The organism is Nocardioides kribbensis (assembly GCF_015070375.1).
Classification (GTDB): Bacteria; Actinomycetota; Actinomycetes; order Propionibacteriales; family Nocardioidaceae; genus Nocardioides; species Nocardioides kribbensis.
Window position 1 is genome coordinate 229568 of sequence record NZ_JADCLL010000002.1, and the last position, 114789, is coordinate 344356.

Consider the following 114789-nt stretch of genomic DNA (forward strand, 5'->3'; position numbering starts at 1 on the left):
GCCGGCTGTGGATGGGCGGGGCGGGGCCGGTGCGCCGCCGGTAGCGTGCCGTCATGACCGCCACCGGCGTCCCCGACGTCCACGCCCCCGACGTCCACGAGCTCACCGACCGCCTGGCCCGCGAGGGCGTCGTGGGCGTCACCATCGGCTGGGTCGACAACAACGGCATCGTCCGCTCGCGCACCGTGCCCACCGCCGAGCTGCCGGCCGCCGCGCGCCGCGGGGTCGGGGTGACGGCCGTCTTCGCGGTCTTCGACTCCCACGACGTCATCACCTTCGCCCACGAGGGACTCGCCACGCCCTCGGGCGACGTGCGGCTCGTGCCCGTGGTCGACCGCGCCGACAGCGTCGTGCCACTGTCGGGGCAGCCCGGTCTGGCCTGGGTCCACGGCCGCCAGCTCGACGCCGACGGCGACCCGTGGCCCTACTGCCAGCGCAGCGTGCTGGAGCGGCAGGTCGACGCCGCCGCCGAGGCCGGCTTCGCGGTGCGCGCCGGCTTCGAGGTGGAGATGGTCGTCGTGCGCGAGGGCGAGGACTTCACCCCCGCCCACCACGGCCCGGCCTACGGGCCCAACGCGCTGCGCGAGGTCGACGAGTTCACCCGTCGCCTGCTGCGCGACCTCGCCGCCGACGGCATCGCGATCGGACAGCTCCACGCGGAGTACGGCGAGTCGCAGGTCGAGCTCGCCCTCTCCGCGCTCGACCCGCTGGCCATGGCCGACACGCAGGTGCTGGTGCGCCAGACCGTGCAGTCGGCGGCGCGGGCCGAGGGCCTGCGGGTCAGCTTCGCGCCGGTGACGACCGCCGCGGGCGCCGGCAACGGCTGGCACCTGCACACCTCACTGGTGCACGAGGGCCGCAACGCGCTGACCGGCGACGGCCCCCACGGGCTCTCCGACGTGGGCCGCGGCTACCTCGCCGGACTCCTGCGCGAGCTGCCCGGGATCGTCGCCGTCACCGCCCCCAGCGCGGGGTCGCTGCTGCGCCGCCGGCCCGGCTACTGGGCCGGCGCCTACGGCTTCTGGGGCGTCGAGAACCGCGAGGCCGCGCTGCGGCTCGTGCCCGCCTCGCGCCTGCTGGGCCCCGAGCACACCAACGTCGAGCTCAAGGCCAGCGACGCCTCGGCCAACCCCTACCTCTCCCTCGCGGTGGTCATCGGCGCCGGCCTCGCCGGGGTGCGCGACGGGGCCGAGCTGCCCGACCCGGTGCAGGAGGACGTCGGCGCCTGGGACGACGCGCGCCGCGAGGCCGCCGGGATCGTCGCCCTCGCCACCACCCACGAGGAGCAGCGCGCCCACCTGCTGGGCAGCGCGCTGGTGCGCGACGTGCTCGGCGCCGACCTCCTCGGCGCCTTCGTCGCCTGCCGCGACTCCGACGCCGCCTGGGCCGCCGAGCACACCGTCGAGGAGGTCGTCGCCTCCCACCGGTGGCTGTACTGATGCCCGACCGACCGGTGGCGCACCGACCGACCCCGGGCCGAGCCCAGGCAGGACCGCCCGCGGTGCCGGGGCTGCTGCCCGGCGCCGAGCGCGTGCTCGCGGCCCACGGCCCGGCGCTGCCCCAGCCCGACCAGCTCTGCGGCCCCTTCGCCGCCGCCCTGGCCCTGCACGCGGTGCTGGCGTCACCCGCGTCACCCGCGTCCACCGGGGCCGCCCCGCCGGCCAGCACCCGGGCCGCGGCGCCGGCGGCGGCGACGCAGGGCCCGCCGCCGTCCCCGGCAGACCCCGCGGTGCCCTCGGCGACGGCGATCGCGGTGGCCGCCGGCACCGCGATCTGGCCCCACGACGTCGCCGACTGGCGACCGGAGGGTGCCCCGCTGCTGCGCACCGGGTGGGACGAGCTGCCCCGGGCCGCCGCCCTCGAGCACAGCGGCACCGACGCGGCCGGTCTGCTGCGCGGTGTCGAGGCCGCGGCGGGCGACCGGGTGGTCGTCGTGCCCGTGCCCGGGTCGGCGCTCGACGCCGGCGTGCTCGGAGCGCTGCTGGAGCGGCTCCGGGCGGCCGGGCGGCCCGTGGGGGTGGTCGCCAACGTGCGCACCGGCCCGATCAGCCCGCCCGGCGCCGCCTGGGACGTCGGGCACTTCGTCGTGCTGCTCGCCCACGACCCCGCGGGCGGGTCCGGGTCCCAGTCCGGGTCCCAGTCCGGGTCCGGGGGCCGGGTGCTGGTGGGCGACACCTACGCCGAGCTCGGCGCGCCCGGGCTGCCGCCGGGCTGCCGCTGGGTGGCGGTCGAGGCGTTGGCCGAGGCGCTCGCCGCCCCGCCCGGGCGCGGCCTGCTGCTGCTGGCGGGGCGCGAGGACGAGGCGGCCGTGGCCGGCCTCGTCGACGCCGCCGGGCTGCCCCGCGGCGTGTGGGCTACCTGAGCGGCCCCGGCGCCGCGGCGGCCTACGGCGGTGTGCTGCGGTGTGTGGCGGCTAGCCTGCGCGCATGGTCCTCGAGCACGCCCTGCTGCCCGTCCGCCCCGGTCAGGAGGAGGCCTTCGAGGCCGCCTTCGCCCGGGCGCGCTCGATCATCGCCGCCTCGCCCGGCTTCGGCGGGCTGACGCTCTCGCGGCTCGTGGAGCGCCCCGGCACCTATCTCCTGCTCGTGGAGTGGGAGCGCCTCGAGGACCACACCGAGGGCTTCCGCGGCTCGCCCGCCTACGAGCAGTGGCGCGCGATGCTGCACCACTTCTACGACCCCTTCCCGGTCGTGGAGCACGCCGAGAGGGTGATGGAGGCGTGAGCGCGGCCGCCTAGGGTCGGGGTGTGCGCCCCTTGAACCCGCTGAAGCGAGAGAAGCCCGGTCCCGGACAGGAATCGGTGTGGGACTACCCGCGCCCGCCCGCCCTCGACGAGAGCAAGGAGTCGATCGAGGTCACCCTCGGCGGCGTCGTCGTGGCGCGCACGACCCGCAGCTGGCGGGTCATGGAGACCAGCCACCCCCCGACCTACTACCTGCCCCGCGAGGCCTTCATCGACGGGGCGCTGCGCGACGCGGAGGGCAACAGCTTCTGCGAGTGGAAGGGCCTGGCCACCTACTTCGACCTCGTCTCCGGCGACACCGTCGCCCCGCGCGCCGCCTGGACCTACCTCACGCCCACCCCCGGCTTCGAGGCGATCACCGGGGCGATCGCGATCATGCCGGCCTCGGTCGACCGGATCACGGTGAACGACGAGGTGGTGGTGCCCCAGGAGGGCGGCTTCTACGGCGGCTGGATCACCTCGCGCGTCGTCGGCCCCTTCAAGGGAGCCCCCGGCACCTGGGGCTGGTGACCCGACCGGGCTGACCCCGGCCCCGGCGATCCGGCGCCAGTAGGTCCGGCGCCCGGAGGTCGTCTCGGGCCACCCCGCCCCGCGCGGCGCGGGCGCGCGGCCTCAGCCTCCGGGGGCGAACAGGCAGAGCGGGTGGCCCTCCGGGTCGAGCACCACCCGCACGAGCTCCTGCGGCTGGCGCGGCGCCAGCACGGCGCCCAGCTCCAGCGCCCGTGCCACTGCGGCGGCCAGGTCGTCGACGGCCACGTCGAGGTGCGCCTGCATCTGCTGCGCGCCCGGTGCCGCGGGCCAGGTCGGCGGCACGTGGTCGTCCTCGCGCTGGAACGCCAGCCCCGCGGCGGCCGGGTCGACCGCGCCGTCGGGCCCGACCGGCTTGACGACCACCCACCCGGGGTCGGCCGCGCGCTCCTGCGCGCTGTCGCGGTGGCGCCAGCCGAGCAGCGCGACGTAGAAGGCGGCCAGGGCCTCCGGGTCGCGCGCGCCGAGCACCGTCGAGGCGAGGCGGAAGGTGGGCGTCGTCATCCGCCGAACCTACGCCGACACTGCGCCGGTCCCCCTCCGCCGCCCCCTGCCGGGCCCGCCGCTGCCGCCCGCCAGGCCGCCGCCCCAGCCGGTCGGCGCCACCTGTCGGCCCGGACCCGCACCTGTCGGCCCACGCACCGGCCGACAGGTGCGGGTTTCGCCAGCCGGCTGGCGAAACCCGCGCGGCCCTTGTCACCGCCACCAGCCCGACGTACGCTCACGATATATCGCGTAACACTCGACGACAGTCGGTCGCCGGGCGCGACTGACGAGAGGAGTCCGGCCATGAGGCACGGATTCGACAAGCAGCAGCAGCGGGAGTGGGCCGACCGCGCCGAGGCACTCTGGTCCCAGCACCGCCACGGCGGCTGGGGGCCCGGGCCGGGCTTCGGCGGCCCCTTCGGAGCCTTCGGCCCCGGACCGGGCGGCCCCGGCGGACCCCGCGGTCGCGGGGGGCGCCCCGGCCCCCCGCCGTGGCTCGCGGGCCTCTTCGGCCTCGGCGACCCGGAGGCCTCGCGCGGGCCGAAGGTCCGGCGCGGCGACGTGCGAGCGGCCATCCTCGACGTGCTGCGCGCCGCCGGTGAGGCGGGCGAGCCCGTCAACGGATACCAGGTGATCCAGCAGATCGCGCAGCGCTCCGGCGACGCGTGGCGCCCCAGCCCCGGCTCGGTCTACCCGACCGTCGCGCAGCTGCAGGACGAGGGCCTGGTGGAGTCCGACGACGAGCGCAGCCGCCGCACCCTGCGCCTCACGCCGGCCGGTGAGGAGTACGTCGCGACGCACCGCGACGAGCTCGACGCCGTCTGGGCGCCCTTCGAGGCCACCGCCCGCGAGGCGGCGACCGGGCCGCGCGTCGACCTGCGCCCGGAGATCGGGCAGGTGATGAGCGCGGTGTGGCAGATCGTCACCACCGGCACCGACGCCCAGCGCCGCGCCGCCGTCGACGTGCTCGTCGACGCTCGGCGCAAGCTCTACGGCGTGCTCGCCGACGGCGGGGACACCGAGGAGACCGGCGAGGAGACCGGCGGGGACAGCGGCGGCACCGGCCACGACCCCGTCCGGGGCCCGGCCGCGGAGCGCGCCGACGGTGCGTCGACCGACCGGTCGCGCGACGGCACCGCCCGGGAGGCGGACGAGTCATGAGCGAGCAGCACCTGCGCATCGGCGACGCCGAGCGGGAGCAGGCGGCGGGGGCCCTGGGCGAGCACTACGTCCGCGGCCGCCTCGACCACGACGAGCACGCCGAGCGTCTCGAGCGGGTCTGGGCCGCGCGCACCCGGGCCGACCTCGGCCCCCTCTTCGCCGACCTGCCCGCCCCGTGGCCCGACGGCCTCCTCCCGGCGACCCTCGCGCAGCGCCCCGGGTCCGGCGGCGCCGCGCGCGACCCGGGTCGCTGGGTGCCGGGACGCGCGGCGTACTGGTCCGGCGGCCGGGCGCTGCGACCGCGCGGGCTGCCCGCGCCCGTCGTGGCCGTGCTGGCCGTGCTGCTGGTGCTGACCGTGGTCACCCACCTCCCGCTGCTCCTGCTGGGGCTCGGGGCGTGGCTCTTCGTCCACACCCGCCACCGCGCGGCGCGCCCGCAGGGGGCGCGTCGGCCCCAGGCCGGGTGAGCACCGGCCCGTCGTGTCGCGCCGGCATCGGCGGGGCCGGGCATGATGGGCGTCACGCCACCCCAGGAGGACGAGCATGGGCCACCCGCTCACCGCACCGCCGATCCAGCCGGTCCGGCCGGCCTGCACGCCGCCGCACGTGACCGGGGCGTCGCGGTGAGCGCGGGCGGGCTGCGGCTGGGCGTCTCCCTGGGCTACTGGGGTGCCGGCCCGCCGCCCGGCCAGGCCGAGGCAGTGGCGCTGGCCGAGGAGCTCGGTCTCGACTCGGTGTGGTCGGCGGAGGCCTACGGCTCCGACGCCCTCACCCCGCTCGCCTGGCTCGGCGGGCAGACCTCGACGCTGCGCCTGGGCACCTCCATCATGCAGATGTCGGCGCGCACCCCCGCGGCCACGGCGATGGCCGCGATGACCATGGACCACCTCAGCGGCGGTCGCTTCGTGCTCGGCCTCGGCGCCTCGGGCCCGCAGGTGGTGGAGGGGTGGTACGGCCAGACCTACCCCAAGCCGCTGGCCCGCACGAGGGAGTACGTCGCGCTCGTGCGCCAGGCGATCGCCCGCGAGAGGCTCCAGCTCGACGGTGAGCACTTCCAGGTGCCCTTCACCGGCGGCGCCGCGGTCACCGGCGGCGACCTGCCGACCACCGGCCTGGGCAAGGCGCTGCGCTCGACGCTGCACCCGGTGCGCCCCGACCTGCCGGTGCTGCTGGCCGCCGAGGGCCCCAAGAACGTCGCCATGGCCGCCGAGATCGCCGACGGCTGGCTGCCGCTCTTCTACTCCCCGGCCCACGACGAGCACTACCGCGCCGCCTTGGCCGAGGGCTTCGCCCGCCCCGGTGCGCGCCGCAGCGCCGAGGACTTCGAGGTGGCCTGCATGGTGCAGGTCGTGCTCGACGACGACGTGGAGGCCGCCGCCGACACCCTGCGACCCCATTACGCGCTCTACATCGGCGGCATGGGCGCCAAGGGCGCCAACTTCCACTACGACGTCTTCGCCCGGATGGGCTTCGAGGCCGAGTGCGAGCACATCCAGGAGCTCTACCTCTCGGGTCGCAAGGAGGAGGCCGTCGCCGCCGTGCCGCTGGCCATGGTCGAGCAGGTCGCGCTCGTCGGCCCGCGCGACAAGATCGCCGCGGAGCTGCCCCGCTGGCAGGACTCGCTGCTGACCACGATGATCGTGCCGCCCCGCCCCGACGTGATGCGCACGATGGCCGAGCTGCTCGGCTGACCCGCCTGCCGTCCACCGCGGCGGGCGGCCTCGCCGGCCTGGGCCGGGCCGGCCGGGCGAGGAGCAGCAGAGCGCCTAGATCCAGCCCATCCGCCGCGCGATCGCGCAGGCGTCGTGGCGGTTGGCGGCGCCCAGCTTGCCCACGGCGTTGGACAGGTAGTTGCGCACGGTGCCGGGCGAGAGCGACGCGCGCTCGGCGATCTCCTCCACCGGCGCGCCGTCGGCGGCCAGCTCGAGCACGTCGGCCTCACGGGGCGTGAGGGGGCTGTCGCCGGCGGCGATCGCCTCGGCCGCGAGCTCGGGGTCCACGTGGCGCCCGCCCGCGTGCACGGTGCGCACCACCGCGGCCAGGGTCGCGGCCGACGTGGTCTTGGGCAGGAAGCCACGCACCCCACCGGCGAGCGCCCGCTTGAGGTGACCGGGTCGCCCGTGGCTGGTGACGATGACAGTGGCGCAGCCCGGCAGGTCGGCGCGCAGGCGCTCGGCGACCGCGATGCCGTCGAGCCCCGGCATCTGCAGGTCGAGCACCGCGACGTCGACGTCGGCCGCGACCGCCTGGGCGACCGCCTCGGGGCCCGACGCGGCCTGGGCGACGACCTCGAGGTCGTCCTCCAGGGCGAGCAGCTGGGCCAGCGCCGCCCGGATGAGGTGCTCGTCGTCGGCCAGCAGGACCCGGATCGGCGCGGTCACGACGCCGCCTGCGCGGGCGGGGAGTCCAGGCCGCTGACCCGTACGACGAACCGCCCGGTCCCGCCGTCGCCGCCGTCGTCGCCGCCGTCGCCGCCGCTGCCGGTGAGGCCCGTCGTGCCGGCGTCGAGCCGGGCGCCGAGGGGCGCCAGGCGCTCCCGCAGGCCGGTGAGCCCGCTGCCGGGGGTCGGGCCCGGACCGGCCGGGCCGACTCCGTCGTTGCCGACGACCAGGGCGCCCGCGGCGTAGGAGATCTCGACCCGGGTGGCCGCGGAGTGGCGCAGCACGTTGGTGACGCACTCGCGCACGACCCAGCCGGCCGGCTCGTGCCAGGCGGTGGGGAGGCCGGCGACGTCGAGGGCCACCGCGATGCCGGCCGCGTCGAGCAGCGACCGCGCCCCCTCCAGCTCCTGGGCGAGGTCGGTGGCGCGGTAGCCGCGGGCCAGGGCGCGGGCCTCGCGCAGCGCGGTGTGCGCGACGCCGCGCACCTCCAGCATGGTCGCGGCGGCCGCGGCGTCGCCGCGCTCGCTGAGCCGGGCGGCCAGCTCCGACTGCAGGGCGATCGCGGAGAGCCGGCGCCCGAGCACGTCGTGCACGTCGCGGGAGAAGCGCAGCCGCTCCTCGGCCACCGCGAGGTCGGCCTGGAGGGCGCGGGCGCGGTCGAGCTCGGAGACCACGCCGAGCAGCCACAGCGAGACGCGCGCGGTGAAGACGAAGAAGGCCGTGACGCCCGCGGCGCCTAGACCGGCGACGAGCAGCCCGGTGGTGGCCCAGAAGACCAGCCCGAAGCCTCCGACCAGGGCGGCGGAGACCCGGTCGTCGCGCAGCCCGCCGACGCTCCAGCTCAGCACGCTGAGCGCGGCCATGGCGCCGACCCCGCGCAGGCCGTCGGGCAGCAGCCGGTCGCCGAGGAGCACCACCGCGGTCGCTGCCAGCAGCGGGCCGACGCTGCGCCAGGGCACGGGGCGCGCCGCCGGGTAGAGCGCGGCGACGTCGCGCACCACCGGCGTGCCCAGCGCGCAGGTCACCGCGACCGCCGCGACCACGAGCGCCACCAGGGCGGGTGGCTGCTCGCCCCAGTCCGCGGAGCCGCGCCACAGGATGAAGCCGGCGCTCGACCAGAGCAGGAGGTAGATCGACTGGCGCGTGTAGAGGTCCACGCGCTCGACCTCGCTGCGCTCCGACCAGCGCCTCCAGCGCACGCGACGGGCGGCGTCACGACCTCGGGCGGGGCCCGCGCCCGCGCCGGCCGGCGGTGCGTCGTCGAGAGGCGCGTCGCCGAGGTGGGCGTCGGTCGGGCTCATGGCGTCCTCTCGGGGAGGGGGTGGTCGGTGCGCTCCGGGGGAGGGGTGCCGGCGGCGGGTGCTGCGGGGCGGGCCCTGGCCGCGCCGACCACGCCGACCCCGCCGCTCCCCTCCCACCACCCTAGACACGTCCGCGCCCGGGCCTCACGAGCTGCGGGCGGCAGCTCCGGTCGGCAAGGGTCAGCGCTGCGGCTCCCACCGCAGCGAGCGACGGGCGAGGTCGAGCCCGACGGCGGTCCAGAGCACGAGCACGAGCACCGGCTGGAGTCCGACCGACCAGGTGTCGGCGAGGTCGAGGCTGGGGGTGGTGGAGCCGTCGTCGAGGCCGAACCAGCCGATCCGCACGAGCGCGGTGAGCGCGGCGCCGGGGGTCCAGTCGGTCCAGCGCTGCACCGAGTCGGGGAAGCCGACCGCCACCTGGCCGACCACGAGCAGCAGGATGACGGGCAGGCTGGTCATCTGCGCGGCCTCGGCGTTGCGGGTCCAGGCGGCGGTCCAGTAGGCCAGCGCGACCGACATCAGAGCGCCGAGGAGCACGGCCCCGGCGTACAGGACGGGGTTGACCGGGGCGGGCGCGCCGAGCGCGAGCGCCACGACCACGGTGACCAGCGAGACGGTGACCGCGACCACCAGGCCGGGCAGGGCCAGGGCCACCAGGATCTCCGCGTCGCGGGTCTCCCCGGTGCGCAGGCGCTTGAGCACGAGCTCGTCGCGGCGGGTCACGAACTGCGAGAGCAGGTTGTAGTAGACCGGGAAGAGCAGCGTCATCATCAGCGCGGTCACCACGGTGGCGGCGCCGACGGCGACGTCGCCGCGCGGCCCGGTGAGCAGCAGCACCAGCGGCAGCACGGGCAGTACCACGGCGTAGAGCAGGGTGAGCCGGTTGCGCGTCATGAGGGTGGCGTTGGCGCGGGCCAGCCCGCGCACCCGCCGTACGCCGGCTCCGCGCCCGGACCCGCCGGCTGCGTCGGTGGCCGGGGCGGCCGGGGCGGTGGGCTCGGTGCGGGGGGTGGTCGTGCTCATCGGGGGGCTCCTGCGGTGGGGGCGGCCGTGGCCGGGGCGGGCGAGGGGGCGGGCGACGGGTCCGGCGACCGGTCCGGCGACGGGGCGTCACGTCCCTCGGCGATGGCGAGGAACACCGACTCGAGGCTGGCGGTGCGGGCGTCGAGCCGGTCGAGGCGCACCCCCTCGGCGTCGGCCCAGGCGAGCAGCGCGGTCAGGGTGGCCTGGAGGTCGGTGGTGTGCAGGGTGGTGGTGCGGCCGTCGTCGTCGACCCGGCCGGCGGGCAGGGCCGGCAGGGTGCGGTCGGGGGTGTCGAGCCTGACCGTCGAGGGGTGACCCTCGGCGATCTCGGCGGGCGTGCCGGCGCGGCGGACCCGCCCGGCGTGCATGATCGCGAGGTGGTCGGCCAACGCCTCGGCCTCCTCGAGGTAGTGGGTGGTGAGCAGGACGGCGGCGCCGTCGTCGCGCAGGTCGCGCACGATCTGCCACACGTCGCGTCGTGACTCGGGGTCGAGCCCGGTGGTGGGCTCGTCGAGCAGCACGACCTCGGGGCGCCCCATGAGGGTGCAGGCCAGGTCGAGGCGGCGCTGCTCGCCCCCGGAGAGCGCGCCGACCCTGACGTCGGCGCGGTCGGTGAGGGTGAGCCGCTCCAGCGACTCCTCCACCGGGCGCGGCGCGCTGACGGTGGCGGCCCACATGCGCAGCGTCTCGCGCACGGTCAGGTCGGCGGGGAAGCCGCTGGACTGCAGCAGCACCCCCGTGCGCGGTCGCACCCGGGCCCGGTCGACGACGGGGTCGAGCCCGAGCACCCTGACCTCGCCGCCGGTCGGCGCGGCGAGGCCCTCGACCAGCTCGAGGGTGGAGGTCTTGCCGGCGCCGTTGGTGCCGAGCAGTGCGGTGACCGACCCGGCCGCCACCTCGAGGTCGACGCCGCGCACGGCGTCGTAGGCGCTGGAGCCGTGGCCGTAGGTGCGGCGCAGGTCGCGCAGCTCGATGGCGGGTGCCCCGGTCGGGGTGCCGGTCGCAGTGCCGGTCGCATCGCCCGGCGACCGGCGGGGTGAGGGTCCGGGGCGGCCGGGGCGGCCGGGGCGGCCGGGGCGGTCGGTGCTCGGGCGGCGGGGGGTCGGTGTCATGCGTCCAGCCTCGCCGTCGCGGCGGCCGGGCGGCAGTGCGTGCGCTCACCGGTCGACGTGGGCCGTGCACGCTCGGACCATGACAGGTGTCATGGGTGCCGGCGGGGGTGGCCGGCGGGGGTGCCGGGTGGCCGCGCGGCGGCAGGACCGGGGTGTGGCCCGACCGGCCGTGGGGCAGGGTGGTGTCATGAGCGACCAGCTGCGCATCGGCGACGCCGAGCGGGAGCAGACCTCGGCCTACCTCGCGGCGATGTACGCGCGCGGCATGCTCAGCGCCGAGGAGCACTCCGACCGGGTCGGTCGCATCTGGGCCGCCACCACCCGGGGCGACCTCGTGCCGCTCTTCGCCGACCTGCCGGGGCCCCACCAGCAGCCGGGCTGGGCGGCCCACGCCCCGGCCGCCGCGGTCCCCGGGCCGCCGCCGGCCTACCCGCCCGTCGTCGGCGGGCCGGCCCCGACGCCGTACGGTCCGGTCCGCAGCGGCACGAGCCTCACCACCTGGCTGGTCCTGGCCGTCACCGGCGCGGGGGTCTTCCTGTCGCTCACCCATGGCCGGCGGTGGTTCCTGGTGACCCTCGTGGTCGTCGCGCTGGTGGTCCTCCGGCCCCGGCGTCCCCGGTCCTGACCCGTATGACGGACCGGTCGCCGACCGGTGCGGGTCCGCGCAATTGCGCTGGTTCGGCAGGTGTCGGGGGCGCGGGGTTGCTCGGATCGTGCAAACCCGTTGGTGAGACCGGCGCCGGTCCGCGCAATTGCGCTGGTTCGGCGGGTGTCGGGGGCTGGGGGTTGCGCAGGTCGCGCAAACCCGTTCGCGAGCCCGGTGCGGGCCCGCGCAATTGCGCTGGTTCGGCAGGTGTCGGGGGCTGAGGGTTGCGCAGGTCGCGCAAACCCGTTCGTGAGACCGGTGCCGGATGGCGCGATTGCGCTGGTTCGGCAGGTGTCGGGGGCGCGGGGTTGCTCGGATCGCGCAATCCCGTTTGCGAGCCCGGTGCGGGTCCGCGCGATTGCGCTGTTGCGGCAGGTGTCGGGGGCGCGGGGTTGCGCGGATCGCGCAAACCTCTTCGCGAGACCGGTGCCGGTCCGCGCAATTGCGCTGTTGCGGTAAGTGCCGGCCGCGACGTGCTGCCTCAGGGATCCGCCCACCTCGCACCGGACCCCCGCACCGCGCCGCACCGGCCCACCCCGCGCCGCACCGGCCCACCCCGCACCGTGGCGCAGCCGGGCCTCCGCCGTGGCGTCGGCGGAGCGGTGCTCAGCGGCTGGCGCGCCGCTCGTAGTCGGCGCGCGCGGCCACGTCGACGTCGGTGAGGGTGGTGTCGGCACCCATGGCGCGGCCGACGAGGTCGCGGACCCGGCGGGGGAGCACGTTGGAGGAGTGGAAGACGCCCTTGGCGTGGGCCGGCACCCAGGTCTCGAACCGGGGGCGCTGCGCGACCGAGACGATGGCGTCGGCGACCTCCTCGGGAGTGCAGGCCCGCATGCCGCGGGTGGCGTGGACGCCGGCGGCGAGCTCGGTGGCGACGACGGTGGGCAGCACCGTCGAGACGTCGACGCCGTGCGGGCGCAGCTCGGCGTGGGCGGCCTCGGAGAAGCCGAGCACGCCGAACTTGCTGGCGCTGTAGACCGCCGCGCCCGCCATGCCGAGCCGACCGACCGCGGAGGCGACGTTGACGACGTGGCCTCGCCCTCGGGCGACCATCGCCGGGGCGACCAGGCGGGTGCCGGTGACGACGGCGCGCAGGTTGACCTCGAGGGTGCGGTCGACGGAGTCGTCGCTCTGCTCGAGCAGCGGGGTCAACGGCATGATGCCGGCGTTGTTGACGAGCACGTCGACCGGCGCGAGGGCAGCGGCCTGCTCGACGAAGCGGGCGTAGGAGCCGCGGTCGGCGACGTCGACCACGAGCCCGACGGCGTCGTGGCCGACTGCGGCGGCGGCCTTGGCGGCCACGTCGTCGTCGAGGTCGCCGATCACCACGCGGGCGCCGGCGGCGGCGAAGCGGTGGGCGGTGGCCAGGCCGATGCCGCGGCCGGCTCCGGTGATGACGACGAGGGCGTCGGTGAGGTCGCGGGGTGCGGTCACGGTGGTCTCCTGCGGTCGGGTGCGGGTGCGGGTGCGGGTGCGGGTGCGGGTGCGGCGGGTCAGGCGGTGCGGTGGACGAGGTCGACGGGCTGGCCGTCGGCGGGGAAGGGCAGCGAGTGGTTGTTCATCGGTGCGACGTAGGCCGGGTCGACGCTCCAGTCGAAGCGCCGCAGCAGCTGGTGCATCACCGCCTTGACCTCGGCGCCGGCGAAGAACAGCCCGAGGCACTTGTGGACCCCGCCGCCGAAGGGCTCCCAGGCGAAGCGGTGGGAGCGGTCCTCGCGGCGCTCGGGGGAGAAGCGCTCGGGGTCGAAGGCCGTGGGGTCGCTCCACAGCGAGGGCATCAGGTGGCTGAACTGGGGGGCGACGATGACGTAGCGGTCGGCCGGCACCCGCACTCCCTCGACCACGGTCTCCTTGACGGTGCGGCGCACGACGACCGGCACGGGGGCGCGCAGCCGCAGACACTCCTTCATCACCAGGTCGAGGGAGACCAGGGAGTCGAGCTCGGCCAGGGTGGGCGCCTCGCCCAGGGCCAGCGACTCCGCGCGGCAGCGCTCGCGCCAGGCGGGGTGCTTGCCGAGCAGCTCGAGCATCGTGGAGAGCGTGATCGTCGAGGTGTCGTGGGCGGCCATCATGAGGAAGACCATGTGGTTGACGACGTCGTCGTCGGAGAAGCGCTCGCCCTCCTCGCTCTCGACGTGGCACAGCTGGGAGAAGAGGTCGTCGCTCTCGCGGGCGCGCCGCGAGGGCAGGTAGTCGCGCAGGAACCGCTCGACGACCTCGCGCCCCCGCAGTCCCTTGCGCCAGCGGGTGCCGGGCAGGTCGCGACGCACGAGGGCGGCCGCGCTCTGCACGCAGTCGATGAAGGCGGCGTTGACCCGGGCCATCTCGGCGCGGTCGGTGCTCTCCGCGCCGCCCATGAAGATCTCGGCGGCGACGTCGAGGGTCAGCTCCTTGAGGGCGGGGTACGCCGGGAAGCCCGGCCCCGGGCGCCACGCGTCGAGGCCGCGGGCGATCGGGGCGTGCATGGCCGCGGCGTAGCCCTCCAGCCGCGGGCGGGTGAAGGCCTGCTGCATGATCCGGCGGTGCACGTGGTGCTCCTCGCCGTCGAGGAGCATGAGGCCGCGGTCGAAGAACGGGCCGACGAGGTAGCTCCAGGCCGGCCCGTTGACGAAGGCCTTGTCGGGGTTGGTGAGCGCCGTGGCGCAGGCGTCGGGGCCGAGCAGCATCACCCAGGGGTCGCCCAGGATGCGCAGCGGGGAGACGGGTCCGTAGGCCGCCCACTGCTTCTCGAAGAGGCCGACGGGGTCGCGGGCGTACTCCAGGCTGCGCCCGATCACGGGCCAGCCGCGGTGCTCGCGGGCGACGGCGGGGAGCGGGCGGGCCGCCGCGCCGGCGGCCGGGTCGGGGGTGCGGGACGTGGCCTGGGTCACGTCGACCAGAGTTATTCAGACAGGACGTCCTGTCAATGTCTGCGTCCGTCCTGGCCGCACCGGTCCGGTCCGGTCCCTGGGACGGGCGCGCGGCGGGTGTGAGGATGGGCCCATGGCGGTCAAGGCGGGGAGGTATCGCGGCATGTCGGCGCAGGAGCGCGCCGCCACCCGCCGCGCCCAGCTGCTCGCGGCGACCCTCGACGTCTGGGGCGCCGACGGCGGGCCCCGCGTCACCATGACGCGCATCTGCGCCGAGGCCGGCCTCACCGAGCGGTACTTCTACGAGCACTTCGCCTCCCTCGACGAGGCCCTCACCGCGGCCATGCAGCAGGTCGGCGACGAGATCACCGTCGCCGCCGTGTCGGCGATCGAGGAGACCGAGGGCGGGCCCACCGAGCGCATCCGCGCCGCCATCGGCGCCTTCGTCGCGATCATCACCGACGACCCGCGCAAGGGCCGGGTCGCCATGCTCGAGGCCCCCGGGCGCCCTGAGCTGCGCCCGGCGCGCAACGCGCTGCTGCGCGCCTTCGCCGAGCTGGCCACCCGCGAGGGCCGCGCGCTGTACGACGACGACGCGTGGGCCGGCCAGCCCGGCGACCTCGCCGGGCTGATGTTCGTCGGCGGGGTCCAGGAGCTGGTCACCGCCTGGCTCGACGGCACGCTCGACGTCACCCCCGACGACATCGTCGAGGCCGCCACCCGCGCCTTCGCGGCCACCGCCCGGGGCGCGCAGGACTGAGTCGGCCCGACCCAGCCCGACCCAGCCCGACCCGGCCCGACCCGACCGGCCCGACCCGACCGGCGCAGGCCGACCCGGGCCGACCTGCCCGGCGGCGTCGGAGCACGCGAGCGCTGCTCGACCACCGGGGTGTGACGCCGGTCGCCGGCCCTGGCTACGGTCGCCTGATGCCCGGTTGGACTGCACGCGCGCGCGACCCGATCTTCTGGAACGACGTCACGCAGCTGGCCAAGACGGTGCTCGCGGCGGTGCTCGCCTGGGTGCTGGCCACGAGCGTCTTCGAGCTGCCGCAGTCGTTCCTGGCGCCGTGGGCGGCGCTGCTGGTCGTGCACGCCACGGTCTACCGCACCTTCTCCCGCGGCGTGCGCCAGGTCGCGGCCGCCGTGACGGGGGTGCTGCTCGCCTGGGCGACCGGCAACGTGCTCGGCCTCGACACCGCGGCGGTGGTCATGGTGCTGGCGCTCGGGCTGGCCATCGGCGCGCTGCCGTGGTTCGGCGAGGAGTCCACCGCCGTGGCGGCCACGGCCCTCGTGGTGCTCACCACCGGCTTCTCCGACAACGACGGCATGCTCGTCTCGCGCCTGGCCGACACCGCGATCGGCATCGGCGTCGGCCTGCTGGTCAACCTGCTGGTGTGGCCCCCGCTGCGGCGGCGTACGGCGGTCGTGGCGCTCGACCGCATCGACGACGCCATCGGCGCCCTCCTCGTCGACATCGGTCGCGGGCTGACCGACGGCTGCAGCGACGAGGACGTCGACGACTGGATCGACCGCACCCGCGACCTCGACGGTGAGCTCGACAACGCCTGGTCGCTGGTGCGCCAGGCTCGCGAGAGCGCGCGGATGAACCCACGCCGCTCGGCCCACGAGCTGCGCGACCCCCGGCAGTGGTACTCCCTGCTGCGCCGCATGGAGCAGGCGGTCGCGGAGACCCGCAGCATGGCGCGCACCCTCGGCCACGAGACCACCTGCCGCGACGACTGGGCCGACCCCTTCCGGGCCGGGTGGGTCGCGCTGCTGGTGGCCGCCGGCGAGGCGGTCAAGGACGCCGATCCCGAGCCGCTGCGCGAGGTGCGCTCCCGGCTCAACGTGCTGGTGGACCAGATCGGCGCGCAGGAGCCCACCCCGGAGCTGTGGCCGGTCTTCGGCGGCCTGATGATCAACCTGCGCAACATCCTCGACGCGATGGACGAGGTCGCCGCGGCCAACCCCCTCGGCCAGCCGCCGCTGCCGCTGGCCACGGTCGTGCGCCGCCGGGCCCGGGTGGCCGCGGGCGGGGAGGCCGCCGAGTGAGCCGCCCAGCGACCAGCCCAGCGACCAGCGCGGTGACCCCCCGGTGACCCGCCGGGCAGGGCGTCCCCGTCGCCAGCGCTTCGTCGGTCGTATCGCCGGCGTCGGCAGCGCCAGCGGGGTGCGGGTGGTGGTCGGGCACTGGCATGACACCCCGCTGGGCCGCTTCTCCGACGCGATGGTGGAAGGGCCCGACGGGCACCGCGTGCTGATCGCCCCGCACCGGGACGCGGCCGACTTCATCGAGGCGACGTACTCCTTCGACGAGGTGCGGATCGAGCCGGTGACGGCGGTGGCCACGGCGACCGCCTGGTCGGTGCGCTCGCCCTCCCTCGACCTCGACCTCGTCGTGGGCCGCCGCACCGCGCTGGGCCGACTGCTGGCGCTGGTGCCCGACCGGGTGGCGACCAGCCCGGCCTGGTGCTCACTCACCGACGTCGTGGCCCGTCTCGTGCTGCGCGGGGTCCGCACCCGCGGCAGCGCCGGCGGCGGACGGCGGGAGTGGTACGGCGCCACGGACCACCACCGCGTGCGGGCCGCGACCGGGCAGCTCGAGGGCCGCGACCTCGGCGCGCTGGCGCCGGTGAGCCCGCCCCCGCGCTTCGGCTTCTCCTCCACGCCGCGACGGCCGTCGGTCACGACGGTGGTGACCACCGTCGAGGTGCCCGGGGCCCAGCGCGGCTGAGCCCGAGGCCCCGCCGCGGCCCGCAGCCGGGCGCCGCCGGGCTCGGCCGCGAGCGGGGGCGCCCCGCCGGCGGCTACGGTGCCGGACATGGCTCCCGGCTCGCAGCGCCCCCACGCGGCCGACCCCGCGCGCCTGGACTCCGGTGGCCCGGTCGACCTTCCCTACCCGGGCGACGGGGGCGACCCGTGCGGGCCCGGTGCGGAGGACGGGCAGCGGCCGCTGCGCGCCGACGCCGAGCGCAACCGGCGGCTGATCCTCGACGCCGCCGCCGCGGTCTTCGCCGAGCGGGGCCTAGAGGCCGGCTTCGAGGAGGTCGCGCGCCGCGCCGGGGTGGGCGTCGGCACGGTCTACCGCCGCTTCCCCGACCGCGACGACCTCATCGACGCCCTCTTCGCCCGGCGCCTCGACGAGCTGGTCGCGCTCACCGCGCGTGCGGGCGAGAGGGAGGACCCGTGGGAGGCCCTGGTGTGGTTCCTGGAGGAGTCGGTCGCGGCCCAGTCCTGCGACCGGGGGCTCAGCGAGGTGCTGGGCGACGGCCTGCGCGGGGCCGAGCGCCTCGAGCGGGCCCGGGAGCGCATGCAGCCCGCGGTCGGCGCGGTCGTCTCGCGGGCCCAGGCCGCCGGGGTGCTGCGCGACGACGTCGCTCCGCTCGACCTGGCGGTGCTCTCCCGCGCGGTCTCCCAGATCGGCACCGAGGCCACCCCCGACCTGTGGCGCCGCTACCTCGCCATCCTGCTCGACGGTCTGCGCGCCCACCCTGACGGGCCTACGCCGCTGCCGCGGGCCTGCCCCGACGAGGCCGAGCTGGCCCGGGTGGCGCACAAGGCCCGTCCGGGCCGCCGACGCTGAGGCCGGCCCCACCTCTCGGTCACGGCCGGGACCGAGGTCGGGACCGAGGTCGGACCCGTGGGGACGGCTCAGCAGACGGGCAGCCGGTCGCGGCACCGCGGGCGTCGGGACCCGGGAAGCTCCTCGCTGCCCGGCTCACCGCCGTCCGGGTGCCCGCCGGTCAGGTGCGCGCCGGTCGACTCCCGGTCGACCGGTCCACCCGCCGGCACCGCCACGGCGGCCACGGGTGCGAGCGCGCGACCGGCCGCGCGGCGCCGGCGTACGACATGGCGTGCGGCCAGGACGACGGCGAGCGACGCGGCGAGGACGACCACGGCGGTGCCGAGGTGGTCGAGCACGCCGCTGGCCGCGATCGCGCTGCCGGCGACGACCCAGGCCGAGGCCCACGCGAGCGCACCGACGACGGAGGCGGGCAGGAAGCGCCGGTAGGGCAGGTGGGCAGCGCCGGCGACCGCGGGCATGACGGTGCGCACGAAGGGGAGCATGCGGCTCACCAGCACCGCGGTCGTGCCGTGGCGGGCGACGAGGTCGGTGGCCCGGTCCCACCGCGCGACGCCGAGGCGCCCCACGAGACGGCCGGCCCGCAGCCGCGGCCCGGTGTGGTGGCCCAGCAGGTAGCCGAGGTGGTCGCCGCTGGTCGCCCCGAGGGCCACCGCGAGCACCAGCAGGGCCGAGGCTCCGGTCCCGTCGGTCGCGGCCGACAGCCCGGTGATCGCCACCTCGCCGGGCAGCACGGCCCCCAGGCCGAGCGACGACTCGGCGAGCGCCAGGAGGAAGCCCAGCAGGAAGGTCATCGGGTCCCCCGCTCCGTCCGCCGCCGGGTGCGGTGGGACGACAGGTCCGACAACGCAACCGGAGGATTTATTCCGTTTGGCCCGCTGCGGCTGTGCGGGTTTCACCGGTCGGCCGGCGAAACCCGCACTGGTCGGCCGACGCGTGGGCCGACAGGTGCGGGTCTGGGCCGACAGCCTGTCCGGACTCGCTTGTGCGGGGGCCGGGGCGGCCCTGCGGCTACGGGCGGCGGCGGGCGGTCGGTGGACCCACCGGGGCGGAGCTGGAGTACGACGACGGGGCCCCGGATCACCGGGGCCCCGTCGTGGTGTCACGCGCCACCGATGTGCCGGTCGGCGTGGATGTTGCTGCGTCCCCTGCCGGGGACGGGTGGATCAGACGTTCTTGATCGCCGAGATGTCGAACTCGAGCTTGATCTTCTCCGAGACGAGGACGCCGCCGGTCTCGAGGGCGGCGTTCCAGGTGAGGCCGAAGTCCTTGCGGTTGAGGGCCGAGGCGCCCTCGAAGCCGACGCGGGTGTTGCCGAAGGGGTCGGTGGCCGAGCCGGTCTGCTCGAACTCGATGGCGACCGAGTTGGTGGTGCCGGCGATCGTCAGGTCGCCCGTGATCGTCCAGTCGTCGCCGTCGCGGCTGACGTCGGTCGAGGTGAAGGTGATGGTGGGGTTCTTCTCGGCGTCGAAGAAGTCGCCGGAGACCAGGTGGCCGTCGCGGTCGGCGGAGCCGGTGTCGATCGAGGCGGTGACGATGCTGAGGGTCACCGAGGAGGCGGCGGGGTTGGCGGTGTCGATGTGGGCGGTGCCGCTCCAGTCCTTGAACTGGCCGCGGACGGTGGTGACCATCGCGTGGCGCGCGCTGAAGCCGAGACGGCTGTGGCTGGGGTCGATGGTGTAGTCGCCGGTGAGGTCGGAGACGACGCTGGTGGGGGCGTCGAAGGTGGCGGTGGCGCCGGTGGTCTTGTCGTTCGAGCGGCTGAAGATGCCCATGGTGTGCTCCTGAGGTCTGTGGTGGGGGTGCTCGTCCACGCTAGTGGAACTTTCAATTACCCACAACCGGACCGGGGTCCGTTTTCATTCCCGGCGTCGGTCCGCAGTCGCGAGGCGGTCTGGACCAGCGTCGACACGGCCTCGTCGGGCCGGAAACGACGAGGAGCCGCGACCCCCGGTGGGTCGCGGCTCCTCGTGCGTGTCGCTCAGGCTGCGTGAGGCGTCTGGATCGGAACTGCGCTCCGGACGTCGAGCGTCGGGTCGACCCAGTGGGCCTCCAGGCGCGTGCGGCCACTGCTGTCGGTGACGGTCACCCAGGTCTGGGTCAGGGCTCCGGTCATCTGCGAGTTCAGCATGGGACACCTCCTGTTCATCTTCTGTTCACCAAAGGTAGCACGCCCCCACGGGGATGGGCGGATTTTGCCGAGACTCCGCTCGCTTCCTCCACCTGGAGGGGTGATCGACCGCGCGTCGTCCCCGCGGCGCTCCACCCGGTCGATCCGGGCGCGTCGGCGGCCCGGGCCCCGCCCGATCCCGTCCCGAGGCGGTGTTGTCCGCGGCCCGACCGACGAACGCGTCCGTGGTCGCGTCGTTCCTGCCCGAAATCGGGCAGGAAGTTGGCGGACGGGGGTCGATGCGGTCACGATCTGGCGGTGCGCGCACCCGACGACCTCCGAGAGCACCCGCTCGCCCCGCTCGTCGAGCACCTCAGCGCCACGACCGACCTCAGCCGACCCGAGGCGCTGCGCGTCGCGCAGGACGTCGTCGACTTCCTCGCCCAGCCGGTCGAGGAGGTCGTACGCCGCCGGCACGCCCAGCTGCGCTCCGCGGGCGTGCGCAACGCCGACATCTTCGCCCTCGTGCGCGACGAGCTGGCCCAGCGACTCGTCGCCGCCCCCCGCCTCACCGACCGGCAGATGCGTCGCATCGTCCACGGCTAGGCCGCCCGCGCGCCGGCTCCCACCCGAGCGCCACCACCCACGCACCAGCACCAGCACCCACGCATCAGCACCAGAACCCCGAGAGGACCCACCATGTGCGGCATCGTCGGCTACATCGGCGCCCAGCAGGCAGCACCCCTGATCCTGGAGGGCCTGACCCGCCTGGAGCACCGCGGCTACGACTCCGTCGGCCTCGCCGTCGTCGGCGCGGGCCGCGAGCCCGCGGTGAAGGTGGTCAAGGCCGCCGGCCGCGTGCGCGACCTCGGCAGCGACCTGCCCAAGCGGTTCTCCGGCCGCAGCGGCATCGGCCACACCCGCTGGGCCACCCACGGCCCGGCCAACGACGTCAACGCCCACCCGCACACCGACGAGAAGGGCGACGTCGCGGTCGTCCACAACGGCATCATCGACAACGCCGCCGCCCTGCGCGCCCGGCTCGCCGACGACGGCGTGACCCTCACCAGCGACACCGACACCGAGGTGCTCGCGCACCTCATCGGCCGCTCGGTCGCCGAGACCCTCGAGGAGCGCGTGGTGGAGGCCCTGGCCGCGGTCGAGGGCACCTACGGCATCGCGGTGGTCCACGCCGACTTCCCCGACCGCATCGTGGTGGCCCGCAACGGCAGCCCGCTCATCATCGGCGTGGGGGAGAAGGAGATGCTCGTCGCCTCCGACCTCGCCGCGCTCGTGCGCCACACCACGACCGTCGCCCACCTCGCCGACGGCGAGATCGCCACGCTGACCCCGGCCGGCTTCACCACCTTCCGCCACGACCTGACCCGCGTGGCCCGCACCGCGGCCGAGGTCGACGTCGACCCGACCTCCTACGACGCCGGCGACCACGAGTCGTTCATGCGCAAGGAGATGCTCGAGCAGCCCGCCGCGGCCGAGCGCGTGCTGCGCGGCCGCCTCGACGAGCGCTTCGGCACCGCCCACCTCGGCGGTCTGGAGATGGACCCCCGCGAGACCCGTGCCGTACGCCGGGTCAAGGTGCTCGGCTGCGGCTCGGCCTACTACGTGGGCCAGATGGGCGCCTCGCTCATCGAGGAGCTCGCCCGGATCCCCGCCGACGCCGAGGCGGCCAGCGAGTTCCGCTACCGCAACCCCGTGATCGAGCCCGACACGCTCTACGTCGCGGTCAGCCAGTCCGGCGAGACCGTCGACACGCTGCTGGCGGTGCAGGAGATCCAGCGCAAGGGCGGGCGCGTCATCGGCCTGGTCAACGTCGTGGGCAGCGCGATCGCCCGCGAGTGCGGCGCCGGCATCTACCTCCACGCCGGGCCCGAGGTGGCGGTGGCCAGCACCAAGGCGCTGACCAACATGTTCCTCGGCTTCTCCCTGCTGGCCCTGCAGCTGGGACGCGTGCGCGACCTCTCGGTGGCCGACGGGCGTCGCCTCATCGCCGGGCTGCAGGCGCTGCCCGCGGCCGTGGAGGAGGTGCTGGCCCAGGAGGACGCCCTCGCCGTGGTGGCCCAGCGCCTGGCCGAGGCCGAGAGCCTGTTCTTCGTCGGGCGGGTCCGCGGCTTCCCGGTGGCTCGCGAGGGGGCGCAGAAGTTCAAGGAGATCAGCTACCGCCACGCCGAGGCGTACCAGACCTCCGAGCTCAAGCACGGCCCGCTCGCGCTGATCTCCGAGGAGGTCCCCACCGTCGCGGTGGTGCCCGACGACGAGCTCACCGAGCGCAACGTCGCCGCCCTCCACGAGATCGCGGCGCGCAAGGGTCCGCTCGTCGTGGTGACCCACCCCGGCGTCGACCTCGGCGGTCTCGACGTCGTGCGCATCGACGTGCCCCACCTCGAGCGTGAGCTCGACCCGATCCTGCTGACCATCCCGCTGCAGCTGCTGGCCTACCACGCCGCCAAGCACCTGGGCCACGACATCGACAAGCCGCGCAACCTGGCCAAGTCGGTCACCGTCGAGTGAGCGCGGGCCGCTCGGCACGGCGGCGGGCGGGCGCGCGCGGGGCGTGCGCGGGGCGACGGGGAGCCGACGTGACCCAGCCCTCCGCGACGCGGAATCCGCCGCCGCCGCGCCGAGCGACTACCGTTGACGGGTGAGCCCTTCTGACGTACCGGCCGACGCACCCGCTCCCGAGAGCGCCGCGGAGCCTGCTGCCCAGCCCGCGACCGAGCCCGCGACGCCCGCCGCCGAGGCGCGGACCGAGCCGACCTTCTCCGACCTCGGCCTCTCCGACCAGGTCCTCAAGGCGCTGCGCGACGTCGGCTACGAGACCCCCTCGGCCATCCAGGCCGCCACGATCCCCACCCTGCTCGACGGCCGCGACGTCGTCGGCCTGGCGCAGACCGGCACCGGCAAGACCGCCGCCTTCGCGCTGCCGATCCTCTCGCGCCTCGACGTCTCCCAGAAGACCCCGCAGGCGCTCGTGCTGGCCCCGACCCGCGAGCTGGCGCTGCAGGTCTGCGAGGCCTTCCAGAAGTACGCCGCGAGCATCAAGGGCGTGCACGTCCTGCCCGTCTACGGCGGCCAGGCCTACGGCGTGCAGCTCAGCGCGCTGCGCCGCGGCGTGCACATCGTGGTCGGCACCCCGGGCCGGATCATGGACCACCTCGACAAGGGCACCCTCGACCTGTCCGAGCTGCGCTTCCTCGTGCTCGACGAGGCCGACGAGATGCTCAACATGGGCTTCGCCGAGGACGTCGAGACGATCCTGGCCGAGACCCCCTCGGACAAGCAGGTCGCGCTCTTCTCCGCGACCATGCCGCCGCAGATCCGCCGGCTCTCCAAGCAGTACCTGAGCGACCCGGCCGAGATCACGGTCAAGAACAAGACCGCCACGGCGGCCAACATCACCCAGCGCTACCTGATGGTGAGCTACCCCCAGAAGGTCGACGCCCTCACGCGCATCCTCGAGGTCGAGAACTTCGAGGGCATGATCGTCTTCGTCCGCACCAAGAACGAGACCGAGACCCTCGCCGAGAAGCTGCGCGCCCGCGGCTTCTCCGCGGCCGCCATCAACGGCGACGTCGCGCAGGTGCAGCGCGAGCGGACCGTCAACCAGCTCAAGGCGGCCAAGCTCGACATCCTCGTGGCCACCGATGTCGCGGCCCGCGGCCTCGACGTGGAGCGCATCAGCCACGTCGTCAACTACGACATCCCCACCGACACCGAGTCCTACGTGCACCGCATCGGCCGCACGGGCCGCGCGGGTCGCTCCGGTGACGCGATCTCCTTCATCACCCCGCGTGAGCGCTACCTGCTCAAGCACATCGAGAAGGCCACGCGCTCCCCGCTCGTGCCGATGCAGCTGCCGAGCGTGGAGGACGTCAACTCCACCCGCCTGACCCGCTTCGACGAGGCGATCACCGCCGCCCTGGGCGAGACGGCCCGCATCGCGCGGTTCCGCGAGATCGTCACCCACTACATGAACGAGCACGACGTGCCCGAGGTCGACGTGGCCGCGGCGCTCGCCGTGGTCGCGCAGGGCGACACCCCGCTGCTGCTCGACGCCGAGGCCGACCGCGCCATGCGCCAGCCCGCCGAGCGGCCCGACCGCGGCGACCGCCCGGGCCGCGGCGACCGGCCCGAGCGCGGCGACCGTGGTCCGCGCCGCGGCCAGAGCGACGTGCCGATGGCGACGTACCGGATCTCGGTCGGCAAGCGCCACAAGGTCGAGCCGCGCCAGATCGTCGGCGCCATCGCCAACGAGGGCGGTCTGCGCCGCGGGGACTTCGGGCACATCCAGATCCGCCCTGACTTCTCGCTGGTGGAGCTGCCCGCCGACCTCGACCCGAGCGTCTACGCCAAGCTCGAGAGCACCCGCATCTCCGGCAAGCTCATCGAGCTGCGCGAGGACGGCGGCGGCCCCGCGCGCCGCTCCGGCGGCTCGGGCGGAACCTCGGGCGGCGGCGCCGAGCGCCCGCCGCGCAAGCCGCGCCACAAGGGCTGAGCCCGGCTCCGGCCCTCAGGCCGGGGCCGCCACCCGCCGCGTGAGCCCCGCCAGGCGCTCGGCCACCAGGTCGGCGTCGGCGGCGGCCGCGGCGAGCTGACCCGCGGCCGCGGAGACCAGCACGGAGGCCGGGGCCATCGGCAGCTCGGCGACGTGGGCCAGGTCGCCCGCCGCGAAGACCCCGGGGCGGCTGGTGCGGCCCATGGCGTCGACGCGCACGCCGCCGGAGGCGAGCACCTCCAGGCCGAGCTGGCCGGCGAAGGGCGCCGCCTGCTCCAGCACCGGCGCCACGAAGATCCCGCCGACCTCCTCGTCGGGCCCGCTCGCCAGCTCGGCGCGCACGCCGTCGCCGCTGCGGTGCAGGGCCGTGACCGGCTCGCTGCGCACGGCCACGCCGAGCCCGGCGAGCGCGGCGGCGGTCTCCTCGGGCAGCGAGGCGCCGTCGGTGAGCACGACCAGGCGCGAGGCGGTGCGCTCGAGCAGCACCGCGATGCGCGGCAGGTGGTCGTGGCTGCCCAGCAGCGCCACGGCCTGCCCCGACAGCTCGTGGCCGTGGCAGTAGGGGCAGTGCGCGGCGCGGTCGCCCCACAGCTCCTCCAGCCCCGCCACCGCGGGCAGCACGTCGCGCAGCCCGGTGGCCAGCAGCACACGGCGCGCACGCACGCGCTGCCCGGCGCCCGCGCGCTCCCCGGCGGCCTCGAGGGTGACCACGAAGCCGTCGGCGAGGTCGTCGCCGGCGGCCTCCACCGCGCTGGCGCGGGCCTCGCGCACCTCGACGGTGGCGTACGCCGCGAGCTCCACGCGCGCGATCGCCCGCAGCTCGGCCGGCGGGGTGCCGTCGCGGGTGAGGAAGTTGTGCAGGTGCCCCGCGGGGTCGTTGCGGTAGCGACCGCCGTCGACGACCACGACCCGGCGGTGCGAGCGGCCGAGCGTCAGCGCGGCCTGGAGGCCGGCGGGCCCGCCGCCGAGCACCACCACGTCGACCTGCTCGGTGGCGGACGGGGCGTCCGCTGCGGTGGCGCGGCGCTCGCCGGTGGGACCGGACGGATCGGGGGTGTCGGTGGGGTGGCTCATGGCTGGCTCCTCGGCGGTGGTGTCGGGCCCTGACGGGCGGGGCGCTTGCCCTCACCACGATGCTGTGACTTCATGTCGACATGAAGTCAAGCCCCCGGTCGGCGGCACCCCGGGACGGTGCCGACCCGTCTCCCACCGGCTCCCCCTCCGCCTCTCCCGCCACCCCGTCGACCTCCACCTCGTCCGCGGTCGCACCGTCCGCCGTCGCACCGTCCGCCGCCGCACCGCCCGGCCGGGGAGAGCCACCGTGGTCGGTGGGGGAGGTGGCCGCGCGCTTCGGCCTGGCCACCCACGTGCTGCGGCACTGGGAGGACGTCGGGCTGCTCCGGCCCGCCCGCGACGGCGCCGGGCGCCGGCGCTACGTGCGCGACGACGTCGTGCGAGTGGCGGTCGTGCTGCGCAGCAAGGCCGCGGGCATGACCCTCGAGCAGATCGTCGTGCTGCTCGACGCGGAGGCGCGCGACCGCCACGAGGTGCTGGAGGGCCACCTCGCCGACCTCGACCGTCGCATGGAGGAGATGCGCCGCTCCCGCGAGATGACCGAGCACGCGCTGCGCTGCCGCGCCCACGACATCGCGACCTGCCCGCGCTTCGAGGCCGGCGTCGAGGACCTCCTGGCCGGGCGCGACCACACCTTCGGGAAACCCCTTGCTGCGCCCGCGAGCCCTTCCCGCGGCGGCTGAGCGGGCCTAGGTTGCGAGGGACCCCGCGCCGCTCGGGACGGGGGCGCACCCGGAGGTCCGTCATGCCCCTGCTCGCCTCGTCACGCTCGCTCCGGTCGTCGGCCCCCTCGCGGGGACCGCGGCCCGCCCGTCGGGCCCGCTCCGGGCGGGCGGCCGCCCTCGCCGCCGTGCTGCTCGCCCCGCTGGCGGCGGTGGCCCTGCCCGCGGCCCCCGCGAGCGCGGCGGCGCCGTCGTACGTCGCGCTCGGTGACTCCTACTCCTCCGGCACCGGCACCCGCAGCTACCTCGACGACGGCACCTCCTGCCAGCGCTCCACGCGCGCCTACCCCAGCCTGGTGGCGGCCCAGCGCGGCTACGCGCTGACCTTCCGCGCCTGCTCGGGGGCGACCATCCCCGACGTCACCACCGCGCAGCTCGGCGCGCTCTCGGCGAGCACGGCCTACGTCACGATCTCCGTCGGCGGCAACGACGCGGGCTTCGCCGACGTGCTCACCGAGTGCGCGCTGCCCGGCTGGATGAGCGACTGCGGCGGAGCCGTCGACCAGGCCCAGGCCTTCATCGCCGGCACCCTCCCGGGCCGGCTGTCGACCCTCTACGGCTCCATCCGCAGCCGTGCCCCGCAGGCGAGGGTGGTCGTCGTCGGCTACCCGCGGGTCTTCATGGGCGAGGACTGCAACGCCGCCACGTTCTTCTCCCCGGCCGAGGAGACGCGCCTCAACGCCACCGCCGACCAGCTCAACGCCCGCCTGGCCGCCGCGGCGTCCGCGCGCGGCTTCGGCTTCGCCAACCCGACCAGCCGCTTCACCGGCCACGCGGTCTGCGACGACGTGGAGTGGCTCAACGGCTTCTCCAGCCCCGTGAGCGAGAGCTACCACCCCAACCAGCTCGGCCACTCCTCCGGCTACACCCCGCTCGTCTCGCCCCTGCTGACCGGCAGCGCGCTGGGCCGGGTGGCCGCGCCGGCCCCGCGCATCGACGCCGACCTGCTGCGCGCCGCCGACGCCCAGGGCGCGACCCTGGCCGCGCAGCAGCGCCGGTACGCCGGGCTCGACGCCGCCATCGAGCCGGAGACGGTCACCGCCCCCGACCTGACCACCCCGGCCGCCCGAGCGGCCGCCCGCCGCGCCGGCATCGTCGACCTCGACCGCTGGGCCGCCCGCCACTGACCCGCCACCGGTCCGGGGCCGGTCACGGGTCGGCGGCAACCGATCGGGGCTCCCGCGCGTCACCCCTGCGGAGACGACCACCGTCACGTAGAAGGGACGTCATGCAGGCACCACGCACCAGCCCCGACCGCACCCCCCGGAGGCCGGGCCTCCGGCGCGCCGGCACGCTCGCGGCCGCCGCGCTCGGCCTCTCCACCGTGCTGAGCGGCTGCGACCAGGTGGCCGACACCGTCGGCGGGCCCGACCCCGCCCCGGTGGTCGAAGACCTCGCCGCGGCGCTGTCGGCGGGCGACGTGACCACGGTGGCGTGGGCCGGCGACAGCGGCGAGGAGGTGCAGGCCCTGCTCGACGCGGTGGTCGGCGGCCTCGGCGAGGTCACCCCCGTGGTCACCGCGGGCGAGGTGGTCGAGGACGGCACTGACGCCACCGCCACGCTCACCTGGTCGTGGCCCCTGGTCGAGCCGGCACCGGCTGCCGAGGGGGCCGAGAGCGGGAGCGAGGAGCCGCAGCCGTGGACCTACGACTCCGAGGTCGGGCTCGTGCAGCGCGACGACGCCTGGCTGGTGGCCTGGGAGCCCCGGCTGGTGGAGCCGACGCTGGGCGAGGACGAGGTGCTCGACGCCACGCCGGTGGCCCCGGCGCGCGGCGACCTGGTGGGCGCGGGCGGCCAGGTGCTGGTCACCGACCGGCCGGTGACCCGCTTCGGCATCGACCGCAGCCAGTTCCGCGACGCGGCCCAGGCCCTGCCGGCCGCCCGGGCGCTGGCCCGACTGGTGGGCGTCGACGTCGCGCCGTACGTCGCCCGGGTCGAGGCCGCGGGCGAGGAGGCCTTCGTCGAGGCGATCACCTACCGCCAGCTCGAGGTGCCGAAGCGGGTGGGTCGCGACTACCGCTCGATCACCGGGGCGCTGGCCGTGGCCGACTCGCTGCCGCTGGCGCCGACCCGGGAGTTCGCCGCGCCGATCCTGGGCACGGTCGGCCCGGTCACGGCCGAGATGGTCGAGGAGGATCCCGCGGTCTACGCCCCCGGCGACGAGGCGGGCCTGTCGGGCCTCCAGGCGAGGTACGACGCGCAGCTGCGCGGCACCCCCGGGGTGGTGGTCAACGCGACCCCCGCCGACTCCGAGGCCATGGTGCGCAACCGCGGCGAGCGCGAGCTCTTCCGCCTCGACGAGGTCGACGGCACCGACCTGCGCCTCAGCCTCGAGCGCGACCTGCAGTCGAGCGCGGAGCGGCTGCTGGCCGACGTCGGCCCCGGCAGCGCGATCGTGGCCCTGCGCCCCAGCACGGGCGCGGTGCTCGCCGCCGCCAACGGGCCCGGCAGCGACGGCCTCAACCTCGCCACCTTCGGCCAGGCCGCACCGGGGTCGACGTTCAAGATCGTCAGCAGCCTGGCGCTGCTGCGCTCCGGGCTGACCCCCGCCAGCACCGTGCCGTGCACCACCTCGATCGTCGTGGACGGGCGCCGCTTCACCAACTACTCCGACTACCCCGCCGACGCGACCGGGGAGGTGCCCCTGCGCACGGCCGTGGCCAACTCCTGCAACACCGCCTTCATCAGCCAGCGCGACCGGCTCGGCGACACCGACCTGGCCGACGCCGCGGCCACCCTGGGGCTGGGCGTCGACCACGACCTGGGGTTCCCGGCGTACTTCGGCAGCATCGAGCCCCCGACCACCGAGACCGGTGCCGCCGCCGACCTCATCGGCCAGGGCACGGTGCTGGCCTCCCCGCTGACCATGGCCTCGGTCGTCGGCACCGTCGCCGCCGGGGAGCTCACGCTGCCGTGGCTCCTCGACGACGTGCGCGCGACGCCGTCGGGCGACGTCGACCCGCTGAGTGCGCAGGAGGCCGGTGCCCTGCGTGGCATGCTGCGCGCCGTGGTCACCGAGGGCAGCGGGTCGGCCCTGGCCGACGTGCCCGGCCCGCCGGTGATCGCCAAGACCGGCACGGCGGAGTTCGAGCGCGACGGCCGCGTGCTGACCCACGCCTGGATGGTCGCCGCCCAGGGCGACCTCGCGGTCGCGGTGTACGTCGACGAGGGGCAGTCGGGCTCGGTGACCGCTGGTCCCCTGCTGGAGGGCTTCCTGCGCGCCGCACGCTGAGCCGCCCCGGAGCCCCGCGGCGGGTCCCACGGCGGGGCGATCAGGGCCCGGCGCGGCGCGCCCGGTCGACCCGGAGGCGCCCGTGGAGCGCACCGCGAGGCCCCTCCCGGCGGGAGGCAGAACCTTTACCCGGCCGACCCCGGGGCGACGCTCGTCGGTGCGGGACGAGCGCGTCGGGGGTCGTAGGCTGACCGCCTCATGTCTCGACTCGTGGGTCGTCGCGGCCTGCTCGCAGCGGTCACGGACCTGCTCGGGCGGGGAGTGCCGGTCGCCCTCCAGGGCCCGCACGGCATCGGACGCAGCGCGCTGCTCGACGAGCTCGAGACCGCGGGCGGCGAGGCCGGCCAGCTCGTCCTGCGCGCTGCGGGGGTGCCGGCCGAGCGGTCGCTGCCGCTCGCCGCGCTGCGTGACCTGGTCGCCCAGCTGCCGGCGGCCGCGGTCGAGCAGGTGCTCCAGGCCCTCCCCGCGGCGTCGCGAGCCCCGGTGGCCGACGGCCTGCGCGGCACCCCCTCCACCCCCTCCGGCGACCCCCGCCCCGAGCCCGAGCCCGAGCCCGACCCCGGCCTCGAGCCCCCGACCGGCGCGCCCCCGGGCGAGCCGGCCGGCCCTGCCGTCCTCGCGGTCGACGCGGCGCTCCTGGTGGCCCTCGGTCGCGCGCTGCAGGCCCTGCTCGAGCTGGTCTCGCGCCGCTCGCGGGTGCTGCTGCTGCTCGACGACGTGCAGTGGCTCGACGCGGAGTCGTCGGTGGTCGTCGGCTACGCGCGCCGCCGCCTGGGCGACCGGGTGGGACTGGTGGCCTCGCTCGGGCCGGGCGACGGCATCGACTCCGACCCCGCCGCGCTGGTCGACCTCCACGTCCTCACCGTGCCGCCGCTTGAGGTCGCCGAGACCATCGACCTGCTCGCGCCGCTGGGCCTGCCCGCGCAGGTGGCCCACCGCGTGCACCTCGACGCGGCCGGTGTGCCGGCCCTGGCGCTGGCGCTGGCCGGTGCGCTGCGCGACCAGCCGGCGCTGCTCGGGCGTCCCGTGCCGCTGCCGGTCAGCATCGAGCGGGTGCTGCGCCAGCGGCTGCTCGCCCTGCCGGAGGAGCCCCGCGAGACCCTGCTGCGCGCCGCGCTGCTCCACCGCCCGACCGTGCGCCAGCTGCGCCGCAGCGGTCGGATCGCCGCCGAGGAGGACGTCCGGGTCGCGGTGGCCGCGGGCCTCGTCGTCGACGGCCGCGGCGCCCACCTCGCCGACGCCTCCGGCGACGGCGAGGTGCGCTTCACCCCGGCCCGGCTGGCCTCGGTGCTGCTCGACCTCACCCCGGCCGCGCGCCGTGCCGCGCTGCACGAGGAGCTCGCCGAGGCCGCGGTGCGTCCGGCCGAGCGGGCCCGCCACCGGGCCCTGGCCGACCCCCGCCCGCGCGCCGACCTGGCCCGTGAGCTGGCCGACGCCGCCCGCGACGCCGCCGCGGCGGGCGCGCGCGACCTGGCCGCCGAGCTCTACGTGCTCGCCGCCGACCGGGCCCCGGCCGACCTGGCCGGGAGCCGCGCGGAGTGGCTGGCCGCCGGCATCGAGACCGCCGCCCCGGGCAACCACGTCGACCTGGTCCGCGGCGCGCTCGCCGACTTCCTCGACGCCGCGCCGACGGCCGAGCAGACCGTGCGGGTGCGGCTGGCGCTGGCCGAGCTGGCGGGCTCGCCGGCCGGCACCCTCGACGACGTGCTCGCCGTGGCGCTCGCCGACGCGGGCGACGACGACCGGTTGGTCGCGATGGTGCTGCTGCAGCGCTCCCGCGTGGCGCTCATGGAGGCGCGCCCCGAGGAGTCGATCCGCCGCGCGGAGCAGGCCGTGGAGCTGCTCGGTCGCGCCGGCGACGACACCGGGCGCGCCGCGGCGCTGACCGCGCTGGCCGCGGCGTACCGCTGGCTCGGCGGCCCCCACGACGCCACCCTGGCCCGCGCCGTCGAGCTGGCCGGGCCCGGCCCCGGCGCCGACGGGCTGGTGCACACCTCACCGGGCTACATGGCCGCTCGCTTCGCCTTCTACGACGACCGTCTCGAGGAGGCCTGGAGCGCCTTCCGCGCGATGCTGGCCCAGGTCGAGCGGGGCGCCGGCACCGACGAGGCCCACGTGCTGCGGTGCCTGGTCGAGGTCGGTGCCCGGGCCGGCCACGGCCGCGAGGTCGTCGAGTACGCCGCGCGCGCGGCCCGCGTCGGGGCGGAGTTCGGGCTCGACCCCCACACCGCCTGGTTCGTGCAGGCGCAGGCCGAGCTGGTCGCCGGCGACCTCGACCGGGCCCGGCGGCTGGCCGGGCAGGGCGCCTCGGCCGCGGAGGACAGCGGCGACGCGCGCTACCTCCAGCGCCACCTCGTGCTGCTGGGCCAGGCCCTGCTGCGCGGCGGCGACGCCGAGGGCGCGGCGCGGGCGCTGGAGCGGGTGCGCGGCATGGAGCGGCGCAGCCGGGTCGTCGACCCCACGGTCAACCGGTGGCAGCACGAGCTGGTCACCGCCCTCGTGCGCCTGGGGCGGCTGGAGGAGGCGGCCGGCGTGCTCGCCGAGGCCCGCCGCGCGCTCGACGGTCGCAGCGGCACCGACGGGGTGGGCGCCCAGCTCGACCGCGCCGAGGCCGAGCTGCTCACCGCCCGCGGCGACGCCGAGGGCGCCGTGCTGCTGCTCGACCGGGCGGCCAAGGTCTGCGCCGACCTCGGCATGCGCGTCGACCAGGGGCGCACGCTGGTGGCCCGCGCCCACCTGGAGCGGCGCCGGCGCCGGGCCGCGGCGGCGCGCGCCGGCCTGGAGGAGGCGCTGGCGCTCTTCACCGACCTGCGGGCCCGCACGTGGGTGGAGCAGGTGCGCGCCGAGCTCGACCCGGCGGCCGCGACCGTCGGCACCCCGCTGCTCGACCGCCTCACCGAGACCGAGGCCCGCATCGCCCGCGAGGTCGCCGCGGGGGCGTCGAACCGCGAGATCGCCGCCCGGACCTACGTGAGCGTCAAGACCGTCGAGGCGACCCTGACCCGCATCTACCGCAAGCTCGACGTGCGCTCGCGCACGCAGCTGGCCTCGCTGCTGCGCGGTCCCGGCGCCTGAGCCGGCCCGATGTGACCGACGTCGCCGACGGACGCGAGCGCGGGCCCGAGGGCCCGCGCTCGTCCGTGTGGGATCCGTGTGTGGGGACAGCCAGGAGCCGCACAAGGATGAACCCCTCGCCGCATGGGGTCGGCAAGGGGTCCACCGTCGTCATCGAAGTGCTCCCTCCGAAGTCGACAGCCCCGAGTTTTCCACGCCGGTGGTCGAGTGTCAGGAACTTGTCACAACTGTGTCGTCGGAGTTGGATCGGACCCATGACTGGTCTGGATGTCCCGAGCACGCTGCTGGCCGACGAGCACCGGGGCCTGCTGGTCGCCGGCCGCTGGCGCGAGGCGGAGGGCGGTGAGACCTTCGACGTGCTCGACCCCGCCGACGGCTCGGTGCTGACCCGCGTCGCCGACGCCTCGGTGGCCGACGCCCGCGAGGCCCTCGACGCCGCCGTGGCCGCCCAGGCCTCGTGGGCCGCCACCGCGCCACGCGAGCGCGGCGAGATCCTGCGCTCGGCCTTCGAGCTGATCCGCGAGCGCACCGACGACCTGGCCCGCCTGATGAGCCTGGAGATGGGCAAGACCGTCGCCGAGGCGACCGGCGAGGTCGGCTACGGCAACGAGTTCTTCCGGTGGTACTCCGAGGAGGCCGTGCGCATCCACGGTCGCTGGATGCAGGCGCCTGCCGGTGGCAGCCGCCTGCTGACGCTGAAGAAGCCGGTGGGGCCGTGCTTCTTCGTCACGCCGTGGAACTTCCCGCTGGCCATGGGCACCCGCAAGATCGGCCCGGCCATCGCCGCCGGCTGCACGATGGTGGTCAAGCCCGCCGCCCAGACCCCGCTGACCATGCTGGCCCTGGCCCGCATCCTCGGCGAGGCCGGGCTGCCCGACGGCGTGCTCAACGTCGTGCCCTCGACCCGGGCCGGGGAGATGAGCCAGGCGCTCCAGGGCGACGACCGGCTGCGCAAGGTCAGCTTCACCGGCTCCACCGGCGTCGGCAAGGTGCTCGTGCGCCAGTCGGCCGACCAGCTGCAGCGGGTCTCGATGGAGCTGGGCGGCAACGCGCCCTTCCTGGTCTTCGCCGACGCCGACGTCGACGCCGCGGTCGACGGCGCGATGGTGGCCAAGATGCGCAACATGGGCGAGGCCTGCACGGCGGCCAACCGCTTCCTGGTGCACTCCTCGGTCGCCGAGGAGTTCGCCGACAAGCTCGGCAAGCGCATGGGCGCCCTCACCGTCGGCCGCGGCCAGGACGAGGGCGTCGACGTCGGCCCCCTCATCGACGCCAAGGCCGTGGAGTCGGTGACGGCCCTGGTCGCCGACGCCGTCGAGGGCGGCGCGAAGGTCGTGTGCGGTGGCACCCCGCTGGGCGGCGACGGCTGGTTCTACCCCCCGACCGTGCTGCTCGACGTGCCCGTCGGCTCCGACCTCAACCGCCAGGAGATCTTCGGCCCGGTCGCCCCGGTGACGACGTTCGAGACCGAGGACGAGGCCGTCGAGCGCGCCAACGACACCGAGTACGGCCTGGCCTCCTACGTCTACACCCGCGACCTGTCCCGCACGATCCGCCTGGCCGAGCGGCTCGACTTCGGCATGGTCGGGGTCAACACCGGCCTGATCTCCAACCCCGCCGCCCCCTTCGGCGGCGTCAAGGCCAGCGGCTTCGGCCGCGAGGGCGGCTTCGAGGGCATCGAGGAGTACCTCGAGACCACCTACGTCGCCCTCCCCGCCGGCTGACCCGCGGCGCGCTCCGGGCCGTGGGCGAGCGCCGTCACGCCCTGTCCGCCGCCCCACTGCCGCCCCACTGCCGCCCCGCCACGACGGGGCGGCAGGTCCGCCGGCGGGGCGTCACAGCCCGTCGCCCGGGCCGCCGCCGGTCTCGGGCGGGCCGAGGTAGAGCCCGACGGCGGTGCCGATGACGGTGTAGGCCAGGGCGCGGGTGAGGGGCCGCTGGGCGGCTCCCTCGCCGAGCGGGGCGTCGCCGGGGTCCTCGGCGGCGATGACGAGTGCGTAGGACCGCGCGGCCGGGCTGACCAGCACGGGCTCGGCCGAGTCGGGGGCGAGGTCGCCGACGAGCTCGGCGCCGTCGAGGGCCCGGTCGAGGGCGTCGAGCTGGTCGAGGGTCCGGGTCTGCACCACCACGGCGCCCAGCGCCCCGGTGTCGCGGCGCGACGCGCCCTCGCCCGTGCGGCCGACGGCGTCGACGACCAGGGCGGAGCGGCACCCCTCGAGGGCCGGCGCCTCCCCCTCGACGCTCAGCAGCCCGGCCGCCTCCTCGCAGGGCACGACCTCGGCGCGCCGCGTGTCGAGGCCGATCTCGAAGCCCCCGGTCACCCCCTCGTCGCCGCCGGCCACGGCGCGCGCGGTCTGGTCCAGCCAGGAGCCGCGGGTGGGGGTGGGGTCGACGTAGGCCGCCATGACGCCGGCGAGCACGGCCGCCACCAGGGACCAGGCCACCACCGTGCCGAGCGGGCGGCGCAGCCACCGGGTGCGGGGCGGGTCGCCCGGGCGGGGGCGCACGACGGCCACGGCGAGGCCGACCAACGACAGGAACGTCACGAAGGCGACGACGGCCAGCGGGCCGCCGACCTGTGCCAGGGGGCCGAGGGCCTCGCGCGTGACGGTGCTCGCCCCGTTGTCACCGCTGCTGCGGCCGGGCACGAAGGCGAAGACCGGCAGCGCGGCCGCCGCCACGAGCAGCCAGCCCGCCGACGCCGCCCGCCCCCACCGCCGCCGGGCCGCGCGCACGCCGACCACGAGCAGCCCGAGCGCCCACGACCACGCCACGACGGCCATCACCACGCGCCGCTCGTCGCCGTCGGCGACCCACAGGTCGATCCACCGCAGCCACGGCACGGCGACCGCCCGCGCCCCGAAGGCCAGCAGCAGGAAGCCCACCAGCACCGAGACGATCGCCAGGACCGCCGTCCCGACCGCGCGAGCCGCCTTGGTCGCGCCCCCGCTCACGCCCCGGTGCCCCCGGCGGCCGGGGCCTCGAGGCCGGTGCCGACGGCCGCCTTGCCCACGGAGCTCTTGATGAGGGCCTCGAGGTCGAGGCCGGTGGAGGTCTTGAGCATCGACAGCGTCTGGGTGACGTTGTCGGTGACCTGGCGCGGCAGGGCGCCGGCGCCGTCGGAGGAGATGACGGTCAGCTGGTCGATGGCGCTGATCGGGGCCGCGACCTCCCGGGCGATCTGCGGCAGCACCTCGATGAGCATCTGGAGCACGGCGGCGTCGTTGTAGTGGGCGAAGGCCTCGGCGCGCTTGTCCATCGCCTCGGCCTCGGCCTGGCCGACCGCGAGGGTCGCGGCCGCGGTGGCCTCGCCCTCGGCGCGGGTGGCCTCGGCCTCCGCGACGCGACGCGACCGCTCGGCCTCACCGCGTCGTGCGCCCTCGATCGCCTCGGCCTCGGCGAGCGCCGTACGCCGTGACTTCTCGGCCTCACCGTTGAGCCGGGCCTGCTCGGCGGCGGCCTCGGCGGCCGCGATCGTGGCGGCCTTGCGCGCCTCGGCGGCGGCGATCTCGGCCGAGCGGGCGGCCTCGGCCTCCTGCTCGACGCGGTAGCGCGCGGCGTCGGCGGGCTTGCGCACCTCGGTCTCGAGGTTGCGTTCGGTGAGCGCCGCCTGCCGCACGGCCACCTTCTCCTGCTCCAGCAGGATGGCCTGGTCGCGGTCGGCCTGGGCCAGGGGTCCGGCCGAGGCGGCGTTGGCGGAGGCCGCGTCGGTCTCGGCCTTGATCTCGGCCTGCTTGAGGGCGAGCGCGCGCTGGGCGATGGCGATCTCCTCCTCGGCCTTGATCCGCGCCTGCTCGGCGGCCTGGCGGGCGTTGGCCTCGGCGATCGAGGCGGCCTGGCCGATGCGGGCGGCCTCGGGGCGACCGAGGTCGGCGAGGTAGGAGCCGTCGTCGGTGACGTCCTGGATCTGGAAGGTGTCGAGGATCAGGCCCTGGCCGGTCAGGGAGTTCTCCGACTCGTCGGCGACGCGCTGGGCGAAGGCGGCGCGGTCGCGGATGATCTGCTCCACGGTCAGCCCGCCCACGATCGAGCGCAGCGCACCCGCGAGCACCTCCTGGGTGAAGGGCTCGACGTCGGCCTGCTGCGAGAGGAAGCGCTGGGCGGCCAGGCGGATCTGGTCGGCGTTGCCGCCCACCTTGACGATGGCGACGCCCTCGACGTTGAGCTTGATGCCCTGGCCCGAGACCGCGCCCCGGATCTGCACCGAGATGCGGCGCGAGGACAGGTCGAGGGTGGCGAGCTTCTGCACGAAGGGGATCACGAAGGTGCCGCCGCCGAGGATGACCTTCTGCCCCGACAGGTCGGTGGTGAGGGCTCCGGTCTCGGGGTTGAGCACCGCCTTGCCCTTGCGCCCGGTGACGATGAAGGCCTCGTTGGGCCCGGCGACCTTGTAGCGGCTGGTGACCAGCAGGACGAGGAGCACGAGGAGGACGAGGAGTCCGCCGAGGGGGATGAGCAGGTCCATGGGGGGCCTTTCGGACGGTGCGGCGTGGGGGTGGTGCGGCGTGGGGTGGTGCGGCGTGGGGTGGTGGAGCCGGGGGGGGAGGGGTGCCGCGGACGGGTCAGCGGACCTCGGGCCACAGCGGGGCGACGGTGACCGCGGTGGGGGAGAGGACGCTGGTGACGTGCACCGGGGTGCCGGGGTCGAGCGGCTCATCGGCGCGGGCGTTGAGGCGCATCGTGTGCCCCCCGACCAGGACGTCGACGACCCCGAACCCGTCGGCGGGGATGCCGGTGACCACCCGGCCGTCGCGGCCCCGGGTGTCGTCGGTGGTGAGGGTGGCGTCGCTGCCGCCGTCGCGCACCAGCCGGGTCAGCCAGGAGGCGAACCACCCGAAGGCCACGCCCGAGACCACGCCGACCGGCAGCGAGACGAGCAGCGGTGCGTCGAGGGCCTCCGCGATCGCGCCGCCGAAGCCGAGGGCGGCGAGGAAGGCGCCGAGCACCGCGGTGGAGAAGGCGTCGCCGAGCGCGTCGACCGCGCCGTCGAGGAGCCCGTCGAGGGCGTCGCCCAGCAGCAGCGAGACCGCGAGCACGAGCAGGCCGACGAGCCCGACCACCAGGTAGACCGTCACCGCCGTGCTCCCGCCCGCGTCCCGGGGCGGGGCGCTGGGCCTCAGCATGTCCGGCCCCCCGGCGTGCGAAACACCGGGGCGCCCTGCTCCCCCGGACCGGGCCGGCGGTGGGGGACGATCGGGGCGTGGAGATGTGGGGTGACCTCGCCGCGCGGTACGTCGACTTCGCGGCCTACGCCGACGGCGACTCCGCCTGCTTCGCCGACTGGGCGCGCCACGTGGCCGACGACCCCGAGGTGCTGGCCTGGATCGGGGCGCTGCCCGACGCCCGGCGCCAGCCCAACCTGGTGCTGGCCGCCGCCCGGTGGCACGGTGTGCCGGCTCCGGGGCCCTACTCCGCGTTGCGCGACGCGCTGCTCGCCGACGAGGGTGCCGTGCGCGCCACGATCCTGTCGCGCACCACGCAGACCAACGAGGTGCGCCGCCTGGCCACGCTGCGCCCCGCCCTGGTGGCGGCGACCCGTGGCGACGACCGTCCGCTGGCCCTGCTCGAGGTGGGCGCCAGCGCCGGGCTGTGCCTCTACCCCGACCGGTGGCGCTACCGCTGGGACCTGACGGGAGGCGCCCGGTCGGGCAGCGGGCCCGTCGTCACCGTGGGTGACCCGGCCGCGCCGCTGCTCACCTGCGCCCTCGACCCGGGCGCGTCCGGTGGAGCCGGGCGCGGGGGCCTCGACGGCGGCCTCGACGCGGGCCTCGACGGGGGCCTGCGCGGGCTGCTGACCGGCCCGCTGCCGCCGGTGGTGTGGCGGGGCGGCCTCGACCTCAACCCGCTCGACGCGGCCGACCCCGACACCGTGGCGTGGCTGACCACGCTGGTCTGGCCCGAGCACGACGACCGCCGTGAGCTGCTGGCCCGCGCCGTCGAGGTGGCCCGGGCCGAGCCGCCCGACGTACGCCGGGGGGACCTGCTCACCGACCTCCCCGCCCTGGTGGAGGAGGTGGGCGGCGAGGCGCAGGTGGTCGTGGTGCACAGCGCGGTCGTGGCCTACCTCGCCGAGGAGGACCGGCGCCGCTTCGTGGCGATGATGCGCGAGCTCGTCGGGTCGGGGGCCTGCCGCTGGGTCAGCAACGAGGGCCGCGGCGTGCTGCCCGAGGTCACCGCCACCGGTCCCGCGCTGCCACCGGGGCGACAGACCTTCGTGCTCGGCCTCGACGGGCGGGCCCTGGCCTGGACCCACGGCCACGGGCGCAGCCTGGAGTGGTGCGCGCCGCCGGGAGGGCCGGGGGCCTGACGGCGCCCACCCGTGGGGCCGCGGATCGCGCGGGTCAGCCCTCGAGCAGCGCCCGCAGGCCGGTGCGTGAGGTGACCCCGAGCTTGCGGTAGACCCGCGAGAGGTGCCACTCGACCGCCTTGACCGTGACCCCGAGCTCCTCGGCCACCTGACGGTTGGTGGAGCCGGCCATCGCCAGGCCCGCCACCCGCCGTTCCCGGGCGCCCAGCGGGGCCAGCACCTCGGCGGCGATGCGCCGTGGCGACTCCCCGAGGTGCTCGAGCAGGCGGCGGACCCGGCCGTGCAGGGGCCAGAGACCGTGGGTGCTCGCGAAGGCCTCGGCGGTGCGCAGCAGCGCGACCGCGCGCGGGGCACCGCCCGGGGTCAGGGCCAGCACCCCGGCCAGGTCGACGTCGACCTGGGCGGCGAGCCGTGCGAGGTCGGGTCGACCGGCCAGCAGCGTGCGCGCCTCCTCGAGGCGGGCCGTGCGCTCGGGGCCGGCGAGCAGGCTCGCCCGCGTGCGCAGCGCCCCGGCCCGGGCGTACGTCGACCCCGCCCGGTCGGCCGCGGCGAGGTGGTCGCCCACCAGCGCCTCGGCCTCGCCGCGGCGCCCGGCGCGCGCCAGGGCCATCGCCAGCGAGGCGCGCCAGGGCAGGTCGGCGGGTGCGGCGTCGGGGGCGAGCCGGCCGGCGGCGCTCGCGTGCTCCACCGCCCCGGCGTGGTCGCCGGAGGCGGCGCACAGCTCGGCGAGCGCGTGCTGACGCACGGCCTCGGGGTGGGGGTCCACCAGACCCCCCGGGGCGGCTCCGGACGCCGACGCGACGTCGGTGGTGCTGCTGCTCGACGGGGCGGGTCGCGGGGGTGCGGTGGTGTCGAGGGCGCGGAGGGCCCGGCCGACGTCGAGTGCGGAGCCCAGGTCGCCGGCGCACAGGTGGGCGTCCAGGGCCGTCGCCAGCGCTGCGACCTCCAGGTGCACGGGCAGGCCGGCGCGGGCCGCGTCGGGCCGTGGGTGGGGGTCGGCAGTGAGCGCGTCGAGGGCGGCGAGGGTCTCCTCGACCCGCCCCGCACGCAGCAGGTGGACCGCCCGGGTCAGTGACAGGGAGGCGGCGTCGGCGGGGTCGTCGGCGACGGGGGCAGGGGTCGACGCGGAGGTGGCCGGGGTGGCCGGGGTGGCCGAGGTGGCCGAGGTGGCCGAGGTGCCGGCGGAGGTGAGGGCCGAGGTGGGGGCACCGTCGCCCGCGGTCGTGGCGGCGCGGTCGGCGAGGGGCCCGGTGGCCTGCACGGACCCGCTGGACCCGAGGTGGCTCAGCGGGCGGCGGCCCTGCTGGCCGTCGAGCTGGCCGTCGCGCGCACCCTCGAGCGGGGTCAGGTCCACGGGACCAGCGCCGAGCAGGCCCCTGCTCAGCGCGGCGGCGAGGTCGGCCGGCCCGGGCTGGCGGGCGGTCGGGCGGTGCTGCGGTGACCGCGCCGCCCCGGTGGGGCGCGCGGGCGCGGGTCGGGCCGCGGTGGCGGGCGCGTCGGCCGCGGGGCCGTCCGCCGGCGTGGTCCCCGCCACCGGCGTGGTCCCAGCCGCCGGCGGCGCGGGTCGGGGCGGCGTGGCCGCGGACGGCGCGGGTGCGGTCGACGGAGCGTCCTCGAGGTGCCGGCCGCCGGTCGCGGCGGCCGTGGTGGCCTGCATGGGCACAGGTTAGGAAGCGCGACGGCCCGGTGGTGGGCGTTCGCCGGGATTGGTGTCGCCGAGACGCGGGTCCTCCCGCAGCGGTCCAGTCAGGTCACGACCCAGGTGGGCCATCAGCGTCGCGGTGCACGGACCGGACAGCCGGTCGGCGCCCCGCGCACCGGGTCGGCCGACGGGCCCACCGCCGGTGGGGAGGGCGGGCGCGAAGCGCGGGCCGCGGTCGGCCGGCCCGACGCAGGCGCGCGCGACCGGCAGCAGGTCGGCGGCGAGGGCGTCGGGCAGCGTGCGGTCGAGTCCCGCTGCCCGGGCGACGTCCCAGCCGTGCACGGCGACCTCGAGCGCCGCCGCTGCCACCACGGTCGCCACGCCCAGGGAGCGGTCGGCCACCGCGACCACCTCGGCGCCGTCGTCCGGGCCCTCCGGGTCACCGCCGACGACCGAGCCCGCTGACTCCGCCGGGCCCGTCGGGCGTGGCGGGTCGCCGGGCGTGGCGTCCGCAGGCGTGGAGGGGCGACGCCCTGCACCGCGGCCGCCCGAGCGCACGGTGTGGGCCCGGGAGACCCAGGCGGTGAGCAGGAGGTCGGCCCGCCGGCGTACGTCGCGCACCTGCCCGACCGGGTCGGCCGGCGGATCGCACCACGGCGTGCCGGGCGGGGACGTCCGCGTCGGCCCCCCGGGATCCTGCGACGCGCCGGCACCCGGTGGGCGGGCCACCTCCACGTGACCACCGGCGGCCTCCGTGAAGGCGTCGAGGGAGTCGGCGAGGTGGGCGAGCAGCGTCTCGAGGTCCCACGCGGTGCACGGCGTCGGCGCCCGCAGCAGCCCGGGTCGTGAGGGCAGCGCCGCCTCCAGGTCGTGGAGCACGACCCGGGTGTGGGCCAGGGAGCGCTCCAGCAGCTCGACCGCCGGGTCGAGCTGCGAGGTCACCGGTGGCTCGCCGGCGCGGCGACGGCCCGGTCGACCGCCGGCGCGGGGTCGCCGGGCTCGTAGGTCGCGGGCAGCCGCGCGGGCAGCCCGAAGGCGGTGAAGTCGACCCCGAAGAAGGCCCTCACGTGGCGCACGCGGTCGGCGTCGAGCTCGACCACCTGGAGGTGGAAGGGCTCGAAGTCGCCCGCGGGGGTGCGCATGTAGAGACCGAAGGCGGGCTGGCCGTTGGCGGCGGTGGCCAGCATCGGCATGTCGTGGTGGCCGCCCGGGCACTGGCCGCCGATGAGGGCGCCGATGTTGTCGGCGCCGACGTACCACCCCGTGAAGGGCGGCATCTCCCAGATCGCGTCGGCGCGCAGCATGCTGACGATGCGGTCGACGTCCTTGCGCCAGAAGGCGTCGACGTAGGCCTCGAGCAGCCGCTCCTGGTCGCCGGTGAGGTCCTGCTCGACGGTGTCCTCGGTGAGGCCGCGCTGGGCCATCTGCGCGTGGGCGCGCTGGAGGGCGGAGTTGACCGCCGCGGGCGTGGTGTCGAGGGCGGCCGCGACCTCCGCGGCCGACCAGCGCAGCACGTCGCGCAGGATGAGCACGGCCCGCTGCCGGGCCGGGAGGTGCTGGAGCGCGGCCACGAAGGCCAGCCGGATGGAGTCGCGCTCGGCGACGACCACGGCGGCGTCGGGCACGGGCTCGAGCCAGGCGATCTCGTGATTCTCCTCCAGGGCGTCGCCGGCCGGCTGGTCGGAGGTGCCGAGGCCGGCCGGGAGCGGACGACGGGGTCGGCCCTCGAGGTTGGTCAGGCAGACGTTGGTGGCGATCCGGTAGAGCCACGTGCGCACCGACGATCGGCCCTGGAAGTCGGCCGAGGCGCGCCAGGCGCGCAGGAAGGTCTCCTGCACGAGGTCCTCGGCCTCGTGCACGGAGCCGCTCATCCGGTAGCAGTGGGCCAGCAGCTCGCGCTGGTAGCGCTCGGTGAGCGCGGGGAAGTCGGCGAGCTCGGCGCCTCCCGTCGTCGCCGCGGGTGTCGCCGCGGGTGTCGCCGCGGATGTCGCTGTCTCGGTCATGGCCTGGTCCCTCGTCGCCGTCGCCACCGTCATCGTGCGCTCCTGTCGTCCAGCAGTGTGCTCCCTCCCACCGACCGGCGTCGACGGTCGGACTCATCGCTGGGCGGCCGGTCGACGCGCGACGGGCCCCGGTGGGCGGGCCGGGCGGCCCGGGCCGGGAGCGCCGACCCGGCCCGGAGGCTGAGGGGGAGGCGTACGCCGACGCGGCCCGCACCGCCGGCACGGTGGGGCGCCGTCAGGAGCGGCGCGAGCGGCGCCATCATGGCCGCGGGTGGCACGATCGCCCACCCGCACCGCAGACCCGACCGGCATCCTCGACCCCGGAGTGCTTCCCCCGTGACCCGATCCTTCACGTTCCTCGTCAATCCCGCCTCGGGCGACGGCGCCGCACCCGAGGCGGTCCTGCCGGTCGCGCGGCTGCTGCGCGGGGCCGGCGCCCGGGTCGACGTCGCCTCCTCCTCGGGCCCGCAGGCGGTGGCGGCGCTCGTGGCCCGGGCCGTCGAGCGCGGTGACGTCGTCGTCGCCGTCGGTGGCGACGGCACGCTGTCGCACCTGGTCGGTGCGGTCTGCTCGGGGGGCGGGGTCGTCGGCGTGCTGCCCGCGGGTCGGGGCAACGACTTCGCCCGCATGCTGGGGCTGCCCACCGAGCCCGAGGAGGTCGCCGAGCTGCTGCTCCACGGGGCGGAGCGCTGCGTCGACCTGCTCTCCTGGCAGGCCCCCGGCGCGCCCGAGCGCCTGGTCGCCGGCTCGGTCTACAGCGGGGTCGACGCCCGCGCCGCCGCGCTGGTGGACCGGATGCGCTGGACGCCGAAGCCGCTGCAGTACCCCCTCGGCGCCGTCCGCGCCCTGGCGACCTACCAGCCCGGCCGCTTCCGCGTCGTCGTCGACGGCGTGGTCGCGGAGTACGCCGCGGCCACCGTCGTCGTCGCCAACTCCGGCTACTACGGCCAGGGCATGCGCATCGCCCCGTCCGCCCGCGTCGACGACGGGCTGCTCGACGTCGTCGTGGTCGAGGCGGCCTCGCGCCTGGAGCTGATCCGGCGCTTCCCGCGGATCTACGGCGGCTCCCACGTCGAGCTGCCCGAGGTCACGGTGCTCACCGGGCGACGCGTCGAGATCGCCGCCGACGCCCGTGCGTCGGTGCCGGTGGGCGCCGACGGCGAGGCCCTCGGGTCGCTCCCCGGTCTCGGCGGCCCGGCCGCCGTCGTCGAGCTGCGGCCCGGGGCGCTCCGCGTCGTCGGCTGAGACGACGGCCGCGCGCATCGCCTTGCCCCGCCCCGCCTTGTCCCGCTCCGCCTTGTCCCGCTCCGCTTTGCCCCGCTCGCCCTCACCTGCCTGCCCGGTCGCCCCCGGGGCCCCGTCACACCGGTCGCCTCTTCTGCCCGGGCGGTCCGCGCTCGGCAGTCGCCGGCGCTGGTGGCGGGCGCCGCGCGGGCTCAGAAGCCCCTCGGACGGCGACGTGTCTGCGGTTGAACGAACGTTCGATCAACCCCAGGACGCGTTCGTGCCAGGGGGCCGCGGGCCGTCGGTGGGGGTCGGCGGCGGGTGGCGGCCTCTGGTCTCGGGGCAGGACGCTGCGCAGGAGGTCGGGCAGGTCGCCGATCGACCCGTGGCCCCGGCGTCCGATCGAGCGCTCTTCGGGAGTCGACCCGCGATACCTGGTCCGGTCAGGACCGGAAGGACCAGACCAGAAGCTCGGTGGGCACCGCGGCGGTGACCTCGTGGGCCGGCTCGTCGACGAAGAGGAAGGCGTCGCCGGCCTGCACCGGCTCGGCCAGCGAGGAGCGCACCAGCGCGCCCCGGGACACGAAGGCGTGCACCCGCGCGGCCTCGGGCAGGGTCGTGGCCTCGCCCGTGCCGAGCCGCACGACGTCGAGCCGCGCCCCGGCCACGCCCGGCACCTCGAGCGAGGTGGCGTCGGGGTGCACGGCGTACGACGGCGTCGCGCCGGGCTCGTCGGGGCGCAGCCACACCTGCACGAAGCGCACCGGGCCCGCGCCGCTGACGGCGACCTCGCTGTGGCTCACGCCGGCGCCTGCGCTCAGCAGCGCCAGCGACCCGGCCTCGACGCGGACCGGCTCGGCGGCGGTGTCGTCGACCGTGTGGGAGTGCTCCAGCGCGCCGCTGACGACGTAGGTGACGATCTCCAGGTCGGTGTGGCGGTGGGCCTCGAAGCCGGTGCCGCCGCGCAGGTGGTGGTCGTCGTGGCACACGACCGGGCCGAACGAGAGCCGCTCGGGGTCGTAGTGCTCGCCGAAGGCGAAGGAGTGCTTCGTCTCCCGCCCCGCGGCCCGGCTGACGAAGCGGACAGTTCCCCGACGGATCTCGACGCTCACGGGCATCATTGTGCCCGTGCCGTCCCCCCACCGGCCCGGCGACGGGTCCCTGCCCGTGCTGCCCCCCGGTTTCGCCGTCGGCGTGGACGCCGACGGGCTCGGGCTGACCCGGGGCCCGGGGCCGCGCGACTGCGCCACCGCGGCCGCCGACGTTGGCCGGCTCGCCGGGCTCGGCGTGACCTCGGCCCGCGTCGCGCTCTCGTGGCCGCGGCTCCAGCCCAGCGGCGCGGGGCCCCTGGAGGAGACCGAGGCCCGCCACGTCGACCTGCTCCTCGACGCCCTGGCCGCCGCCGGGATCCGACCGTCGGTGACCCTTCACGACGGCGTGCTGCCCGAGCCGCTGCAGGCCGACGGCGGCTGGCTCAACCGCGCCACCGCCGACCGCCTCGCCGACCTCGCCGCCCTGGCCGGCGAGCGCTGGGGCGACCGCGTCGAGCACTGGGTGCCGGTGGACCAGCCCGCGCGGCTGCTCGTCGAGGGCCACATGACCGGTCGCGCGGCGCCCGGCCTCAGCCTCGCCTTCGACGCGCTCCCCGTGGCCCACCACCTGCTGCTCGCCCACGGGCGGGCCGTCCTCGCCCTGCGCGCCACCGCCCGCGGGCGCTCCCCGGTCGGGCCGACCGGCGGCGGCGCCCCCACCGGTCCCGGCCCCACCGATCCCGCGATCACCGACACCCTCGCCGGCCAGCCGGCCGACCCCCTGGTGGACCCGGCGGCCGCCGGGCCCAGCATCGGCTGCGCCAACCACCACGCACCCATGTGGCCCGCCAGCGAGGACGTCGCCGACGTCGCCGCCACCAAGCTCCACGACGCCCTGTGGAACGCGCTCTTCCTCGAGCCGATGCTGCTCGGCCGCTACCCCGTCGACCTCCAGCCCCTCCTCGAGGGCGTCGTGCGCGACGGCGACCTGGCCACCATCCGCCAGCCCCTCGACTTCTACGGCGTCACCTACGACAGCCCGCTCAAGATCGGCATCGCGGGGGAGGAGTCGGAGGTGCCCTTCGAGCGCTGCGAGCTGCTCGGCTACCCCGAGACCGACGCCGGCACCCCCGTCGTGCCCGACGCGCTGCGCGAGTGGCTCATCATGTTCCGCGCCCGCTACCGCGCCGCCCTCCCCCCGCTCCAGGTCACGCTCGCGCCCGCCCCGTACGTCGAGCCCGCGACCCTCGCCGACGCCGGCACCCCCGTGGCCACCACGCTCGCCCCCGATGGCCCTGACGGCCCTGACGGCTCTGACGGCCCCGACCTGCCCGTCGACCCCCGCACCAGCCGCCTCGAGGGCCACCTGCGGGCCGTGGCCACCGCGGTGCAGCGCGGCGTCGACGTCCGCGCCCTCCACGTCGGACCGCTGCTCGACCAGGCAGCGGCGTCCGCGACCGACGCCGGGCCCGCCGGCGCGCTCGCCCCGGTGGGCCTGCTGGCGGTCGACCCGGTCGACGGCGCGCGCACGCCGCGCCCGGCCTACCACTGGCTGGCCGCCGTCGTCGGTGCCCAGACCCGCTCCCTGGGCTGAGCGGCCGCCGCGCCCTGGCGGCGTCCCCGCGCGGCGCACCACCCGCGACGACGACCCGCGGCGACCCCGCCGGGGGCCACGCGTCGTTAGGCTGTCGCGCATGTCGTCCGAGACCCCGGGGTCCACCCCCACCCCCGAGCCCGGCTCCGACCCCGCGGCGCCCGTCGACGCGGCCGACCCGCTGGCCGACGCGCCGCCCGTGCCCCGCCGGATCGTCTTCGTGGTCGGCTCGGGCCGCAGCGGCACGAGCACCATGGCCGGCACCCTCCAGGCGCTCGGCATGCACGTGCCCCAGCCCGAGGTCGTGGCCGACGAGACCAACCCCAAGGGCTTCGGCGAGCCGCAGTGGGTCGTCGACTTCCACGACGAGCTGCTCAAGCGCTGCAACGTGCAGGTCTCCGACGGCCGGCCCTCGGCGTGGTTCGAGTCGGGCAAGCTGGCCACCTTCGGCCCGCTGCGCACCCGGCTGCACACCTGGCTGGAGGAGCAGTTCGTCGAGGGCGGGCCCGAGCTGGTCGTCAAGGACCCGCGCATGGCGTGGTTCCTCGGCCTGTGGCGCGCGGCCGCGCTGCGCTGCGACGCGACGCCGGCGTACGTCACCATGCTCCGCCCGCCGACCGAGGTCGTGGGGAGCAAGCAGAAGTACTACTCCTCGAAGTTCGGCGAGATCAGCCGCACCGCCGCCTGGGTCAACATGATGCTCCACACCGAGCGCTCCACGCGCGGCTCGGTGCGCGCCTTCGTGCGCTACGGCGACCTGCTGCAGGACTGGACGGTGCCGGTCTTCGGCGTCGGGCAGCGCTTCGACCTCGACGCGGTCAAGTCGGCCTCGGCAAACGACATCCGAGCGGTGCACCAGTTCATCGACCCCAACCTGCGCCGCGTGCAGCTGACCTGGGACGACGTCCAGGTGCCGCGCCGCCTGCGCGAGATCGCCCAGGAGTCGTGGGTGGCCCTCGACCGGCTCGCCGACGACGACGGCGACGTCGCCGCGACCCACGAGCGCCTCGACGAGCTGCGCGCCGCCTACGCCGAGCTCTACGACGAGTCGGCCGCCATCGCCGAGTCGGCCGCGCTCGCCGCCCGCCGCGAGGCCCTGGCCAAGGTCGCGCCTCCGCAGACCGCGAGCGACGGCGGGCGCGCCGACAAGGTGCCCCACAAGGTCCGCGCCCTGGTGCCGCCCTCGGTGCGCCGGGGCCTGCGCAAGGCCGCGGGCAGGTCGCGATGAGCCCGGTGCGTGGCGCCGACATCCCCTGCCTGGAGGGCGACCCGACCTACGACGTGCGCTGGCCGTGGCGCCAGGGCCGACTCACCCCCGGGCTGACCTGCGTCTTCCGGATGCGCAACGAGGCCCACAACCTGCCGTGGGTGCTGCCCGGGATGCTCGAGGCGGTGCAGCACGTCATCGTCGTCGACAACCTCTCCGACGACGGCACCGCCGAGGAGGCCCGCCGCATCGCCGACGAGCTCGGCGCCGGTGAGCGGCTCACCGTGCTCGACTACCCCTTCCAGGTCGCCCGGGCCGGCACCGAGCACCTGGCCACCCCGCCCGACTCGGTGCACTCGCTGACCCACTTCTACAACTGGTCGCTCTCCCAGGTCCGCACGTCCTACTCGATGAAGTGGGACGGCGACATGGTGCTCACCCGCGAGGGCGTCGCCCTGCTGGCCGACCTGTCGTGGCAGCTGGAGGAGTCGGGGGCCGTGGTCGCCCTGCCGCGCCACCCGCTCACCGTCGAGAGCGACTCGGTGGCCTGGCTCGACCTCGGCTACCGCTTCCTGGAGCCGTGGGTCTACCCGATGGGCCCGGAGTTCACGTTCGTCAAGGCCTTCGAGTGGGAGGTGCGCGAGTTCCCCGACGACTCCGACCGCATCATCGCCCCCGAGGGGATGGTCGTGGAGCTGAAGTGGCTCGACCGCGACGAGTTCACCCACTGGACCTCGACCACCGACTTCGACTCCTCCCGCGCCCCCCGCAAGCGGCGCGAGTGGGAGGTCTTCACCGCCCTGAGCGAGGGCCGCGGCGAGGAGCTGCTCGGCTTGCACCGCATCGAGGCGCCCCCCGGCGTGCACGTGATCGACCACGTGACCCGCACCTGGCTGCCCCAGGCCCCCCGCCCGCTCGTGCGGCGCCGCGGCCGCTTCAACGTCTGAGCCGAGGGGTCCGGCTGCCGCCGCTCAGGGCCGGCGGCCCATCCCCCGCACGGTGAACCCGTGCTCGCGCCACAGCGCGGCGTCGAGGGCGTTGCGCCCGTCGAGCAGCTGCTTGCGCCGCACGACCCGGCCCACCTCGGCCACGTCGACCTCGCGGTAGTCGCCCCACTCGGTGAGGTGCAGCAGCAGGTCGGCGTCGCGGCAGGCCTCGAGCGGGGAGTCGGCGTAGGTCAGCGTCGGGTACGCCGCGCGCGCCGTGCCGCCCGCGGCGGGGTCGTGCACGGTGACGGTCGCGCCGCGCAGGTGCAGCCTGCCGGCGATCGAGAGCGCCGGTGAGTCGCGCACGTCGTCGCTGTCGGGCTTGAAGGCCGCGCCCCACACCGCGATCCGGGTCCGGGTGACGCTGCCGCCGAGCAGGGCGGTCGACAGCTGCACGACGCGCTGGCGCTGGCGCTGGTTGATGGCGTCGACCTGGCGCAGGAAGGACATGGTGTCCTCGACCCCGAGCTCCCCGGCGCGGTGGACGAAGGCGCGGATGTCCTTGGGCAGGCAGCCGCCCCCGAAGCCGATCCCGGCGCGCAGGAAGCGGTGGCCGATGCGGGCGTCGTGGCCCAGCGCCTCGGCGAGGTCGACGACGTCGGCGCCGGCGGCCTCGCAGACCTCGCTGACGGCGTTGACGAAGGAGATCTTGGTGGCCAGGAACGCGTTGGCGGCGACCTTGACCAGCTCGGCGGTCGCGAGGTCGGTGACCACCAGCGGGCAGCCGGCGTCGACCTGCGGGGCGTAGAGCTCGCGCAGCAGCTTCTCGGCGCGCTCGGAGGCCACGCCGACCACGACCCGGTCGGGGCGCAGGGTGTCGGCGATCGCGAAGCCCTCGCGCAGGAACTCCGGGCTCCAGGCCAGGTCGACGTCGTCGGGGGCCGGGCAGCGCGCGGCCAGGGTGGCCGCCAGCGAGGCGGCCGTGCCGACCGGCACCGTGGACTTGCCGACGACCAGGGCGGGCCGGTCGAGGTGGGGCGCCAGCGACGCCACCGCGGCCTCCACGTGGGAGGTGTCGGCGCCGAGGCTGTCGCCGCGCTGCGGGGTGCCGACGCAGACGAAGTGCACGTCGCCGAAGGCCCCGGCCTCGGCGTAGGAGTCGGTGAACCGCAGTCGCCCCGAGGCCACGTGGCGCGCCAGCAGCTCGGCCAGGCCCGGCTCGTGGAAGGGCACCCGGCCGGTCTGCAGCGCCGCCAGCCGCGCGGGGTCGACCTCGACGCCGAGCACCTCGTGGCCCAGCTCGGCCATGCAGGCCGCGTGGGTGGCACCGAGGTAGCCGCAGCCGATCACCACGAGGCGCCGGCGCGACTCCGGCGGCAGCTCGACGGTGCCGGTGCCGGTGGCGGGGGAGGGCCGGCCCGTCGGCCGGTCGGTCGCGGGCGTCGCCGGGAGGGTCATGGCCCCAGTCAGACGCCCCCGCGGATCAACGAGGTGACAGCGCCACGGCCAGGCGACGAACGATCTCCGACAGCCGGGTGGCGCTGGTCGCGACGTTGAGCCGGGCGTGACCGACCAGCCCGGGGTGGTAGTCGTGGCCGGGCGCCAGCCGCACCCGCCCGCGCTCCAGCGCCACCGCGGCCGGGTCGTCGTGGCCGGAGGACCGCAGGTCGAGCCAGGCGAGGTAGGTCGCCTCCAGCGGCCTCATCCGCGCCGCCGGCAGGTGCTCGGCCAGCAGGTCGGCCAGCAGGCTGCGCTGCTCGTCGAGGCGCACCAGCAGCGCGTCGAGCCACGCGTCGCCCTCGGTGTAGGCCGCCACCGAGGCCACCACGCCGAGGGAGGACCACGAGTCGTTGCGCACCATCGGCACGGCCGTGAGCCGGGCGTGGGTGGCGGCGTCGCCGCTCACCACCTGCGCGCACTTCAGCCCCGCGGTGTTGAAGGCCTTGCTCGCCGCCACCAGGGCCACGGCGTGGTCGGCGGTGCCCTCCAGCGAGAGGTACGGCACGTGCTCGGCGCCGGGCAGCACCAGCGGCGCGTGGATCTCGTCGCTGACCACCCGCGCCCCGTGGCGCACCACCAGGTCGCGCACGGCCTCCAGCTCCGCGCGGGTGTGCACGTGGCCGCAGGGGTTGTGCGGCTGGGTCAGCAGCAGGGTGCGCGCCCCGCGCTCCAGCAGCCGCTCGAGGTGGTCGAGGTCGAGCGCGTAGGCGTCGCCGTCGGGGGTCACCGGCAGGTCCCACCGCTCGCGTCCGGTCACCCCGGGCAGGTCCAGCTGGGGTGCGTAGGCCGGCAGCGGCAGCACCACGGGGCCGGGGTCGCTCAGCGCGTCGAGCACCAGCCGCACCCCGGCGCTGACGTCGACGGTCGGCAGCACCAGCCCGGGGTCGACCTCCCACCCGTGGCGGCGCCGCGCGAACCCGGCGTACGCCGCGCCGAGCGCGCCGCCGTCGTGCTCGAGCGCGGGGTAGCCGGTCACGCCGCGCTCCACCGCCTCGTGCAGGGCGCGGGTGATGGCCGGCGCCACCGCGTAGTCCATCTCGGCCACCCAGGCCGGCAGCACGTCGTCGGGCACGGCCCACTTGTTGACCAGCGCGGCGCGCGCCTCGGCGTCGGTGAGGTCGCGGATCATGCCCCGACGCTAGCGTCCGGGGCCCGGCGGTCCGCTGCCGTCGCTCACGCGTCGCGCAGGTCGTCGCGCAGGACACGCTTGAGCAGCTTGCCGCTCTGGTTGCGCGGCAGCTCCCCGACCAGGTGCACCCGCTTGGGCACCTTGAAGGCGGCCAGCCGGGTCCGGGCGTGGGCGACGAGCTCGTCGGGCTCGACGGTGTGTCCCTCGCGGACCACGACGACGGCGGTGACGGCCTCGATCCAGCGGTCGTCGGGCATGGCGACGACGGCGACCTCGGCCACGGCCGGATGGGTGTAGAGGGCGTCCTCGACCTCGCGGGAGGCCACCAGCACCCCGCCGGTGTTGATGACGTCCTTGATCCGGTCGACGACGGTGAGGTAGCCCTCGGCGTCGCGGGTGACCATGTCGCCGGAGTGGAACCACCCGTCGACGAAGGCCTCCGCGGTGGCCTCGGGCTTGCCCCAGTAGCCCGTGCACAGCTGCGGGGAGCGGTAGAGCAGCTCGCCGGCGGTGCCGGGCTCGACGTCGGCGCCGGTCTCGTCGACCACCCGGGCCTCGACGAAGAGCACGGTGCGACCGCACGAGTCGGGGCGCTCGGCGTGCTCCTCGGGGCCGAGCACGGAGGCCAGCGGCCCGATCTCGCTCTGCCCGAAGCAGTTGTAGAACGCCAGCCCGGGCAGTCGCTCCTGGAGGCGGGCCAGCACGGGCCCGGGCATGATCGAGGCGCCGTAGAAGGCCTTGCGCAGCGAGGACAGGTCGCGGGTGGCGAGGTCGGGGTGGTTGGCCAGCGGCACCCATACGGTGGGGGCGAGGAAGAGCGCGCCGTGGCCGTGCTCCTCGACGCGGCGCAGCACCTCGGGCACGTCGGGGCGCGGCATCAGGTGGTTGGTGGCGCCGACGGCGAGGTAGGGCAGCAGGAACACGTGCATGCCGGCGGAGTGGTAGAGCGGCATGCAGTGCAGCGGGTCGTCGCCCTCGTGGCAGGCCAGCGCGACGACGGTGGAGACGTACTCGTGCACCAGCGCGCGGTGGGTCATCATCGCGCCCTTGGGAGCCGAGGTCGTGCCGGAGGTGTAGAGCAGCTGCACCAGGTCGGTGTCGGCGACGGGCTGCGGCAGGTCGAGCCTCGGCACCTCCCCGCTCGCCCACCGCTCCAGCATCGCCCCGTCCTCGCCGTGCAGCGCGTGCACCTGCTCCACCGAGGTGGTCGCGCGCACGGCCTCGACCCCCGCCCGGAGGGCGGGGTCGACCAGGGCGACCCGGGCGCCGGAGTCGGTGAGCAGGTAGGCCAGCTCGTCGCCGGCGAGGGCGTAGTTGACCGGCACGTGCACGAGCCCGGCGCGGGCGCAGCCGAGGAAGGCCAGCAGGTAGGCGTCGGAGTTGGCGCCCACGGTGGCCACGCGGTCGCCGCGCTCCAGGCCCAGGGTCAGCAGGTGCGCCGCGGCCCGGGTCACCGCGGCGTCGAGGTCGGCGTAGGTCCAGCGGCGCTCGTCGAAGACCAGCGCGGTGCGCGCGGCCCAGCGCAGGGCGGAGCGGCGCAGCACGTCGTCGACGGTGCTGGAGCGGACGTCGGGGCTCACGGGGTCTCCTGGGGTGGACGACTGGGGTGGACGACTGGGGCGGACGACCGGGGTGGACGACCGGGGTGGCGGCACGGTGGCCGGCGACGGGCGTGACGCACGTCATGCCGCGGACGGTACCAACTCATAACAGTCAGCGTTGACCGTCATCGCCCGCGCCTCCTACCGTGGCCGGACACCGACCCGAGGAGACTCCCCGTGCCCGCAGACCCCACCCCCGCGTCCTCCGCCGCAGGAGCCGCCCCGCTCGCCGGCCGCACCCTGCTGATGTCGGGCGGCAGCCGCGGCATCGGCCTGGCCATCGCGCTGCGCGCGGCCCGCGACGGCGCCAACGTGGTGATGCTGGCCAAGACCGCGGAGCCCGACCCGCGCCTGGAGGGCACGGTGCACACCGCCGCGGCCGAGATCGAGGCCGCCGGCGGCCAGGCCCTCGCGGTGGTCGGCGACGTGCGCAACGAGGAGGACGTGCGGTCGGCCGTCGACCAGGCCGTCGAGCGATTCGGCGGCATCGACGTCGTGGTCAACAACGCCTCCGCGCTCGACCTGTCGTCGACCAGCGACATCGCGATGAAGAAGTACGACCTGATGATGGCCATCAACGCCCGCGGCACGTTCCTGCTGTCGAAGACCGCGCTGCCGTGGCTCGAGCGCTCCGACCACGCCCACGTGCTGACGCTCTCGCCACCGCTCGACCTCGACCCGCGGTGGGCGGGGAAGTACCTCGCCTACACGATGGCGAAGTACTCGATGAGCCTGGTCACCCTCGGCCTCGCCGAGGAGCTCAAGGACCGCGGCATCGCCGCCAACTCGCTGTGGCCGCGCACCATGATCGCCACCGCTGCCGTGCGCAACCTGCTCGGCGGCGACGAGGCCGTCGCCCGCTCGCGCACCCCCGAGATCGTCGCCGACGCCGCCCACGCGATCCTCGCCCGCGACCCGCGCGCCTGCACCGGCCACTTCTACATCGACGACCAGGTGCTCGCCGAGGAGGGCGTCACCGACCTCTCGGGCTACCGCGCCGGCCCCGGCGACGGCCCCCTCGAGGCCGACCTGTTCCTCGACCCGCTGGACTGAGCGTGGCCGGCGACGGCGGCGGGGGTCCCCGCGGGAGCGGCGGCGTCCGCGGGGGTGGTGACGGCGTCGGCGGTGGTGGCGGGGGCGCCCTCGGCAATGGCGACGGGGGCCCGGGCCGGGCTGATCGGATCGACCGTCCCGGTCGGGCTGACAGCCGTGGCCGCGGGGACGCTGTGGGCGGTGTGGGCGGTGTGGGCGGTGCGGGCGGCGCGGGCGCTGCTCGCCGAGCTGGGGGCGTGGCCGGAGCGGGAGGCGCGGGCGGATCGGCGGCCGGGCGTGCCACCCGCCGTCCGAGCCTGGTCACCCGCCAGCAGGTGCTCGACGCGGCCGTGCGGGCGCTGGTCGAGCACGGCTACGCCGGCGCCTCGACACTGCGCATCCAGCAGCTGGCCGGGGTGTCGCGGGGGCGTCTGCTGCACCAGTACCCCTCCCGCGACGACCTGCTCGTCGCCGCCGTCGCCCACCTCGCCACGGCCCGGATCGCCGCCCTCGGCGCCCGGACGACGTGGCCGGCCGACCCCGGGGAGCGGATCGACGCCGCCGTCGCGGTGCTGTGGTCGACCTACCGCGAGGACTACTTCTGGGCTGCGACCGAGCTCTGGCTCGCCGCGCGTCACACCCCCGCCCTCGCGCAGGCGCTGCGCCCCGCCGAGCGCGCGGTCGGCGAGCAGGTGCGCGCCGCGACCGACCGCATGCTCGGCGCCGACCTCGTGGCGCTCCCGTCGTACGCCGCGACGCGGGAGCTGCTCAACACCAGCATGCGCGGCGTCGCGCTCACCTACGCCTTCGACCACCGGCCCGCCGCCACCGACCCCCACGTGGGCCTCTGGTCCACCCACGCCCGCGCGGCCCTGCTCGGCTGACCCCGCGACCCCGTCGGCCTGTGCGGGGCTGGGCCGACAGGTGCGGGTTTCGCCAGCCGACCGGTGGAACCCGCCGCGCCGTACCGGTGCCGCAGCGGAGTGGCGGCATACGACGAGCTCAGGGCGGGTGGACCTGCCGTTCGCCGCCACTTCCCGCACGCCGGCCCCCGCCGCGCGAGACCGCGCGCGCGGCAGCCGGAGTCCCACCAGCCACCTGCGTCCCACCTGTCGGCGCGGACCCGCACTGGTCGGCCCACGCACGGGCCGACCAGTGCGGGTGTCGCCAGCCGACTGGTGAAACCCGCAGCAGCCTCAGAGCCCCGCCGCCACCCGGGTCCCCTGCTCGATGGCGCGCTTGGCGTCGAGCTCGGCGGCGACGTCGGCGCCGCCGACGAGGTGGGCGGTGACGCCGGCGGCGACGAGGTCGTCGTAGAGGTCGCGCACCGACTCCTGGCCGGCGCAGAGCACGACGTGCTCGACGGGGAGCACGGTCTCGACGCCGTCGACGGAGTAGTGCAGGCCGGCGTCGTCGACGCGGTGGTAGGTGGCGCCGGCGACCTGGGTGACCCCCGACTGCTTGAGCACGGCGCGGTGGGCCCAGCCGGAGGTCTTGCCGAGGTCCTTGCCGATCATCGTGGTCTTGCGCTGCAGCAGGGTGACCTCGCGCCGCGGCTCGCGGGGCTTGCGCTCGGTGAGTCCGCCGCGGTGCAGGGAGGGGTCGCCGACGCCCCAGTGGGCCAGCCAGTCGTCGAGGTCCTCGCTGGGGTCGTGGGTCAGCCAGACGCTCACGTCGACGCCGATCCCGCCGGCGCCGACGACGGCGACGCGGCGCCCGGGCACGACGCGACCGGCGAGCACGTCGGCGTACGACACGACGCTGGGGTGCTCGACGCCCTCGAGGTCGGGCACGCGCGGGGTGACGCCGGTGGCGACGACGACCTCGTCGAAGCCGGCGAGGTCGGCGACCCCGGCGCGGGTGGAGAGGCGCACGTCGACGCCGAGCACGTCGAGGCGGCGGCGGTAGTAGCGCAGCGTCTCGGCGAAGTCCTCCTTGCCGGGCACGGCCATGGCCAGGCGGAACTGCCCGCCCAGCTCGGGGCCGGCCTCGAAGAGGGTGACGGCCAGCCCGCGCTCGGCGGCGGAGACGGCGGTGGCGAGCCCGGCGGGCCCGGCGCCGACGACGGCGACGCTGGCGCGGCGGCGGGTGGGGGTGAGCAGCAGGGTGGTCTCGCGACCGGCGCGGGGGTTGACCAGGCAGGAGGCCTTCTGGTTCTTGAAGGCGTGGTCGAGGCAGGCCTGGTTGCAGGCGATGCAGGTGTTGATCTCGTCGGCGCGGCCCTCGGCGGTCTTGAGCGCGAACTCGGGGTCGGCCAGCAGCGGGCGGGCCATCGAGACGAGGTCGGCCTCGCCGGCGGCCAGCACGGCCTCGGCCAGGTCGGGGGTGTTGATCCGGTTGGAGGCGCAGACCGGCACCGACACGGCTGCCTTGAGCCGGGCGGTCATCGAGCGCCACGCCCCGCGCGGCACCTGCGTGATGATGGTGGGCACGCGGGCCTCGTGCCAGCCGATGCCGGTGTTGAGCACGGTGACGCCGGCCTGCTCGAGCAGGTGGGCCAGCTCGACGGTCTCCTCCCAGCTCTGGCCGTCCTCGACCAGGTCGAGCAGCGAGATGCGGTAGACGATCGGGAGGTCGTCGCCGACGACCTCGCGGGCGCGGCGCACCACCTCGACCGGGAAGCGCATCCGCTTGCTGGCCGAGCCGCCCCACGCGTCGGTGCGGTCGTTGGTGCGCGCGGCGAGGAACTGGTTGATGAGGTAGCCCTCGGAGCCCATGATCTCGACGGCGTCGTAGCCCGCCTCACGCGCCAGGCCGACGGCGTCGGCGAAGTCGGAGGCGGTGCGGTCGACGGTGCGCGTCGACATCGCCGAGGGCGTGAAGGGCGTGATCGGCGACTTGCGCCTCGAGGCGGAGGCACTGAAGGGGTGGTAGCCGTAGCGGCCCGCGTGCAGCACCTGCAGCGCGATCGCCCCGCCCTCCTCGTGCACCGCGCCGGTGACCTGGTGGTGGCTGCGGGCCTGGCGCCGCGAGGTCAGCTCGGAGGCGAAGGGCTTGAGCCAGCCGCGCCGGTTGGGGGCGTAGCCGCCGGTGACGATGAGGCCGGTGCCGCCGCGCGCACGCTCCCGGAAGTACGCCGCGAGCGCCGGCAGGTCCCGCGCGCTGTCCTCCAGGCCGGTGTGCATGGAGCCCATGACGATCCGGTTGCGCAGCGTCAGCGCGTCGGCGCCCGCGCCGAGGGTGAGCGGGGAGAGCAGCAACGGGTGCCGGGGCTGCTCGGGCTGCTCGGGCTGCGGGGTCTGGGCGGTCATCGGTCGTCCTCCGTGGTGGGGCGGGTGTGGGCGTCGAGGTACTCCTCGAGCCACTGGGTCCAGAACTCCTCGAGCCGCACGCCGCCGCGCAGCACGAGGTACTGGTCGAGGGCCAGGCCGGTGAGGCGGCCGGGCTCGGGGTAGTCGCGCTTCATCAGCTGGCGGTAGTGGTCCAGGCGCAGGTGGTGGTCGGCCAGGTCGGCGCGCACGACGTCGAGCACGGCCTCGCGCTCGCCGAAGGAGGCGCCGCGCAGCTTGACGGCCAGCTCCGAGCGCATCGGCTCGGGCCCGACGGGGGTGGCCAGCCACGCGGCGAGCGCCTCGCGCCCGGCCGCGGTGACGGCGTACTCCTTCTTGTCGGGGCGCCCGGCCTGCGGCACGGGGGTGGCCTCGACCCAGCCGTCGGCCTCCATGCGGGCCAGCACGCGGTAGATCTGCTGGTGGGTGGCCGACCAGAAGAAGCCGATCGAGCGGCTGAAGCGCCCGGCGAGCTCGAGTCCGGCCGCGGGCTGCTCGCGCAGCGCGACGAGGAGGGCGTGCTCGAGGGCCATGCGGCCATGGTGACGTACCTATGCAACGAGTTGCAAGAGGGGGGGTTCGTCACCCTCCGGAGGACCCCCGACGTGTTCCTGGGACGTGACCGGCGTCCCGGCGCGGACCCGTCGTGACCGCGACCGGCCCGGCGCGACCTACGATTCGTCCATGCTGCTGCGCCGGACGGCCTCCCTCGTGTCCCTGCCCCTCGTGCTGCTCGCCGTCTCCTGCGCCCCGGTCGAGGAGTCCGGCAGCGCGGGCGGGTCCGGCGACGACACCTCCTCGGCTCAGGCCACGCCGGCCGCCGACCTCGACCCGGCCGAGTGCGCCGCGGGCGCGACCCTGGTCTCCGACGGCACGCTGACCGTCGGCACCGACTCCCCGGCCTACGACCCGTGGTTCACCGACAACGACCCCACCAACGGCGAGGGCTTCGAGTCGGCGGTGGCCTACGAGGTCGCCGACCGCCTGGGCTTCGGCGCCGACGAGGTCACCTGGCAGACGGTGCCCTTCAACTCCAGCTACAAGCCGGGCCCCAAGGACTTCGACCTCGACATCAACCAGATCTCGATCACCCCGGCCCGCGCCGAGGTCGTCGACTTCTCCTCCGGCTACTACTCCGCCGCCCAGGCCGTCATCGCCCTCGAGGGCACCGCCGGCGCCGAGGCCACCAGCCTGGAGGACCTGCAGGGTCTGCGGCTCGGCGCGCAGACCGGCACCACCTCGCTCACCGCGATCCGCGACGTCATCCAGCCGGAGGCCGACGCCGTGGTCTTCGAGGACACCAATGCCGCCAAGCAGGCCCTGCAGAACGACCAGGTCGACGCCGTGCTCGCCGACCTGCCCACCGCCTTCTACATCTCCGCCGTCGAGATCCCCGACAGCGTGCTCGTCGGGCAGTTCCAGCCCGAGACCGGGGAGCAGGAGGAGTTCGGGATGCTCTTCGAGAAGGGCAGCGACCTCGTGCCCTGCGTCGACGCCGCGCTGGCCCAGATGGACGACGACGGCACCCTGGCCGACCTCGAGCAGCGCTGGCTCTCCGACGTCGTGGACGTCCCCCAGCTCCAGTGACGTCCCCGACCGGCGCTCCCGCGGGCGGCGCCACCTGGACCCCGAGCGAGCGCGAGCTCGAGCGGCGCGCCGTACGCCGTGCCCTGCGCCGCCGCTCGATCGGCGTCGCGACCACGGCGCTGGTCGTCTTCTTCGCCGGCCTGGGCCTGCTGCTGGTGACCTCGCCGGGCTGGGAGCGGGTGCGCGAGTCGTTCTTCAACGGCTTCCACGCCCGCGCCTCGCTGCCCGACATCGCCGACGCCTTCCTCATCAACGTCGCGATGTTCATGATCGCCGAGCCGATCATCCTGGTGCTCGGGCTGCTCATCGCGCTGGCGCGCGGCGCCCGCGCACCGGTGCTGGCGCCGCTGCGGCTGCTCGCGGTGGCCTACACCGACGTGGTGCGCGGGATCCCCACGCTGCTGCTCGTGCTGCTGATGGGCTTCGGCATGCCGGGCCTGCAGCTGCAGGGCCTGCCGACCAGCCCGTTCTTCTGGGCCACCACGGCCCTGGTGATCTCCTACAGCGCCTACGTCGCCGAGGTCTTCCGCTCCGGCATCGAGTCGATCCACCCCAGCCAGATCGCCTCGGCCGAGGCGCTGGCGCTCTCGCGCACCCAGACCATGCGCTTCGTCGTCGTGCCGCAGGCCGTGCGCCGCGTCGTGCCGCCGCTGCTCAACGACTTCGTCTCGCTGCAGAAGGACACCGCCCTGGCCTCCACGATCGGTGTCTTCGAGGCGGTCTTCGTGGCCCGCGACTACACCAACTACAACTTCAACTACACCCCCTACGTCGTCGTGGCCCTCTTCTTCGTCGCCCTCACCATCCCGCTGGCCCGGCTCACCGACGCCCTCGGTCGCCGCTACGCCCGGCGCGAGCGGACCGGTGCCCTGTGAGCGGCGCTGTGACCGGCCCTGTGACCGGCCCGGCGGGCGGGACCGCGCGCGGCGGCGTCGAGCCGCTGCTCGAGGCGACCGGCCTGCGCAAGTCCTACGGCGAGCGCGTCGTGCTGGCCGACGTGTCGCTGCGCGTGCAGCCCCACGATGTCATCTGCCTGATCGGCTCCTCGGGCTCGGGCAAGTCGACGCTGCTGCGCTGCCTCAACCTGCTCGAGGACGTCGACGACGGCTCGATCGTCTTCGAGGGCCGCGAGGTCTCCGACCCCCGCGTCGACCCGCGCGAGGTGCGCCGGCGCATGGGCATGGTCTTCCAGGCCTACAACCTCTTCCCCCACCTCAGCGTGCTCGACAACTGCACCCTCGCCCCGCGCCGCGTGCACGGCCTCGGCCAGGCCGAGGCGGAGACCCGCGCCCGCGACCTGCTCGCGCAGTTCGGGCTCTCCGAGCACGCCGGCAAGCACCCCGACAAGCTCTCCGGCGGCCAGCAGCAGCGCGCGGCGCTGGTGCGCGCGCTGTGCACGCAGCCGACCCTGCTGCTGCTCGACGAGATCACCGCGGCGCTCGACCCCGAGCTGGTCGGCGACGTGCTCGCCATCGTGCGCGACCTGGCCGAGGCCGGCACCACCATGGTGCTGGCCACCCACGAGATGGCCTTCGCCCGCGAGGTCGCCACCTCGGTCTGCTTCCTCCACGAGGGCCGCATCCTCGAGCAGGGCCCGCCCGCCGAGATCTTCGCCGACCCCCGCGAGGAGCGCACCCGCCAGTTCCTGCGGCGCGTCCTGCCCGGCTGACCCGGAGGCTCCCCGCTCCGCCGCCGCAGGCCGGATCGCGCCATGGCGTGGCTGGAGCGCACCGATCGCGCGATTGCGCCGGCGGCGGGCTGGGGACGGCGCGGTGTGCGTGGCTGGTGCGTTCGCGGGCGGCCCCGGCCTGCTCGAACCGCGCAATCGCGCTGGACGACCCCACGCTCAGCCGGGTGGGCGCGTCGTGCGGTGTGCGCGGCTGCCGCAGTCCTCGGCGGCCCCGGCCTGCGCAACCGGCGCGATCGCGCTGGACGGCCCCACCCGCGGCCCGGTCCCCGACCCGATCCCGACCGCGCCCCGCCCACCACCCGACCGTGACACCACTTCTGTCAGCATCTGGGGCATGATGCGCGCATGAGCTACGAGCTGGGTCAGGGCACGGGACCACTGCGGGGCGTGAAGGTCGTGGAGATCGCGGGCATCGGGCCGGGCCCGCACGCCTGCATGATCCTGGCCGACCTGGGCGCCGACGTGATCCGGGTCGAGCGTCCGGGGGGCCAGGTGCTCAGCGGCGGGAGTCACGACCTGCTCAACCGCGGCCGGCCCAGCGTCGCGCTCGACCTGAAGAGCCCCGAGGCGGTGCAGACCATGCTCGACCTCGTGGCGAGCGCCGACGTGCTGGTCGAGGGCATGCGCCCCGGCGTCACCGAGCGCCTCGGCCTCGGCCCCGACGACTGCCACGCCCGCAACCCGCGCCTGGTCTACGCGCGCATGACCGGCTGGGGCCAGACCGGCCCGCTGGCCCACGCGGCCGGGCACGACATGAACTACATCGCCATCACCGGCGCCCTCTTCGGCCTCGGCCAGGACCCGTCGCGACCGCACTTCCCGACCAACCTCGTCGGCGACTTCGGCGGCGGGTCGACGTACCTCGTCATCGGGATCCTCGCCGCCCTCCTCGAGGCGAGGGGGAGCGGGCGGGGCCAGGTCGTCGACGGCGCGATCGTCGACGGCACCGCCCACGTCAACGCCATGACCACCGCCTTCGTCGGCGCGGGCATCTTCCGCGAGGAGCGCGCGGCCAACCTCCTCGACGGCGGCGCCCCCTACTACGACGTCTACGAGACCTCCGACGGCCGCCACATGAGCGTCGGCGCCCTCGAGCCGCAGTTCTTCGACGCCCTCGTCACCCTGCTCGGCGTCAAGGAGACCTGCCCCGGCCAGCACGAGCTGGAGCGCTACGACGAGATGCGCGCCCTCTTCGCCGACACCTTCCGCAGCCGCACCCAGGCCGACTGGGTCGAGCTCTTCGAGGGCACCGACGCCTGCGTCGCCGGGATCATCCCGGTCACCGAGGCCAAGGACCACCCCCACCTCGCCGCCCGCGGGACCCTCGTCGAGCACGAGGGCCGCCTCCAGCCGGCCCCCGCGCCCCGCTTCTCCCGCACCGAGGCCACGCTCTCCACGCCCCCGCCCGACAAGGCCGGCCGCCACACCCGCGACGCGCTCGCCGCGTGGGGCGTCGCCGACGTCGACGGCCTGCTCGCGCGCGGCGTCGCGGTGCAGGCCGACTGACCCGGGGGTCGCACGCCCGCTGACGTTCCGGGGAACCGCCGGCCGGTCGTGCGCGTCCGTTGGGGACAGGCCGCGACGAGGCGGCAGGCGACGACCCGTGGGGTGGCGATGGTGCAGGTTCGAAGGGCGGTCGGGACGGGCGCCGTGCACGGATCGAGACGTCGGAGGTCGCGCCGCGGAGGTCGTCTCGAGCACGTGGGGGCGTCCGGTGTCGTGGTCCTGCTCGCGGCTCTGGTCGCCTGCGGCGCCGAGGACCCCTCCGTGGAGGACCGGGGGGCGAGCCCCGTCGAGACCGGCCCTGTCCTCACGCCTGCTGGCGCATGGGAGAGCTACCCCTCGGCCGAGGTCGGGGGCGTCCTCACCCAGCGTGAAGGCTGCCTGCTCCTCGGCAGCGAGGTCGTCGTCTGGCCCGTCGGCACGACCTGGGACGAGGAGGCCGGGGAGGTCGGGCTGAGCGACGGCACCAGCGCCGTTCTCGGCGAGGGGTTCCGCGGAGGAGGGGGTCACTACGAGGCCGCCACCGACCTTGCTGACGTGCTCGACTCCGCCGCGGTCGCCGAGCTCGTCGCGGCGTGCGTCGATCGCACCTCGGCCGACGGCATCGTTCTCGTCGGCCCCTGAGCAGGTCGCTGGGTGACGGGGGCCCGCGGGGAGGGCGCGGAGCCGTGCAGCCCCAGGACCCTGTCGCGCTCGCCCGCCGGTGCCAGCCCCTCGCCCGGCGCCCGGCACACTGGCCCCGTGAAGCCGTTCCTCTTCCTCGGCACCCGCGCGGAGGACCTCGCCGCCGACGGTGAGTACGACGCGGTCCTGCGCTGCACCGGCCTGGCCGAGCGCGAGCTGCGCCGCGTGCGCCTGGAGCGCGAGTCGCTCCTCGACGCGCTCGGCGGGCCGGTCGACCTCGACGCCTGGTCGGGCATCGTGCTCGGCGGCGGGCCCTACAACGTCAGCGACCCCGTCGAGGCCAAGAGCACCGCGCAGCGCCGGGCCGAGGCCGAGCTGGCCGACCTCGCCGAGCGGGTCGTCGCGGCCGACCACCCCTTCCTCGGCGCCTGCTACGGCATCGGCACCCTCGGCGTGCTGCGCGGCGGACTGGTCGACCGCTCCCACCCCGAGCCGATCGGGGCGCAGACCATCACCCTCACCGAGGCCGGACGCGCCGACGCGCTCTTCGGGGGCCTGCCCGACCGTTTCCAGGCCTTCCTGGGCCACAAGGAGGCGGTGGCCCGCCTGCCCGAGGGGGCGGTGCTGCTGGCGTCGTCGGCGACCTGCCCGGTGCAGGCCTTCCGGCTGGGCGAGCGGGTCTGGGCCACGCAGTTCCACCCCGAGCTCGACGTCGAGGGCATCTGCACCCGCATCGAGGTCTACGCCGAGCACGGCTACTTCGAGCCCGGCGGCGCCGCCACCCTCCAGGCCCGCGCCCGCGCCGCCGTTGTCACCGAGCCGCAGCGGCTGCTCACCCGCTTCGTCGAGCTCTTCGCCCGCGACTGACCCCGCCCCGGCCGGCCCGCGACCCCGGCCCGCCCCGGCCCGCGACCCCGGCCCGCCCCCGCCCAGCCGCAGCGTCCCCGGCGTACGGGCAGTGAGGCAGACCTCTTGCTGAACATCTGTCAACAAGGCCCGGACCGGGCTACCGTCGGCCCATGAGCAGCGAGACCAGCGCCCCTGCGACCGGCACCCGCGAGTCCACCTCCGCCAGGCCCCCCGGCGGGGTCGAGCACGTCGACGTCCTCATCGTCGGCGCCGGCCTCTCGGGCATCGGCGCGGCCTGCCAGCTGCGCGCGGGCCACCCCGGTCGCAGCGTGGCGGTGCTGGAGAGCCGCGGGGCCAGCGGCGGCACGTGGGACCTCTTCCGCTACCCCGGCGTGCGCTCGGACTCCGACATGTTCACCTTCGGCTACCGCTGGCGCCCCTGGCCCAGCCACACCGCGCTGGCCGACGGCGGCCTGATCCTCGACTACGTGCGCACGGTCGCCCGCGAGCAGGGCGTCGACCGCCTCGTCCGCTACCACCACAAGGTCCTCGGCGCCGACTGGGACTCCGCGGCCGCGCGCTGGACGGTGCGCATCGAGCGCGACGGCGAGCCGCTCACCATGACCTGCGGCTTCCTGTGGGGCGCCACGGGCTACTACGACTACGAGGAAGGCCACACCCCGGTCTTCCCCGGCCGCGAGCGCTTCCAGGGCCAGGTCGTGCACCCCCAGCACTGGCCCGAGGACCTCGATTACGCCGGCAAGAGGGTCGTCGTCATCGGCTCGGGCGCCACCGCGATCACGCTGCTGCCCTCGATGGCCGGCACGACCGAGCACATCACCATGCTCCAGCGCACCCCCACCTACATCCTCCCGCAGCCCGGCGAGGACCCCTGGTCGAAGCTGTTCGACAAGCTGCCGCTGCCGGCCGCGGTGACCTACCCGGTCGTGCGGTGGAAGAACGTGCTGCGCCTGGTGGCCAGCTACCAGCTCGCCCGCCGGTTCCCGCGGCAGACCAAGGCCGTCATCCGCCGCTTCACCGAGCCCCAGCTGCCCGAGGGCGTGTCCTTCGACGAGCACTTCCAGCCGTCCTACGACCCGTGGGACCAGCGCCTGTGCGTCGTGCCCGACGGCGACCTCTTCAAGGCCCTGCGCGCCGGTCAGGCCTCGGTGGTCACCGACACCATCGAGACCTTCGACGAGACCGGCATCGCGCTCACCTCCGGGGAGCACCTCGACGCCGACATCATCGTCACCGCCACGGGCCTGAAGCTGCTCGCCTTCGGCGGCCTCGAGCTCAGCCTCGACGGGGAGCGGATCGACGTCTCCCAGGCGATGTCCTACAAGGGCCTCATGCTCAGCGGCGTGCCCAACTTCGCCTACACGATCGGCTACACCAACGCCTCCTGGACCCTCAAGGCCGACCTGGTGGGGGAGTACGTCGTGCGCCTGCTCTCCCACCTCGACGAGCACGGCCTGCGCGCCGTGGTGCCCGTGCGCGACGAGTCGGTGGGGGAGCGGCCCTTCATGGACCTCGCCTCCGGCTACATCCAGCGCGCCCTCGTCGACCTGCCCAAGCAGGGCGACCGCGCGCCGTGGATGCTGCGGCAGAACTACCTCCAAGACGTGCGCACCATCCGCCGCGACCGCATCGACGACGAGGCCCTCGCCTTCTCCTGACCCGCCGAGCGCACGGGTCCGGCCCGTACGCCACGGGCGGCGCCGGTGTGACGCGGGGCGCACCCCGTGCTCACCCCAGGGGTGAGGCCGGGCTCGGTGCACGGTGGTGCACTGGAACGCAGTACGCACCCCTCGACCGAGGGGGACACCCGACCGAACGGAGCACGTGATGGGCATCGGCGACAAGATCAGCAACAAGTCCGAGGAGCTCGGCGGCAAGGCCAAGGAGACCACCGGCCGCGCGACCGGCGACGAGCAGCTCGAGGCGGAGGGCAAGGGCGACCAGGCCTCGGCCGGCGTCAAGCAGGGCGTCGAGAAGCTCAAGGACGCCGCCAAGGACATCAAGGACGGCCTCACCAAGTGAGACCTCCCCTCCCGCCGCGCACCGCGACCGGGAGGGACGGCTGAGACCAGACGCACACCGCGTCGAATCTCGATCGACGGGCTGCACCCCTAGACTGGGGGGCAGCCCGTTCCGTCTTGCCTCGGGCTCCGCCGGACCCGCACCACCCGGTCCGCGCGCCGCCTCCGTCGGAGGCACCCGCTCCTCTCGCCCGTCACGGGCCAGTCGTGCAGCCAATCATTGGCGAGACACGCCCACAGTGAGTGACTTCTTCGTGTCCAACGCATCGTCCAACGCTTCGTCCAACGCTTCCTCCACCCGTTCCTCCGGCACCGCCGGCGCGGGCTCCCCGAGCTTCGCCGCCCTCGGCGTGCCCGCCGACCTCGTGGCGATCCTCGCCCGCGACGGCATCACCTCCCCCACCCCGATCCAGGCCGCGACGCTGCCCGACTCGCTGGCCGGGCGCGACGTGCTCGGCCGCGGCCGCACCGGCTCCGGCAAGACCTTCGCGTTCCTGCTGCCGCTGGTGGCCCGCCTCGTCGAGTCGTCGCTGCCCGCGACGGCCAAGCGCCCCCGCGCGCTCGTGCTGGCCCCGACCCGCGAGCTGGTCAACCAGATCCACGAGGCCCTCAAGCCGCTGGCCAAGGCCGCCGGCCTCACCACCCAGACCGTCTTCGGCGGCGTGGGCCAGAACCCCCAGGTCGCGGGGCTGCGCCGCGGCACCGACATCGTGCTGGCCTGCCCCGGCCGCCTCGAGGACCTCATCTCCCAGGGCCACTGCCAGCTCGGCTCGATCGAGGTGACCGTGCTCGACGAGGCCGACCACATGGCCGACCTCGGCTTCCTGCCCGGTGTGCGCCGCATCCTGGAGAAGACCCCCGTCGAGAGCCAGCGCCTGCTCTTCTCGGCCACCCTCGACAACGCCATCGACGTGCTGGTCAAGCGCTTCCTGCGCAACCCCGTCACCCACTCCGCCGACTCCGCGCAGTCGCCGGTGGCCAAGATGGACCACCACGTCCTGCACCTCTCGCGCGAGCAGCGCGTGCCGGTGCTGGTCGACCTGGCCAGCGCGCCCGGTCGCACCGTGGTCTTCACCCGCACCAAGCACGGCGCCAAGGCCCTGGCCCGCCAGCTCAACAAGAACGGCGTGCCCGCCGTCGAGCTGCACGGCAACCTGTCGCAGAACGCGCGCGTGCGCAACATGGACGCCTTCCACGCCGGTCAGGCCAGCACGCTGGTCGCCACCGACATCGCGGCCCGCGGCATCCACGTCGACGACGTGGCCCTCGTGGTCCACGCCGACCCGCCGGCCGAGCACAAGGCCTACCTGCACCGCTCGGGCCGTACGGCGCGCGCGGGCGCGGCCGGCACCGTCATCACCCTGATGACCGCCGAGCAGGTGCGCGACGTGCGCGACCTGACCCGCGCGGCCGGCATCAAGCCGACCATCACCAAGGTCGACACGATCTCCCACCCGATCCTCACCACGCTGGCCCCCGGTGAGCGGGTCCTCGTGCCCGGCGGCCTCGGCGTCAGCACCCCCGAGCCCGCCCCGCGCGGCTCCGGCGGCAGCGGTGGCGGCTCGGGTCGCTCCGGCGGCCGCGGCGCCGGCGGCGCGGGCGGCGGCACCCGCCGTCGTCGCGGCGGCGGCACCTCCTCGGGCGGCTCCGGCTCGTCCTCGCAGGGCGGCGGCCAGGGCGGCCAGGGTCGCGGGCGCGGCCAGGGCTCCGGTGCGGCCAAGCCCGCCGGCGGGCCCGGCGGGCGGTCGGGCGCTGCCCGGCGTACCGGTGGGTCGGGGCAGGGCGGCTCGAGCCACAGCGCCGCGTCCTTCAGCGGACGCCGGGGCTGACCGCAGGCGACGTAAGGTGGGAGGAGTGAGCCCGGTGCGTGAGTTCGTCAGACGGTCCCTGTGGGACGTCGTGCCTCGCGACCACCGGGACGACCCCGCCGTGCTGAGGCGGCGCCAGATCGTCACGGGTGTCTTCGTGGTGATCGGCGCCGCCGTGCTCGGCTTCTCGCTGCGCATCGAGCCGGGCTCGGGCTGGTTCTACGTCTCGACGCTCGTCCTGGCCTCGGTGTGGATCCTCGGCGCCTTCACCTCCGGCCCGCTCCACCTCGGGCGCATCGGGCACGCCGAGCGGCTGCGCCGCCCGGTGCTCTCGCCGATCCTGCTGGGCGCGGCGATGGTCGGGGTCTTCGTGCTCGGCGCGCTGCTGATCCGCGAGATCCCGCTCTTCGACCCCCTGGTGCGCCAGATCCAGTCGGTGCTCGACTACACCGTCGAGGGCCCCTGGCCGCTGCTGCTCTTCGTGACGGCCGTCAACGGCGTCGCCGAGGAGCTGTTCTTCCGCGGTGGCGCCTACGCCGCCACCCCGCGCTACCCCGTGCCGGTCACCACGGTGGCCTACACCGTGGCCACGCTGGCCACCGGCAACGTCATGCTCACCTTCGCCGCCGTGCTCCTCGGCGTGGTGGTCGGCCTGCAGCGTCGCGCCTCGGGCGGCATCCTCGCCCCGATCCTGACCCACCTGACGTGGTCGATCTCGATGCTCTTCCTCTTGCCGCTGATCTTCCTCTGATCGTCCTCCGCGCCGCGGACCCGTCCTCGGGCCCTCCCTCGGTGGCGGGCGCTGACCTCATGCGTCGCGCGGAGGCGCATCCACGATCCTCACGACGCACGGCCGGGCGCCCGCGTCGGACCCGGCTCAGGTCTGGTCGTCCTCGGCCACGGCGCGGCGCACGGCCTCGGCGTAGCTCAGCGGCTCGCCGGGCACGACGTCGCGGATGGAGTAGTCGGTCTGCAGGACCTCGTTGCCCATGGAGTCGATGAGGTTGGCCGCGGTGGTGGTGTCGACGCCCGTGACCAGGCGGATCCACCACGACGAGAGCACCGGCGTGCCCACGGGCAGCTGGATGATCGGGATGTCGCGGCCCAGGATCTCCTTGGCCGCGCCGCGCATCATGCCGACGTAGCTCAGCTGGTCGGCGCCGCCGACCTCGAAGACCCGGTCGTAGGCCTCCTCCTTGCCGGTGACGCCCACGATGTAGCGGATGACGTCGTCGATCGCGATCGGCTGGGTGCGGGTGGCGGCCCAGCGCGGCACGACCATCGCGGGCAGGTTCTTCACCAGCCCACGCGTCATCTCCCACGACACGCCGCCGGCGCCGACGACGATCGCCGCACGCAGCACCGTGACGGGCACCCCGGAGGTGCCGAGCAGCTGCTCGACCTCGCGGCGCGAGCGCAGGTGGGGGGAGAGGTCGTCGTCGTCCTTGCCGAGCCCGCCCATGTAGACGATCTGGGTGACGCCGTTGGCGGCCGCGGCCAGCCCGAAGGCGGTGGCGGCCTCGGCGTCCTTGCGCTCGAAGTCGTTGTCGTCGAGGGAGTGCACCAGGTAGATGGCCACGTCGACGTCGGTCAGCGGCTCGGCCAGCGTGCCGGGGTCGAAGACGTCGCCGTAGACGGCCTCGCCCTGCCCCTCGTAGGTGTCGGGGTGGCGGGTCATCGCCTTGACGTGGTGACCGGCCTCGACCATCGCAGGCACCAGCCGCTTCCCGATGAAGCCGGTGGCGCCGGTGACGAGGACGGTGAGACTCATGGGGCCAGCGTAGGGGGTGCGACCTGGCCCGCCGTCCAGGAGCGGGGGGCTCGGGCCCGAGGGGTGAGAAACCGCCGGGACGCCTGGCCGGCCGGGGGCAGGGTCAGTCGGTGCTGCGCCGGGCGCGCTCGGCGATCCGGTCGCGCTTGGCCTGGTCCATGGCCGACTCGTAGGCCGAGACCAGCCCGGCGATCGAGAGCGGCTTGAGCCGCTCGACGACCTCGCGGATGGTCTCGGGAGAGGCGCCGGCCTCCTTGTAGGCGGGCCACACCATCGTGCGGAAGACCTGGTTGAGCTCCTCGGCCAGCTGGCGGCCGTGGGCGGCGTAGACCTGGGCCGAGGCGACCGCGGCCTCGGTGGGGAAGCCCAGGTCGAGCAGGCTCAGCCCCACCGGCAGCTGGGTGAGCGCCACGGCGTAGCGCCCGCGGCGCGTCGGCACGGCGATGCCGAGGGCGGCCAGCGTCGAGAGGTCGTCCTCGCCCAGCTCGCGCCCTGCGCGGGTGGCGAGCTCGGCGACGCTCATCTCCTCGGGCACGTCGGCCTGCCACGGCGCCAGCATCGTGCGGTGCAGCGCGATGTCCTCGGGGGTGGCGTCGGCGGGGATCGCGGCGACGTAGCGCTCGATGGCCGAGAGCGTGAAGCCGTGGCTCTGCAGCTCGGCGACCAGCTCGAGGCGCGCGACGTGGTCGGGGGTGTAGTAGCCGGAGCGGCCGCGACGGATCGGGGGCGGCACGAGGCCCTTGGTGGTGTAGAAGCGCACGTTGCGCACGCTGATCCCGGCGCGCTGGGTCAGCTCGTCGAGGGTCATCAGGTCCTTGGTGGCCCCGGCGCCGTTCTCGTCCATCCTCGTCCTCCCTCCTGCTGCTGCGTGTCGTGATGCCTGTCGTGATGCTGCCGTGGCGCCCGCCCGCCTGCTGACGCGGGGGCGGCGACCTGCCGGTCAGGCAGGACATCCTGCCGGTGTGGTGGCCGACACACGCACGGGGGCGCGGGCGGTGCCGCGATCCCTTGACGACAGTGACAGCAATAGTGTCACAATCGACGCACAGACATCGAGCACCGAGGACGGTCATGGCAGAAGCATTCGTGTACGACCACATCCGCACACCGCGCGGCAAGGGCAAGGCCGCCGGATCGCTGCACGAGGTGAAGCCGGTCGACCTCGTGGTCGGGCTGCTCGACGAGCTGAAGGTGCGCAACCCCGGCCTCGACCCCCACCGCGTCGACGACGTGGTGCTCGGCGTGGTCACCCCTGTCGGCGAGCAGGGCGGCGACATCGCCAAGACCGCCGCGCTCAAGGCGGGCTACCCCGACACGGTCGCCGGCGTGCAGCTCAACCGCTTCTGCGCCTCGGGCCTCGAGGCCGTCAACCAGGCCGCCGGTCGCATCCGCGGCGGCATGGAGGACCTCATCCTCGCCGGTGGCGTGGAGTCGATGAGCAACGCGCCCATGGGCTCCGACGGCGGCGCCTGGGCCCAGGACCCCGCCACCGCGCTCGCCACCGGCTTCGTGCCCCAAGGCATCGGCGCCGACCTCATCGCCACCATCGAGGGCTGGAGCCGCGAGGACGTCGACGCCTTCGCCGCCGAGTCCAACCACCGCGCCGCCAAGGCGTGGGCCAACGGCTACTTCACCGACTCCGTCGTGCCGGTCAAGGACATCAACGGCCTCACGGTGCTCGACCACGACGAGCTGATCCGCCCCGACACCTCGGTCGAGGGCCTGGCCGGCCTCCGGCCCAGCTTCGCCCAGATGGGTCGCGACGCGGGCTTCGACGACGTCGCGCTGGAGAAGTACCACTGGGTCGAGAAGATCGACCACGTCCACCACGCCGGCAACTCTTCGGGCATCGTCGACGGCGCCGCGCTCATGGCCATCGGCACCGAGCAGGTCGGCGTCGACCTCGGTCTGACCCCGCGCGCCCGGATCGTGTCGATGGCCGTCTCGGGCGCCGACCCGACGATCATGCTCACCGGCCCCGCCCCGGCCGCCCGCAAGGCGCTGGCCAAGGCCGGCCTCGAGGTCGGCGACATCGACCTCTTCGAGATCAACGAGGCCTTCGCGGCCGTCGCGATGCGCTTCATGCGCGACATGGGCATCACCGACGAGATCACCAACGTCAACGGCGGCGCCATCGCCATGGGCCACCCGCTCGGGGCCACCGGCGCGATGATCCTCGGCACCCTCATCGACGAGCTCGCCCGCCGCGACCAGCGCCGCGGCCTCGCCACGCTCTGCGTCGGCGGCGGCATGGGCATCGCCACGATCGTCGAGCTGGTCTGAGCCCCGCGCACCCGCGCGGACCGACCAGCCCCCTCCCGGCGTACGCGCCGACGCCCGTCACAGACCCAGACAGGACCCACACACGCATGAGCACCACCACCACCGAGCAGACCGCCGTCCGCTACGACAAGGACGCCGACGGCATCGTCACCCTCACCCTCGACGACCCGCACCAGTCGGCCAACACCATGAACGCCCTCTACACCTCCTCGATGAAGGCCGTCGTGGACCGCATCGAGGACGAGCTGGCCGCCGACGCCTCGAGCGTCACCGGCGTCGTGATCGCCAGCGCGAAGAAGACCTTCTTCGCCGGCGGCGACCTCAAGGGCATGGTCACCGCGACCCCCGACGACGCCGCGAGCGTCTTCGCGATGGCCGAGGGTGTCAAGGAGCCGCTGCGCCGCCTGGAGAAGCTGCCCGTGCCGGTCGTCTCGGCCATCAACGGCGCCGCGCTCGGCGGCGGCTTCGAGATCTGCCTGGCCACCAACCACCGCATCGTCGTCGACGACGACAAGATCGCCCTCGGCCTGCCCGAGTCGTCGCTGGGCCTGCTGCCCGGCGGCGGCGGCGTGACCCGCATCGTGCGGCTGCTCGGCCTCCAGGCGGGGCTGATGGAGGTGCTGCTCACCGGCACGCAGTTCAAGCCGGCCCAGGCCGAGGAGAAGGGCCTGGTCGACGAGCTGGTCGCCACCCGCGAGGAGCTCCTGCCCGCGGCCAAGGCGTGGATCAAGGCCCACCCCGAGGCGACCACCAACCCGTGGGACGCCCCCGGCTACAAGATGCCCGGCGGCAACCCGAAGGGCCCGGCCCTGGCCGGCTTCCTGCCCGCCTTCCCGGCACTGCTGCGCAAGCAGACCAAGGGCGCGGTCTACCCCGCCGCCCGCGCGATCCTCTCGGCCGCCGTCGAGGGCGCCATGCGCGACTTCGACACCGCCTCGCGCATCGAGTCGCGCTACCTGGTCAAGCTCATCACCGAGCAGGGCTCGAAGAACATGATCCAGGCGTTCTTCTTCGACCTCCAGGCCATCAAGTCCGGCTCCATGCGCCCGCAGGGCATCGAGCCCTTCAAGGCCACCAAGGTCGGCGTGCTCGGCGCCGGCATGATGGGCGCCGGCATCGCCTACTCCTGCGCCCGCGCCGGCATGGAGGTCGTGCTCAAGGACGTCTCCGACGAGAACGCCGCCAAGGGCAAGGCCTACTCCGAGGGCCTGCTCGACAAGGCCATCTCGCGCGGCAAGTCCACCGAGGAGAAGAAGGCCGAGCTGCTCGGCCGCATCACCGCCACCGGCGACGCCGCCGCCCTGGCCGGCTGCGACCTGGTCATCGAGGCCGTCTTCGAGGACCCCTCGCTCAAGGCCAAGGTCTTCGCCGAGGTCGCGCCCTACGTCAACGACGACGCGCTGCTGTGCTCCAACACCTCGACCCTGCCGATCACCGAGCTCGCCGAGGGCGTCGACCGCCCGAAGGACTTCATCGGCCTGCACTTCTTCAGCCCCGTCGACAAGATGCCGCTGGTGGAGATCATCCGCGGCGCCGAGACCTCCGACGAGGCGCTGGCCAAGGCCTACGACGTCGTGCAGCAGATCCGCAAGACCCCGATCGTGGTCAACGACAGCCGCGGGTTCTACACCTCGCGCGTCATCGGCTTCTTCGTCAACGAGGGCCTGGCCATGCTGGCCGAGGGCGCCCACCCGATCTCCCTGGAGCGCGCCGCGACGCAGGCGGGCTACCCCGTGGGCACGCTGCAGCTGACCGACGAGCTCAACATGGAGCTCATGGCCAAGATCGAGAAGGCCACCCGCGAGGCCGCCGAGCGCGACGGCACGCCGTACGCCATCCACCCCGGCACCGCCGTGGTGCAGCGCATGCTCGAGCTCGAGCGCCCCTCGCGCCTCAAGGGCAAGGGCTTCTACGAGTACGCCGACGGCAAGCGCCAGGGCCTCTGGGCCGGCCTCGCCGAGGAGTTCCCGGTGGCGGAGGAGCAGATCCCCTTCGAGGACATGAAGGAGCGGATGCTCTTCGCCGAGGCCCTCGAGACGGCCAAGTGCTTCGAGGAGGGCGTCATCACCTCCGCCGCGGCCGCCAACATCGGCTCCATCATGGGCATCGGCTTCCCGCCCATGACCGGTGGCGCCGCGCAGTACATGACCGGCTACCAGGCCGCCGACGGCGAGATCGGCCTGGCCGCCTTCGTCAAGCGCGCCGACCAGCTGGCCGAGCGCTACGGCGACCGCTTCGCCCCCACCGCCCACCTCCGCTCCATGGCGGAGAAGGGCGAGTCCTTCCCGGCCTGACACCGGGCCCGCGAGGGCTACCGGGCCCACCGGACCAGCACGACACCGCGGCGGAGACCGCGGGTCCTCCGAACGGCCGACCCCCTGGTCGGTCCGGGTCATTTGCCCGCGGAGGCCTCCTGGGGCAGCGCCCGCGCGGCCAGGATGGGGGCGTGACCTCCCCCCGGCCCGCCGTCGACGTGCGCGCCCTCCACGTGCGCTTCGGCGAGGTGGAGGCGGTCGCGGGCGTCGACCTGGTGGCGTACGCCGGCCAGGCCACCGCCCTCCTGGGCCGCAACGGCGCGGGCAAGTCGACGACGATGCGCGTGCTCGCCGGCGTCGTGCCGCCCACGTCGGGCACCGCCCGCGTCGCGGGCCACGACGTGCGGCGCGAGCCGCTGCGGGTCAAGCAGTCGGTGGGCTACTGCCCCGACGTGGGCGGGCTCGTGCCCCGCGCGACGCCGTGGGAGCACGTGCAGCTCTCCGCGCGGCTGCGCCGCCTCGACCGCACGTGGCGCACCCGCCCGGTGGGCTGGGAGCAGCGCGCCCGCGACCTGCTCGAGCGCTTCGAGCTCGGCGACGTCGCCCACCGGGTGACGGCCGGCTTCTCCCACGGTATGGGCCGCCGGCTCTCGGTGGTGCTGGCCGCGCTGCACGAGCCCGACGTGCTGCTGCTCGACGAGCCCTTCGACGGCGTCGACCCGATCGGCGTGGAGGCGACCCTGGAGGTCGTCGCCGACGCCCGCGCCCGTGGCGCCTGCGTCCTGGTCTCCACCCACCTGCGCGAGCTGGCCATCGAGGCCTGCTCGACCGTGACCGTGCTGCGGGGCGGCGCCCAGGTCGCCACGCTCCCGGCCGCCGACATGGTGGGGGAGGACGGCGCGCGTGCCTACCGCGGCCTCCTCGACTGAGCGCTGGCCCGGCTCCGGCCCGCCGCGTCGTCCCGGGGCCGCCGCCCGCTGGCGCGCCGCACCCGCCGACGCGTGGCACGCCGTGGTCGACGCCGGCCACCTGGTCGCCTTCCGCGCCGGCACCGTGCGCAGCCGCAGGGTCCTCGTCGCGCTCGCCGCCGCCTTCGTCGCGCTCACCGCGGCGGCCGCGGTCGTGCCGGCGTGGACCCCCGGTGCGGGCTCGGGGGAGGGCCACAGCCTCGACGTGCTCCTGCTGCTGCCCACCGCGATGGCGGGCTTCCTGCTGCTGGCGCTGGTCTCGGCGGTCGTCTCCGGGGGCGGGCGCGAGCTGCTGGCGCGCGACCCGGCCGCGGTGCACCCGGTCAGCCCTACGACCGACCACCTCGGGGCGCTGGTCCTCGCACCCCTCAACATCGCCTGGCTGCTGCAGGCCTGGACGCTGCTGGGCAGCACCGCCTACGCCGTGGGCCCGGGCCGCGGCGGCGCCGACCTCGCCGCCGCGCAGGTCGGCATGCTGCTGTGGCTGGCCCTGGCCACGGCGCTCGCGCAGGTCGTCGCCTGGAGCCTGGAGGGCCTGCGCCGCCTGCGCGGCGGTGTCCTGGCCGTGCGCCTGCTCGGCCTCGGGGTGCTCGCCGCGGGGCTGGCCCTGCAGGCCACCGGTCGGCTGGTGCCGGCCCTCGACCGCGGCCCGACCGTGCCGGTGCTGGGCGGCCTCGTGGGCGGCCCCGGCTCGCGGTGGGGCCTCACCGTGGCCGGCCTGCTCGTGGCGACCCTGCTCGCGGTCGCCCTCGGCGCCGTGCCGGCCCACCTGGCGGTGCGCCGCCACCCGCGCGACGAGCAGGGCAGCGAGACCGCGCACCACGAGGCCCGCCCGCTGGCCCGCGGGCCGCTCACCGCGCTCGTGCGCACCGACCGGGCCTCGGTGTGGCGCGCGGTGCCGATGCGACGCGGGCTGCTGGTGCTCGCCGTGGGCCCCGGCCTGGTCGCCCTGCTGGGCGGGCTGCGCTGGGACACCATGACGGTGCTCCCCGGCCTGGTCGCCTCCGGCGGCGCGCTGCTCTTCGGGGTCAACGCGTGGTGCCTCGACGGCCGCGGCGGGCGCTGGCGCGAGAGCCTGCCGGTCGGCCCGGCCACGGTCTTCGACGCCCGCGCGTGGGTGCTGGCGGAGTTCCTGCTCGCGGCCTCGCTGCTGACCACCGCGATCGCCGCGGTGCGCGCCGGGGTGCCGAGCGCGGCCGAGCTCGCGGCGATCACGGCCACGCTGGCGGTGGTCACCGTGCAGGTGGTCGCGGCCGCGATGCGCTGGTCGCTGGCCCACCCCCACGCGGTCGACCTGCGCTCGGCCCGCGCGACCCCCGCCCCGCCGCTGGGCATGGTCGGCTACTCCACCCGCCTCGCGGTGAGCACGACCGTGACCGGCCTGGTCTTCTCCGGGCTCAGCCGCGCCGAGGGGTGGGCGCTGCCGGTGCTGTGCGCCGTACCGTTCCTGGCGTGGTCGTCGTGGCGCCTGCTGCGCACCCGCCGCCGCTGGCTCGACCCCGTCGAGCGCGCCCGCGTCGTGCTGACCGTCACCGCCTGACGCCGCGCGCCGCTCTCGCCGGGGGACGTCATGCGCTGTGTGGATGCGCCTGCACGTCCCGCACGACGTCCCGCCTCGCAGCCCCACGAGCCGGCCCCGCCCCCCGGGGGGCGCCACCGCGCCGGCGACCCGCAGCCGCCCGCACGCCCGTGAGACGCCCGTCACCCGGCTGCCTCTAGGGTGCGAGGCATGGACTTCTCCCCCTCGCCGCGCGCGGCCGACCTGACCGCCCGGGTGGCGGCCTTCATCGCCGAGGAGGTGACGCCGGTCGAGGCGGAGTACCACGCCGAGCTCGCCCGCCGCCGCGCCGACCGCAGCGGGCCGAGCCCGTGGGAGCCGCAGCCGGTGCTCGAGGAGCTCAAGGCCAAGGCCCGCGCGCAGGGCCTGTGGAACCTCTTCCTGCCCAAGGAGCACGCGGGGGAGTACGCCGCGCGCTTCGGCACCGACGGCGGCGAGGGCCTCACCAACGTCGACTACGCCCCGATCGCCGAGCTCACCGGCCGCAGCGCCATCGCGCCGCTGGTGCTCAACTGCAACGCCCCCGACACCGGCAACATGGAGGTGCTGCTGCGCTACGGCACCCAGGCCCAGCGCGACGAGTGGCTCGACCCGCTGCTCGACGGCCGGATCCGGTCGGCCTTCACCATGACCGAGCCCGGCGTGGCCTCCTCCGACGCCACCAACATGGCCGCCACGGCGGTCGTCGACGGCGACGAGGTCGTCATCAACGGGCGCAAGTGGTGGTCGACCGGCGTCGGCCACCCCGACTGCAGGATCTTCGTCTTCATGGGTCTCACCGACCCCGACGCCGACCGCCACCACCGTCACTCCATGGTGCTGGTGCCGCGCGACACCCCCGGCGTCAGGATCGAGCGGCTGCTCTCGACCATGGGCATCCAGGACGAGCCGCTCGGCCACGGCGAGGTCTCCTTCACCGACGTGCGGGTGCCGGTCTCCAACATCCTCAGCGGCCCCGGCGAGGCCTTCGGCATCGCCCAGGGCCGCCTGGGCCCCGGCCGCGTGCACCACTGCATGCGCCTCATCGGCCTGGCCGAGCTGGCGCTGGAGCTGGCGTGCCGCCGCGGCCTCGAGCGCGAGGCCTTCGGCAAGCCGCTGGCCAACCTCGGCGGCAACCGCGAGCGCATCGCCGATGCCCGCATCGCCATCAACAGCGCCCGCCTGCTGGTGCTCGACGCGGCCTGGAAGCTCGACGTCGGCGGCCCGCTCAACGCCCTCTCCGAGGTCTCCCAGATCAAGGTCGCCGTGCCCACCATGGCCCAGCAGGTCATCGACATGGCCATGCAGCTGCACGGCGGCGGCGGTCTCTCCGACGACCACCCGCTCGCCGCGGCCTGGACCTCGGCGCGCGCCCTGCGGCTGGCCGACGGCCCCGACGAGGTGCACCGCGGCGTGGTCGCGCGCCTCGAGCTCGGCCAGTACGGCGCACGCCGGTGAGCGCCCCCGCGGCCGAGCGGGCCGGCGCCCCCCTGCGCGTGCTCGTCACCGGCGCCGCCTCGGGGCTCGGCGAGGCGCTCAGCGAGGCCTTCGAGGCCCGCGGCGACGAGGTGCTGCGCACCGACCTGCGCGCCCCTGACGGCGGGCTGGCCCTCGACATCACCTCCGACGACGACTGGGCCGCCGCGGTGGCCGAGGTCGAGCGGCGCTGGGGCGGGCTCGACGTGCTGGTCAACAACGCCGGCGTGGCCGGTGGCGGCCGGCTCGACGTGGCCACCCTCGAGGAGTGGCACTGGATCTTCGAGATCAACCTCTTCGGCGCCGTGCGCGGCACCCGCGCCTTCGTGCCGCTGCTCAAGCGGCAGGGGTCGGGGGCGATCGTCAACGTCGCCTCGCTGGCGGGCCTGGTCCACCCGGCCGGCATGGCGTCCTACAACGCGGTGAAGGCCGCGGTCGTGGCGCTCACCGAGACCACCGGCCACGAGCTGGCCGGCCACGGGGTCAGCGCCCACGCGGTCTGCCCGTCGTACTTCCGCACCAAGCTGATGGACTCCCTGCAGGGCGCCGACGCCGCGCTCGGCGCCACGATGGCGCGGCTGGTGGAGCGCTCCCCGATCACCGCCGCCGACATCGCCGCGGCCGTGCTCGAGGGCCTCGACGGCGGCGCCGAGCTGATCGTGCCCGACCAGCCCGCCCGCGACGCGTGGGCGCTCAAGCAGCACGACCGCGCCGCCTACGACCAGGTCATGCGCGCCCAGGCGGCCAAGCTCGAGAGGAACGCACCATGAGCACCCCCACCGACGGGCCCGCCCCGGACGGCAACCCCGCCAAGGCCCTGCGCGAGGAGGACGCCTTCGACACCGCGGCCGTCGAGCGCTGGCTGGGGCGCGGGCCGATCACGGAGGTGCGCCAGTTCCGCGGCGGCGCCTCCAACCTGACCTACCTGCTGGCCATGGCCGAGGGCCCCGACCTGATCCTGCGGCGGCCCCCGGTGGGCCGCAAGGCCAAGGGCGCCCACGACATGGGTCGCGAGCACCGCATCCAGGCCGCCCTCGCGCCGGTCTTCCCCTACATCGCACCCCAGGTCGGCCACTGCGACGACGAGTCGGTCATCGGCTCGGAGTTCTACGTCATGGAGCGCCTCGAGGGCACGATCCTGCGCCAGGACTTCCCCGAGCAGCTGCGCCCGGTGGCCCCCGAGACCGCCGACGCGCTGTGCCGCCGCGCGCTCGACGTGCTGGTCGACCTGCACTCCGTCGACGTCGACGCCGTGCCCGAGCTGGCCGCGCTCAGCCGTGGCGAGGGCTACGTCGCCCGCCAGGTCTCCGGCTGGACCCGCCGCCTGGCCGACGCGCGCACCGAGGAGACCGGCGATTGGTCCGACGTCACCGGCTGGCTCGACGCCCACCAGCCCCCCGACGCCGGGCGGGTGCTGATCCACAACGACTACCGCTTCGACAACCTCGTGCTCGGCCCCGACCTCGAGGTCGCCGGCGTGCTCGACTGGGAGCTGGCCACCGTCGGCTGCCCGATGATGGACCTCAGCTGCACCTCGGCCTACTGGGTGCAGGCCGACGACGACGAGCTCTTCCAGCTCTTCCGCCGCCAGCCCACCACCACGCCGGGCATGTGGACCCGCGAGGAGCTGGCCCGCCGCTACTGCGAGCGCACCGGCCGCACCCTCAGCGCGCGCGACTGGACCTTCTACGAGGTCTTCGGCCTCTTCCGCCTCGCGGTGATCGCCCAGCAGATCTGGTACCGCTACGCCACCGGCCAGACCACCAACGAGTCGTACGCCGTGCTGGGCCAGGTCGTCCCCTACCTGGAGGCCCGCTGCCGCCGGCTGGTCGGCGAGGCCGGCTCCGGGGCCGGGTCCGGGGCCGGGGCCTGATGGGTCTGCTGCTGCTGGTGCGGCACGGCCAGGCCAGCTTCGGCGCCGACGACTACGACGTCCTCTCGCCCACGGGGTGGGAGCAGGGCCGCCTGCTGGGGGCCTCGCTGGCCGCCGCCGGCGCGCGCCCCACGGCGCTGGTGCGCGGGTCGATGCGCCGGCACCGCGAGACCCTCGAGGCGCTCGTCGACGGCGCCGGCCGGGGGAGCGGTGACCCCGGGACTCCCGGGACACCCGAGACCCCCGGGGTCACGGTCGACGCCGGCTGGGACGAGTTCGACCACCTCGGCGTCGTGGGCGCCCACCCCGACCTGCTGGGCGACGACGCGTGGAGCGACCGGCGCGCCTTCCAGACCGCCTTCGTGGAGGCGACGCGGCGCTGGACCGCGGGCGAGCCGGGCGCCGACGGGGCGGCGTACCCGGAGTCGTGGGGGGACTTCCTGGGCCGGGTGCGCGGCGCGCTGACCGCCGCCGCCGCGGCGACCGGGAGCGGCGGCACGACGCTGGTCGTGACCTCCGGCGGCGCGATCGCCGCGGCCTGCGCCGCGCTGGTCGACCCCGAGGAGACCGACGAGGCGCGGCTGGCCCGGGCCTGGAGCCGCTTCAACACCGTGTGCGTCAACACGGGGGTGACCCGCGTGGTGGTCGGCTCGACCGGGCCGCGCCTGCTCACCTTCAACGAGCACCCGCACGTCTCCGGCGACACGCTCACCTACCGGTGACGCCCGGTGAGCGCCCGGTGAGCGTCCCGTGACAGGCGCGTGGGTGCGTCACGTGGCCCGGGTCGTGCTCGGTGGCTTCCTCCTCGTGGCCGGCGTGGCCCACCTCGTCGACGTCGAGGCGTTCCTCGCCCAGGTGCCGCCGTGGCTGCCGGCCCGCGAGGCGGTGGTGCTGGTCTCCGGGGTGGTCGAGCTGGCCCTCGGCGCGGCGCTGCTGCTGGCGCGCGGGCGGCGGCGGGCGCAGGTCGGCGTGGTCGTCGCGGCCTTCCTCGTCGCGGTCTTCCCGGGCAACGTGAGCCAGTGGCTGACCGGTGCCGACGCCTTCGGCCTCGAGACCGACGGTGCGCGGCTGGCCCGGCTGTTCTTCCAGCCGCCGCTGGTCGCCTGGGCGCTGTGGTGCACCGGCGGCTGGGGGCTGCTGGTCGAGCTCCTCGCACGCCGACGGGGTGCCGGGGAGGGCCCGGTCAGACCAGGCGCTTGAGCACGCCGAGCGGCGCGTGCTTCATCACCAGCGACAGCGGGGCCCACGGCAGCGGCGGCACGCACGCGGAGTCGACCTGCTTCTCGATGGCGGCCACCATCGCCCGCACGCCCTTCTCGGTCGAGGCCATGAGCGGGGTCGACGAGGCGACCTGCTCGTTCATCTCCGAGGCGATGTAGCCGGGGTAGAGCACGGTGACCTTGACCGTGCGGGCCAGCGGTGTGCCGTGCAGCTCGTGGCGCACGCCCTCGGCGAGGTACGCCGCGCCGACCTTGGTGGCGGCGTAGGTGGTCATCGACCTCGGCAGCGCCCGCATGGCCGACATCGAGGAGACCACGACCAGGTGGCCGGCCTCCTGGGCGCGGAAGACGGCCATGGCCGCTTCCACCTGGCTCAGCGCGCCGACGAAGTTGGTCATCGCGGTCTCGCGGTTGACGTCGGCGCGACCGGTGCCGAGCGCGGCGCCCTTGCCGAGCCCCGCGTTGACCACCACCCGGTCGAGGTGACCGAAGGTGGCGCGGAAGTCCTCCACGACGGCCGGCACGGCCTCGTGGTCGGTGACGTCGAGGGCGCGCAGCTCGACCCGCCGCCCGGGGTGGGCGGCCAGCACCTCCTCGCGCAGCTGCTCCAGGCGGTCGGTGCGCCGGGCGCACAGGGCCAGGTCGTGCCCGCGGGCGGCGAGCTGGCGGGCCATCTCCGCGCCGAGCCCGGAGGAGGCGCCGGTGATCAGGGTGGTCGGCATGGCCCCGAGTCTGGCGCAGCACCCCCCACCGACCGCCACCGGCTCCGGCGTACCCCCGTCGTCCCACCCGCCACCTCCGCCCCACCGGTCGGCCCGGACCCGCGCTTGTCGGCCGAGGCGTGGGCCGACAGGTGCGGGTTTCACCGGCCGGCTGGCGAAACCCGCGGACGCCCCGGACCCCGTCGGCCCGGGCCGGGCAGCCACGCCGTCGCGTGGGGTCGGCCCGGGCCTGCATCCCCACCAGCCACGGCAGCCCCACCGGTCGGCCCGGACCCGCACCTGTCGGCCGACGCGTGGGCCGACAGGTGCGGGTTTCACCGGCCGGCTGGCGAAACCCGCGGCCCGCGGCACGGCCCCACCAGCCCCGCACAGGCACCGGAGTGACCCGGGCCACGCAAGGTCTCGGATGAGACACGGTTCGAATCCATGGTGCCGGGGGCGTTGACATCACCCGGTCGGATGGATTCAGGTGTCTTCTGGCCGCGTCATTTGCCGGAACATCGGGTGTCGGCACGTGGTCGTCTCGGAGTGAGGGAGTTTTCGTGACGAATCTTCACGCCCGTCGCAGTGCGCGCCAGCGTGCACTGGGCGTCGTGTCCGCGAGCGCGATCGCGGTAGGGCTGGTGGCGACGGTCTCGACCGTCGCACCCGCCCAGGCCGCCGACAGCGCCGGCGGCATCAAGAAGCTCGACCGGGCCGCCGTGGACGCCTACGAGGCCGGTCGCTACATCGTCCTCATGCAGCAGCCCAGCGCCGCGGCCTACACCGGCGGCATCCAGGGTCTCGCGCCCACGAAGCCGGCCGCCGGCCGCAGCTTCGACCCGCGCTCCGGCGCGGCGACGGCCTACCGCACCTTCCTGGAGAAGCAGCAGCGCCAGGTCGCGGCCGCGGTCGACGCCACCGTGACGCGCAGCTACACCACCGCCACCAACGGCTTCGCCGCCCAGCTCACCGGCGAGCAGGCCACCGCCCTGGCCGCGGCCAAGGACGTCTACGCCCTGGTGCCGGTCGAGGCCCGCACCCCCGACGCGGTCCCGCAGAACACGGCGCAGACCCTCGGCATGTACGGCAAGAGCGGCGTCTGGGCCAAGCACGGCACCCAGGCGAACGCCGGCTCCGGCATCGTCGTCGGCGACCTCGACACCGGTATCTGGCCCGAGAACCCCTCCTTCTCCGGCGAGGAGCTCAGCGGCGCCCCGACCGGCCCCTGGGCCGCGCGGATGGACCCGCTGGGCAACACCACCATGAAGAAGGCCGACGGCGGCACCTTCCGCGGCGCCTGCGAGACCGGCACCGGCGACGACTGGGACCTCAGCGACTGCTCGACCAAGATCATCGGCGCGCGCTACTACCCCGACACCTTCGTCGACACCGTGCCCCCCGAGGAGGTCGCCGAGGGCGAGTTCATCTCCCCGCGCGACGGCGGCGGCCACGGCAGCCACACCGCGAGCACCGCGGCCGGCAACGTCGTCGACGACGTGAGCGTCGACGGCATCGAGTTCGGCGAGGTCACCGGCATGGTGCCCGGCGCCTCGATCGCCTCCTACAAGGTCTGCTGGGAGGACACCGACCCCGACACCGGCGGCTGCTACACCGACGCGATCCTCTCCGCGATCGACGACGCCGTGCGCGACGGCGTCGACGTCATCAACTTCTCGATCTCCGGCGCGACCGACACCGTCGTCGACCCGGTCGAGATCGCCTTCGCCGGTGCGGCCGACGCGGGCGTCTTCGTCGCCGCCTCGGCCGGCAACAGCGGCCCGACCGAGTCGACCGTCGCCCACAACAGCCCCTGGCTGACCACCGTGGCGGCGTCGACGTACCGCAACTTCGACGGCACCGTCGAGCTCGGTGACGGCACCCGCTACCTCGGCGCCATGATCGACGGCACTGGCGTCCCGGAGCAGACCCCGCTGGTCGACGCGGCCGAGGCCGGGGTCGCCGGCGGCGACGCCGCCGAGGCCGGGCTGTGCGCCCCCGACAGCCTCGACGAGGCCGCCGTCGACGGCGCCGTCGTGGTCTGCCTGCGCGGCACCTACGGCCGCGTCGAGAAGTCGACGGAGGTCGCCCGCGCCGGCGGCGTCGGCATGATCCTGGTCAACCCGGCCGAGAGCAGCCTCGACGCCGACCTGCACCCCGTGCCGACCGTGCACCTGCAGAGCACCGACCTGCCGGCGATCGAGGCCTACCTCGACACCGACGCGCCGACCGCGGCCCTGCTGCCCGGCAACCAGACCGACCTGCCCTCGGCGGCGCTGCCCCAGGTCTCCGGCTTCTCCTCGCGGGGCCCGGCCAACGCCAACGAGAGCGACATCCTCAAGCCCGACATCTCCGCCCCCGGCCAGAGCGTGCTCGCAGCGGTCGCCCCGCCGTCGAACAGCGACCGCGACTTCGACCTCTACTCCGGCACGTCGATGGCCGCGCCGCACATCGCCGGTCTCGGCGCGCTGCTGATGGCCGAGAACCCGACCTGGACCCCCCAGATGGTCCAGTCGGCGATGATGACCACCGCCACCAGCACCCGCACCGCGGGCGACAAGGCCTCGCGCGACGCCTTCGCCCAGGGCGCCGGCCAGGTCACCCCGGCCTCGATGTTCCGCCCGGGTCTCTTCGTCACCTCGACCTCGCGGCAGTGGTACGGCCTCATCGCCGACCAGGGCTTCGACACCGGCGTGAAGCCGGTCGAGGCCAAGGCCGTCAACATCCCCTCGATGGCCGACCACGCGGTGGTCCAGAGCACGACCTTCACCCGCACCGTCACCACGCAGGGCAAGGGCACCTGGAAGGTCTCGGCCAGCGTGCCGGGCTTCACCACGAAGGTCAGCAAGAAGTCCTTCAGCGCGGGCAAGGCCGGCGTCAAGCGCAAGCTGGTCATCACCTTCACCGCCAAGGACGGCGTGGAGCTCGACCGCTGGGCCAAGGGCTTCGTCAAGCTCACCGGCACCACCTCGGCCCGCATGCCGGTCGCTCTCAAGCCGGTCGCGCTCGACGCCCCGGCCGTCGTCACCGGCGAGGGCGCCGACAGCGACGTCGACGTCACCGTGACCAGCGGCACGACGGGCACGATCGACCTCACCACCCAGGGTCTGGCGCAGGCCGACTCGGTCGAGGACTCCGTGGCCGTCAACGACTCGGCGGCCTACTGCGTGCCCGTCACCGAGGGCAGCCCCCTGCTGCGCATCGACGTCGACGCCGCCGACGACCTCGCCGACCTCGACCTGACCGTCATCCCGACCAACGCCGAGTGCTCGGCCGCCGTCGGCGCCCAGGTCGTCTCGGCGACCGGCTCGGCCGACGAGTCGGTGACCATCGAGGCTCCGGACTCCCCGGCCGTCGCGGTCTTCGTGGACGGCTTCGCCTCCGGCCCGCAGGGCTCGCCGATGGACTTCCGGATGGACGTCTACGACCTCGGCACCGCGGCCCAGGGCTCGCTCACCGCGACCCCGGACCCGCTCGAGGTCACCGCGGGCGAGGAGTCGACGTACTCCCTGGCCTGGACCGGTCTGGACGCCGACGCCCGCTACCTCGGTCGCGTGCTCTACGGCGACACCGGCATCAGCACGCTGCTGGAGGTCACCACGGCCACGCCGTGACCCCCCCCGCACCGCTGAGCAGCACCTCAGCAGCACCCAGCACCAACCGACGGCCGTCCCGCACCTGCGGGGCGGCCGTCGGGTGTTCCCGGGCGTGCGCCGCGGTCCTGGATACCCGGTATGTATACGTGGTATACATACCGAGTAGGGCGCGGGTGCGCCCACCACGAGGAGGTCCCCATGTCGGTCAAGCAGGCGCTGCTGGCGCTGCTGGAGCAGGAGCCGATGTACGGCAACCAGCTCCGCACGGAGTTCGAGCAGCGCACCGGGTCGACCTGGCCGCTCAACGTCGGGCAGGTCTACACCACGCTGACGCGCCTGGAGCGCGACGGACTGGTCGAGGCCGCCGGCGCCGACGCAGAGGGCCACGAGCGGTGGCGCCTGACCCCGGCGGGGCGCGAGGAGGTGGCGGCGTGGTTCACCACCCCCGTGGCGCGCACGCAGCCCCCGCGCGACGAGCTGGCCATCAAGCTCGCCCTCGCGGTCACCGTGCCCGGCGTCGACGTCGGCGCGGTGATCCAGCAGCAGCGCAGCGCCACGATGCGCGCGCTGCAGGACTACACCCGCCTCAAGCGCCAGGCCGGTCAGGCCGGCCCCGGTGGTCGTCAGGGCGAGGCGCCGCGCGCCGACCTCGCCTGGAGCCTCGTGCTCGACTCCCTGGTCTTCGCCTCCGAGGCCGAGATCCGCTGGCTCGACCACTGCGAGGCCCGGCTGCGCCGCGCCGCGCTCGAGCGCCCCGAGCCGTCGGCCGCCGACCGGTCGGCCGACGCCCGCGTCGAGGGCGAGGCCCTGCGATGAGCGCCTCGTCGTCCCGGTCGACCCGACCGGGTGCCCCCACCGCCGCCGCGCCCGCGGCGCCCCGGCCCGGCGTGCTCCTGGCCGAGCAGGCCGTGGTGCTGCGCCGTGCCGAGGACCGGTGGCTGGCGCAGAGCGCCCGCCGGCTGGCGGCCTGCCCGCGCGCCACGCGCGGAGCCCGGGGACGGGTGGCCGTGCGATGAGCGCGGTGCTCGAGCTCGACCGCGTCTCGCGCGTGCACGGCGAGGGCGACCTGCAGGTCCACGCGCTGCGGGCGGTCTCCTTCGCGGCCCACGCCGGCGAGCTGGTCGCGGTGATGGGGCCCTCGGGCTCCGGCAAGTCGACCCTGCTGACCCTCTCCGGCGGCCTCGACACCCCCACCGACGGCGCCGTGCGCGTCGAGGGCTCCGACCTCGGGGCGATGGGGGCCAAGGAGCGCGCCCGCATGCGCCGCACCTCGATCGGCTACGTCTTCCAGGACTTCAACCTCGTCCCGGCCCTCACCGCCGTCGAGAACGTCGCCCTGCCGCTCGAGCTCGACGGCGTGCGCACCCGCGCCGCCCGCGCGGCCGCGCGCACCGCGCTGGAGGAGGTCGGCATCGGCGAGCTCGCCGACCGCTTCCCCGACCTGATGTCGGGCGGCCAGCAGCAGCGCGTGGCCATCGCCCGCGCCGTGGTCGGCGAGCGGCGGCTGATCCTGGCCGACGAGCCGACCGGCGCCCTCGACACCGAGTCGGGCGAGGACGTGCTGCGCCTGCTGCGCGCCCGCTGCGACGCCGGCGCCGCCGGTGTGATGGTCACCCACGAGGCCCGCCACGCGGCCTGGGCCGACCGGGTGGTCTTCCTGCGCGACGGCGTCGTCGTCGACGACTCCGGCGCCACGCCCGTCGACGCCCTGCTCGACCAGGGCGCGCACCGGTGAGGGGGCCCCTCGCAGGCTGGCGGCTGCCGCTGCGCCTGGCCTGGCGCGACGCCCGGCGGGCCAAGGGGCGCAGCCTGCTCGTGCTCGTCATGATCGCGCTGCCCGTGATGGGGGTGGCCGCGGCCGACACGCTCTACTCCACCCAGAGCGTCTCCGGGGTCGAGGGCCTCGAGCGGCGCCTCGGCACCGCCGAGGCACGGGTCTCGCTGGCGCCGGGGTCCCGCGAGGCGGTGCAGGACGCGGACCCCGACACCGGCGTGAGCGCCGTGGGGCCGAGGCGCGAGCCCGGCCGGGCGACGCTCACCGACGTCGAGCGGGTGCTCGGCGTGAGCGACCTGCCGGCGGTGGAGCTGGAGACCGAGTCCACGCGGGCCGCGACCGACGGCGGGCAGACCTACGTCGAGCTCACCGGCACCGACCTGCTCGACCCGCTCACCCGCGGGCTCGTGGAGCCCGTCTCGGGCCGGCTGCCCCGCACCGACGGCGAGGTCGTCGTCAACGCCGACCTCGCCGAGCGTGGCCCCGGTGTGGGCGAGGAGCTCGAGCTCGCCGGGGGCACCCGCCTGGAGGTCGTGGGGATCGTGGAGTCGGCCCAGGGCCGAGGCTTCCCCATGGCGTGGGCGCGACCGGCCGCCGTCGAGGGGCAGGGCGCCGGCAGCACGCTGCTCATCGGCGGCGCCGCGGTCACCTGGGAGCAGGTGCGCGCCCTCAACGCCCTCGGCGCCACCGTCCTGTCGCGCGCCGTCGTCACCGACCCTCCGCCGGAGTCGGCCCTGCCCCCCGAGATCCGGGGGTTCGACGAGGGCATCGACGAGGCCACCGTCACCGTGCTCGCGCTCGTCGTGGTGATGGTGCTCATCGAGGTGGTGCTGCTCGCCGGACCGGCCTTCGCCGTCGGCGCCCGCCGGCAGTCGCGCACCCTCGCCCTCATCGCCGCCGCCGGCGGCGTGCCCGGGCAGACGCGCCGGGTCGTGCTGGCCACCGGCGTGGTGCTCGGATCCCTGGGCGCGGTGCTCGGCCTCGCCCTCGGCCTGCTGGCGGCGGTGGCGCTCACCCCGGTGCTCCAGGGCTTCTCCACCACCCGCTTCGGCCCCTTCGACGTGACCTGGCTGCACCTGGCGGGCATCGCGGCATTCGGCACCCTCAGCGCACTGCTCGCCGCCGCGGTGCCGGCCTGGATCGCCTCGCGCCAGGACGTCGTGGCCGTGCTGGCCGGGCGTCGCGGCGACACCCGCGCCTCGCGGCGCTCCCCGCTGCTGGGCCTGGTGCTGCTCGGGGTGGGCGTCGCGGGAGCGGCGTACGGCGCCTCCGGCGGCGGCGAGATCGCCATCGCCGCCTCGGCGATCGTCTCGGTGCTGGCCATGATCCTGCTCGTGCCGGTGGTCGTGCTCGCCGTGTCGCGGCTGGCGGGCCGGCTGCCCCTGCCGCTGCGCTTCGCGGCGCGCGACGCCGCACGTCACCGCACCCGCACGGTGCCGGCCGTCGCGGCCGTGGCCGCGACCGTCGCCGGCGTGGTGGCGCTCGGGATCGCGGTGAGCAGCGACGAGCACCAGAACCAGGAGACCTACCAGCCGACCCTCGCCGACGGCTACGGGCTCGTCACCGCCTACGGGGGCGGCGTCGACTGGCCGGCCTACCGCGACGCGGTCGCCCGGACCGTCCCGGAGGACGACGTCTCGACGGTGCAGGCGCTGGTCCTGCCGGTGGAGGGGCGCGGCTTCCGCCAGCTCGAGGTCGCGCAGCCGGGTGACACCGACCCGCTCCTCGTCTCGGTCGGCGGCCCGTTCGCGAGCGCCACCCTGGTCGCCGACCGTCTCCCGCCCGGCCTGCCGGGCATCGACGCCACCGAGGCCGACCGCGCCTCGCGGGTGCTCGCCTCCGGCGGGGTGGTGGCCTTCGCCTCGGAGGCCGTCGACGGCGACCGGGTGGTCCTCAGGACCGCGGAGTACTCCGGACGCGGGCGTGTCGTGGACCGCCAGCGGCTCGAGGTGGCCGGCACCTACGTCCAGGTCGACGGCGACTACTCCCCGGTCGACGCGGTCGTCGCACCCGCCGTGGCCGACCGGCTCGGTGGTCGCACCCGGGTCACGGGCCTCGTCGTCGACGCCCCGATCACCGAGGCCGCCGAGCGCAGCGTCGACGAGGCGCTGACCGCCCTGCCCGGGCAGGTCTCCCTCAGCGTCGAGCGCGGCTACGTCGCCGACGAGGAGACGGTGATCGTGCAGCTCATCCTGGCCGCGCTGGGAGCGGTGCTCATGCTCGGCGGCACCCTGACGGCGACGTTCCTGGCGCTCTCCGACGCCCGGCCCGACCTGGCCACGCTGTCGGCGGTGGGGGCCAGCCCGCGCAGCCGCCGCGCGATCGCCGCGGCGTACGCCCTCGTGGTGGGGCTGGTGGGGGCGGTGCTGGGAGCGCTGGTGGGGGCGATCCCCGGCGTCGCCATCACCTACCCGCTCACCGGGCCCGGGAGCAGCGGGACCACCGGCGGTCCGGCGACCTACCTCGACGTGCCGTGGCTCTTGGTCACCGGCGTCGTGCTCGGCCTGCCGCTGCTCACCGCCGCGGTGGTCGGCCTCACCGCCCGCTCGCGGCTGCCCCTGGTGGCGCGGCTCGACTGAGGCCGCACGTCCTCGTCCTACCGACCGTTGCGACCACTACCCGACCGTCCTGACTGTCGGGTAGTGGTCGCAACGATCAGTAAGACGGGGGACCGCACAAAAAGTCAGGCTTGACTGTTTGTTGTGTCCGCAGGCAGGGTGGTGGCGTGACCCAGACCACCTCGACGCGCGTGCCGCAGGAGGAGCGCACCCGCGCCATGCGGGCGCGGCTGCTCGAGGCCACGGTCGAGCTGCTCGTCGAGCGCGGCTTCGCCGGCACGACGACCACGCTGGTCTCCGAGCGGGCCGGGGTCAGCCGGGGCGCCCAGCTGCACCACTTCCCCTCCAAGAACGACCTCGTCGTCGCCGCGGTTGAGCACCTCACGGAGGTGCGCGGCGCCGAGCTCGCGGCGGCCGCGGCCGCCCTGCCCACGGGGCGCCGCCGCACCCGCGCCGTGCTGGCCATGCTCGGCGACCACTTCACCTCGCCGGTCTTCACCGCCGCCCTCGAGCTGTGGGTCGCGGCCCGCACCGACGCCACCCTCCTCGCCGCCGTCGCGCCGCTGGAGCAGCGGGTGGGCCGCGACGCCCACCGCCTGACCGTCGAGCTGCTCGACGCCGACGAGGAGCAGCCCGGCACCCGCGAGCTCGTGCAGGCGACCCTCGACCTCGTGCGCGGGCTCGGCCTCGCCGACACCATCACCGACGACGCCCGCCGCCGCGCCCGGATCCTCGACCAGTGGTCGCTGACCCTCGACGCCACCCTGGCCCGTACGACGCCCCGCCCGGCCGCCGCCGGGCGCGCCGTCGACCCCACGCCCGGCCCGCCCGGCCCGTCCGGCCCGCCCGCCGACCCGCAGGAGCCCCGATGACCAGCACCCCGGACAGCCCCACCGCCCCGTCCGCAGGCGCGGTGGCTCCGCCGCCCGCCCAGCCGGCCGGCGGCCTCCTCGACGCGCTCCTCGAGGACCTGCGCGCCGAGGGCGACCTGCTGCGCGCGACGGTGGCCGACCTCGACGCCGCCGGCTGGGCCACGCCCACCCCGGCGCCCGGCTGGAGCGTGGCCACCCAGGTCGGCCACCTGCTGTGGACCGACGAGGTCGCCGCCCTCTCGGCCCGCGCCGGCACCCCCGAGGGGAAGGCGGCGTGGGACGAGGTCGTCACCGGCGCGCTCGGCGACCCCGACCGCTTCGTCGACGAGGCCGCCCTCGCCCTGGGCGCCCTCCCGCCGGCCGAGCTGCTCGGGCGGTGGGACGACGCCCGCGCCGCGCTGGCCGAGGCGCTGCGTGCGGTGCCGGCGGGGCAGCGGATGCCGTGGTTCGGCCCGCCGATGTCGCCGACCTCGATGGGCACGGCGCGCTTCATGGAGACCTGGGCCCACGCCCAGGACGTCCACGAGGCGCTCGGCACCACCCCGGAGCCCACCGACCGGATCCGCCACGTCGCCCACCTCGGCGTGCGCACCCGCGGCTTCGCCCACTCCGTGCACGGCGAGCCCGCCCCCACCGAGGAGGTGCGCGTCGAGCTGACCGCCCCCTCGGGCGAGACCTGGGCCTGGGGCCCCGACGACGCCGCGCAGCGGGTCACCGGGCCGGCCCTCGACTTCTGCCTCCTCGTCACCCAACGGGTGCACCGAGGCGACACCGCCCTGGTCGCCCAGGGCGCCGAGGCCGACCACTGGCTCGACATCGCCCAGGCCTTCGCCGGCCCCGCGGGCGAGGGACGCGAGAAGCGATGACCTCCGAACCGACCTCCCCCGGCACGCCCGGCACCCTGCTGGTGGGCAACTGCTCCGGCTTCTACGGCGACCGCCTCAGCGCGATGCGCGAGATGGTCGAGGGCACCACCCAGGGCCGCCACCTCGACGTGCTCACCGGCGACTACCTCGCCGAGCTGACCATGCTCATCCTCGGCAAGGACACGATGAAGGACCCGGCGCTGGGCTACGCGCGCACCTTCGTGCGCCAGCTCGAGGAGAGCCTGGGCCTCGCCCTGGAGCGCGGGGTGCGGATCGTCGCCAACGCCGGCGGCCTCAACCCCGCCGGCCTGGCCGAGAAGGTCCGCGAGGTCGCCCGCGGCCTGGGCCTGGACCCCGCGGTCGCCCACGTCGAGGGCGACGACCTGCGGGCGGTGGCCCGCGAGCACGGCTGGCACGACGCGCTCACCGCCAACGCCTACCTCGGCGGCTTCGGCATCGCCGCCGCCCTGCGCGGGGGCGCCGACGTCGTGGTCACCGGCCGCGTCACCGACGCCTCCCTCGTGGTCGGCCCCGCGGTCGCCCACTTCGGCTGGGCCCCGACCGACCACGACGCGCTCGCCGGCGCCGTGGTCGCCGGTCACGTGCTCGAGTGCGGCACGCAGGCCACCGGCGGCAACTTCAGCGGCTTCCGCGCCCTGCTCGAGGCGGGCATGGACCCCGCGGTGCCGCTCGGCTTCCCCGTCGCCGAGCTCGCCGCCGACGGCGGCTCGGTGATCACCAAGCCCGACGGCACCGGCGGCGCGGTCACCTGCGACACCGTCACCGCCCAGCTGGTCTACGAGATCCAGTCCACCCGCTACCTCGGCCCCGACGTCACCACCCACCTCGACTCCGTGCGTCTCGAGGAGGTCGGCCCCGACCGGGTCGCGGTCTCCGGGGTCACCGGCCAGGCCCCGCCCGAGCGGCTCAAGGTCTGCGTCAACGAGCTCGGCGGCTGGCGCAACAGCATCGAGCTGGTGCTCACCGGCCTCGACACCGAGGCCAAGGCCGCCTGGGTGCGCGCGCAGCTCGAGCCGCGGCTCAGCGCGCAGAGCGTCACCTGGTCGCAGCTGGCCCAGCCGCAGCCCGACGCCCCCACCGAGGAGGCCGCCTCGGTGCTGCTGCGCTGCACCGTCATGGACCCCGAGGCCGCCCCGTGCGCCAAGGCGTTCACCGGCCCCGCGGTCGAGCTGGCGCTCGCGTCGTACGCCGGCTTCACCCTGACCGGCCCCCCGCCGCAGCCCACCCCCTACGGCGTCTACCGACCGGCGTACGTCGAGCGCGCCGCGGTCGCCCACACGGTCGTGCACGCCGACGGCCGCCGCGAGGTCGTGCCCGACCCGGTCGCCTTCTCCGAGGCCGACCACGACGCGGGTCGTCGCCCCTCGCCCTACCCCGCCCCGGCCGACACCCTCAACCGCCGGATGCCGCTGGGCAGCTTCGTGCACGCCCGCTCGGGCGACAAGGGCGGCGACGCCAACATCGGGCTGTGGGTCGCCCGTGACGGCTCCCCGCGCTACGACGCCCGGGTGACCTGGCTGGCCAAGGTGATGAGCCCGCGCAAGGTCCGCGAGCTGGTGCCGGAGGCCGCCGACCTGCCGCCCGACGCCGTCGAGGTCCACCTGCTGCCCCACCTCGGCGCCGTCAACGTCGTCATCCACGGCCTGCTCGGCCGCGGCGTCGCCGCCTCCACCCGCTTCGACCCGCAGGCCAAGGGCCTCGGGGAGTGGGTCCGCTCCCGCTCCGTCCACGTCCAGGAGGGACTGCTGTGACCATGCTGACCGACCCCGCCACCGGCCCCACCACCAGCACGCGCGCCGAGGAGCTGCAGGCGCTGCGCGAGACGGCGGCGGAGTTCGTGCGCCGTGAGGTGGCGCCCCACCTGCAGGCCTGGGAGGACGCCGGCGAGGTGCCGCGCGCGCTGCACCGCGCCGCGGCCCGGCAGGGCCTGCTCGGTGTCTCCTTCGCCGAGGAGGTCGGCGGCCAGGGCGGCGACCTCGAGCACTCGGTGGCGCTGCAGGAGGCGATGTTCGCCGCCGGCGCCTCCAGCGGGCTGATGTCGGCGCTGTTCACCGGCGGCATCGCGCTGCCCCACATCGCCGCCCACGGCTCGCCCGACCTGGTCGACCGCTTCGTGCGGCCCACCCTGGCCGGCGAGCTCATCGGCTCCCTCGGCGTCACCGAGCCCGGCGGCGGCTCCGACGTCGCCGGCATCCGCACCACCGCGCGCCGCGACGGCGACCACTACGTCGTCAACGGCGCCAAGACCTTCATCACCTCCGCGGTGCGCGGCGACTTCGTCACCACCGCGGTGCGCACCGGCGGCGAGGGCCACGCCGGCCTCAGCCTGCTCGTGGTCGAGAAGGGCACGCCCGGCCTCACCGTCGACCGCTCGCTGGCCAAGATGGGCTGGCACTGCTCCGACACCGCCGAGCTGTCCTACGTCGACGTGCGCGTGCCGGTCTCGCACCTGGTGGGGGAGGAGAACGCCGGCTTCTACCTCATCGCCGAGCAGTTCGTGGTCGAGCGGATCGCCCTGGCCGTGCACGCCTACGGCATCGCCGCCCGCTCGCTGGCCCTCACCGCCGCGTGGTGCCGCGAGCGCGAGACCTTCGGCAAGCCGCTGGTGGCCAACCAGGTCGTGCGCCACAAGCTCGTCGAGATGCACCGCCAGGTCGAGGTGGCCCGCGCCTACACCCACGAGGTCGTGCGCCGCCACGTCGCCGGTGAGAGCGTCATCGCCGAGGCCTGCCTGGCCAAGCAGACCGCCTGTGACGCCGCCACCGCGGTGTGCCACGAGGCCGTCCAGCTCCACGGCGGCGCGGGCTACATGCACGGCAGCGAGGTCGAGCGCCACTACCGCGACGCCCGCATCCTGCCCATCGGCGGTGGTGCCACCGAGGTGCTCACCGACCTGGCCGCCAAGCTGCTGGGCTACGCCCGATGAGCGCGGCCCCCGAGGTGGGCCCCGAGGCCGGCACCGACGCGAGCACCGACACCGCCGCCACGCCGTCCGACGCCCGGCCCACCCACCGCGAGGCCATGCTGGCCAAGCTCGACGCCCTGGCCGCCGAGCACGCCAAGGCCGTCGCCGGCGGCGGGGAGAAGTACGTCGCACGCCACCACGCCCGCGGCAAGCTGCTGCCCCGCGAGCGCATCGAGCTGCTGGTCGACGAGGGCTCGGCCTTCCTCGAGCTCAGCCCGCTGGCGGGCTGGGGCTCCGACTTCGCCGTCGGCGCCAGCATGGTCACCGGCATCGGGGTGGTCGAGGGCGTCGAGTGCATGATCACCGCCAACGACCCCACGGTGAAGGGCGGCGCCAGCAACCCCTGGACGGTCAAGAAGGCCTTCCGGGCCCACCAGATCGCCGAGGAGAACGGCCTGCCCACGATCGCCCTCGTGGAGTCCGGCGGCGCCGACCTGCCGACCCAGAAGGAGATCTTCATCCCGGGCGGCAAGACCTTCCGCGACATCACCCGCAGCTCGGCGATGAAGCTGCCCACGGTGGCGCTGGTCTTCGGCAACTCCACCGCCGGCGGCGCCTACGTGCCCGGCATGAGCGACTACACCGTGATGGTGCGCGAGCAGGCCAAGGTCTTCCTGGGCGGCCCGCCGCTGGTGAGGATGGCCACCGGCGAGGAGTCCGACGACGAGTCGCTGGGCGGCGCGGAGATGCACGCGCGCACCTCCGGCCTGGCCGACTACCTCGCCGAGGACGAGCGCGACGCGATCCGCATCGGCCGGCGCATCGTGGCCCGGCTGAACTGGCGCAAGGCCGGCGGCGCCGGGGCCGCCGCGGACCCGGCGTACGCCGAGCCCGACCACGACCCCGACGGTCTGCTCGACCTGGTCCCCAGCGACCTCAAGGAGCCCTTCGACCCCCGCGAGGTGATCGCGCGCGTCGTCGACGGCGTCAGCGCGACCAACGGCGTGGCCTTCGACGAGTTCAAGCCGCTCTACGGCACGTCGCTGGTCACCGGCTGGGCCAGCATCCACGGCCACCCGGTCGGCATCCTCGCCAACGCCCAGGGCGTGCTCTTCAGCGAGGAGGCCCAGAAGGCCACGCAGTTCGTGCAGCTGGCCAACCAGACCGACACCCCGCTGCTCTTCCTGCACAACACCACCGGCTACATGGTCGGCAAGGAGTACGAGCAGGGCGGCATCATCAAGCACGGCGCGATGATGATCAACGCCATCTCCAACTCCACCGTGCCGCACCTGACGGTGATCATGGGCGCCTCCTACGGCGCCGGCAACTACGGCATGAACGGTCGCGCCTACGACCCCCGCTTCCTTTTCACCTGGCCCTCGGCCAAGTCGGCGGTGATGGGCCCCGCCCAGCTCGCCGGCGTCATGGAGATCGTGGCCCGCCAGTCGGCGGAGTCGCGCGGGCAGACCTTCGACGCCGAGGGCTTCGCCGGCGTCAAGGAGGTCGTGGAGGCCCAGATCGAGGAGCAGTCGCTGCCCTACTTCCTCTCCGGGATGCTCTACGACGACGGCGTCATCGACCCCCGCGACACCCGCACGGTGCTGGGCATCTGCCTCTCGGTCATCGACAGCAGCGCCTTCCGCGGCACCGACCGCTTCGGCGTCTTCCGGATGTGAGGCGCCCGTGACCCGCCCCGTGCCGACCGCCGTGCCCGCAGCACCGTCCCCGAGAGGCCTCCCGTGATCACCCGTCTCCTCGTCGCCAACCGCGCCGAGATCGCCAGCCGCGTCTTCGCCACCTGCCGCCGCCTGGGCGTCTCGACGGTCGCGGTGCACTCCGACGCCGACGCGGCGCTGCCCTACGTCGGGGAGGCCGACGTCGCCGTACGGCTGCCGGGCGCCGCGCCCGCGGAGACCTACCTGCGCGTCGACCTGCTGCTGGAGGCCGCGCGCGCCAGCGGCGCCGACGCCGTGCACCCCGGCTACGGCTTCCTCTCCGAGAGCGCCGACTTCGCCCGCGCCGTCCTCGACGCCGGCCTCACCTGGGTCGGCCCCGACCCCTCCTCCATCGAGCAGATGGGCTCCAAGATCGAGTCGAAGCGGCTGATGGAGGCCGCCGGGGTGCCGGTGCTGCGCAACCACTCCGTCGACGACGCCTCCGAGGCCGACCTGCCGCTGCTGGTCAAGGCCTCCGCGGGCGGCGGCGGGCGCGGCATGCGGGTCGTGCGCGACCTGGCCGACCTGCCCGGCGAGGTCGAGCGGGCCCGGGCCGAGGCGCAGTCGGCCTTCGGCGACGGCACGGTCTTCGTGGAGACCTACGTCGAGCGCGGCCGCCACGTGGAGGTGCAGGTCGTGGGCCACCGCGACGGTGTCCTCGTGCTCGGCGAGCGCGACTGCTCGGTGCAGCGGCGCCACCAGAAGGTGGTCGAGGAGTCGCCGGCGCCGGGCCTGCCCGACGCCGTGCGCGCCGCCCTGCACGAGGCCGCCCGTGCGGCCGCCGCCGCGATCGACTACCGCGGTGCCGGCACCGTGGAGTTCCTCTACGACCCCGCCACGGAGCGCTTCTTCTTCCTGGAGATGAACACCCGCCTCCAGGTCGAGCACCCGGTCACCGAGCTGGTCCACGGCGTCGACCTGGTCGACCTCCAGCTCACGGTGGCCGAGGGCGGCGTGCCCGACCCCCGCGCCATCGGCGAGACCTACGGCCACGCCGTCGAGGTGCGCCTCTACGCCGAGGACCCCGCCGCCGACTACCAGCCGCAGAGCGGACCGCTGAGCGTGCTCGAGGTGCCCGGCGTCGATGCCCGCTTCGACCTGCTCAACCGCCCCGGCGTGCGCCTCGACGCCGGCTTCGCCGGCGGCAGCGAGGTCTCCACCCACTACGACGCGATGCTGGCCAAGGTGATCGCCTGGGCGCCCACCCGCGAGCAGGCCGTGCGCCGGCTGGCCGACACCCTGGCCCGCACCCGGGTGCACGGCGTGGTGACCAACCGCGACCTGCTCGTGCAGGTGCTGCGCTCGCCCGACTTCGTGGCGGGCGACCTCAGCACGGCCTTCCTCGCCGACCACCCGGCGCTCGCCCCCGCCGCCGACCCGGGGGCGCCCGTCGCCGCCGCGCTGGCGCTGGCCGAGCACGCCCGCGCCGCCCGGCGGGTGCAGGGCCGCATCCCGGTGGCCTGGCGCAGCGTCGTGAGCCAGCCGCAGCGCACCGAGCTCGACCACGCCGGCGAGCCGGTCGTCGTGGAGTGGTGGGGCGGGCGCGACGGCTACACCGTCGAGGGCTGCACCGTCGTCGCGGCCGGGCCGACCGAGGTGGTCCTGGAGCGCGACGGGCTGCGCTCGTCGTACGCCGTGGCGGTGTCGGGGCCGAGCGGTCGCGAGGTCGTCGACGTCGACGGGCCGGGAGGTCACGCCCGGCTGGTGCGGGTGCCGCGGTTCGTCGACCCCGCCGAGCAGGTCGCGGCCGGCTCCCTGCTGGCCCCCATGCCCGGCACCGTCGTCAGCGTCGCCGTCGAGGAGGGGCAGGCCGTCGTCGCGGGCCAGCCCGTGCTGGTGCTCGAGGCCATGAAGATGCAGCACACCGTGAGCGCGCCCGCCGACGGCACGCTCGCCCGGATCACCGTCCAGCCCGGCGCGCAGGTCGCCGCCGGAGAGGTTCTCGCCGTCGTCGAAGGAGAGGTCGCATGACCACGCAGGTCCAGCCCACCACCACCGCTTTCACCGAGACCGAGGAGCGCCGCGAGCTGCGCACCCAGGTCGCCCGGCTCGCCGCGAAGTACGGGCGGGAGTACTTCACCGAGAAGGCCCGCTCCGGCGGCAAGACCACCGACCTGTGGCTCGAGATCGGCAAGAACGGCTACCTCGGCATCAACATCCCCGAGCAGTACGGCGGCGGGGGCGGCGGCATCGGCGACATCGCCGCGGTCTGCGAGGAGCTCGCCGCCCAGGGCTGCCCGCTGCTGCTCATGGTGGTCAGCCCCGCGATCTGCGGCACGATCATCAGCCGCTACGGCACCGAGGAGCAGAAGCAGCGCTGGCTGCCCGGGCTGTGCGACGGCACCGGCACCATGGCCTTCGCCATCACCGAGCCCGACGCGGGCACCAACACCCACAACATCACCACCACCGCGCGCCGCGACGGCGACGGCTGGGTGCTCAACGGCCGCAAGATCTGGATCTCGGGCATCGACGAGGCGCAGAACGTGCTGGTCGTGGCCCGCACCGAGGACGCCCGCACCGGCCGGCTCAAGCCGTGCCTCTTCGTCGTGCCGACCGACGCCGAGGGCTTCGAGGCCCGGGCGATCCCGATGGAGATCGTCTCCCCGGAGAACCAGTTCCAGGTGTTCATCGACGACGTCGAGCTGCCCGCCGACGCGCTCGTGGGCGACGAGAACGGCGGCCTCGCGCAGCTCTTCGCCGGGCTCAACCCCGAGCGGATCATGGCCGCCGCCTTCTCCCTCGGCCTGGCCCGCTTCGCCCTGGAGAAGGCCACCGCCTACGCCAAGGAGCGCGTGGTCTTCGACGTGCCGATCGGCGCCCACCAGGCCATCGCGCACCCGCTCGCGCAGAGCCACATCGAGATCGAGCTGGCCCGGCTGATGAACCAGAAGGCCGCCGCGCTCTTCGACGCCGGCGACGAGATGGCCGCGGGCGAGGCCGCCAACATGGCCAAGTACGCCGCCGCCGAGGCCGCCTGCGACGTCGTCGACCGCGCCGTGCAGACCCACGGCGGCAACGGCGCCAGCCAGGAGTACGGCATGGCCGGCCTCCTCGTCGCCACCCGCGTCGGCCGGATCGCCCCCGTGAGCCGCGAGATGATCCTCAACTTCGTCTCGATGCACTCCCTGGGGCTGCCGAAGTCGTACTGAGCGGGCCGCCGCCCGTCCCGGCTGTCACGCCCGGTGACCCGATCTGCCGCCCCGTCACGACGGGGCGGCAGACGGCGCGGCTCGGCGCGGCAGCCGGTGCGCGTCGGCCCGCCGCGTCCGCCCCGCCGCGCGGGTGGCGGCGGTCACGGGCCTAGGGTCGCGGCGTGGCAGGGGTGTTCTCGGGGTTCGCGACGATCGGCGTGCTCATCGCGCTGGGGATCCTGCTGGCCCACCTGCGGGTCATCGACCTGGCGGGCCAGCGCACGCTGTCGACGCTGGCCTTCTACGTCGCCAGCCCGGCGCTGCTGCTCACCGTGCTCGAGGACAGCGACCCCGCCGAGGTCTTCTCCACGACCCTGGTCGCCAGCACCGCGGCGGTGCTGGTCGTGGTGCTGCTGCACCTCGGCCTCAGCCGGCTGCGCGGCCCGCTCGACCTGGGCGGCGCGACGATCGGGGCGATGGCGGCGGGCTACGTCAACGCCGGCAACCTCGGGGTGCCGATCGCGGCCTACGTGCTGGGCGACGTCGCCCTGGTCGCCCCGATCCTGCTCATGCAGCTGCTGGTGCTCCAGCCGCTGGCCCTCACCCTGCTCGACGTGGCGGTCGCGCCGACGCGGCTGAGCCTGCGCAAGGTGCTCTCGCGCCCGGCCACCAACCCGCTCACGATCGCCTCGGCCGCCGGGGTCGCCCTGGCGCTGAGCGGCGTACGGCTGCCGGCCGCGGTGCACGACCCGCTCGACCTGGTCGGGGGCATGGCGGTGCCGGCGATGCTCCTCGCCTACGGCGTGGCGCTGCGGCTCGGGCCGCTGCCGGGGCGGGGCGTGCCGGCCTCCGAGCTGGGCCTGGCCGTGGGGCTCAAGCTCGTCGCGCAGCCGCTCGCGGCCTACGCCGTGGGCCGCTGGGCGCTGGGCCTGGAGACCGACGCGCTGCTCGCAGTCACGGTGCTCTCCGCGCTGCCCACGGCGCAGAACGTCTTCGTCATCGCCAGCCGCTACGGGCGCGCGGAGCTGCTGGCGCGCGACGCCATCTTCGTGAGCACGCTGGCCTCCGTGCCCGCGGTCGTCCTGATCACCGCGCTGATCGCCTAGCCGGCGCCCCGATCGCATAGCGTGAGCGCCGTGGGACGAGCCGTGGACGGAGCCGACCGGTTCCAGCGACGCTTCCCGCCGGTGGGGATCCCGCTGGCGATCGTCTACAAGCACTTCGACGACCAGGGCAACTACCTGGCCGCGATCATCACCTACTACGCCTTCATCGCGATCTTCCCGCTGCTGCTGCTGGCCTCCTCGATCCTCGGCTTCCTGCTCCAGGGCAACCCCGAGCTGCAGACCCAGGTGCTCGACTCGGCGCTGAGCCAGTTCCCGATCATCGGGGAGCAGCTGGGCCGGCCCGAGGGGCTCCAGGGCTCGACCACCGCGGTCGTCGTCGGTGGCGTCGCGGCGCTCTACGGCTCGCTCGGCCTGGGCCAGGCGCTGCAGAACGCCATGAACATCGCCTGGTCGGTGCCGCGCAACTCCCGCCCCAACCCGCTGCTGCTGCGGCTCAAGAGCCTGCTGCTGCTCATCACCGCCGGGCTCTCGGTGCTCGCGGTGTCGGTGGTCTCGGCCCTCGGCAGCCAGACCGAGGTCTTCGGCCCGCGCCTCGACGGCACGATCACGTGGCTGATCCGGCTGGCCACCGTGCTCGGCGTCGGCGCCGTGCTGACCTTCGTCTTCCGGCTCGCCTCCGCACGCCAGCACGGTCTGCGCGCCGCCGTGCCCGGCGCCCTGGCGCTCGCGGTGATGTGGCAGCTGCTCCAGGTCATCGGCACGGTCTACGCCACCCGCGTGCTCGGTGAGACCAGCCAGATGAACGCGACCTTCGGCCTCGTCCTCGGGCTCATCGGCATCATCTACATCGCCGCGGTCATGGGCGTGCTGGCCATGGAGATCAACGTCGTCCTCGCCCGGCGGCTGTGGCCGCGCGCGCTCCTCACCCCCTTCACCGACAACGTCGAGCTCACCGACGCCGACCGTCGTGCCTACGCCGGCTACGCCCGCGCGCAGCGGCACAAGGGCTTCGAGAACGTCGAGGTCTCCTTCACCGACCCCGCCACCGGGGAGATCACCCTGCCGACGCCCGGGCGCCTCGAGTCGCGCCCGCCCGCGCCCCCGGTCGGGCCGGTGGCCGAGCAGGGCGGCGCCGAGCAGTCCGGCGAATCCGTGGACAGGGTGCGCTGAGAGCGGCCAGGATCACCCGCGTGATCAAGCTCGAGCTCGTCGCCGGCGTCATCGGCTTCGCCCTGTGGGTCTACTGCCTCGTCGACGCCATCGGCACCCCGCCGCAGCGGGTCAAGCACCTGCCCAAGGTGGCCTGGATCGTGCTGGTGCTGCTGTTCCCCTTCGTCGGCTCGATCGCCTGGCTGGCGCTCGGCCGCGACCGGGGGGCGCGGCCGCTGACCCGGTCGCAGGGCGCGGCGCCCGGCTTCCCCGAGTACGAGCGGCCCGGCCGCATGGCCGCGGGCGATGCCGGGCGCGACGAGGAGTTCCTGCGTCAGGTGCGCGCCCGCGCCGAGGAGCAGCGGCGCCGCCACGAGCTGGCCCGCCGCGAGGAGGCGGCCCGCGAGGAGGCCGAGCGCCAGCGGCTGCGCGCGGCCCGCGAGGCCCGTGAGCAGGGCCGGTCGGGCTCCGCCGACGGTCCCGGTGCTCCCGCGGGCGGCTGAGCCTGCTGCGGCGTACGGGCGGGGACGTCATGCGAGTGGTGGATGCGCATCCACGTGTCGCATGACGTCCGGGTGCGGCGCGGCTAGGTGGTGGCCCGCTCGCGGGCGGCGACGGTGAGCTCGCGGGCGTAGCGGGCGGTGGTGGTGAGCACGGCGAGCACGGGCACGGCGAGGAAGGCTCCGGTGATGCCGGCCAGCGTGCTGCCGAGGGTGACCACGACGATGGTCATCGCGGGGTGCAGTGACAGCGTCTTGCCCATGAGCAGCGGCTGGAGCACGTTGCCCTCGAGCTGCTGCACCACCAGCACGAGCCCGACCACGATCAGCGCGGTGGTCAGCCCCTGGGTGGCGAGCGCGACGACCGCGGCGAGCGCGCCGGCGACCACGGCGCCCACGACCGGCACGAAGGCGGCCAGGAAGGTGATGACCGCCAGCGGCAGCGCGAGCGGCACGCCCAGCACGAGCAGGCCGATCCCGATCCCGATCGCGTCGACCAGACCGACGGCGGCCTGCGCGCGCACGAAGCCGCCCAGCACCGTCCAGGAGCGGCGCGAGACCTCGGCGGCGTGGGCCGCCGGGCCCGGGGACAGCCAGTGCTCCAGCCACGGCAGGAACCGAGGGCCGTCCTTGAGGAAGAAGAAGCACAGCACGAGCGCCAGCAGCGCGGTGAGCGCCCAGGAGCTGGCGGTCGAGACCCCGGTCAGCGTCCAGGCGGCGATGTCCTGGGCGCTGTCCTGCACCTGGTCGACGGCCTGGCCGACCAGGTCGCCCACCTCGTCGTCGCCGAGGTCGAGCGGCGGGCCCGCGAGCCACGCCTCGATGTCCTCGACCCCCTGGGAGAACTGCTCGCTCAGCGAGTCGACCTCGTCGAGCACGAGGTAGGTCACCGCGGCCACCAGGCCGCCGAGCACGAGCAGCCCGGTCAGCACCGCGGCGCCCGCCGCGGCGGCGGCCGGCACCACCCGGCGCAGCCGCCGGGCCAGCGGCCACAGGGCGGTGCTCAGCAGCAGGCCCAGGAGCGCCGGCAGCACGACCACCCACATCCGGCCGACGACCCACAGCGCGCCCACGACCACCGCCGTCACCAGCAGGATCCGCAGGCTCCAGCGCCCCGCCTCGGCCAGCGTCGTCGCGATCGGCGTCGCCGGCGGCGCAGGGTGGTCGCCGCCGCCCCTGCCCGTCGGTGGGCGCCGGGGCTGGGGGGAGGTGGTCGGCGCCTCACGGCGGCGGAAGAGGGACATGGGCCCTCTCTACCCGATCGTCACCTCCGCGGGCACCCTCGCCCGGGGTGGAGCGTCTCCGCCCGCGCCGTGGTCACGCCGGAGCGGGGCCGGCTCAGGAGTACCGGTGGCTCTTCGCGGCGTGGCCGAGCTCGCGGGTGCAGGTGCGCCCGCTCATGTTGCGGTGGCCGCACAGGCCGGGCTCCGCGCCCGGCTCCACCGGCGTCGCGGCCGCGGCCTTCGCGGGCCGCTTGGCGGCTGGGGCCGCTGCGGGCGCCGAGCGGCGTACGGCGGGCCGCGCCGGCGCTGCTCCCGGCTTGGCCGCGCGGGCGGCGGCCTCCTCGTAGCGCGCCTCGCGCATGGCTCGCAGGGCATCCATCTTGCTCATCGGCTGTTCACGTCACCAACCTACGCGGCGCCACCGACAACGCCGACGCCGCCGGGCGGGGGCGGGGGCGTGCGACGCGGGGCGGTGTCGAGACGCCCGCCAGGGCTCCTCGACCACCGGGAGGGTGGGGTGGTTTCGAGACGCTCGCTGGCGCTCGCTCCTCAACCACCGGGGGGCTGGGTGGTGTCAGCGGCGCTTCTTGGGCGGCGTGGGGAAGAACATCGAGACGCGCTCGGCGTACTCGGGGAACCCGTCGCGCTCCATCATCTTCTTCTCCAGCAGCTTGGCGCCGGTGACGTTGCGCAGGAAGAAGGTCATCACGGCCGGGCAGGCCACGGTGAGCAGGCCGGGCAGCCAGCCGGAGGCGAGACCGGCGGTGAGCCACAGGCCCCACCAGACCATCGCGTCGCCGAAGTAGTTCGGGTGGCGGGTCCAGGCCCACAGCCCCTGGTCCATCACCTGCGGGCGCGACTCCTTGGGCTGGGCCTTGTAGGCCTTGAGCTGACGGTCGCCGACGGCCTCGAAGGTCAGGCCCACGGCCCACACCAGCAGCCCGATCCACACCACAGGCCACCACTCGACGGCCAGCACGGCGCCGACCTGCACGGGCAGCGACACGAACCACTGCGCCCCGCCCTGCACGAGGAACACGCGGCGCACGGCGGCCCGCATGCCGACGTCCTGGAGGCTGCCGCCGAGCATCTCGGCGTAGCGCGGGTCCTCCTTGCCCTGGTGGTCGCCCAGGGCGCGGCTGCGCACGTGCCACGCCAGGCGCCCGCCCCACAGGGCGACCATGGCGAGCACCAGCCAGCGGCGGGCGTCGGCCTCGTCGGAGAGCGAGCCGAGCAGGGCCGCGATCACCGCGACGACCACGAAGCCGAGGCCCCAGGCGACGTCGACGACGGCCACGACGCCGAGCTGGCGGGCCCGCAGGGCGGTCAGGGTCATCACGACCGCGACCGCCAGGAGGCAGGCGGCGAGGACGAGCACGAGAGTCATGACCCCAGTCAACCCGTCGTACGCCGACCCCGCCCCACCCCAGCGGCCCGGGTGTGGGCCGGGTGGCCCGGTCTCAGAAGTCGCGCACCCAGGGCAGGGTGTGGGCGGCGCCGGGGCGCACCATGAGGATCTGGTCGACGCCCATGCGCCCGTCGCGGAAGGCCATGGCGCCGCCGACGAGGTAGAGCCGCCACACGCGCACGACCTCCTCGCCCACGAGCTCGGTGAGCCGGTCGATGTTGGCCTCGAAGCGCTCGAGCCAGCCGGCGACGGTGTGCACGTAGTGCTCGCGCATCGCGTGCACGTCGCGCACCTCGAGCCCGCCGCGCTCGAGGAAGGCGACGGTCTCGCCGACGGGGCGCATGTACATGTCGGGGGCGATGAAGGACTCGATGAAGGGCCCACCGCCGGGCCAGCGGCCGGTGCGCGACATCTGCTGGATGAGCACGCGGCCACCGGGCTTGACGGCGTCGTGCAGGACGCCGGCGTAGGTCGGGTAGTTGGACTGCCCGACGTGCTCGCCCATCTCGATGGAGGACACCGCGTCGTACTCCTGGCCGGCCGGGGGCACGGCGTCGCGGTAGTCCTGGAGCCGGATCTCGACGCGGTCCTGGAGGCCGCGCTCGGCGATGCGGGCGTCGATGAACTTCTTCTGCTCCGCAGCGATGGTCACGCCGACGACCGTCGCGCCGAAGTGCTCGGCGGCGTGCAGCGACAGCGAGCCCCAGCCGCAGCCCACGTCGAGCAGGCGCATGCCGGGCTCGAGGCCGAGCTTGCGGCACACCAGCGACAGCTTGGCCGCCTGGGCCTCCTCGAGCGGCTGCTCGGGTGAGGAGTGGTAGCCCGAGGAGTAGGCCATGTTGGGCTCGAGGATCAGCGAGTAGAACTCGTTGGAGAGGTCGTAGTGGTGACTGATCGAGCGGATGTCGCGCAGCTTGGAGTGCAGCCGGCCGCGGATGCGGGCCTGCGAGGCGGGGTGGGCCGGCGGCAGGCCGAGCACGCCGAGGTCCTTGGCGGTGCGCAGCGCCTGCTTCATCGCCGCGGCCGAGGGGCGCCCGCCGCCGGAGAGGTTGCGCTCCTTCGCCACCGCGAAGGCGTGGGTGAGCGCGGCGTCGAGGTCGCCGTGGACCTCGATCTCACCGGTCACGTAGGCCTGGGCGGCGCCGAGCTCGCCGGGACGCCACAGCAGGCGGCGCACGGCGTCGGGGGTGCGGATCTCCACCAGCGGAGCGTCGGCGGGGCCGGCCTCGGAGCCGTCCCACGCGCGCAGCCGCACGGGCAGGTCGCCGCCCACGAAGGGGCGCAGCGCCTCGGCGAGCTGCGCGGCGACGCCGCCCGCGGCGGTGGGGGCGGTGGAGGGACGGTCGGTAGTGGAGGCGCTCACGCCTGCTCCTCGGGTCGGGTCAGGACGACCTGGTTGACGTCGAGGTAGCCCGAGGCGAAGCCCGCGCGGGAGTACTCGAGGTAGAAGTGCCACATGCGCAGGAAGGTGTCGTCGAAGCCGAGGGCCAGCACGGCCTCGGAGTCGCCGAGGAAGGCCTCGTCCCACAGCCGCAGCGTCTCGGCGTAGTGGGTGCCGAAGGAGAGCCGGTCGGTGAGGCGCAGCGAGGTCTGCTCGCGGGTCACCTCGTCGATGACGTCGACCGAGGGCAGGAAGCCGCCGGGGAAGATGTACTTGTGGATCCAGGTCCACGTGTTGCGGGTGGCGAGCATCCGGTCGTGGGGCATCGTGATGGCCTGGATGCCGACCTTGCCGCCGGGGGCCAGGACCTTGTCGATGGTCTGGAAGTAGGTGGTCCAGTACTGGTGGCCGACCGCCTCGATCATCTCCACCGACACGACGGCGTCGAACTCGCCGGTCACCGCGCGGTAGTCGCACAGCTCGACCCGGGCCCGCTCCGACATGCCGGCGGCGGCGATCCGCTCCCGGGCCAGCGCCTGCTGCTCGGTGGAGAGGGTGATGGTGAGGACGTCGGCGCCGCGCTGGGCGGCGCGCATGGCCAGCTCGCCCCAGCCCGAGCCGATCTCGAGCACGCGGGTGCCCTCGCCGACGCCGGTGGCGTCGAGCAGGCGCTCGATCTTGCGCACCTGGGCGGGGTGGAGCTCCTCGGCCGTGGGCGCGCCGGGCGGGGTGGCCGAGTGGTGGTCGCCGCGGTCGAGCCGGTCGGTGTCGAAGAGGGCGGAGGAGTAGCTCATCGACTCGTCGAGGAAGAGCTCGAAGAGGTCGTTGGAGAGGTCGTAGTGGTGCGCGATGTTGTCGCGGGAGTTCTTCTTCGAGCTGACCTGCGCGCGCGGCGGGCGCTTGGCGACGACGGCGCGCAGCCTCTGCAGCGGGCGCGGCACGAGGTCGCTCATCTGCTCGGCCAGCACGGTGAGGAAGCCGCCGAGGTCCTCGGCGTCCCACGCGCCGACGAGGTAGGCCTCGCCGAAGCCGATCAGCTGGTCGCGTCCGAGGCGGGCGAAGAACTCCTCGGCCCGCGACACGGTGGCCACCGGGCCGCCCTTGCCGAGGGTGGTGCGGCGGCCGTCGGCCTCCGTGATGACGACGGTGACGGCGAGCCGGTTGACCGCCGCGGTGAAGAGGCGCCGCGCGATCCGGGCGGAGACCTGCACGCGGGGCCCGGTGGGGACGACGTCGAGGTCGCCCCAGCGCTGGGTGGCGGGGTGGGCGGTGCGGGCCGGCGGCTGCGGGCCGCTGCCGTCGGGGGTGGGGCGGGTGACGGTCACCGCTGGTCTCCTTCGTGGGCGGGGGACTGGACGTGCTGCTGGACGTGCGCCGGCCGGGGTCGTATCGGCAGGCGGCGCAGCCAGAGCCAGACCCCGTGGGCCCGGATCAGCACGGAGCCTCTCAGAGCCGCCGGGGCGGCGCGCCACGGGGCCGTGCCGGAGCGCCGGCCGTCGAGGGAGGCGCTGAAGACCGCGCCGTCGTCGCTGTGCAGGGTGACGGCGATGCGCAGCCGCTCGTCGGGCACCGGCACGGCCAGCTCGTAGTGGCCGTCGGTGCCGTGGAACGGCGAGACGTACATCGCCTTGTCGGTGCGGGCGCGGCCCTGCTCGTCGGGGTCGACGAGGTAGGCGTGGCGGTCGCCGTAGGTGTTGTGCACCTCGACCACCGTCGCGACCCTCCGCCCGGAGCGGTCGAGGCACCAGAAGACGCTGATCGGGTTGAAGCAGTAGCCGAAGGCGCGCGGCTGCGCGGCCATGAGCACCCGGCCGCCCTCGGCGGCGGAGGGCAGCGTGACGCCCTCGGCGGCGAGGAACGTCTCGAGGTTCTCCCGGATGCTGCGCTCGGGGGAGCCGAGGTGGTCGCGGGCCTCGAAGCTGCCCAGCGCCACCGCACGCCGACCGTGGTCGGGCAGCTCGTCGAGGTCGACCAGCCAGGTGTGGGAGGCGTGGGTGAAGGACCGGGCGAAGGGCCGGCGGCGGGTGTGGCGGATGGTGGTGTCGTAGACGACCGGCGTCTCGACGCGCGGCTGCGCGTCGGGCTCGGCCGGCCACTCCAGCCCCAGCCGCTCGACGGCGGCCAGGCCCGAGCGCGCGCCGTCCTCGTGGAAGCCCCAGCCGTGGTAGGCCCCGGCGAAGGTGAGCCGCGCGGAGTCGAGCTCGCGCAGGCGCTGCTGGGCCGCGACCGAGGTGGGGTTGTAGAGCGGGTGCTCGTACTCCATGCGCTCGATGACGCTCACGGGGTCGACGAGGTGCTCGCCGCCGAGGGTCACGAGGTAGTGGGTGTCGGTGTCGAGGCGCTGGAGCCGGGTGAGGTCGTAGGTGACGACCACGCCGGGGCTGCCGTCGGGGCGGGGCGCGGCGGCGGCGGGGCGCTGGAAGTTCCACGACGCCCAGGCGTTGTGCGTGGTGGGCATCAGCGACAGGTCGGTGTGCAGCAGCGCGGTGTTGGGGGAGTACGGCATGGCGCCCAGCAGCTCGCGCTGCGCGGGCGTCGGCTCGGCCAGCAGCGCGAGGGCCTGGCCCGGGTGGGTGGCCACGACGACGGCGTCGTAGGTGGCGACCTCGCCGTTGCCGTCGGTGACCTCCACGCCGGAGGGGGTCTCGAGCACCGAGGTCACCTTGGCGCCGAGCCGCACCTCCTGGATCCGCTCGCCGACCCGCCGCACGTACTCCCGGCTGCCGCCGCTCACGGTGCGCCACGTGGGCGAGCCGAAGATCGAGAGCATGCCGTGGTGCTGCAGGAAGGTGAAGAGGTAGCGCGCGGGGTAGTCGAGGGCGACCTCCGGGTCGCACGACCACACGGCCGCCACGAGCGGCTCCATGAAGTGGCGGGTGAAGTACGCCGAGAATCCGCCCTCGGCCAGGAAGTCGCGCAGCGGCTGGTCGACCCCGGTGTCGGGGGCCGCCAGCAGCGCCTTGGCGCGGCGGTGGAAGCGGGGGATCTCGGTGAGCATCCGCAGGTAGGCCGGTCGCGTGAGGTTGTCGCGGCGCGGGAAGACGCCGCGGCGCCCGAGCGCGCCCGCCCACTCCAGGCCGGTGTCGTCGTCGCGGATCGACATCGACATCTCCGACTCCTGCGTGGCGACGCCGAGCTCGGCGAGCAGCCGCAGCAGCACCGGGTAGGTGCGCCGGTTGTGCACGATGAAGCCGGTGTCGATGCCCAGGGTGCGACCCGTGGCGGGGTCGAGCACGTCGTGGGTGTCGGCGTGGCCGCCGAGGCGCTCGTCGGCCTCGTAGAGCGTGACGTGGGCCGTGCGCGAGGCGACGTACGCCGCCGTCAGGCCGGCCACGCCGGACCCCACGACCGCGATCCGCTCCGGCCGGGTGGGCCGGGGGGTCATGCCTGGAACTCGACGGTGCCGACGACGGCGTCGCTGGGCTCGACCGGCTGGGTGCCGGCCTCCTCGATCGAGATGGCCGCGCCGGTGGCGTCGGCGGCCTGGCCGCTGAAGACGGTCTCGTCGGAGTCGGTGGCCATCGGGCCCGCCGCGACGTACTGACCGTCACGCAGCAGCCACAGCTCGTAGACGTAGCCCTCGGGGGCCGGCGGCATGTCGACGGTGGTGACGATGGCGCGGTTGAGGTCCTCGGAGCGGATGACGGTGGCCTCGGCGTCGGGGTCGACACCCTCGGCGAGCTGCACGCGGAAGCGCTGCGCGTCGTCGGCGTTCTGCACCGCCTCGGCGGCGGTGTAGGTGGAGGTGTCGTCCTGGGCGGCGGTCCACACGACGCCGCCGGTGCCGGCGACGACTACCGCCGCGGCCGCGGCGGCCAGAAACCCGCGAAATCGACGGCGGTCGCGCCGGTCGGCCAGGGACGTCACCTCGGCCCGGACCTCGCCCACCACGGGCGGCATCGGCCGCACGGTGGCGATGCCGGAGAGCACCCGGTCGCGCAGCTCCGGAGGAGGCACGGTGAGACTCATCTCGGTCATCATCGAGGCCGCCTCGGCGAGGCCGTCGACCTCGTCGCGGCAGGCCGGGCAGGTGGCAAGGTGACGCTCGAACTCGGCGCGCTCGAGGTCGTCGAGGGCGTCGAGGGCGTAGGCGCCCGAGAGCGCGTGGCTGTCGCTCATGAACCCCCGACTCCCATCGTGTCGCGCAACCGGATCAGTCCGTCCCGGATGCGGGTCTTGGCGGTGCCGACCGGGAGGTCGAGCAGCTTCGCCACTTCCGTGTGTGTGTAGCCCCCGAAGTACGCCAGCTCCACGGCTTCGCGCTGGACGGCTGTGAGGCTGGCGAGTGCTCCGCGCACGCGTCGCGCCTCGAGCGAGGCGTGTGCGGCCTCGGCGGTCGAGTCGTGGTCGACCGGCTGGTTCTGGTGGTGGTACTTCTCGTCCCGCCGGCTGGAGGCCTCGGCCGAGCGGACCCGGTCGACGGCCTTGCGGTGGGTGATCGTGAGCAGCCACGAGAGCGGGCTGCCCCGGTCGGGGTCGAAGCGCGTGGCGGTCTTCCAGATCTCCAGGAAGGCCTCCTGCGTCACCTCCTCGGCCTGCGCCGGGTCGCGGACGACCCGGACGGCCAGGCCGAAGACCCGGGAGGAGGTGGCGTCGTAGAGACGCGAGAACGCCGCCTGGTCACCTCGCGCCGACTGCTTGAGGAGGTCGGAGAGGTCGGGGGCGGCGTGGGCCGCCGGGGTCCCCTCCGAAGAGGGGACCCCTGCGACTGCTGGCCTGGCTTCGTCCACGTCAGTCATTCTCTCGTGCTGAGGTTTCCGTCGCCAGCCCGGTGCTGGTCGAGCAGGTCACGCGGTGCTCCCGGGGGAGCGGTGGTGCTGGTGCTGCCGTGCCGTGCTGATCGCGAGGATCAGTTGGCCGGGGGCATCAGGACCTGGTCGATGACGTAGACCGTGGCGTTGGCGGTGGGGATGTTGCCGCACAGCACGTTGGCGCCGTTGACGGTCATGCCGTCGGTGTCGCCCTCGACCTCGACGGTGCCACCCTGCACGGACTCCTGCTCGCCCACGACGGCCTCGGGGTCGAGCTGCTCACCGATGACGTGGTAGGTCAGGATCGAGGAGAGGAGCTCCTTGTCGGCCAGGACGGCCTTGAGGTCCTTCTTCGGGATCGCGGCGAACGCGTCGTTGGTGGGCGCGAACACGGTCGCGGCCGGGAGGTCGTTCAGGGTGCCCACGAGGTCGGCGGCGGTGACGGCCTCGACCAGCGTGGAGAGCAGCGGGTTGTTGCTCGCGGCGGTGGCGACCGGGTCCTGGACCATGCCGTCGAACGAGCCGGGGCCCGAGGTGGGCACGGCCGAGCAGGCGTCGCCGAAGGTCTGGGCCTCGGCGCCGTCACCGGCAGCGTCCTCCGAGGGGGACTCCGAGGCGTCCTCGGTGGCCTCCGAGGCGGCGTCGCCGGCGGCCGAGGTGGCCTCGGAAGCGGTGTCAGCGGCCTCGTCGGCCTCGTCGCCGCAGGCGACCAGCGAGAGCGAGAGGGCCAGGGTGGCAACAGCGGCGGCGCTGGTGCGGCGGAACGTGGTGTTCTTCATGGGAGTTCGTGCCTTCCGTCTTGTGACTGGACGCGGGTAGTTCGGTCCTGTGCCGGGGGTGGATTGGTGGTGGTGGGGGAAGTTTTCGGACGTCTAGCCCAGAAGGGTGGGACCGGGGCCGGGGCGCGCGGCCCGGGCGCCCCCGTGCCGCACGTGCCCGTCGTACGACGCACGCCCCCGCACCGCCGGCGTGGCGGTGCGGGGGCGTGCGGGTGCCTGGTGGGCCGGGCGAGGGCTCAGGCCACGCTCACGAGCAGCGAGTGGATGCCGCTGGAGCCGCCGGGGAAGGGCTGGGCCTGGGCCGCGGTCTGCACGTTGCCGTCGCCGTCGACGCAGCGCGCGGAGATGGTGTGCTGGCCCTCGTCCTGGGCGTCCCAGCGGTAGAACCACTGGCGCCAGTAGTCGTTGTTGACCTCGGGGCCGAGCTCGGCGTCCTGCCAGCCGCCGCCGTCGACCTGCACCTGCACCTTGGCCACACCGCCCTTCTGCTGGGCCCAGGCGACGCCGCCGACGATGTTCTCGCCCTTGTCGAGCTGGTCGAGGGCGTTGGGGGTGTCGATACGCGTGGAGATCTTGATCGGCGCGTCGGTGTCCCAGTCGCGCTCGGTCCAGTAGGCCTGCGCGTCGTCGTAGGTGGTGAGGGTGAGGCGGGTGAGCCACTTGCAGGAGCCGACGAACCCGTAGAGGCCGGGGGTGATCATCCGCACGGGGAAGCCGTGCTCGCGGGGCAGGGGCTCGCCGTTCATGCCCACGACCAGCATGGTGTCGCGGCCGTCGACGGCGACCTCGAGCGGCGTGGAGATGGTCATGCCGTCGAAGTCGGTGGCGAGGATCTGGTCGGCCTTGGTGCCCTCGATGCCGGCGCGCTCCAGCACGTCGGTGAGGCGCACGCCGAGCCAGGTGGCGGCGCCGACGAACTTGCCGCCGACGCTGTTGGACACGCAGGTCATGGTGATGTCGCGCTCGATGAGCTCCATGCCGAGGAGGTCGTCGAAGGTGAGGGTGACCTCCTGGTCGACGTCGCCGTCGATGGTCAGCGTCCAGTCGTCGGCCGAGAGGATCGGGGTGTCGAGGCGGGTGTCGACGCGGTAGAAGTCGGCGTTGGAGGTGCGCAGCGAGGAGATGCCGGGGTACTTCTCCGACAGGTCGGTCGGCAGCGCGGGCGCGGGGTCGGCGGCCGTGGGCAGCTCGATGTCCTCGGGCCGGGTGCGCAGACCGGTGATGAAGCGGCCGGCACCGCCCATGACGGCCGCGGCCAGGGCGAGCACCCCGGTGGCCACGAGCACGCCGCGTCGCGAGGCGCCGCGGGGGGCCGGGTCGTCGGAGCGCACGGTCGCGCCGGGCACCGCCTCGGCGTCGGCGGAGCGGGAGCCGCGGGTCGCGACGCGGTGCAGCCAGCCGAGGGCGGCGACGCCGGCGACGGCGGCGACGAGGCTCGGCACGACGTCACTGGCCTTCGCGCCGGTGGAGGTGAGGGCGGCGAAGGCGGCCACGGCCACCAGCACGACCAGCATCACGGCGCCGTAGACGAAGCGCTTGCGGGCCAGCAGCCCCGCGACCGCGGAGAGCAGCAGCACGACGACCATGACCGACCCGATGAGGATCGGCTTGTCGGCACTGCCGAACTGCCGGATCGCCCACTCCTTCATCGGCGTGGGGGTGGCGTCGATGACGCGGGAGCCGACGGCCAGCACCGGCGAGGCGGCAGGCGTGGTCAGGGAGGCCAGGAGGTGGCCGGCGGCCATGCCGACGAGGGTGGCCAGGACCCCGAACATGCCCCAGAGGGCGGTCGGGCCGACACGCGTGCGCAGGGAGGAACTCATGGCAGGTGTTCGGAGCGGACGGGCCCGCGGATGTCCTCGCGCGCCGGCGGGGGCGCGAGCCGGGTCACCCCGCGGGCGCGGGGAGCGGCCCGAAGTCGCGGTTGCACTCCTGCGGGCCGGCGCAGTCCTGGAGCAGCCTCGTGCGGCGGTCGAGCTCGGCGCGCAGCGCGGCGTACGCCGGGTCCTCGGCGACCGAGCCGACCTCGTAGGGGTCGCGCTCGCGGTCGTAGAGCTCGACGAAGCCGTCGAAGAAGCGGGCGTAGGTGTAGCGCTCGGTGCGCACGCCGCGGTAGAGCCAGCCGCGCTTGCCGGTCTCGGACTTGTAGGCCCCGGCCTGGATCAGCAGCCCGCCGCGGTGGGGGTCCTCGCCCTTCTCGCCCTGCCACAGGTCGAGCATCGAGACGCCGTCGAGGGTCAGGTCGGCGCGGGCGCCGGCGATGTCGAGGAAGGTGGGTGCGAGGTCGACGAGGGTCATCGGACGGTCGGTGCGGGTGCCGGCCTCGACCCCGGGGCCGCGCACGAGCAGCGGGGTCCGCAGGTTCTCCTCGTAGGGCAGGATCTTGCCCCAGAAGCGGTGCTCGCCGAGCTGGTAGCCGTTGTCGGTGACGAAGACGAGGTAGGTGTTGTCGAGCTCGCCGTCCTCGGCCAGCTGCGCGACCAGGCGGTCCACCGAGCGGTCCACGCCGTCGAGCGCGGCCGCGCGCCCCAGGGCGAAGTCGGTGACCTGGCTGGCCGGGACCCGCGGCTTGGAGCGCACCAGGTGCTGCTTGTCGGAGACGTCGCGCTCGTTGTACGACGGCTTGGCCGCGATGCCCTCGGCGAACTCCCGGGCCTGGTCGTCGGTCGTCGTGCTTCCCCGCACGGCGCGCTGGAGGTTCTGCGCCGGGCTGAGGAGCGGGGGCCGCAGCGTGCAGGTCTCCCCGGCCAGGCAGTCGGGGGTCTTGCGGGCCGCGTGGGGGGCGAAGTGGCTGACCCACAGGAAGAAGGGCGCGTCGGCGCGGCTCAGCTCGTGGGCGTAGTCGACGGTGCGCTGCGACACGTAGTCGGTGTAGTAGCCCGGCACGCGCACACGCCGGCCGTTGTCGTACTGGTGGAAGTCGACGTAGTCGGAGAACCCGTGGCTGCTGGCGTTGAAGATGTTCCAGCCCGGGTCGCGCCCGTCGGTCTGGGAGTAGCCGTTGAGGTGCTTGCCGAGGAAGGCGGTGTTGTAGCCGGCGTCCTGCAGCCAGGTCGCGAGGGTGTGGCGCGTGTCGAGACGGTCGTAGCCGCCCTGGGGCGCGAAGTTGGTCTGCACGCCGTTGTTCTGCGCCAGCTGGCCGGTGAGCATCTCCGCGCGGGCCGGGCAGCACAGCGGGTGCGGGGTGATCGCCTCGGTCGCGGTGAGTCCGGCCTCTCCGAGCAGCCGCTCGGTGCGCGGGAGGAACTGCATCTCGTCGTAGCGCTGGTCGTCGGTGATGACCAGGACGATGTTGGGCCGGTCGTCCTCGGGCGCCGTGCGCAGGTCGCGCCCGACCGGGTCGGCGGGCTCCTCGGCCGCGGCGATGACCGGCTGCGACGACGTCGGAGAGAGCGCCGACGACGAGGCGCCCTGGTGGTCCCTGACCTCGAGGCCCACCGCGAGCGACGAGAGCACGACGGTCAGCGCGATCATCGCGCGGAACGGTGTCACGTCAGGTGGTCCAGGAGGTCTCGGGGGCGCTGGGCGTGCGCGGCGGTGCGCAGGTGGGGCAGGGCTGGGGCCGCGGGCACGACCCGGGGGTCGAGCGGCGGCCGGTCGCTGCCCCGGCCCGGGCGACGATAGCCGAGGGCGGGGCGGGGCCCTGATCCCCGACCGCCGGACCGTGCCCGCCTGGGGCAGGATGTCGTCCATGTCACAGGAGCACGCGTCGGCCCAGCCCGAGGACCAGCCCGTCGTCCGGTACGCCGTGGAGGGCGCGGTCGCGACCGTGACCCTCGACTCCCCGGCCAACCGCAACGCGCTCTCGCGACGCCTGGTGGCCGGCTTCCTCGACGGCCTCGACCGCGCGGCGGCCGACCCCGACGTGCGCGTCGTGGTCGTCGCGGCCACCGGCC

The 114789-nt window shown here is 75.3% G+C and carries 99 protein-coding genes (1 of these 99 running past the window's edge); 62 read left to right on the top strand and 37 right to left on the bottom strand.

Annotated features, from left to right (window positions below):
• Positions 1-53 precede the first annotated feature (53 nt).
• From IR170_RS06740 to IR170_RS06755, 4 genes are all read left to right on the top strand, one after another.
• Positions 54-1439 carry a type I glutamate--ammonia ligase gene (locus IR170_RS06740; RefSeq protein ID WP_193661752.1) on the top strand — a complete coding sequence of 462 codons (1386 nt, stop codon included), beginning with the start codon at positions 54-56 and terminating at the stop codon, positions 1437-1439.
• Positions 1440-1501: 62 nt separating this feature from the next.
• Entirely contained in the window at positions 1502-2362 is an 861-nt protein-coding gene (locus tag IR170_RS06745) for a DUF6885 family protein (protein ID WP_193661753.1), read from the top strand.
• Positions 2363-2426: 64 nt separating this feature from the next.
• Positions 2427-2723: an antibiotic biosynthesis monooxygenase family protein gene (locus IR170_RS06750; protein ID WP_193661754.1), complete on the top strand. Its 297-nt coding sequence runs from the start codon at positions 2427-2429 to the stop codon at positions 2721-2723.
• A 77-nt stretch (positions 2724-2800) separates the two neighbouring features.
• The gene (locus IR170_RS06755; RefSeq protein ID WP_319804940.1) at positions 2801-3253 is read left to right on the top strand and encodes a DUF427 domain-containing protein; all 453 of its coding nucleotides are present in this window, start codon (positions 2801-2803) and stop codon (positions 3251-3253) included.
• Between the two features lie 102 nt (positions 3254-3355).
• On the opposite strand, the gene IR170_RS06760 is transcribed toward IR170_RS06755, so the two are convergent.
• Complete coding sequence (locus IR170_RS06760) at positions 3356-3775, bottom strand: VOC family protein (protein ID WP_193661755.1); 420 nt, start codon at positions 3773-3775, stop codon at positions 3356-3358.
• Between the two features lie 285 nt (positions 3776-4060).
• On the opposite strand from IR170_RS06760, the gene IR170_RS06765 reads away from it, so the two are divergent.
• The 3 genes from IR170_RS06765 to IR170_RS06775 all read left to right on the top strand — a co-directional run bounded on the left by IR170_RS06765 (position 4061) and on the right by IR170_RS06775 (position 6609).
• Positions 4061-4918 (top strand): PadR family transcriptional regulator, encoded by an 858-nt coding sequence (locus tag IR170_RS06765; protein WP_193661756.1) that lies wholly within the window; start codon positions 4061-4063, stop codon positions 4916-4918.
• On the top strand, positions 4915-5385 hold the full coding sequence (locus IR170_RS06770) for a DUF1707 SHOCT-like domain-containing protein (RefSeq protein WP_193661757.1): 471 nt from the start codon (positions 4915-4917) through the stop codon (positions 5383-5385). The genes IR170_RS06765 and IR170_RS06770 overlap by 4 nt, the downstream gene beginning before the upstream one ends.
• Before the next feature lie 156 nt (positions 5386-5541).
• A complete protein-coding gene (locus tag IR170_RS06775; RefSeq protein WP_235558781.1) occupies positions 5542-6609 on the top strand; it encodes an LLM class F420-dependent oxidoreductase in 1068 nt (355 codons plus the stop codon).
• Positions 6610-6684: 75 nt separating this feature from the next.
• Here the strand turns inward: IR170_RS06775 and IR170_RS06780 are convergent, their stop codons facing one another.
• The 4 genes from IR170_RS06780 to IR170_RS19865 all read right to left on the bottom strand — a co-directional run bounded on the left by IR170_RS06780 (position 6685) and on the right by IR170_RS19865 (position 10735).
• Positions 6685-7299, bottom strand: a complete 615-nt coding sequence (locus tag IR170_RS06780) for a response regulator transcription factor (RefSeq protein WP_193661758.1) — start codon at positions 7297-7299, stop codon at positions 6685-6687.
• Positions 7296-8600 (bottom strand): sensor histidine kinase, encoded by a 1305-nt coding sequence (locus IR170_RS06785; protein ID WP_193661759.1) that lies wholly within the window; start codon positions 8598-8600, stop codon positions 7296-7298. The genes IR170_RS06780 and IR170_RS06785 overlap by 4 nt, the downstream gene beginning before the upstream one ends.
• A 180-nt stretch (positions 8601-8780) precedes the next feature.
• On the bottom strand, positions 8781-9623 hold the full coding sequence (locus IR170_RS06790; protein ID WP_193661760.1) for an ABC transporter permease: 843 nt from the start codon (positions 9621-9623) through the stop codon (positions 8781-8783).
• A complete protein-coding gene (locus IR170_RS19865; protein ID WP_193661761.1) occupies positions 9620-10735 on the bottom strand; it encodes an ABC transporter ATP-binding protein in 1116 nt (371 codons plus the stop codon). The genes IR170_RS06790 and IR170_RS19865 overlap by 4 nt, the downstream gene beginning before the upstream one ends.
• Before the next feature lie 187 nt (positions 10736-10922).
• Between IR170_RS19865 and IR170_RS06800 the strand changes: the two genes are divergently transcribed.
• Entirely contained in the window at positions 10923-11360 is a 438-nt protein-coding gene (locus IR170_RS06800) for a DUF1707 SHOCT-like domain-containing protein (RefSeq protein ID WP_193661762.1), read from the top strand.
• Positions 11361-11987: 627 nt separating this feature from the next.
• Here IR170_RS06800 and IR170_RS06805 read toward each other — a convergent pair.
• Positions 11988-12815 (bottom strand): SDR family oxidoreductase, encoded by an 828-nt coding sequence (locus tag IR170_RS06805; RefSeq protein WP_193661763.1) that lies wholly within the window; start codon positions 12813-12815, stop codon positions 11988-11990.
• Positions 12816-12874: 59 nt separating this feature from the next.
• Positions 12875-14251, bottom strand: a complete 1377-nt coding sequence (locus IR170_RS06810) for a cytochrome P450 (RefSeq protein WP_193661764.1) — start codon at positions 14249-14251, stop codon at positions 12875-12877.
• A 112-nt stretch (positions 14252-14363) separates the two neighbouring features.
• Here IR170_RS06810 and IR170_RS06815 point away from each other — a divergent pair, with 112 nt between their 5' ends.
• The 4 genes from IR170_RS06815 (at position 14364) to IR170_RS06830 (ending at position 17813) form a co-directional block, all read left to right on the top strand.
• A complete protein-coding gene (locus tag IR170_RS06815; RefSeq protein ID WP_193661765.1) occupies positions 14364-14990 on the top strand; it encodes a TetR/AcrR family transcriptional regulator in 627 nt (208 codons plus the stop codon).
• Positions 14991-15157: 167 nt separating this feature from the next.
• Positions 15158-16282, top strand: coding sequence for an FUSC family protein (locus IR170_RS06820; protein ID WP_193661766.1), 1125 nt, complete (start codon positions 15158-15160; stop codon positions 16280-16282).
• 43 nt (positions 16283-16325) lie between these two features.
• Positions 16326-16964, top strand: a complete 639-nt coding sequence (locus IR170_RS06825) for a hypothetical protein (protein WP_193661767.1) — start codon at positions 16326-16328, stop codon at positions 16962-16964.
• Positions 16965-17051: 87 nt separating this feature from the next.
• Positions 17052-17813, top strand: coding sequence for a TetR/AcrR family transcriptional regulator (locus tag IR170_RS06830; protein ID WP_193661768.1), 762 nt, complete (start codon positions 17052-17054; stop codon positions 17811-17813).
• A 68-nt stretch (positions 17814-17881) separates the two neighbouring features.
• Here the strand turns inward: IR170_RS06830 and IR170_RS06835 are convergent, their stop codons facing one another.
• The 3 genes from IR170_RS06835 to IR170_RS06845 form a co-directional block, all read right to left on the bottom strand.
• Entirely contained in the window at positions 17882-18607 is a 726-nt protein-coding gene (locus tag IR170_RS06835; protein ID WP_193661769.1) for a DedA family protein, read from the bottom strand.
• A 372-nt stretch (positions 18608-18979) separates the two neighbouring features.
• Positions 18980-19588, bottom strand: a complete 609-nt coding sequence (locus IR170_RS06840) for a YceI family protein (RefSeq protein ID WP_056865051.1) — start codon at positions 19586-19588, stop codon at positions 18980-18982.
• Between the two features lie 206 nt (positions 19589-19794).
• Positions 19795-19944, bottom strand: coding sequence for a hypothetical protein (locus IR170_RS06845; RefSeq protein ID WP_193661770.1), 150 nt, complete (start codon positions 19942-19944; stop codon positions 19795-19797).
• Between the two features lie 297 nt (positions 19945-20241).
• On the opposite strand from IR170_RS06845, the gene IR170_RS06850 reads away from it, so the two are divergent.
• The 3 genes from IR170_RS06850 (at position 20242) to IR170_RS06860 (ending at position 24436) form a co-directional block, all read left to right on the top strand.
• Positions 20242-20529, top strand: coding sequence for a hypothetical protein (locus IR170_RS06850; RefSeq protein ID WP_056905155.1), 288 nt, complete (start codon positions 20242-20244; stop codon positions 20527-20529).
• A 93-nt stretch (positions 20530-20622) separates the two neighbouring features.
• A complete protein-coding gene (gene glmS / locus IR170_RS06855; protein WP_193661771.1) occupies positions 20623-22452 on the top strand; it encodes a glutamine--fructose-6-phosphate transaminase (isomerizing) in 1830 nt (609 codons plus the stop codon).
• 130 nt (positions 22453-22582) lie between these two features.
• Positions 22583-24436, top strand: a complete 1854-nt coding sequence (locus IR170_RS06860; RefSeq protein WP_319804941.1) for a DEAD/DEAH box helicase — start codon at positions 22583-22585, stop codon at positions 24434-24436.
• 15 nt (positions 24437-24451) lie between these two features.
• Here the strand turns inward: IR170_RS06860 and IR170_RS06865 are convergent, their stop codons facing one another.
• Complete coding sequence (locus IR170_RS06865) at positions 24452-25510, bottom strand: NAD(P)/FAD-dependent oxidoreductase (protein WP_193661772.1); 1059 nt, start codon at positions 25508-25510, stop codon at positions 24452-24454.
• 254 nt (positions 25511-25764) lie between these two features.
• Between IR170_RS06865 and IR170_RS06870 the strand changes: the two genes are divergently transcribed.
• The 5 genes from IR170_RS06870 (at position 25765) to IR170_RS06890 (ending at position 34263) form a co-directional block, all read left to right on the top strand.
• On the top strand, positions 25765-26193 hold the full coding sequence (locus IR170_RS06870) for a MerR family transcriptional regulator (protein WP_319804942.1): 429 nt from the start codon (positions 25765-25767) through the stop codon (positions 26191-26193).
• A 62-nt stretch (positions 26194-26255) separates the two neighbouring features.
• A complete protein-coding gene (locus IR170_RS06875) occupies positions 26256-27359 on the top strand; it encodes an SGNH/GDSL hydrolase family protein (protein WP_193661774.1) in 1104 nt (367 codons plus the stop codon).
• Between the two features lie 101 nt (positions 27360-27460).
• Positions 27461-29464 carry a penicillin-binding transpeptidase domain-containing protein gene (locus IR170_RS06880; RefSeq protein ID WP_193661775.1) on the top strand — a complete coding sequence of 668 codons (2004 nt, stop codon included), beginning with the start codon at positions 27461-27463 and terminating at the stop codon, positions 29462-29464.
• A 198-nt stretch (positions 29465-29662) separates the two neighbouring features.
• Entirely contained in the window at positions 29663-32539 is a 2877-nt protein-coding gene (locus tag IR170_RS06885) for a helix-turn-helix transcriptional regulator (RefSeq protein ID WP_193661776.1), read from the top strand.
• A 254-nt stretch (positions 32540-32793) separates the two neighbouring features.
• Positions 32794-34263, top strand: coding sequence for an NAD-dependent succinate-semialdehyde dehydrogenase (locus tag IR170_RS06890; RefSeq protein WP_056865046.1), 1470 nt, complete (start codon positions 32794-32796; stop codon positions 34261-34263).
• 111 nt (positions 34264-34374) lie between these two features.
• Here the strand turns inward: IR170_RS06890 and IR170_RS06895 are convergent, their stop codons facing one another.
• The 3 genes from IR170_RS06895 to IR170_RS06905 all read right to left on the bottom strand — a co-directional run bounded on the left by IR170_RS06895 (position 34375) and on the right by IR170_RS06905 (position 37614).
• The gene (locus tag IR170_RS06895; protein ID WP_193661777.1) at positions 34375-35493 is read right to left on the bottom strand and encodes a hypothetical protein; all 1119 of its coding nucleotides are present in this window, start codon (positions 35491-35493) and stop codon (positions 34375-34377) included.
• Positions 35490-37004, bottom strand: a complete 1515-nt coding sequence (locus tag IR170_RS06900) for a flotillin family protein (RefSeq protein WP_193661778.1) — start codon at positions 37002-37004, stop codon at positions 35490-35492. Before IR170_RS06900 ends, IR170_RS06895 begins: the two co-directional genes overlap by 4 nt.
• A 97-nt stretch (positions 37005-37101) precedes the next feature.
• Entirely contained in the window at positions 37102-37614 is a 513-nt protein-coding gene (locus IR170_RS06905) for an NfeD family protein (protein ID WP_193661779.1), read from the bottom strand.
• Positions 37615-37745: 131 nt separating this feature from the next.
• Between IR170_RS06905 and IR170_RS06910 the strand changes: the two genes are divergently transcribed.
• Positions 37746-38846 (top strand): DUF2332 domain-containing protein, encoded by a 1101-nt coding sequence (locus IR170_RS06910; protein WP_227488853.1) that lies wholly within the window; start codon positions 37746-37748, stop codon positions 38844-38846.
• A gap of 34 nt (positions 38847-38880) precedes the next feature.
• On the opposite strand, the gene IR170_RS06915 is transcribed toward IR170_RS06910, so the two are convergent.
• The 3 genes from IR170_RS06915 to IR170_RS06925 form a co-directional block, all read right to left on the bottom strand.
• Positions 38881-40200, bottom strand: coding sequence for a LuxR C-terminal-related transcriptional regulator (locus IR170_RS06915; protein ID WP_193661781.1), 1320 nt, complete (start codon positions 40198-40200; stop codon positions 38881-38883).
• Between the two features lie 312 nt (positions 40201-40512).
• Entirely contained in the window at positions 40513-41430 is a 918-nt protein-coding gene (locus IR170_RS06920) for a DinB family protein (RefSeq protein ID WP_193661782.1), read from the bottom strand.
• Positions 41427-42491, bottom strand: coding sequence for a sigma-70 family RNA polymerase sigma factor (locus tag IR170_RS06925; protein WP_193661783.1), 1065 nt, complete (start codon positions 42489-42491; stop codon positions 41427-41429). Before IR170_RS06925 ends, IR170_RS06920 begins: the two co-directional genes overlap by 4 nt.
• A gap of 336 nt (positions 42492-42827) precedes the next feature.
• Here IR170_RS06925 and IR170_RS06930 point away from each other — a divergent pair, with 336 nt between their 5' ends.
• Complete coding sequence (locus IR170_RS06930; RefSeq protein ID WP_319804943.1) at positions 42828-43736, top strand: diacylglycerol kinase family protein; 909 nt, start codon at positions 42828-42830, stop codon at positions 43734-43736.
• 422 nt (positions 43737-44158) lie between these two features.
• On the opposite strand, the gene IR170_RS06935 is transcribed toward IR170_RS06930, so the two are convergent.
• On the bottom strand, positions 44159-44827 hold the full coding sequence (locus IR170_RS06935; RefSeq protein WP_193661785.1) for a pirin family protein: 669 nt from the start codon (positions 44825-44827) through the stop codon (positions 44159-44161).
• A 16-nt stretch (positions 44828-44843) separates the two neighbouring features.
• Between IR170_RS06935 and IR170_RS06940 the strand changes: the two genes are divergently transcribed.
• The 3 genes from IR170_RS06940 (at position 44844) to IR170_RS06950 (ending at position 48494) form a co-directional block, all read left to right on the top strand.
• Positions 44844-46340, top strand: a complete 1497-nt coding sequence (locus IR170_RS06940; protein ID WP_193661786.1) for a family 1 glycosylhydrolase — start codon at positions 44844-44846, stop codon at positions 46338-46340.
• Positions 46341-46440: 100 nt separating this feature from the next.
• A complete protein-coding gene (locus tag IR170_RS06945; protein WP_227488778.1) occupies positions 46441-47568 on the top strand; it encodes a sulfotransferase family protein in 1128 nt (375 codons plus the stop codon).
• Positions 47565-48494, top strand: coding sequence for a glycosyltransferase family protein (locus IR170_RS06950; RefSeq protein WP_056865036.1), 930 nt, complete (start codon positions 47565-47567; stop codon positions 48492-48494). The genes IR170_RS06945 and IR170_RS06950 overlap by 4 nt, the downstream gene beginning before the upstream one ends.
• Positions 48495-48518: 24 nt before the next feature.
• Here IR170_RS06950 and IR170_RS06955 read toward each other — a convergent pair whose 3' ends face one another.
• The 3 genes from IR170_RS06955 to IR170_RS06965 are packed head-to-tail and all read right to left on the bottom strand — an operon-like array spanning position 48519 to position 52682.
• Positions 48519-49931, bottom strand: a complete 1413-nt coding sequence (locus IR170_RS06955) for a UDP-glucose dehydrogenase family protein (RefSeq protein WP_193661787.1) — start codon at positions 49929-49931, stop codon at positions 48519-48521.
• A gap of 25 nt (positions 49932-49956) precedes the next feature.
• Positions 49957-51102, bottom strand: coding sequence for a MalY/PatB family protein (locus IR170_RS06960; protein WP_193661788.1), 1146 nt, complete (start codon positions 51100-51102; stop codon positions 49957-49959).
• A gap of 44 nt (positions 51103-51146) precedes the next feature.
• Entirely contained in the window at positions 51147-52682 is a 1536-nt protein-coding gene (locus IR170_RS06965; protein WP_193661789.1) for a fatty acyl-CoA synthetase, read from the bottom strand.
• A 198-nt stretch (positions 52683-52880) separates the two neighbouring features.
• On the opposite strand from IR170_RS06965, the gene IR170_RS06970 reads away from it, so the two are divergent.
• Both IR170_RS06970 and IR170_RS06975 read left to right on the top strand, forming a co-directional pair.
• On the top strand, positions 52881-53756 hold the full coding sequence (locus IR170_RS06970) for an SDR family oxidoreductase (RefSeq protein ID WP_319804944.1): 876 nt from the start codon (positions 52881-52883) through the stop codon (positions 53754-53756).
• A gap of 236 nt (positions 53757-53992) precedes the next feature.
• Entirely contained in the window at positions 53993-54619 is a 627-nt protein-coding gene (locus IR170_RS06975) for a TetR/AcrR family transcriptional regulator (protein WP_193661790.1), read from the top strand.
• Between the two features lie 312 nt (positions 54620-54931).
• On the opposite strand, the gene IR170_RS06980 is transcribed toward IR170_RS06975, so the two are convergent.
• Both IR170_RS06980 and IR170_RS06985 read right to left on the bottom strand, forming a co-directional pair.
• Complete coding sequence (locus IR170_RS06980; RefSeq protein ID WP_193661791.1) at positions 54932-56986, bottom strand: NADPH-dependent 2,4-dienoyl-CoA reductase; 2055 nt, start codon at positions 56984-56986, stop codon at positions 54932-54934.
• Complete coding sequence (locus IR170_RS06985; protein ID WP_193661792.1) at positions 56983-57537, bottom strand: PadR family transcriptional regulator; 555 nt, start codon at positions 57535-57537, stop codon at positions 56983-56985. Before IR170_RS06985 ends, IR170_RS06980 begins: the two co-directional genes overlap by 4 nt.
• 151 nt (positions 57538-57688) lie before the next feature.
• Here IR170_RS06985 and IR170_RS06990 point away from each other — a divergent pair, with 151 nt between their 5' ends.
• The 10 genes from IR170_RS06990 to IR170_RS07035 all read left to right on the top strand — a co-directional run bounded on the left by IR170_RS06990 (position 57689) and on the right by IR170_RS07035 (position 67858).
• Positions 57689-58591 (top strand): ABC transporter substrate-binding protein, encoded by a 903-nt coding sequence (locus IR170_RS06990; protein ID WP_193661793.1) that lies wholly within the window; start codon positions 57689-57691, stop codon positions 58589-58591.
• Entirely contained in the window at positions 58588-59466 is an 879-nt protein-coding gene (locus IR170_RS06995; RefSeq protein ID WP_056865031.1) for an amino acid ABC transporter permease, read from the top strand. The genes IR170_RS06990 and IR170_RS06995 overlap by 4 nt, the downstream gene beginning before the upstream one ends.
• Positions 59467-59474: 8 nt before the next feature.
• On the top strand, positions 59475-60260 hold the full coding sequence (locus IR170_RS07000) for an amino acid ABC transporter ATP-binding protein (protein ID WP_319804945.1): 786 nt from the start codon (positions 59475-59477) through the stop codon (positions 60258-60260).
• A 366-nt stretch (positions 60261-60626) separates the two neighbouring features.
• On the top strand, positions 60627-61787 hold the full coding sequence (locus IR170_RS07005; RefSeq protein ID WP_319804946.1) for a CaiB/BaiF CoA transferase family protein: 1161 nt from the start codon (positions 60627-60629) through the stop codon (positions 61785-61787).
• A gap of 195 nt (positions 61788-61982) precedes the next feature.
• Positions 61983-62408, top strand: coding sequence for a hypothetical protein (locus IR170_RS07010; protein ID WP_193661794.1), 426 nt, complete (start codon positions 61983-61985; stop codon positions 62406-62408).
• Positions 62409-62525: 117 nt separating this feature from the next.
• A complete protein-coding gene (locus IR170_RS07015; RefSeq protein ID WP_193661795.1) occupies positions 62526-63275 on the top strand; it encodes a glutamine amidotransferase in 750 nt (249 codons plus the stop codon).
• A 152-nt stretch (positions 63276-63427) separates the two neighbouring features.
• Entirely contained in the window at positions 63428-64936 is a 1509-nt protein-coding gene (locus IR170_RS07020) for a flavin-containing monooxygenase (protein WP_193661796.1), read from the top strand.
• Positions 64937-65105: 169 nt separating this feature from the next.
• Positions 65106-65300, top strand: coding sequence for a CsbD family protein (locus IR170_RS07025; protein WP_056865028.1), 195 nt, complete (start codon positions 65106-65108; stop codon positions 65298-65300).
• A gap of 238 nt (positions 65301-65538) precedes the next feature.
• Positions 65539-67128 (top strand): DEAD/DEAH box helicase, encoded by a 1590-nt coding sequence (locus IR170_RS07030; protein WP_319804947.1) that lies wholly within the window; start codon positions 65539-65541, stop codon positions 67126-67128.
• Between the two features lie 34 nt (positions 67129-67162).
• Positions 67163-67858: a CPBP family intramembrane glutamic endopeptidase gene (locus IR170_RS07035; protein ID WP_082500489.1), complete on the top strand. Its 696-nt coding sequence runs from the start codon at positions 67163-67165 to the stop codon at positions 67856-67858.
• A gap of 126 nt (positions 67859-67984) precedes the next feature.
• Here the strand turns inward: IR170_RS07035 and IR170_RS07040 are convergent, their stop codons facing one another.
• Complete coding sequence (locus tag IR170_RS07040) at positions 67985-68878, bottom strand: NAD(P)H-binding protein (RefSeq protein ID WP_056865025.1); 894 nt, start codon at positions 68876-68878, stop codon at positions 67985-67987.
• Between the two features lie 103 nt (positions 68879-68981).
• On the bottom strand, positions 68982-69722 hold the full coding sequence (locus tag IR170_RS07045) for a MerR family transcriptional regulator (RefSeq protein ID WP_056865024.1): 741 nt from the start codon (positions 69720-69722) through the stop codon (positions 68982-68984).
• Between the two features lie 227 nt (positions 69723-69949).
• Between IR170_RS07045 and IR170_RS07050 the strand changes: the two genes are divergently transcribed.
• The 9 genes from IR170_RS07050 (at position 69950) to IR170_RS07090 (ending at position 80470) form a co-directional block, all read left to right on the top strand.
• Positions 69950-71161: an acetyl-CoA C-acetyltransferase gene (locus IR170_RS07050; protein ID WP_056865023.1), complete on the top strand. Its 1212-nt coding sequence runs from the start codon at positions 69950-69952 to the stop codon at positions 71159-71161.
• Positions 71162-71247: 86 nt separating this feature from the next.
• Positions 71248-73455, top strand: a complete 2208-nt coding sequence (locus IR170_RS07055) for a 3-hydroxyacyl-CoA dehydrogenase NAD-binding domain-containing protein (protein WP_193661797.1) — start codon at positions 71248-71250, stop codon at positions 73453-73455.
• A 152-nt stretch (positions 73456-73607) separates the two neighbouring features.
• Entirely contained in the window at positions 73608-74345 is a 738-nt protein-coding gene (locus IR170_RS07060; RefSeq protein ID WP_193661798.1) for an ABC transporter ATP-binding protein, read from the top strand.
• Complete coding sequence (locus tag IR170_RS07065) at positions 74320-75924, top strand: hypothetical protein (protein WP_193661799.1); 1605 nt, start codon at positions 74320-74322, stop codon at positions 75922-75924. Before IR170_RS07060 ends, IR170_RS07065 begins: the two co-directional genes overlap by 26 nt.
• Positions 75925-76113: 189 nt before the next feature.
• Complete coding sequence (locus tag IR170_RS07070; RefSeq protein WP_193661800.1) at positions 76114-77379, top strand: acyl-CoA dehydrogenase family protein; 1266 nt, start codon at positions 76114-76116, stop codon at positions 77377-77379.
• Positions 77376-78167 carry an SDR family NAD(P)-dependent oxidoreductase gene (locus IR170_RS07075; protein ID WP_319804948.1) on the top strand — a complete coding sequence of 264 codons (792 nt, stop codon included), beginning with the start codon at positions 77376-77378 and terminating at the stop codon, positions 78165-78167. Before IR170_RS07070 ends, IR170_RS07075 begins: the two co-directional genes overlap by 4 nt.
• A complete protein-coding gene (locus tag IR170_RS07080; RefSeq protein WP_193661801.1) occupies positions 78164-79270 on the top strand; it encodes a phosphotransferase family protein in 1107 nt (368 codons plus the stop codon). Before IR170_RS07075 ends, IR170_RS07080 begins: the two co-directional genes overlap by 4 nt.
• Positions 79270-79992, top strand: a complete 723-nt coding sequence (locus tag IR170_RS07085) for a histidine phosphatase family protein (protein WP_193661802.1) — start codon at positions 79270-79272, stop codon at positions 79990-79992. Before IR170_RS07080 ends, IR170_RS07085 begins: the two co-directional genes overlap by 1 nt.
• A 28-nt stretch (positions 79993-80020) precedes the next feature.
• Complete coding sequence (locus tag IR170_RS07090) at positions 80021-80470, top strand: DoxX family protein (protein WP_227488779.1); 450 nt, start codon at positions 80021-80023, stop codon at positions 80468-80470.
• Here the strand turns inward: IR170_RS07090 and IR170_RS07095 are convergent.
• Positions 80454-81212 (bottom strand): SDR family oxidoreductase, encoded by a 759-nt coding sequence (locus IR170_RS07095; RefSeq protein WP_193661803.1) that lies wholly within the window; start codon positions 81210-81212, stop codon positions 80454-80456. The two genes, IR170_RS07090 and IR170_RS07095, sit on opposite strands and share 17 nt — an antisense overlap.
• A 593-nt stretch (positions 81213-81805) precedes the next feature.
• Here IR170_RS07095 and IR170_RS07100 point away from each other — a divergent pair.
• The 15 genes from IR170_RS07100 to IR170_RS07170 all read left to right on the top strand — a co-directional run bounded on the left by IR170_RS07100 (position 81806) and on the right by IR170_RS07170 (position 101354).
• Positions 81806-84805, top strand: coding sequence for a S8 family serine peptidase (locus IR170_RS07100; protein ID WP_193661804.1), 3000 nt, complete (start codon positions 81806-81808; stop codon positions 84803-84805).
• A gap of 180 nt (positions 84806-84985) precedes the next feature.
• Entirely contained in the window at positions 84986-85603 is a 618-nt protein-coding gene (locus IR170_RS07105) for a PadR family transcriptional regulator (protein ID WP_056865012.1), read from the top strand.
• Positions 85600-85803, top strand: coding sequence for a hypothetical protein (locus IR170_RS07110; protein WP_056905185.1), 204 nt, complete (start codon positions 85600-85602; stop codon positions 85801-85803). The genes IR170_RS07105 and IR170_RS07110 overlap by 4 nt, the downstream gene beginning before the upstream one ends.
• The gene (locus IR170_RS07115; protein WP_193661805.1) at positions 85800-86522 is read left to right on the top strand and encodes an ABC transporter ATP-binding protein; all 723 of its coding nucleotides are present in this window, start codon (positions 85800-85802) and stop codon (positions 86520-86522) included. Before IR170_RS07110 ends, IR170_RS07115 begins: the two co-directional genes overlap by 4 nt.
• Entirely contained in the window at positions 86519-89140 is a 2622-nt protein-coding gene (locus IR170_RS07120) for an FtsX-like permease family protein (RefSeq protein ID WP_193661806.1), read from the top strand. The genes IR170_RS07115 and IR170_RS07120 overlap by 4 nt, the downstream gene beginning before the upstream one ends.
• 146 nt (positions 89141-89286) lie before the next feature.
• Entirely contained in the window at positions 89287-89991 is a 705-nt protein-coding gene (locus tag IR170_RS07125) for a TetR/AcrR family transcriptional regulator (protein WP_319804949.1), read from the top strand.
• Positions 89988-90857: a TIGR03084 family metal-binding protein gene (locus tag IR170_RS07130; RefSeq protein ID WP_193661807.1), complete on the top strand. Its 870-nt coding sequence runs from the start codon at positions 89988-89990 to the stop codon at positions 90855-90857. Before IR170_RS07125 ends, IR170_RS07130 begins: the two co-directional genes overlap by 4 nt.
• Entirely contained in the window at positions 90854-92629 is a 1776-nt protein-coding gene (locus tag IR170_RS07135) for an acyclic terpene utilization AtuA family protein (protein WP_193661808.1), read from the top strand. Before IR170_RS07130 ends, IR170_RS07135 begins: the two co-directional genes overlap by 4 nt.
• A 2-nt stretch (positions 92630-92631) precedes the next feature.
• On the top strand, positions 92632-93804 hold the full coding sequence (locus tag IR170_RS07140; protein WP_193662100.1) for an acyl-CoA dehydrogenase family protein: 1173 nt from the start codon (positions 92632-92634) through the stop codon (positions 93802-93804).
• Positions 93805-93899: 95 nt separating this feature from the next.
• Positions 93900-95462, top strand: coding sequence for an acyl-CoA carboxylase subunit beta (locus tag IR170_RS07145; protein WP_227488867.1), 1563 nt, complete (start codon positions 93900-93902; stop codon positions 95460-95462).
• 63 nt (positions 95463-95525) lie between these two features.
• Positions 95526-97472 (top strand): acetyl/propionyl/methylcrotonyl-CoA carboxylase subunit alpha, encoded by a 1947-nt coding sequence (locus IR170_RS07150; protein WP_193661810.1) that lies wholly within the window; start codon positions 95526-95528, stop codon positions 97470-97472.
• Complete coding sequence (locus IR170_RS07155) at positions 97469-98653, top strand: acyl-CoA dehydrogenase family protein (protein WP_193661811.1); 1185 nt, start codon at positions 97469-97471, stop codon at positions 98651-98653. The genes IR170_RS07150 and IR170_RS07155 overlap by 4 nt, the downstream gene beginning before the upstream one ends.
• A 164-nt stretch (positions 98654-98817) precedes the next feature.
• Positions 98818-99741, top strand: a complete 924-nt coding sequence (locus IR170_RS20240; RefSeq protein WP_193661812.1) for an AEC family transporter — start codon at positions 98818-98820, stop codon at positions 99739-99741.
• A gap of 30 nt (positions 99742-99771) precedes the next feature.
• Positions 99772-100872: a YihY/virulence factor BrkB family protein gene (locus tag IR170_RS07165; RefSeq protein WP_193661813.1), complete on the top strand. Its 1101-nt coding sequence runs from the start codon at positions 99772-99774 to the stop codon at positions 100870-100872.
• A 20-nt stretch (positions 100873-100892) separates the two neighbouring features.
• Positions 100893-101354, top strand: coding sequence for a PLD nuclease N-terminal domain-containing protein (locus tag IR170_RS07170; protein ID WP_193661814.1), 462 nt, complete (start codon positions 100893-100895; stop codon positions 101352-101354).
• Between the two features lie 83 nt (positions 101355-101437).
• Here IR170_RS07170 and IR170_RS07175 read toward each other — a convergent pair whose 3' ends face one another.
• The 11 genes from IR170_RS07175 to IR170_RS07225 all read right to left on the bottom strand — a co-directional run bounded on the left by IR170_RS07175 (position 101438) and on the right by IR170_RS07225 (position 114367).
• Positions 101438-102595 (bottom strand): AI-2E family transporter, encoded by a 1158-nt coding sequence (locus IR170_RS07175; protein WP_193661815.1) that lies wholly within the window; start codon positions 102593-102595, stop codon positions 101438-101440.
• 94 nt (positions 102596-102689) lie between these two features.
• Positions 102690-102962, bottom strand: coding sequence for a hypothetical protein (locus IR170_RS07180; protein ID WP_056865003.1), 273 nt, complete (start codon positions 102960-102962; stop codon positions 102690-102692).
• 186 nt (positions 102963-103148) lie between these two features.
• Complete coding sequence (locus tag IR170_RS07185) at positions 103149-103961, bottom strand: DUF1295 domain-containing protein (protein WP_056865002.1); 813 nt, start codon at positions 103959-103961, stop codon at positions 103149-103151.
• A 73-nt stretch (positions 103962-104034) separates the two neighbouring features.
• Complete coding sequence (locus IR170_RS07190; RefSeq protein ID WP_251534387.1) at positions 104035-105345, bottom strand: SAM-dependent methyltransferase; 1311 nt, start codon at positions 105343-105345, stop codon at positions 104035-104037.
• The gene (locus tag IR170_RS07195) at positions 105342-106688 is read right to left on the bottom strand and encodes a class I SAM-dependent methyltransferase (protein WP_193661816.1); all 1347 of its coding nucleotides are present in this window, start codon (positions 106686-106688) and stop codon (positions 105342-105344) included. The genes IR170_RS07190 and IR170_RS07195 overlap by 4 nt, the downstream gene beginning before the upstream one ends.
• Entirely contained in the window at positions 106685-108748 is a 2064-nt protein-coding gene (locus IR170_RS07200; RefSeq protein ID WP_193661817.1) for an FAD-dependent oxidoreductase, read from the bottom strand. The genes IR170_RS07195 and IR170_RS07200 overlap by 4 nt, the downstream gene beginning before the upstream one ends.
• Positions 108745-109482: an anti-sigma factor gene (locus IR170_RS07205; protein ID WP_193662102.1), complete on the bottom strand. Its 738-nt coding sequence runs from the start codon at positions 109480-109482 to the stop codon at positions 108745-108747. The genes IR170_RS07200 and IR170_RS07205 overlap by 4 nt, the downstream gene beginning before the upstream one ends.
• Positions 109479-110093, bottom strand: a complete 615-nt coding sequence (gene sigK, locus IR170_RS07210; RefSeq protein WP_319804950.1) for an ECF RNA polymerase sigma factor SigK — start codon at positions 110091-110093, stop codon at positions 109479-109481. Before sigK ends, IR170_RS07205 begins: the two co-directional genes overlap by 4 nt.
• A gap of 119 nt (positions 110094-110212) precedes the next feature.
• Positions 110213-110893, bottom strand: a complete 681-nt coding sequence (locus IR170_RS07215; protein ID WP_193661819.1) for a fasciclin domain-containing protein — start codon at positions 110891-110893, stop codon at positions 110213-110215.
• Positions 110894-111129: 236 nt separating this feature from the next.
• Positions 111130-112716 (bottom strand): molybdopterin-dependent oxidoreductase, encoded by a 1587-nt coding sequence (locus IR170_RS07220; RefSeq protein WP_193661820.1) that lies wholly within the window; start codon positions 112714-112716, stop codon positions 111130-111132.
• 64 nt (positions 112717-112780) lie between these two features.
• Complete coding sequence (locus tag IR170_RS07225) at positions 112781-114367, bottom strand: sulfatase family protein (RefSeq protein WP_193661821.1); 1587 nt, start codon at positions 114365-114367, stop codon at positions 112781-112783.
• Between the two features lie 217 nt (positions 114368-114584).
• Here IR170_RS07225 and IR170_RS07230 point away from each other — a divergent pair, with 217 nt between their 5' ends.
• Positions 114585-114789: the 5' end (the start) of an enoyl-CoA hydratase-related protein gene (locus IR170_RS07230; protein ID WP_193661822.1), read on the top strand. 587 nt of this gene lie beyond the right edge of the window; only the first 205 of its 792 coding nucleotides appear in the window; the start codon lies at positions 114585-114587; its stop codon lies off the right edge, out of view.

What these genes read in the sequence shown, in the direction of transcription:
- IR170_RS06740 (WP_193661752.1), top strand. Translation starts at nt 54, where the DNA reads ATGACCGCCACCGGCGTCCCCGACGTCCACGCCCCCGACGTCCACGAG.
- IR170_RS06750 (WP_193661754.1), top strand. Translation starts at nt 2,427, where the DNA reads ATGGTCCTCGAGCACGCCCTGCTGCCCGTCCGCCCCGGTCAGGAGGAG.
- IR170_RS06760 (WP_193661755.1), bottom strand. Translation starts at nt 3,775, where the DNA reads ATGACGACGCCCACCTTCCGCCTCGCCTCGACGGTGCTCGGCGCGCGC.
- IR170_RS06765 (WP_193661756.1), top strand. Translation starts at nt 4,061, where the DNA reads ATGAGGCACGGATTCGACAAGCAGCAGCAGCGGGAGTGGGCCGACCGC.
- IR170_RS06770 (WP_193661757.1), top strand. Translation starts at nt 4,915, where the DNA reads ATGAGCGAGCAGCACCTGCGCATCGGCGACGCCGAGCGGGAGCAGGCG.
- IR170_RS06785 (WP_193661759.1), bottom strand. Translation starts at nt 8,600, where the DNA reads ATGAGCCCGACCGACGCCCACCTCGGCGACGCGCCTCTCGACGACGCA.
- IR170_RS06790 (WP_193661760.1), bottom strand. Translation starts at nt 9,623, where the DNA reads ATGAGCACGACCACCCCCCGCACCGAGCCCACCGCCCCGGCCGCCCCG.
- IR170_RS19865 (WP_193661761.1), bottom strand. Translation starts at nt 10,735, where the DNA reads ATGACACCGACCCCCCGCCGCCCGAGCACCGACCGCCCCGGCCGCCCC.
- IR170_RS06800 (WP_193661762.1), top strand. Translation starts at nt 10,923, where the DNA reads ATGAGCGACCAGCTGCGCATCGGCGACGCCGAGCGGGAGCAGACCTCG.
- IR170_RS06815 (WP_193661765.1), top strand. Translation starts at nt 14,364, where the DNA reads ATGGCGGTCAAGGCGGGGAGGTATCGCGGCATGTCGGCGCAGGAGCGC.
- IR170_RS06820 (WP_193661766.1), top strand. Translation starts at nt 15,158, where the DNA reads ATGCCCGGTTGGACTGCACGCGCGCGCGACCCGATCTTCTGGAACGAC.
- IR170_RS06830 (WP_193661768.1), top strand. Translation starts at nt 17,052, where the DNA reads ATGGCTCCCGGCTCGCAGCGCCCCCACGCGGCCGACCCCGCGCGCCTG.
- IR170_RS06835 (WP_193661769.1), bottom strand. Translation starts at nt 18,607, where the DNA reads ATGACCTTCCTGCTGGGCTTCCTCCTGGCGCTCGCCGAGTCGTCGCTC.
- IR170_RS06840 (WP_056865051.1), bottom strand. Translation starts at nt 19,588, where the DNA reads ATGGGCATCTTCAGCCGCTCGAACGACAAGACCACCGGCGCCACCGCC.
- IR170_RS06845 (WP_193661770.1), bottom strand. Translation starts at nt 19,944, where the DNA reads ATGCTGAACTCGCAGATGACCGGAGCCCTGACCCAGACCTGGGTGACC.
- glmS (WP_193661771.1), top strand. Translation starts at nt 20,623, where the DNA reads ATGTGCGGCATCGTCGGCTACATCGGCGCCCAGCAGGCAGCACCCCTG.
- IR170_RS06865 (WP_193661772.1), bottom strand. Translation starts at nt 25,510, where the DNA reads ATGAGCCACCCCACCGACACCCCCGATCCGTCCGGTCCCACCGGCGAG.
- IR170_RS06875 (WP_193661774.1), top strand. Translation starts at nt 26,256, where the DNA reads ATGCCCCTGCTCGCCTCGTCACGCTCGCTCCGGTCGTCGGCCCCCTCG.
- IR170_RS06880 (WP_193661775.1), top strand. Translation starts at nt 27,461, where the DNA reads ATGCAGGCACCACGCACCAGCCCCGACCGCACCCCCCGGAGGCCGGGC.
- IR170_RS06885 (WP_193661776.1), top strand. Translation starts at nt 29,663, where the DNA reads ATGTCTCGACTCGTGGGTCGTCGCGGCCTGCTCGCAGCGGTCACGGAC.
- IR170_RS06890 (WP_056865046.1), top strand. Translation starts at nt 32,794, where the DNA reads ATGACTGGTCTGGATGTCCCGAGCACGCTGCTGGCCGACGAGCACCGG.
- IR170_RS06900 (WP_193661778.1), bottom strand. Translation starts at nt 37,004, where the DNA reads ATGGACCTGCTCATCCCCCTCGGCGGACTCCTCGTCCTCCTCGTGCTC.
- IR170_RS06910 (WP_227488853.1), top strand. Translation starts at nt 37,746, where the DNA reads ATGTGGGGTGACCTCGCCGCGCGGTACGTCGACTTCGCGGCCTACGCC.
- IR170_RS06925 (WP_193661783.1), bottom strand. Translation starts at nt 42,491, where the DNA reads ATGACCGAGACAGCGACATCCGCGGCGACACCCGCGGCGACACCCGCG.
- IR170_RS06945 (WP_227488778.1), top strand. Translation starts at nt 46,441, where the DNA reads ATGTCGTCCGAGACCCCGGGGTCCACCCCCACCCCCGAGCCCGGCTCC.
- IR170_RS06950 (WP_056865036.1), top strand. Translation starts at nt 47,565, where the DNA reads ATGAGCCCGGTGCGTGGCGCCGACATCCCCTGCCTGGAGGGCGACCCG.
- IR170_RS06955 (WP_193661787.1), bottom strand. Translation starts at nt 49,931, where the DNA reads ATGACCCTCCCGGCGACGCCCGCGACCGACCGGCCGACGGGCCGGCCC.
- IR170_RS06960 (WP_193661788.1), bottom strand. Translation starts at nt 51,102, where the DNA reads ATGATCCGCGACCTCACCGACGCCGAGGCGCGCGCCGCGCTGGTCAAC.
- IR170_RS06980 (WP_193661791.1), bottom strand. Translation starts at nt 56,986, where the DNA reads ATGACCGCCCAGACCCCGCAGCCCGAGCAGCCCGAGCAGCCCCGGCAC.
- IR170_RS06985 (WP_193661792.1), bottom strand. Translation starts at nt 57,537, where the DNA reads ATGGCCCTCGAGCACGCCCTCCTCGTCGCGCTGCGCGAGCAGCCCGCG.
- IR170_RS06990 (WP_193661793.1), top strand. Translation starts at nt 57,689, where the DNA reads ATGCTGCTGCGCCGGACGGCCTCCCTCGTGTCCCTGCCCCTCGTGCTG.
- IR170_RS07005 (WP_319804946.1), top strand. Translation starts at nt 60,627, where the DNA reads ATGAGCTACGAGCTGGGTCAGGGCACGGGACCACTGCGGGGCGTGAAG.
- IR170_RS07020 (WP_193661796.1), top strand. Translation starts at nt 63,428, where the DNA reads ATGAGCAGCGAGACCAGCGCCCCTGCGACCGGCACCCGCGAGTCCACC.
- IR170_RS07025 (WP_056865028.1), top strand. Translation starts at nt 65,106, where the DNA reads ATGGGCATCGGCGACAAGATCAGCAACAAGTCCGAGGAGCTCGGCGGC.
- IR170_RS07040 (WP_056865025.1), bottom strand. Translation starts at nt 68,878, where the DNA reads ATGAGTCTCACCGTCCTCGTCACCGGCGCCACCGGCTTCATCGGGAAG.
- IR170_RS07045 (WP_056865024.1), bottom strand. Translation starts at nt 69,722, where the DNA reads ATGGACGAGAACGGCGCCGGGGCCACCAAGGACCTGATGACCCTCGAC.
- IR170_RS07050 (WP_056865023.1), top strand. Translation starts at nt 69,950, where the DNA reads ATGGCAGAAGCATTCGTGTACGACCACATCCGCACACCGCGCGGCAAG.
- IR170_RS07055 (WP_193661797.1), top strand. Translation starts at nt 71,248, where the DNA reads ATGAGCACCACCACCACCGAGCAGACCGCCGTCCGCTACGACAAGGAC.
- IR170_RS07070 (WP_193661800.1), top strand. Translation starts at nt 76,114, where the DNA reads ATGGACTTCTCCCCCTCGCCGCGCGCGGCCGACCTGACCGCCCGGGTG.
- IR170_RS07080 (WP_193661801.1), top strand. Translation starts at nt 78,164, where the DNA reads ATGAGCACCCCCACCGACGGGCCCGCCCCGGACGGCAACCCCGCCAAG.
- IR170_RS07085 (WP_193661802.1), top strand. Translation starts at nt 79,270, where the DNA reads ATGGGTCTGCTGCTGCTGGTGCGGCACGGCCAGGCCAGCTTCGGCGCC.
- IR170_RS07095 (WP_193661803.1), bottom strand. Translation starts at nt 81,212, where the DNA reads ATGCCGACCACCCTGATCACCGGCGCCTCCTCCGGGCTCGGCGCGGAG.
- IR170_RS07105 (WP_056865012.1), top strand. Translation starts at nt 84,986, where the DNA reads ATGTCGGTCAAGCAGGCGCTGCTGGCGCTGCTGGAGCAGGAGCCGATG.
- IR170_RS07110 (WP_056905185.1), top strand. Translation starts at nt 85,600, where the DNA reads ATGAGCGCCTCGTCGTCCCGGTCGACCCGACCGGGTGCCCCCACCGCC.
- IR170_RS07115 (WP_193661805.1), top strand. Translation starts at nt 85,800, where the DNA reads ATGAGCGCGGTGCTCGAGCTCGACCGCGTCTCGCGCGTGCACGGCGAG.
- IR170_RS07130 (WP_193661807.1), top strand. Translation starts at nt 89,988, where the DNA reads ATGACCAGCACCCCGGACAGCCCCACCGCCCCGTCCGCAGGCGCGGTG.
- IR170_RS07135 (WP_193661808.1), top strand. Translation starts at nt 90,854, where the DNA reads ATGACCTCCGAACCGACCTCCCCCGGCACGCCCGGCACCCTGCTGGTG.
- IR170_RS07140 (WP_193662100.1), top strand. Translation starts at nt 92,632, where the DNA reads ATGCTGACCGACCCCGCCACCGGCCCCACCACCAGCACGCGCGCCGAG.
- IR170_RS07145 (WP_227488867.1), top strand. Translation starts at nt 93,900, where the DNA reads ATGCTGGCCAAGCTCGACGCCCTGGCCGCCGAGCACGCCAAGGCCGTC.
- IR170_RS07155 (WP_193661811.1), top strand. Translation starts at nt 97,469, where the DNA reads ATGACCACGCAGGTCCAGCCCACCACCACCGCTTTCACCGAGACCGAG.
- IR170_RS07175 (WP_193661815.1), bottom strand. Translation starts at nt 102,595, where the DNA reads ATGTCCCTCTTCCGCCGCCGTGAGGCGCCGACCACCTCCCCCCAGCCC.
- IR170_RS07180 (WP_056865003.1), bottom strand. Translation starts at nt 102,962, where the DNA reads ATGAGCAAGATGGATGCCCTGCGAGCCATGCGCGAGGCGCGCTACGAG.
- IR170_RS07185 (WP_056865002.1), bottom strand. Translation starts at nt 103,961, where the DNA reads ATGACTCTCGTGCTCGTCCTCGCCGCCTGCCTCCTGGCGGTCGCGGTC.
- IR170_RS07200 (WP_193661817.1), bottom strand. Translation starts at nt 108,748, where the DNA reads ATGACCCCCCGGCCCACCCGGCCGGAGCGGATCGCGGTCGTGGGGTCC.
- IR170_RS07205 (WP_193662102.1), bottom strand. Translation starts at nt 109,482, where the DNA reads ATGAGCGACAGCCACGCGCTCTCGGGCGCCTACGCCCTCGACGCCCTC.
- IR170_RS07215 (WP_193661819.1), bottom strand. Translation starts at nt 110,893, where the DNA reads ATGAAGAACACCACGTTCCGCCGCACCAGCGCCGCCGCTGTTGCCACC.
- IR170_RS07220 (WP_193661820.1), bottom strand. Translation starts at nt 112,716, where the DNA reads ATGAGTTCCTCCCTGCGCACGCGTGTCGGCCCGACCGCCCTCTGGGGC.
- IR170_RS07225 (WP_193661821.1), bottom strand. Translation starts at nt 114,367, where the DNA reads ATGATCGCGCTGACCGTCGTGCTCTCGTCGCTCGCGGTGGGCCTCGAG.